The sequence below is a fragment of the Cupriavidus sp. TMH.W2 genome (genome assembly GCF_050847365.1).
Lineage (GTDB): Bacteria > Pseudomonadota > Gammaproteobacteria > Burkholderiales > Burkholderiaceae > Cupriavidus.
Genome location: NZ_CP193794.1, coordinates 108562 through 216173 on the forward strand (window position 1 = coordinate 108562; position 107612 = coordinate 216173).

Genomic DNA, 107612 nt, shown 5'->3' on the forward strand with positions numbered 1-107612 from the left:
CCAGCGCTGACACGTCGCAGGCCCCGGAAAGGTCGGGCGTTACGAGACGCCGGCGAAGTGACCCGGCGCGGCAGCAGTCCCGCGCTTCGGCAGCTCGCGCGCGGTGAGTGAACAGTTCTATGACGAGAGGAGGCATGGTGTTGACAATCAAGGCGGCGCTCAATGTGGGCACCATTGTGTTTGGGGCGGCGTCCTCGTATTGCTGGGTCCGCTCGGCCAGCGCACGCGTGCCGCATGCACATGCCAGCGGCGACGGCATGTTCCACGACGGCACCATTGCCGTGGATGGCGCCGACCTTGTTGGCAGCCTCAAGCTCCAAGCCAAGTGGAACACCCGGGCGGCCATCTGTGCGGCGGTGGCGACTGGCTTTCAGGTGCTGGGCGCGTGCATCCCGGAGGGCACTGATCCCGGCTAGACGCTCCTGTGGCGCTTGCCGTGCCTTGCCCAGCGCCGGAAGCGACTGAGTTTTATTTGGCCCAAACCGATTTCCAATCCAGTGGTCGCCAAATGGCGCGAGCTCGCGCTGCAGTACGGCTGGGCGCCGCCGCCGGCGGTCGGGCAGCCGCAAGCGTAGGGGGCTCCCGGAAAGGCCCGCCGCTCCGAGGTGGCGGCGAGCGAGAACCGTCGAGGAGGACTGCATGACAGGCACTGAACCGGCAACCCGCGCGCGCAGCGTCCGCGTCGCGCTCATCGCCCCATTACCATGACAGACAAACGTGAGTCCAGCCTCTTGGCGGTCGGCGACCTCGTCGAGCTCGTGGCGGCGCCGGACGAGACGATCCGGGGCGCGCAGCCGCCGGCGCCCGGCGATCGGGGCATTATCGTGTCGCACTACGGGAATGACTGCCGCGTGGTCTGTGGCACCTACCCGGCGCTGCGCTGGGAGGCGCTTTGCGCGGTGCCGGCGCTGCGGCTGGTGGCCCGGCTCGGGCGGGAGGAAGCCTTACGGCGGCTGGAGCCCGACGCCGCCGCAAGGCGGTCCAGTCGGGAAGCGGCCGCGCGCGCGGCGAACGACGCCTTCCTCGCGGCGGCGCGGCGCAGCGGCGTCACCGTCGAGCGCGCAGGCGGCGGCTGGCTGGTGAAGAGCGAGGACACCGTGGTGGTGGACGAGCATGGCGCCATGGCGTTTTTTGCGGAGCTGGAGCCGACGCTGGAGATGCTCGCGCGGCAGGGCCTCACCGCGTGTCGGGTCGAATTCGCCGCGCTGTGCCCCGAGGGCGTGGCCGTGCCCCCGACGGTTGCCTATGTGGGGCAGGCCTGAAGGGCGGGCTGCCGATTGGAGACCAAGACGTGCAAGTAGGTCGAAGATCCCGCGCCGGGCGCTGACCTGATGGATTTCTGACGCCATGGCGTCCCGACGCCCGGGCGGAACCCGGGGTCTTGTCTCAGGAGTACTCCTACGATGCATCCCTATCTCACCGCACTGGACGCTGGCTACGACGAGCGGGCCAACCGTGGCCAGCCGACCGGCGTCAAGGTCAGCCCCGAGCTGTGGCGCGAGCTGCAAGCGGCCGGGCGCATTGTCATGGCCCCCGCGCAGATTCGCTTCACCGCTGCCGATGCGCCGGGCGCTGGCCTGCCGGTGCTGCCGATCGAGGAAAAGCTGCCAACCTTCCGGGGCGCCGTGGTACACGTCGCGCCCGAGCTCGCCGACGCCGGCGAGTTCGAGTTTTCGCCGGGCTGACGTGAGCAGGGCCGGCGTGCCCGGTCCCTGTGGCGAGCGGCAGCGCGGCTTGCTGCTGCTTGCTTGATCGTCGCCCGCCAAGCCGCTGGGGTATCGGTCTTCGTTTGACTAGCACTCAATGAGTGTATAAACTGGGTTCGCGTTCTTCCGCGTCCCATTTTTCGGAATCTACTCATTCATGGCCATCCGCGATGCCCGCCAGTCCCCCGTCACCGAGGCCGACATTGGCAAGTACCTGTGTGTCGAACCGATGATTGTCGACCAGATCTGCTCCCGTCCGTGGCAGATCACCGAGCTCGTCAAGACCCGTATCCACGTGCAGCGAATCCGTTCGCCCGAACGTGACCGTGACGTCGAGACGAAGTACTTCTACCAGAAGTCGGTGCTCTTCGTGTGCGACTCCCAAGCCGAGGGCGAGGCGCTGGTCGCGCTGGGCTGGGCCCAACGCAAGGCGCTGGAGCAGGCGCGTGAGAACGTGCTGGCCAGCTATCAACGCGTGGTGTCGGCTGCGCTGGCCGGTCAGGCCGTGGCGGATGCCGCGCAGGCAGCCGGCATCCACCTGAACGAGTCCGACTAAGGCCCGCCACGCCGATTCCCCAGATGTCCGTCGTCAAGCAACTCCTCCGGTGGCGCTGGCGGCCGCCCGTGCCGGCCGCCGCGCCGTCCATCGACCCTGCGCCTGTCGTCTATACGTACCAGACGCCGTCCCCATCCCCCGATACGCCCGGCGTGCGCAAGGCGGCGGACCCCGGCGGACCCTCGGCGCAGTCGCGGGCGCTCGACCGGCTGCCCCCCCTTGTCGTCAAGGCGGCGGCAGACCACTTCCGGGTCGTCACGGCGCCCAGTCCGGAATTCCGGGCGACGCTGCACAATGGCGCCAGCGAAGAGGTGGGGACGGCCAAGTACGGCCTGTCGCCGCTCGGGGACAGGGTCTACGTGTATGACATCCGGGTGCCACCCGCGCATCAACGGTGCGGCTATGCCACCGCGTTGCTCTGGTATCTGGCGCGGGAATATGGGCGGCCCATCACCCCGGTTCAGGAACTGCACGCCGCCAGTGGCTTCTGGAACGCGGCCCGCGCGCTGGCGGGCGCGGGCGTGGTGGTGACCGAGCCGGTCTGGGACCTTGAGGCCGAAGCCGCCCGCTGGGCGCACCTGCGTCCCGACGCCGAGCGTCTTGCCGAACAGATTCTTGAGCGCTTGCACGTGCGCCGCGAGCCTTGGCAGGTCGCGGTCGGCCGGGGGCTCGATGCCGAGGCACCGGCGGCTCGGAGGGTCGGCGCGCCCTGTGCTGCGGACCGCGACGGCCCGTCGCCGGGCTGACGGCAGGGTGGATTGGCGCGCGTTACCCATCCATCCGCCCTGACGCAGGGCGCCGCAACCCATCCCGCCGAATGTTGACAGCACTCAATGAGTGCTTTACGATGGGGCCATCGTCACCGATGCGCGACCAGCGCTTCCCCGCACCATGGCCCTGCCCAGCTACACGCCGCCGCGCCGGCGCACGACCCCGCCGCTCTACGCGACGCTCAAGAAGCGCTACACCACGCAGGCCCTGCGTTTCATGGGCTTTGTCCGGGACGGCAGCGCCATGGTCAAGCGCGGTGCGCACCGCACCGTGTATGCGGAAGCCACCAGTGCGGATGGCGAATTCTGGTCCGTGCGCCCGCTGGTGCGCGACTGGCGTTAAAGGACACACCTAAGGGGCGCACCCTCATGACGACCTCCATGACACACCGGCCGCCCGTAGTGGGGCGGCCCTTCGCGGGTTTCCGGCTGCGCCGCGCCGGTAAGCCGGTCGCGCCGGTGCTGGCCGCACCCACGCCGGCCCGCGATCCTGACGCCTTGGCCCGGCTGCTGGCGCGTTTTCCGGATCTCGGGCCGCGTTTCTGGTCGATGAGCGAGGACGCGTTCGGCGATTGGCTCGACGCGCTGCCGCTCGACGAATTCTTGGAGTGGGTGGGGCTCGGGGCCGAAGGGATCGGGAAGGCCCTGAAACCGTACGTGCCGGCGAGCCCCACCGAAGGCGCGGTCGAAGCGGCCGCCGAAGACGCCAAAGCAGGCGCGCCGGACGCGGGCGACGGTCAAGAATGCCTGCCATTTGCCGATACCACAAAGCGAGCCCCGGACAGGCGTCGTCCGCCGCGTGGCCGCCAAGGCGCGGTGGCCCATGCAGCGGCCGCTGACGAGACCGCATTCTGACGACCCCGGGGAGAACGACATGGAACGATGGATTGGTTATGGCGTGATCGTGCTGGTGGGCATATTGATCCTCGCGCTCACCGAACGACGCCGCCAGCGCGCGGCCGAGGCCCGGTACCGGGCCCACTATCCGGCTGGCGCCCTGATCGATGACGCCGCCCGCGCGGGCAAGCTTGGCGAGGCCGGCGGCATGGAAGCGCTGGTGCAGCGCGTGGCGCTGGCCGACGACCCCACGGCGGAGGTAGCCAAGCTGCGCGAGGAGCTGGGTGTCCCGGCCGTCCCCGCTGGCAAGCCCCGCGCGCGGGACGTAGCGTAGCCGTGCTCCCGCGTCGGACGGAGATGTGGATTCTGTCTGCCCATGCGGGTACCCACCACGGGCCGTGGCCCGGATTGACGCAAAGGACATCGAATATGAAGAAGATTGCTATCGGACTGGCGCTGGTGCTATCCAGTGTTACCGGCGCGGCGACAGCGGCCGCCCCCACGGGGACGGCGGAGCCCCAAGCCCGCATCGAGTTGTTGCGCGATGGCCGCACCGTCTGGTGGGGGCTGTGGATGTTCCGGGATCTGGCCAATGGCAGCATCAGCCCTTACAACGGTTGGATGGGCGATGCGGTCCCACTGGGCACCTGCGCGTCGCGCGTCGGCGGCGGCTTCGACTTCCACATCCGTTATGAGGACGTCGGCACGCGGCTGCACATCAAGCCGCTAAAGGCCACCCCGGAAGGCTATGAGGTGAACGTGCAGCTCGACGACACCCATATCAAGGCGATTACCGCAAAGGTCAGCGCAGACGGCTGTCAGGCGCAAACGTTGGAAACCGACGGGCTGCATTTCCAGCGCAAGGCAGTGCCTGTGGCGCGCGGCCAGACGACGGAAGTGACCTTCAATGCCGAGGCGGCGCGCTATGTCGTGCGCGTGACGCTGGAGCGCTGAGGGCCGTTGCGTCCGGAGTCGGGCTGACCCCGGAAAATCCCGCCGTTCCGAGGTCATCCGACCCCCTTCCCATAAACCATGACGCCATGGCCGGGCCCGCAGTCGGGTCGCCGTGGCTCCCCCGATACGATCGACATGACCTTGCAGAAGCTTCTCGACTACTGGCTGTATCTGGCGCTCGGCCTCCTGCTGTTGGGCGGCGTGCTGGACGCCGTGCGGCGGCGCAACGTGCTCTACGGCGTGGCGGTGACGCTGCTGGTCGGCCTCGCCTTCATGGCCTCGGGCGTCTACAACCGCTGAGCCCGAGCCGCGCGCCGATTGGACCCTCTCTCGTTACAGGAACCGATGAAAAAATCCATGTGTCTCGCCTTCGCTGTCGCGCTCTGCGCGGCGAGTGTCGCTCCCCTCGCCGGCGCGGCGGAGTGGTCCAGCGTGTCCCCGGCCGCCAAACCGGGGCACCGCGAAGTCGCCGCCCACCCCAAGCAGCCGGGCAACGGCGCCGGCAAGTTGTCGCCGGAATGCCAGCGCTTTTTTGCGGCCCATCCGGATGGTAAGGTCCACAGCCTCACCGGCTACGAGGACGATCGCTACGGCGGCAATGAAGGCGCCGACAGCGCCAATTTCAATTTGATGATCGCGTGTAACGCGCAACGCAACGCAAGGCGCGGCTGACGCGCCAGTACCCCGACCCGGCCGGCCGCCGGGAGCTCTCCTCACCCATAAGAACATGAAGAAAACAGTCATTCTCCTGATGGTTAGCGGCTCGCTTGGCGTGGCCGCCTGCGGCAGCAAGACCGATCCCTCCGAAAAGAACTTCGGCGCGGCCCTTTCGCAGTACTTCGAGAAGAAAGGGGACCTGTGTCTGGGTCTCACTGAATGGCCGATCGACCTGTCGGAGGCCGACCTGCGCGTGCAGAAGTCGTGGCCCACCGGCACCGCCGCGCGCATGGCGGCGCTGGAACAGGCGGGGCTCGTGCAGGGGGCCATGACCGAGGTGGAACGGCAGAGCTTCTTTGGCAACCGCACGAATAAGTTCACGGTCAAGCGCTACACGCTGACCGACGCGGCCAAGCCTTACTATCACGAGAAGGACGTGTCGGTCATGACACTGGGCGGCGGCGCCAAGACGGTCAAGCAGGGCGATCTCTGCTACGGCAAGACCACGCTGGACAAGGTCGTCAAATGGGAAGGCCCGATGAAGCTCGGCGACTATCAGGAGGCCCGGGTCACTTACCAGTACCAGATCAACGGACTGGCGAACTGGGTGAAGCGCCCCGAGATCCGCACGACCTTCCCTCAGCTGGCCAAGATGGTCGACGGTGCCGGTAAGGACGCGCTGACGCACGCGGTCAAGCTCACCAGCCTCGGCTGGGAAGCGAAGGGCTTGGACTGATCCCCCCCGCACGGAACCCACACCATGGCGCTGTCCCTCCTGTTGATGACCCCCGAGCTGCTGGATGGGCTCGTGACCTATCTGGCCAAGCGCATGGGCGACGCCGTGGTTGATGCGGCCAACGAGCGGGGTCTGGCCGCCTTGCAGTCGCTCGGCGCGGGGACCCTATCGGGCACGCTCTCCGGGGTACTCTCCGGCGCGCTCGCGGACGTGCTGCCCGCCGCCGCGCCCTCGGGCGAGGCCTTGCAGGCGCCGCTGCGTGCGCAGCTGGGCGAGGCACTGGACGCGCTCTCGCTCACGCTCGTGCGGCAGGACGAGCTGGCCGCGTTGCGCGCGCTGGCCGCCACGGTCGCGGCCCACGGCGACACCGAAGCCGCGTTGCAGGCGTGGCAACAGACGCAATCCCAACCTGAATCGCGCGCAAGCGCCGACCCATCATGAATTCACTGATGCGCCCGGGGCCGTGCAGGTGCCGGCCACCGGCACCATCGAGGTCGCCTTCTCGCCCAACGAGGGCAGCGAGGCGCTGGTCGTGAAGGTCATCGATTCGGCCAAGACCGAGATCCGGCTGCTGGCCTACAGCTTCACCAGCGCGCCGGTGACGGCGGCACTCTTGCGGGCCAAGCAGCGCGGCGTGGATATCGCCATGGTGGTTGATGCCAAGAACAACTTGAGCGAGGACCGCAGCGGCAAGGCGCGGGCCGCGCTCAATGCCTTGGTGAATGCGGGGATCCGGGTGCGCACCATCAGCGTTTACGCGATCCACCACGACAAGAGTCTTTGTGTCGACAAGACGACCACCGAGACCGGTAGTTTTAATTTTTCGAGCGCCGCTGCTTCGAAGAATAGCGAGAATGTCTTGGTCCACTGGGGTAATCCGCAGCTGACAGCAGTCTACCTCAAACACTGGGCACGCAACTGGGAACAGGGCACGCCGTATCAACCGCCCTACTAAGAAACGCTGTCACGTAGTGCCTCTTGGTCCCCGCCGTTTCATGCTTTCGGGGTCGAGCGCGCCCGATGGACAACTACTGAGTGCGGACCCGGGGCAGGCGCCCTACCGAATGGGGGTAGGAGCTGGACGTGCCAGTCCGTACGATCGCCGGCTTCGCCGCGCGGGCGCTTGGCGCACCGGCCGACTGCGCGGTCCCTCTTACCCGTTGGAGATTCCGATGAATGAACAAATCCTTGCGGCCCTGCTGGATGGGCAGACGCCGTCGATGGAGGACTTCAAGGGCTTTGTCACGGTGGTCGAGGCCTTGCCCGACAATTTGCTGTGGCAACTCCTCACCACCAGTCCGAAGCTGAATCCGATTCTGCAGAACGTGGTCACGCAGACCCTGCAGAATAAGGTCGCCCGACAGAATGTCGATGACGCCCTGAACGCCATCGTGGCCCGCATCCAAAGCCGTCAGTAATTCGCCCAAGGAGGCAAATATGGCCAAAGGTCGGGCACGACTGCCCGAGTCGTACGCCAATGAGGAACTGGCGCTCGCGCTGGTGCCGGTGCTGCTGACCGCGCACGGCTTCACCGGCGTGACGCTGCGCAAGCGCGGGCAGGTCAAGCTCGTCGATGCCCGCAATGCGGCCGGCGAGGCCCTGTGCTTTTGGCTCAAACAGGGCTGGACCGGTGACCAGAAATTCTGTGCCGTGCAGTTCGGGCTTTTTGGCGGCGAGGCCGACCGCGACATTCCCGATGCGCGCTTTCTCACCTTCGTCGACGATCGTGTCGCGGGCGTGAAGGCGCTGGGGGCGACCCACGCGCTCTTCATCCACATGGCCGGCGGCCTGATTCGCAACTGGGTCGCGCTGCGCGCCGACGACGTGTCGACGGCCTACCACCGGCAGATGGCCGGGTGGCCGGTGCGCGCGCGCAACACGAAGTCGCCCACGCTGTGGTTCGAGGAGGACCGCGAGGTGGACGGCGCGGAATGCATCCGCGCCGTGCTGGACGTCGAGATCAGCCTCGCGACGCTCGCCAGTGGTTTGGCAAGCGAGGCGGGGCAGGGGCTGCCGGAGGCGGGGGCGGGTCCCGCCGTCCGGAAAGTCACCGTCGAAGTGGAACGGCGCATGAAGCAGGCGGCCTTTCGCCTGCAACTCGGTCATCACTACGGCTGGCGTTGTGCCGTCTCCGGCAACACCTTGCGTGAAACGCTGGAGGCCGCGCATCTGCCGGGCCGCAACTGGCGCGTCGATAACCGCGTCACCGATGGCATCCTGTTGCGCGCGGACCTGCACCGGCTCCTCGATGCCGGCCTCGCGCGTATCGTCGACCATCGCTTTGTGATTGAGGCGCGCGCGCGCACGGGCGACTATGCGCAGTGGCATGACGTGCCGCTGCCGCTGATTCCGGAGAACATGGCATGACTGGGATCGTCAACCGCCGGCGCTTCGGCGTGGCTGCCCTGCTTGTCCTGTTGGCCGTGGGGGTGGCGCTGCTGCTCGTCCACGCGCGTCAGCAGGGGAGCAAGGATGGCGCCTTGGCCAAGGCGCGGCTCGCCTTGGTCGTGCCCGACTTCGACCACCTGTCGCAGGACGAACGGGCGATGCTCGTGGGTCTTGCCCGGACCTGCCGCCTGCATGAACGCCCGGCGCAGACGGAGGCCGTCGTGAGCTGCCTGCGCGAGGCCGCGCGCGATCCCCACGCCTTGCTGCCGACGGGCGTGGAGCGCACGACCGTGCCGGCGCGGCTGGAGCAGCTCTTGGGGCACCGGTTGGGCGCCTGAACGGCGCCGAGCGGGGCGGCATCATGAGGGGAGGGCAGACCATGTGGGAGCGTCTGAAGCGGCTGTGGCAGCCTCCTGTGGCGCCGGTGCCGCACGCATGACCTTGGGCGGCGCGTCGACCGGCTGTCACAGCCGGCTGGATCGCGCGGTCCCGTGCGATACTGACCCATCTCGATCGGGAGGCTAGCGGCACATGACGACGTTCAAGGAAGCGTTCCAGCAGTATGACTCGGCGTATCTGCGGGAGCGTCGGGCGCTCGGCGACGAACTCTCCGACGACGCGCACGCGGCCATTGAAGCGATTTTGCACGAGCGCGGCGAGCCGGTGCCACCACGCCCCCAGCAGCCCATCCGCGTGGACGGAGCCAAACGAGGCCGTGCCTCGGCCTCGACGGGGCGCACGGTGGGCCTGTTGCTGTTGGCCGTTGCCGCGCTGGGGGTCGCGAAGATGTTAGCCCATACGTGGATCGGGGGCGTCATCGGCCTCGGCGCCCTCCTGTACATGGCCGTCGACTGGATCCGGCGGCGGAACCTGACGCCAGCCCAGCGCGATGCGGCGCAACAGGCCAAGTTGGTCGAGGACGATGGGTTGACCGAGTTGATGCAGTGCGCCGCCGACGGCGAGCTCGCCCGGGTCAAGGACCTGCTGAACTACGACGCGCCGGTGAACGCGAAAAGCCTGCGCGGCACCACGGCCCTGATGTATGCGGCCCGGAACAATCATCTGGAGATTGCCAAGGCGCTGGTCATCGCCGGAGCGGACGTGAACCTCCGGTCGGATGCCAATTCCACCGCCTTGTCGATCGCGACCAAGTTCGGCCATCAGGCACTGGCGGACTTCCTCCGCCAGCACGGCGCCCACGAGCGCAGCGCAACATGAACGCCGGGAACCGTTGGCAGCGATTCGGCGTCGCCGCTTGCCTGCTGCTCGGGCTGGCTGGCTGTGACCAGCATGGTCGCTATCAGATCGCGACGGCGCAGGGTGCCTCCGCGCAGGAGGATCGCGTTTGGGTCCTTGACACGTCGTCGGGGCGGGTGAGTCTGTGCTATGAGACAGCGGCACGGATCCGTTGCCTGCCGCAAAGTGGGACGCCGGCACATCAAGGCGCACCCGACAAGGCGCCGGGCGACTGATCGGGGCAGCGCAACGCCACACGAGGGAGCGTTCATGAGCAATCCGGAAAACGAAACCGCCGTGTTTCTGAGCCTGCTGAGTGAGGCCGCTCGCACTGGCGCCCACTTGGGCCCGCTGCTCCACGCACAGAAGGCGCGCCTACAGGCGGCGGGCCTGAGCGATGGGGAGATCAACCACCTGATTCACGACCGGCACGTCCGGGCCGCCTATGTTCCGCGCATCGCGCGGCGCGACACACCGCTGCATGTGCCTCTCGCGGACGTCGAGCAGGCGCGCGCGATGGGCGCGCGGCGCAGCGCCAGCGGCACGCGCTGGGAGGCGCCGGCCGGCTCGGACCTGAACAGGTTCCTGCGGTGGCTCGCGCCGGGCTGAGGCCCCGGCACGGTCCCCCCCGACGCCGAGTCTGACAAATCCCGCCCGGTTGCCTACAGTAACAGGCAGCACGGCAGCGGGCCGTGCCCCACCCCGGGAGTGCCCCACCATGCCGAGCCATCTCCGTCTGCGGCGCGACGCCGAGCTGCCGCCGCTGCCCGACCCACGCGCCCTCATGCCGGCCCTCACGTTGCGCGACATCCCAGCCGAGTCCGGCGAAACCAATTACCTTGTGAGTTTCAGGTCGCCGGAGGGTGGGGCGCCGATCCGGGAATTCGTGATCGAGACGCTGACATGGGGCTGGGCGGCGCTCATGATCGCGCAAGGCATTCTGCAAGGGGTGGGGGCCACCATCTGGAACAAGGTCTTTGGCGACAGCACGCGGGATTTCACGGCCTTTCAGGTGCAGCTGCTGGAGCGCATCGCAGCCCTCATCCAAGCGGCCATCACGCAGGAGGCTAAGCGCAGGGTCGAGGCGGACTTGCAGTCGCTGGAGAACCTGTTTGGCATCTACGAGAACAATCGGGACCGGCTCCTGCTGCAGCCGTTGCTGATCAAGGCGAGCGATATCGTGTTCGAGACGGCAAGCATCGGGCTGCCGACCGTGGGCAGTTACGCCATCGTTGGCGGCTTGGAGCTGGCCGTCCTGCAGGAGATCCACACGCACACGCACGCCGACGGGGACAAGAAGAATGTCGCGCAGGTGGCCATCAAGTTGTGGAGCAAGGTCCCGGATTTCATGGTGATGCTCAGCAACTACAACAGCAGCCGCTTTTCGGAGCTGGTCTTGCTGCCGCCCGGCAGCAATTGGGCCTATACGGTGGACGGGCAAACCATCGTGCGGGCCGGTCCCGACCTCGATGCCGCACGGCAGGCCCGTGGGGACCACATCCAGCGCGAGTATGCCCGCTTGGAGCAGGACATCTTGGCGCCGCTGTACCCGGTGGCCGCCAAATGGCGCGAGATCGCGCTGCAGTATGGCTGGGCGCCGCCGCCGGCGGTCGGGCAGCCGCAAGCGTAGGGGGCTCCCGGAAAGGCCCGCCGTGCCGAGACGGCAGGGGGCAAAGTCAGGCTTGGACGTTCCGTGGTCAGCCGACAGGCGAACCGTCTCGCCCAGTCCGTTCGCGATGGCTCAGCGTCGCACCCAAGCCGCATAGCTGGCGCGTTCCTCATCCGTCAGCGCACTGATTTTTTTCTTTACGCCGGCGAATTCACACCATTTCTGATAACGTCGATGCAGGCGCCAGTCATCCCATGACTCATACAAGACGAACAGCAAAGCGATCAGCCATAACGCCACTGACCACAGATCGTCCGGCCGCCCCCACCGTATTGCGCTAGGCAAGGTCACGGCAACCAGCTGATAGATCGAATAGATCGCCACCACCACAAGCGCAACGGCATAGCAGGCAATGAAAAGCCAAAGCGATTGCCACGGGAAGCGAGCGAGGATAACCCGCCTTACCACCTCAAATACAATCAACAACATCCATATGGTCAATGACATGGGCATTCCCCATCGCGCTTCATAGGGGTACGGTAGCAGGTTACCGCCCCACCTTGTACTTTGTTGGCGAACCTGTCACCGGTGTCGGTCGCCTTGCAGTTCTGTGTGAACGGATTGACCACCGAACAGATCACGGACTTTGCCATCCTGCATGCGAAGAAGCTGCTCAACAGGTGCGTCAGCGATCCGTACCCAAAGTGGGCGACCCGTGCCTCGCGGCTTGACCGGAAGGACCGGCCATGCCGAGGCGGCCGGCGCGGGGTTACGCGTGCTGCCCCCGGCCGCGCACTTGCCCGTACGGGGCCTAGGCCTCCGCATTAAACCCCAGCGATCGCACAGCGCCGCCAGACAACAGGCCACGGCGCTCGGCATCGGCCGGCGCCCGCGAGGCCCGGCGTCGGGCAACCATAAGGTCTCGGCGGCGGCCATCGATCGGGAATACCATGGAATGTCCTCCTCGTGCCCGGCACGTACGCCCGTCAGACGTCGCCCATAACGGATCAGATCGTAGCCGCCGATCAGCAGGCCAATGTCGCCGTCCAGCACGTCCGATCCGTCCCGACAGTGGCCAAAGGTGCCTTGGCCGGTCGCGGCGCTCTTCATCATGGCAATGACGGTGCGCTCGCGTCGACGCCAGTAGCGGTTCGCGGCGTCCTGCTGGCGCTCCAGCCAGCGCTGGAGTTGGCCGGCCGCCGTCCCGCCGTCCCAAGAGCGATTACGGGGTGTAGTCGTCGTCGCGGCTGGCGCGTCGGGCCGCCGCCGCCTCGGCCTCGGCTTGGCGCGCCAGCGCTACCGCATCGCGCAGATTGACGCGCAACAGCGCCTGCCCGCCGATGTAGCCCGCCAGTGCGCTGGTCGCGCGCCGCTCGATGTCGTCTGCACGGGTGAGGCCCAGCCGCACCAAGGCGGCGATGTCCTCCCGGTCGTTGTCGGCCAAGCGGGCGATCTTGCTCACAGCCAGATCGACGGGCGCCAGTACGTGCACCTGCAGCTGGTCGACGCCCAAGTCGACCGGAATGGCGTCGTCCTGATAGTCCTCGTGCATCAGCGCAAAGGTCGAGTTGTAGTTGGTGTCGAAATAGACCACCTGCGGCGAGCCGTCTTCCAGCGTGACCTCGACCATCAGATCATTGGGCAGAAAGACACGGCCGCCGAACTCCGCATCCACGTCGGTCGTGACGCGGCTGGCGGTGTAGAGATGGACGGCCATGCCGCCGGCCAGATAGACCTTCAACGGCTGGCGCAGAGATAGGCGCTGTTCGAGCTGCTGCAGCAACTCGCGCAGGGCACCGGCCAGCGCGGTGCGGGTGTGAAAGACGATCGGCTGCGCCATGGCGTCAATGCAACTGGAGGGTGTGGCTGAGCTGGTCGCGCAGGCGCGGCAGGCTGACCACCCAGCCCTTGGTGACCACGTCTTGGGCCGGCAGTCGTTCGTTGGGATGCGCAGCGAAGTAGCGTTCGCTCGCCTGCATCAGGCGCGTCGCTTCGCGCGGGAAGCGCGATTGGACGACCATGGCAGCCAGCCGGAACACGTTTGCCTCGCGCTGGTCCAGCGCAGACGCCGCGCGCTCGCGGGCGACCGCCTCGCAGCGGTTCAGCATCGCAGCTTCGACATCCCGGGAATGCATGACGGAAGGCTCCGGTTGGGTGGTCTTAGATGACTGCCAATGTACTCCGAATTGTGGCCGGATGCACCCAGCGCGCGTTGGCTAGCGCGCTTCGGTAGCCACGGAATTCACAAGACGGCCGACACGCTCATTGTGACGCCGCACTCACGGCAGCTCGACGCCGGCGCCGGCGGCATCAAGGGCAGCGGCGGGACCCGATGTCCGCTGCGCCGGGGGCCTTCCGACCGCCCGGAAAGGACCCCGTGCCGAGGCACCCCCCGGTCCGACGGCGGGTGGTCGCGCCCGGTGTCTTGCGGCATCATGGCCGAGTGCCGTCGCCTGCTTCCTGATCTACGCGCTACCATGCCAGCCATCACCGAACCCTACTACCACGAACTGAACGACAGCCTCTCGGCGATCGATGCGACGCTGTCGGTCCACCTGCGACTGGCCGAGCGCCGTGAGCGCGAGGACCTGCTGAAGCTCATCACCGGCGTGTCGGTGATGCTGCAAATGTCCGGCACCCAGCCCGACATCGACCAGATCAATGCCGTACTGCGACAGCGGCTCGGCAGCGGCCATTCGTGGTTCAGCTGCCTGCAGTTCCTCTCGGGCGCCCGCGCGCGCGAGACGTTCGCCCAGCGCGAGGCGCTGCTGCGCGACCTGCTGGAGCCCGCCTTTGTCGAGATGACCCGGCTGCTGCTGCCCGACATGCCCAAGCTGGTGGCCGACATGCTGGCCACCACACCCGCCGGACAGGCCGCGCAGGCCGTGCGCGACGCCAAGGCGCGCGTGCAGACGGCCGGCGAAGGGGGGTAGTCGATCGGATTTCGGCGGGGTATTGACGGCACTCAATGAGTGCTTTAGCATGATGTCATGCGCCACGGTTGGAAGGCATCGACATGCCGGTGACCGTGTGTTTTTTGACCCTTTTCAAGGCCACCGCTCATGATGCCGAGCCCGTCGTTTCACGACCTGTCCCACGTTGCCGTGGTGCCCCGGCGCCCGCTGCTCGATGCGTTCCCCGATGGCTATCGGGAGAGCGACCGCGACTACGTCGAGAACAATCTGGCGGCGGCAGTGGCGCTGCTCGACGCCGCGCAGGCGCGGGCACCGCGTCTGACGGTGCGGCCCGCCGCGCTCGCGCCGGGCTTCTACTGGTACCTGCGCAAGGCGGGCCCCGCGATCGTGGTGGAAAAGCGCGAGGGCGAGGCCTTCGTGCGCCTGACCAATGCCGGGCGCCAGTCGTGGCTCGCCGAGGGCGAAGCCTTCGTCGGCCCGCTGGTGGCCCCGTCGGCCTGACCCTGTCGACTTCGGAGACGTACCGTGTTGCAACTGCCCAAAGCCCTTATCCTGCAGACCACCGCTGAGGTGCTCAAGGATGTCCGCACCCGTGCCAATCTGCGCCATGCGGAAGACGAGACGTACGGGGTGCCCAGCACCGCGCTCGACGTGGCCGCCCTCGCGGAGGTGCGCGATCTCGCCCGGACGCTGGGCCACGGGCGCCTGCAGCGTGCCGCCGACGCGGTGCTCGCTGCCCGTCAGGGGCAGGTGAGTCTGCCGGTGCCTACGCTGGAAGCCTTTAAGGAAATGCTGCTCGCGTTTCTGCAGCACGACCTGCGCGATGGCTGGGTCTACGTGGAGGGACAGGATGGCCGCCTGTATCCGGAACTGGTCAAGGATGTGGTGTTCGATCCCGGCCACCAGTCGCGCGGCGCCGACAAGCCCAAGGTGGTGCTGCGGACCTGCTTTCGTGGCGTGGGCCACAACAGCCAAGGCCGCGTCGCGACGGGCGTGCACGACAAGCACTACGACTTCTATCCCTCGGACGTGACGCGCAAGCGCGTGGCACAGGTGCTGGAGAACAGCGGCCTGTACAAGGAAACGGAGGCGTTGCGCACGGCGCACGATGCGATGATCGCGCGGCACGACAAGTTCACGCGCCACGCGTTTGCCCGGCAGTTCCGCCTCTCGGGGCGCGCGCAGTACATCGAAGACGACAACTGGCGACGCCGGGGGACCGAGTTTCATCAGCGCCGCGTCATCCATGATCTGGACGTGCTGGATTTCCGGGACCTGTGCGCGCACGTGCCGAGCTGCCTGTTTGCCGGCGCCGCAGACGGCGAGATTCCCGAGCAACCGGTCGTGCGGGTCTTCGATCTGGAAACCCATGAATTCCTGTGGGCCCACAGCGAAGCGCTGACCCCACACGAGTACGACAAGGGCCTGCGCGACAAGCTGGTCCTGCCAGCGTCGCATCGCGATCTGCTCGATATCCTGACGAGCGACGTCGAGGCGTTCACGACCGACCTGATTGAGGGCAAGAGCGCGGGCAATGCGATCCTGTGCAAGGGGGTGCCCGGGGTGGGCAAGACGCTGACCGCCGAGGTGTACGCGGAACAGATCGAGCGGCCGCTCTACAAGATCCATGCGGGCAATCTGGGCGTGACGGCCGATGTCATCGAAACGAGCCTGCGTGAGGCGTTCCAGCGGGCCAAGCGCTGGAACGCGACATTGCTGCTCGACGAAGCCGACGTGTTCGTGAGCCCGCGTGGCGACGACGTGCAGCAGAACGCCATCGTGGCCGTCTTCTTGCGCACGCTGGAGTACTTCGACGGTCTGTTTTTCATGACGACCAACCGCGACGAGATCGACGATGCGATCGAATCGCGCATGGCGGCCATCATCCGCTACGAGTTGCCCGAGCCGGCGCTGCTGGCGCGGATCTGGCAGGTGATGAGCCTCCAATTCGACGCGCCGCTGGCCGAGACGCTGATCGATCGACTGGTCCACGCGTTCCCGCGCCTGTCCCCGCGCGACATCAAGAACCTGTTCCGCCTCGCGCTGCGGGTGGCCAAGTCCAAGGATGCTGCGCTGGACTTCGATCACTTCCGGCGCATCGCCATGTTCCGGGGCGCGGCCGCAAGGACCGACGCATCCGGACCTTTGCCTGCTGCGGCATAAGAAAAAAATATTATTTTTCTAAAGATTTGCCACATTGTGGCGATATTCCCCGGTGAGTTGGCCCGAGCGTCGGCCACGGACCACTTCGCGGCGCCTCTTGGCGCCGTCCACCAAGGAACCATCATGCTGAAGACAACCATCTGGGCCGCGCTGGCGCTGGCTCTCACCGCCGGCACGGCGAACGCCACCGCCGCGACCGCCACTACCTCCGCCAACGCTGGCGCCAGCGCGCCGGCACCGCTGCGGCCGGGGCCCGCCATCAAAGTGGAGTTGCTGCGCGATGGCGCGCAGGTGGTTTTTGGCCAGTGGCTGTATCGCAACCTTGCGACCAACGAGCCGGGCCGCTTCGATTTCCTCTCGACCCAACGGGTGCCGCTGGCGACGGCCTGCGAGAAAGATCCGGTCACGGGCCTCCCCAGCCTCACTGGCAAGTCGCAGGAGATCGGGCTGCGACTGGCGATCGAGCCCAAGCAGGAGACCGCCAAGGGCTACACCGTGACGGTCAAGCTCGATGAGGCGGTCCTCAAGCAGATCCGGACGGTCGAAAGCGACGGCTGCCGCGTCGAGCTGGCCGATACGGAAGCGACGCAGGTCGAGCAAAGTGTCGCGCTCGGTTATGGCAAGACCACCGAGATTCCGACCGGCAAGTACGTACTGCGTCTGACGGTGGCGCCACGGGAGGGCGCGGTGCACTGAGGCAGTGCGCGTTACCGCGATGCATTCCATCCACTGACGACACCCCGTTGACGATGATAAGGACCGAGATGGCAACGAGCCGTGCTGAAGAGCTGAAGTTTGTCCCGATGAAGCGCTTCCTGTCGATGGCCACCCTACCGGTGCACGCGGGCGAATACGAGGTGCAATTGCCGGCTGGCGCCGAGAAGCGGACGTACCGCGAGGGCTGGCAGGGCGACATGGCGGGCGCGGCAGGTTGGCGTGGCATCCGCCTGAGCGGCAGCCCGAGACAATCGCAACGCGCAATGAAGAAGTTCTCGGGCACCGACGCGAGCACCCATCCGGACGCACTGCAAGCGGCGGTGTACCTCGCGCGGCACCGGGTGGGGCGGGGGGACAACGCCCGGGCCGCGATGGCCTACATGGTGGCGCATCGGATCGACCCGAAACGCCTGCACGCGGTGGATCTGGCATGGCAGGCGCAATTCATGACCAGCTTGGGCGCGGGCGCACGCAAGGCGATTGAAGACGAGGTCGAGACCTTCTTCATGGTGCGCGGCCAGCCGAAGCAAAGGGAACGCCGCGCATGAAAGCCGACGGTTAACTTAACAGGAGAGGTAATGCGTAATCCGAATCAAAAGAGAGCGACGGCCATGATGGCGTGCCGCCTGACGGCCCTCGCGCTGCTCGTATCGCCGGGCGTTGGCCACGCCGCCGGCGAGCGCCCGTCGCAGCAGCCCGTGGCAGGGGCAGGGCTTTGCGCAGTGGGCGAAGGGCTCCGCGTTTCGGGCAGCGGCAAGCTGGACTGCCATCCGGCAACCATCCGGGACACGCCCGCCGCACCGCCCGCGCCGTGCGAGTTGCACAACGTTCGCCTCGAAGGGCCGCTTCGCGTGGACTGCAATCATGCCGAGCGCGCCGGCACCGACGTTGCCGAGGTCGCGGCGGCGCCGCTGGGCACCCCGTGCCTCGCGCGTGGCATGGTGGCCGTTAGCGCCACCGGCGCGCTGCTGGCCTGCACCGGCGACGTGCCGCGCTGGCAGCTGTCCAACGCCGACGCCTCGGCGCGGTAGTCGCATCATCGTTGTCGTGATCCCTCAACCAAGGAAAAAGAAGAACATGCACACCATTCGTACCCTGATGCTGGCCGTCGTACTGGCCACCCTGTCGATGGCCGCTCAGGCGGCCGAGTTCAAACCGGCGCCCGGGCCGGAATTGGTGTCGATCGAGCGCGTGCAGGTCGGCGGGCAGGAGGTGAGTCTGGCCGCGACCCGCGCGGTGCAGAACGGACAGGTGCAGATCTGCCACCAGTATGTCGAGAGCTTCAAACGGCAGATCGCGCCCACCGGCACGGCACTGAGCACGGACAACGTGACGATCGTGCTGGGCACGCGCTGCGCGAGCCACTGAGCGGGCACGGATGCCCTACGCAAGGCCGGCGACGGCCACCACGCCGGGCGTGACGCCGGCAGCGCGCTTTCAGGTCGGGCATCTCACCGAGATCGACCCGGCCGATCCGCATTACCCCAACGCTGCGCAGGCCAGTGCCCGCGCGGTGCAGCTGTCACTGGGGCGCCCGGCCACGGGCTTTGGCATCTGGTCGGCGGTCGACGCCGACACGACCCTCGTGGCGATCGCCTATGGCGGGGCCCTGTACTGGCAACACTCCCAACTGGAACCTTTTCATGACTGACTTCCTTCGTATCTGGCAAGACGTGCAGGGCACCGAGGCCGCGAAATCCGCCGACACGGCACGGGCCGCTGCGCAGGCTGCGGCCGAACAGGCCACGCGCGTGGCGCAGGCCCGCGACCAGTTTGCGGCCATGGGCCTGCACGACTACCTGCAAGCGCAGGCCAGCGCGATGCAGGCGAGCGGCTTCTGGGTCCGCCACACTGTCAACGGCGTCGAGGGTCGCGCGCAGGCCGTGCTGGAGTTTGTGCCGGCCCCGGGCGAAGCCTTTTGCGATGCGCACATCGGCGGCCGCAACACGGTGTCGATGATCGTCGAGTCGTACGGCGAGGGGGTGAGCTGCCGCCTGTATGCGCGCAACGCTGTGGACAACGCGATCCCCGAGGTGCCGCTCGCGGCGTTGGCGCTGGCGGATGTACAGGCGTGGTTCGAGCGCTTCGTGCGGTTCGGGTTGGCCACGCGCCAGCCATGCCGTGCCTGAGGAGACGCGATGCCGACATCCGGCTACGGCCATCACCGCACCCGATTCGGTGAGCATCGTGCTGGGCTATCGCTGCGAAACGCAGTCCTGACGCACGGGCGGCCACCCGGCATCGTGCAACCGACTGGGAGATAGCGATGATTCACAGAGATCCGGATCTCATCGAGGCCGTGGAAGCGCATTTCATCCGCTTGCTCGCCGAGGGCAAGATCCAGCGGGCCTTTCCCGCCGATCCCACGGAATACGTGCGCAGGCTCGGGATCGAGGAGCCGTACAAGGTCGCGCAATACTTCCGGCGCGCGCGGGACGGCTATCACCTGCCACCCGATCTGGCGATACGGGTGGCGCTGGTGTGCGTCGACCTGCAGGACACCATGCAGCTGCGGCGCGCAGCGGCGCTGGCCGCGCAGCGGAACGCACAACAGGACGCGCAACGGGCGCTGGCGCTGGAGGCGAATCTGGGGGCAGCGTGGGCGTGCCTGCCGTGGCTGCGCCCGCGCGGGGCGGACGATCCCCCCGGAAAGACCGGCCATTCCGAGACCCCACCCGACCAATCCTGACATGAGAGGTATCCCCATGAGCCTGCGCCAGATCAAGCGCCGACAGTCCCGGGCACGGGACCGCTTCGAGGTGTTCCGCACCTACAGCCTCGCCACCGGCGCCTGCACCGGCACGTGGCGCGTGTGGCGCGGCGGGGCGGCGCGATGACCGGGCCGACGCTCCTCACCGTGACCGAGGCGCTGGACGCGCGCGACTATCCGCGCGTCGCCGACAAGGTCGCCACCTTGGGCGTGCGCGACCACTGGTGCCGCGCCGCCGCTGACGGCCGCGAATGCGCCTGCATCGGCTGCGCCAACCGGCACCTCACGTGGGCCGAGTACGAATGCTGGAAGAAGTACGCCCCCCAGTTCAACCAGATCGGCCACGCCGAAGCGCGCGACCCGGTGGGCGCGTGTCCCACCCCGCCCACGGCAGCCCGCTGATGACCGACGCCACTTCCCCCCACCCCGCCGGCCTCCCGCCCGCTGCGCGCCGCACCGGGCGCCTCGGCCGGCGGCGCACGCTAGCGCGGTGGCCACGTTCACCGGCTTCCAGCGGGACGCGCCGGGCGCGGCCGCGCTATCCTTGTCGGCCTGACGCTGCGCACAGGCCGGTCTTAGCGCCGGTGCCAGCCAACTGGCGCACCGGATTTTCGCGGGAGCGGACCGGCCGCGTGCGGCCGACCGACTGACGAGGGGACAAGGATGAAGATCGACGACTACCTTGCGATGGGGCTGTTTGGTGCCGGGCATGTGGACGGCGAAGGTCGATACCGGTTTGCCCGCCTGCCCGTGCTGCTGGGGGCCTCCCGACGGGAGCAGGCGCTGGCCGGCCGCGCCGAGTGGTCCGAGGCGCCGCGCGGCTGGTTCGCCGGGCCCGCGAGCGATCTGGAGGCGCTGGCCGACTGGCTGCCGTCCGTGATCGCCCCGTCCTACTTTGTCGCGCAAGCCACCGCGCCATGCTGGCAGTGCGGCGCCACGACCCCGGTGTTCGCGCTGGCCGTGCCGGCCGGGCACCTTGCGCGCTATGACGACTTCCCGGATGACAGCGCGGCGGGCGTGATGGCGCTGCCGTGGGAGGTGGCCGAGGCGGGCAGCTTCGTGAGCGACCTGAGCGGGATGGCCGGCAGTGTCCGGCAGGTGCTCGCCCAGCACTGTCCGGCCTACCACGTCGACTATAGCGGCACGGCGGGCAGTCACTACCTGATGAACCACTGTGCGCACTGCGCGGCGAAACAGGGCGACTTCTACCTGCATTACGAGCCCGGCGCGGCGTTTTTCCCCACCACCGCCGAGGAGGCGGCCCGCATCACGCTGTGCGGCGTGCAGGCGCCGCTGTTGGTGCAGGGCTCCGCGTCGATCACGTCCGATGACCTGCTGCAGGACTGCACGATCGGCCCGTCGATCGTGCCGGGCGCCGGTGCCTGACCCCGGCGTCAGCCGCTGCCAGCGACTGGCGGCCGGTCCCGCGCGGTGTGCCTTGCGCAAAGGCGGTGATCGGACTACCATTCACACTCAATGAGTGCTATCAATCCCACCCGGCCGGTGGCGGGTGGGGCGCGGCGGCGGAGGATAATGGCGAATCGCAACAACGGTCTTGGCCCGGTGCCGCTGAGATCGATAACCCATGGCAATCTATGAACAAGTCGTCGCCGACGGTGGAGTGCGAGGCCTGCGGCTGGCAGGGCGCTCGCCACCAGACTGACAGTGGCCACTGTCCGGAGTGTCAAGGGCAGTGTCTGGAGCTCGCGGCCATCTATGGGCGCGACGCCGTCGACAAGGCGCCGGAGGGCGAGGCATGACCATTCGCCGCGTGACGCCCGAAGCGCCGGTCACCGCAGCCGATATCGGACGCTTTGCGTTCTGCGCGCCGAGCGACCCGCTCGCGCTGTGCGACGGGCCGTGGCAAATCGCCGGTGTGCGCGCACACGCCAAGGTGCCGCTGGTCGATCTGCAGCCCGTCGCGGACCTGACCGTCGATGCGGACGGTGCGACCTGTTGCTCGCCTGACACCATCCTGTTCGTGACCGAGACGCGGCAGGAAGCCAAGCAGCTGCTGGCACTGAATCGTTCGCAGGTGCAACAGTCGGAAGCGGCGCTTGCGCCGATCCGCGCGCGCATCGCCACGGCGGTCGCGGCGGCCCTCCGCGCCGCCGGGGCGCCAGCGGCTGGCCAGCCGGCGCGCGCCGGTGGCAAACAGCGCCCCAAGAAGTCGCTGCACGAGCGCAAGCTCGACGCCGAGACGCGCGCGAGTCGCTGGCTGGCCGACGGCAATGAGGCGCGCGAGCGCGGCGATCTCGCGCGTGCCGACGAGTACTACGCGAAGTCGCAGTACTGGCGCGACCGGGCCATCCTGCTGGCGGGCGAGGGCGACCGGCCAGCGCCCAAGGAATAGACCATCGGATTGCTCACCGATCAACAACTGCGCCGGCCACGTTGGCCGGGCGAGGACGACGATGCCAACCAAGCCGTTGCCGATTTTTGCGGATGAATACCATAGCTACGCGACCGAGCCGGATTTCGCCCTGAAATCCGAACTGCGCGAGATGGAGGGGGTGCCGAATGCCCGGTATCTGGTCGAGGACAACCGGGTCTTCGTGTTCGAGCGCCTTGTCGAACTGGTGAAGGCGGCCGGGCCGACGCTGCCACCCGACGGCAGTGCCCGCGTGGAAGCCGTGCGGGCCATGTTGCCGCAGGCATGGACGACCCCGCAGGACGCGGTCGGGCGCTATGACGTGGTGCCCAAGGCATGGGTGGTGCGGGAGACAGCCGATGGCTTCGAGATCCATCACCACGGGTTTCCGGCGCGCATCGCCCGACGTTTCGTGGGCCGCGCGGAGCTGCACGATGCGCTGGCGCGGCTACTGGCGGGGGTGCCGGTGCCCCTGCCGGGGACCGCAGACTTTTACTATCGCGATCAGGGCTACACGCTGCTTGGCGCGTGCGATGTCGCGAGCCTGCCGGCAGCACCCGCGAGCATGGCCGTCACGCCTGAGCCCGTCGGCAGTCGGTCGGCCAGTGGCAAGGCCGACCTTCCCAGCATGGAAAGCTCGTCGCTCGGCGCGTTTGCGGAGGGTTTTGCCCCCGTCACGCAGGCCCGCTTCGACGCGCTGCACGCCGTGGAGGCGCGCTGGCACCGTCATGGTGCTGCCATCCGCTGCCGCTTGGACGCGGATCACGACTGGGCCGCGCTGCTCGCCGGGCTGCCCGTGCCAGCGCTGAACGCGGACAGCGCGCCGCCGCTGGATCCCGACACCGTGGCCACGCTGCGACGTACGTATCCCGAACTTGCCGCGCTCAACGACGCGACCCTCGAAGGCTTCAGCGAAGACGTGACGGGTCAGTTCCTCGTGTGGGGGTGCACTGCGCAGGGCCGCGACTGCAATCTCATCATGTATGTGCTGGGCCGCCTTGCCGAGGCGGAACGGGACAGCGCGGTGCACGCCGGCATGGTGGTCGCGCACCAGCTGCTGGGTGGCCACGATTTCGCGACGGCCGCGCACGCCGCGCGCCAATCGGTCGCGTACGACCATGCCTTGCGTGCCATGGTCGGGCGCGTGGCGAGAGCGCTGCGGTTCGTGGCAGACGACACGGACGCCCTGCGCGACCGAGGGCCTGAGGTGCGCTTCTTTGTGGATTGGGTGGCTGGCCTGCGCGGCAGGTCGACGGTCATGCAAGTGACCCAGAAGCTTGCCGACCTCCGGGACGCACAGGCGTTCTTCGATACCGGAGCCCGGGCATGATCAGTCTCGTGATCCGCTGGCTGGTGATCTGGGGCCTGTTCCAAGGCATTGGCTATACGACGCGCTACGAGCACGTCAACGCGCTCGTGCCGGGCGGTTGCCTTGCCATGCTCTCCACCCATACCGAGGCGATGGGCACCGGGTGCCTGTATCGGGATGTCACGGTGGAAGGGCGGGTGGTGACGCAGGCCTTTGAACTGACGACGAAGGAGGGCGGCATGATGGTGGTGAACGTGATGCCGACGCTGCTGGGGCCGGCCATCCACGAGCGGCTGACGTGGCGCACGTACGGGCTGTTCCTGATGATGCTGCTGGCCGCAGCGCCCGACCTGCTCGGCTGGGTCATCAAGGTCTTGCCGACGCCCAAGCAAGCAAAGGAAGACGCACCTTGACCGATCACGCATTGGAACTGGACCCGGACAATCCGGGCTGGATCCGGGGTTGGGGCGTGGTGCGGATGTCCCCATGGGCGGTGCAGGGCGTGTATCCGACCGAGGCGGAAGTGGTCGCGGCCTGTGCGCAGCCTCCCGGCTTCGAGGTGAAGCATGGCGCGCGCAAGCTGGACTCCAATGATTTCGTGGCGGAGTAACGCGATGGAAAAGGGTGCAGTGATCTCCGATTGCAAGACGTTCCGGTACCTGCTGTGGCGGGTGTGGGACCCGAGCCGGCCGACCATGGGCGTGCTGATGGTCAATCCCAGTACGGCCGACGCCGAACAGGACGACCTGACGATCGACAAGGTCATCAAGATTGCCCGGCACAACGCTTACGGTGGCATCTGCGTGGGCAACCTTGCCGCGCTGCGGTCCACCGATCCGTCGGCACTGGCGACGGCGGCCGATCCCATCGGCCCGGACAATGACCGGCATCTGCAGGACCTGCTGGGGCGCGCTGCGCTGATCCTGTGCGCATGGGGGGCCAACGCCAACTACCTGCCCGGACGCGTCGACGCGGTCAAGGCGCTGATGCGGGCGGCCGGGGTCCAGCCATGGATGCTCAAGCTCACGCAGGGCGGGCATCCGACCCACCCGCTGGCCCGTGGCAAGGGCTTCATCCCGGTCAACACCAAGCTCGTGCCCTACGTCATCTGAGGGGCGCCGACATCGGGCGATGGGGCGTGCTACCGGACACGTCCACACAAAGTGGCTATGCTGGCCGTGGTTGCTCGGCAGATGGCTTATCGGGATGATCCGGGCTGCCCTACCTAACGCAAAGCGAGGACTAGCCCATGGCATTTCGCTACAAATCGAATCCGCACAACGCGCTGTATTCGCTGGCCAATTACCAGTGTGAGGTCATCGCCGACAAGCTGAAGGCCGGTAGCCTTGAAGGGATCACGCTGGACAGCATGAGTGCCGTGATCGCCATGGCGTTCTTTACCGAAGCGCTGGTCAACTATGTCGGCGCGCAGCGTGTCCATGGCTGGAAGGAGCGTGAGAAGAGTCCCATCAAGCTCCAGCAAATCGCCAAGGCGATCGGCGTCAAGCTGGACATTCACGTCGAGCCGTTTGCCACGATCGTGAAGCTGCGCGAGGTGCGCAACGCGATGGCGCATGGCCAGCCGACCGTGAGGACGATTCAACCCGCCAACAAGGTGGAGTTGACGCGCATGATGCGCACGCCTTGGGGGGAAGCCGTGGAGCCCGAGAAGGTGCTGGCCATGTACGACCAGTTGAAGGCCTTCCGGTCGCTCGTGTTCACGAAGGCCGGTATCCATCCGTTGCTGGCGACGGATAGCGCGATGGGTGGGTTTTGAGGTCAATTCCCCGACGGGGCTACGATCACGCTTCGCGTGCCGGCCGTATCCGGCCGGTGTGGGTTGGGTTGGTTTGGGATTGGTGCTTAAGGTCGACTCGGTATCGGTAAGGACAAGGATGGGTATCCTCTCCTGTTTGGTAGGAAGCGACAATGGCATCGTTGGGGATATCCCTTGACGCGGCCTTGGTGGGACCATGGCGCCGCATGGATGCCGAGGCCGCCTGCGGCGGGGGCGCTGGCGCGCGTGGGTTCGCTGGTTCGGGTGGGTTAAGGCGGCCGCAGGACGCGTGCGGGACCTGTGCAGGGCTGTGCGCCGGGGGTGTGCATCGACGTCCGGGTGAGGGGGGGTGTGCATCGACGTCCGGGTGAGGGGGGGTGTGGCACCGATCCGGTGGTGTGGTATCGATGGCCGGCCAAGCCGGCGCAGGGCGCTGGCGCGCCGTGGGTGTGTTGGTCGGGGTGGGTTTTTTTGGAGCAGCGGCGATGACGGCATTCGAGGATCTGATGGATGATCCGGTGGAGCGCAACCGGGCGTTTGTGGCAATCAGGAAGGCGATCGTGCCGGCCTTCGACGAGATCGACTGGCGCGACTTCGCAGCGGCGCATAGCCTTGTGCCGGCGCCGCGCTTGCTAAAGGGTAGTCAGTGGAAGGGCAACGAGGACTATCCGGGCCACGTCATGGATCTGCTCGCCCGGTTGCGGGGCGCAGACAACACGCCGGCGCTCTTCGCGCTGGCTTCGCATCCGAAACTACGTGATGCAATCAGAACGGACGCGCCGCAGCTTTTCGCGGCGGTCTGCGGCACGCCGCACGTCCCGCTGGTTGTGGCGCCGCCGCAGAGCCCATCGGAGATCGTCAGGGTGGCGCTGGAAGACGCTCTGACGCTGATCCAGTCGCCTAACGGCCCCGCCAGCGCGGTCGATCGCTTGCACACGGCCTTGCACGGCTACTTCCGGGAGGTGTGCCGGCGTGCGGGTATCGAGTGGGAGCGCAAGGAATCGGTGACGCTGCTATTCCGTCGGCTGCGCGACCGGCATTCGGCTTTCAAGAAGGCGGGACCCCATGCTGATGATGTGGAACGCATTCTAAACAACATGGGGAGTACGCTCGATACGCTGGGCAAGCTGCGCAATCACGCTAGCGTCGGGCATGCCAACGAGCAGTTACTGGACCGTATCGATGCCACGCTGGTGGTGAATGCCGTGCACACCATCTTCAACTACATCGCGGCCAAGGTGGGCGACTGAAGCCGAGTCGAACGCACCGACGCCGTCGGGAACAGGAGGCCATCCCGGCGCGGCTGCGCCTGTCCCCCAGTGCGAGCGCGGGGCTGGTGCACGCTATCACCGAACTGGTCGATGAAGGGTGATCCGTCTGGAGACCGTGACGGCCCCGCTGTTGCAGTGATTCCGACGATTGCAGGTGCCGGGCTTCCGCTCGGGCGCCGTTTATCGTATGATTTCCGCGAAATATCGGTGATTGTGCTGCCAAATTTTTCTTATCGCTGTTATCGGATGCGAAAAAAACATTCTTTCACGTTGGCGATGCACCAGCGCCGACCGGAGCGACGTGGGCCCCGGTGTACCATGGCAGGCGATGCGCCCGGGCAAGCCCGGGCAGCCGCAGGCTGACCGAAACTGAAGCGGTACGGGGCCACTGCGGCAACCAAGGATACGACATGAAAATCTCCCGACACACCTCATCCAGCGTGCAACTGCCCAACGGCAACCGTGCAGAGCTGCCGAGCTATTTCGCCGACGCCAACGACAGCTATCTCTTCCGTGTGGAAGACCGCTTCGTGGTGGGTGCGCTGGTGCACGATCCGGACAGCTCGCATTGCAACCCGGCGGAGAACGATGACGGTTTCGGCACGTTTACGGAATTCCGCTCGGCGGGTGAGCGCGACGACTACCTTGCGCAGGTCCAGCATGAGGACAAGCTGGCCTTCATCGTGGACCGCTACGAACATGGCCGCGTGCACTACTCGGTGAACGAGACCGCCAACTATCCGGATCGCCGCTGGGACGTCGCGCCGGCTGGCGTGTTTGTGCCCTGCGACTATGTGCAGGAAGAGTTCGCCAAGCGCCGCGCCGAGCTGGAACCGGAAAAAGGCCGCCATACGGCCGTGGCCTATGGTCTGGCGGCGAAGGAGTTCGTCAAGGACGCCAACGCGACGCTCGACGAGTACTCGAACTGGCGCAATGGCGAGGTCTATGGCGTGCTGGTCTACGAATTTGACGCAGACGGCAAAGAGGTCAGCCCGCCGGAGGAGTGCTGGGGCTTTATCGGGCACGAGTACGCGCGCGACGAGTTGATGGGGAACCTGCAGCGTGCAACGGCGCCGCAGGCCGACATGCAGGTCGGCTTCATTGGCTGCCGTGAGGAAAACGTGGCCATGTTGGCGCCGCTGGGCTTTCGCGTCGGCCGGTACGATGCCGAGCGTGGCGGTGTGATGGCCGCGATCGCGCAGGAGGCCTTTGCGCAGGCCACACCGCAGCTGGAGGATTTGGCGGCCGATTTCGCGCTCACGCTGCATGCTTATGGTCGCCTTGACAGGGATGTGGTCAGCTATCGCGGTCGCGATGACGATGAGGCGCGGGAAGGCCTCGCCGAGCGCTATGCGGCCCAGAAGGCGTGGGCTGTGCTGCATCTGTCGCTGCCGGAGCTGGACGGCGACACGGACTCCACGGCCTTCTGGCGAGATCGCATCACCGACATGGACAAGCGCGTGGCCGAACTGCAGGCCGCACCCAAGGCGGCCGTGCCGGATGCCTCGCCGGCCCCGGGCCTCTGATGCAGGGCGGCCCTCCACACGAGGGCCCTGTTTCGACGCTGGCGCCCCGACCTTGTCTTGACCCGGAGCAGATCTCGACGGCCGCCTAGCGGCCCACCCAGTCTCCCATCATGAAACTGCAGACCTATCGCCCGATGACCACCATCGAACTGCCCAATGAGCATCTGGCCGTGCTGCCAGTGTTCGTGGCCCACATGGAGGATCATCGGCTCTTTTCGTATGAGGATGGCTATGTGGTGGGCGTCCTGCTGCAGGACGCCCATGCCATGGCCACGAATCCGGCGGCCAACAGACGCGACTTTGGCCAGCTCACCGAATTCCGCTCGACCGATGCCCTGAACGCGTATCTGGTGGCCGAGCAGGAGGCCGGGCACCTCGCCTACCGGGTCGATCGCTATGCACAGGGCAACCTGCGCTACTCGGTGAGCGAGTCGATCGCGTACACGGAACACGAGCGCATGTGGTTTGTCGCGCCATCGGCGGTGTATGTCCCGGGCGAAGCCACGCAGATCGCATTCGCCAACCGGCGCGCTGAGATCGCGGCGCAGCTCGATGCCAGTGATCCGGACCGGCGCCTGAACCGGGTGAAGGCGGCCGAGCGGGCGCGCGCGGAGCTGGTGGATACTGCCAATGCCCGACTCAAGGACTACTCGGCGTGGTGCAATCGGGAGGTCTTTGGCTACAGCCTCTTCCGCTGCAATGCGTATGGGAATCCGGAAGGGACGCCCGTCGAACGGTGGGGCATTTTTGGCCGCGATGAGGCCGAGCGCGCGATGGGCGCGGCGTTGCAACGGGCGACGGCGCCTCAGGTCGACATGCAGGTGGGTTTCGTGAACTGCGCTCAGTCGGATGTCGGCATGCTTGATGCCTATGGCTTCCGCTACGGCCGCTACTTGGTGGAGGCTGGTGGCGTGTGGGCCGCCATCACGCAGGAGCACTATGCGCAAGCGGTGGAAGATCTGGGCGTGCTGGCCACTGACTTTCGTCTGCAGCTGACGCCTTACCTGTGCACGGATGCCGATCTGGTCGCCGCCGAGGGGACGAACGACCCCTTGGGACGACGCGATGCGCGTCGCCGTGCGCAACTCGCGTGGGCCAGCTGGCATGCCACCCGCGCCGAGGATCCGGTGTCGCAAGTGTTCTGGCGCGACCGCTACCACGCAGTACGTGACACCGATCACGGCCTGCAATCGTGGCACACGTACTCGCTGCGTGCCGAATGCGAGCGTGACATCGAGATGCTGCACACCGCGCTGCGGGCGACGCCCGCCGTCCCGCAGCACTGGCGCACGGAACCGTGTTCACTGGGGGTGGACGTCAAGCTGGAATTCCAGTCGCGCGCATCGCTTGCCGAACTGCGCCAGATCGCGGGCGGTGTCCCTGATGGCCATGTCATGGTGGAGACGCTGCGGCACTGCCCGATGGCGGCGAATTCATGGGAGCGTGAGGTCCCGCAGGCGCCGAGGCGTGGCGCCCCGGCTGAAGGCCCGGCGCTCGCTTAGCGCGCGATCCGCCGGCCGCTGGCTGCGGCAACTGCAAAGCCCCGCCCTGATCCGGTGGGGCTTTTTCATGTGCGCGCCGCTGGGTAGCCCGACTTTCGCGGGGTTCAGATTTCGCCATCTGCGCCGATAGGGCAGGGGATGCCAACCTCATCTTCAGGCCCTTGCGCGGCACTCAATGAGTGCGTATCATCCAACTCATTGAGTGTCGACGGCCAACCCCAAGAATGCCATGCAAACCACCCTGACGTTTTCCGCGCGCCATCTGATCCTACAGACGTCCTACCGGCGCTATCTGCCCTTTGCCCAGATCGAGGAGCTGTCGCTCTCGCAGCTGATGCCGGACGAGGGCAAGCGCTGGGTGGTGGTCGCGGATCTGGACGGTGGCGAGACCGCCCGCTTGGGCACCTTTGCGCCCGACGCCGAAACTGAGGCGCTGATGCGCCTGCGCAGCTGGGCCGATGCGATTTTCGGGGGCATCGGGCAGGCGGGGCCGGTGCCCGCGCGTGCCACGTCGGAGCCGTCCACGGCGAGCGTGCAGGGCCAGTGCCTGTGTACGGTCTCGGCATGGGGCACGCGCTACCTGCGCCGCACGCGCGTGCGCGAAATCTATCTGGTGCAGTCCAGCGCCCGCGACGGTGGGCGCTGGGAGGTCGCCGCCGACCTGCCAGACGGCCGCACGTGCAGCCTCCAGTCGTTCGCCCCGCACGAGCAGGCGGCGGCCGAGGCGAACGCGGACCGGTGGGCCGCGCAGATGTTCGCGTCGTGCGCCGCCTCGTAACGGGTGCACTTTCCGGGAGTGCGTTGTCCCGCGATGCCGCCCCCCACCAACCTGACCCCACACCAAGCGATCCCACCTCCCATGCCAGCCATCCGCCCATCCAACGACGCCCCCACTGCCTCGGAGGCCGCGCGCGCCAAGGCGACGCTCCTTGGCCTCGTCCTCTGCGTGACCGGACTCATCACCATCGCGGTGAGTGGCCGGCCGATCGCTTGGGGCATCGGGGTCGCGCTGACGATGGTCGGCCTCGGCCTGATCTTCCTGTTGGGGCGACCGCAGCTGGTGCTGGAACGCGAGCTTGGGCAGCCGGGCATGTTGACCTTGCGCACCGATGACGAGACCCGCCCGATCCGGGCCGAGCGCATCACCGACGTGCGCGCCGTGCGCGTCGGGGCGCCGGCCGGCGGCGACGCCGAGCACGCGTGGGTGACCCAGATCGAGATCGACACGCGCGAGCGGCTGACCGTCCAGCAGGCGGGACCCGTCGCGCGCGCGGAGGCCGAGGCCATCGCTGACAAGATCGCCCGGCTCAAGGCCTGATCCCCAATTGAACCCTGAGGCGCCCCGGGGCGCCGCCGATGAAGGAAGCGACTATGCGTGATACCACCATTGACATCGAGGTGAAGGCCGGCACGATCGTGCCGCTTCGGACGTTTGTGATCCACCTCACCTCGACCCTCAACGGGTATGCGGCGCAGGTCTCCGAGCGGCTAAACACCGGGGAGCTCGTGCGCATGGGCTTGAATGTACCGCCGAATCAAGAGTTCCCTGCGCACGCGTTCTATCGGAAGCGCGACGCCTACGGGGCGCTACTGCTGGAGGAGGTCATGACGGCGCTCAATGCTTGGCATGTCCAACCGGTCGGTAGCGAGCCGCCGGTGCCCGCCTTGGTGGGGGCCAATGTGGTCGGCTTCGACATGGCGCAGGCAGTGGCCGACGACTTCACGCGTTGGGATCCGCTCGGCGTGGCCGACAAGGCTTCGGCGGTGCCCGGTACGGCCCGCCTGTTGTCGAGGTCCGCCGGGGGCGCACAGTCATGAAAGTCCTGCCCGTAAATCAGGCCCTGCAGATGGGCTACCCGGCCGACAAGCGCAAGCGGCGCCGCCACCATCGCCTCGCCGCGCGCGCGCTGCTGGCCGGTGGCGGCTTTCTCAACGCCTACAGCGCCCGGGGCTCCACGCTCCACGGCGTGGCCATGTGGCATCTCTGGCAGGCCCGCCATCTGGGCCGGTGAGCGACCGCGCCGTGCATCCGATTCCACCTATGCCTCTTTGTGAGTCCGACGTGAACACTCCGAATCCCGCCATAGCGCTTGCGCTCGATCTCCTGAATCGCTTGGTCTCGCGCGGCCTGTCGCTCGAAGACACGGCCCGTGCCTTGGGCATGGCCGCCAAGATGGTCGCGGTCCACCATCAGACCGTCAACGCCTGCGACGACGCGGTCGACATCGCGCAAGGGCAACTGGCCGAGGGCTATGGTGCGCGAGTGGTCGTCGGCATCTCCGACTGGTCGGGCCTCAAGGCCGCCTACGCTGAAGAGCCCGTCGAGGCAGTTTTCGCCAATGCGCAGGTCGCGCGTTGGCCCCATTGACCACACCCAGCGCTGAGGATCTCTGAGCATGATGACCGACGTTGACAACCTCTTTTACGTCTTCGCCAAAGAACTGGTGGCCAGCCCGTTTCAGGAGACCTACCTGCTCATCTCGACCCAGTTCGTCGCGCCGCCGTTGCAGAGCCACGAGACGGCGCGCGTGCTGGGCGTCGCGCTTCCGGTGGCCGATGCCGCTACCGCCATCGAGGCGTTGGCCCGGCATTACCAGCACTGCCGCGCTGCCGAGCTCACGCATACGCGCTTCCTCGATGGTTGCGGCGGCGTCCTGAAGCTCGGCAGCGAAGTGGTGCAGTTCACGGTGCGCCGCATTGCCGAGCGCCCCGAGGCCTATCGCGTGTTCTTCACGCGCTACGATGCCTACGCGCTGGCCGTGAACATGCAGGCGCAACTCACTGCGCTCAGCGAGCGGGTGGCGCGGCTGGAGGCGGCGCGCGAGGTGAGCCGGCGGGCGGCCTGACCGGGGCCCGTTGCCATGCCCCGGCGTGTGGCTCGGGCAGACCTTGGCGGCATGTAATGCCGCTAGCGGCGAAGTCGCACACGACACAACCAGTGAAGCTCCCATGCCATCCCCCGCGAATCCGAACCAGATCATTGCCCAGAACCTTGCCCCGGTGGCCGACCAGCTGATGCGGGCGGACACCGGTAAGGTGTACATCGCGCTCAAGCCCGTGTTCACGGCCATGGACACTGCCATGGCCGCATCGCCGACGGCGGTGGACTGCAAGGCGGGATGCGATTACTGCTGTCACTACCACGTGCAGGTGAGCGCGGCCGAAGCGTTCGCGCTCGCCGAGCACATCGCAGGCCTGCCAGCCGCCGAGCAGACGGCGATCCGCGACCGGCTGGCGGCGAGCGTCGAGCGGATCGGGCCGCTCTCGCACGCCCAATACCACGCGACGAATATCCCGTGCGCCTTCCTGCAGGATGGCCGCTGCAGCGTCTACGCCGCACGGCCCACGGCCTGTCGGGGCTATCACGCGGTGGCGGTGCAGGCCTGCGCGGCCGCCTTCGCGCGTCCCGAGGCCCCGCCGATGCGGCGCCTCGATCCGGTCCGCGACGCGGTGCAGAAGGGTTACTGGAGCACCATGCTGCTCGGGCACGAGCACGCCGGGCGCGACACCATGGTGTATGAGCTGCAGGCGGCCGTGCTGGCCGCGCTGACCAACCGCGCGGCGTTCCGGCGCTGGAAGGAGGGCAAGGTGGCGTTCCCAGAGGTGCGCGATCGCCGGGGCCTCCGGGCACTCATGGCGGAGGCGACGCCGTGACGGCCGTCGTGGCGATGGCCGACACGCCGGCAGCGGCGCCGTTGCCGGCGGCGACGGATCTGGTCTTGTCGCGACGGCATTTCAAGCGGCTGCGGCATTTCTTCGCGTGCCGCAGCTATGGCTCGGCCAGCCATGGCGACAGCCTCGATCTCGCCTTGGTGGCGCATGGCTATGTCGAACGCATCGCGTCGCGCTTTGGCGGCGCCCAGTTCAAGATCACGCCGGCCGGGGAGCAGGCGCTGGCGGCCGAGCTCTCCCGCGAAATCCAGCGACGCTCGCCCCACCACGATCTGGCCGGCCGGCTCGCTGGCTGGCGCCAGCGCAGTGGCCGTGTCACTTGGGAGAACATCGAACTGGTGGTGGAGCTGCCCGCCGGGGGCCGCGCCGTGGTGCGGCCCGACGTGTTTTCGCTGGTGTCGACCTACGACGCGAAGCGGATCTATCCTTGTGTTGACGAGGTGAAGGTGAGCCGCGCGGACTTTCTGGCCGACGTGGCCAAGCCGGAATAGCGCGCGGGTTACGCGGCCGTGAGCGATGCCCTGTACTACGTGGCGCCTGCCGGGATGATCGCGCCCGGCGAGGTGCCCGAGGGCTGCGGACTGATCGTCGAGCGCGCGCCGGACCAGTTCGAGGTCCTGCGGCGCGCCAAGCGCAAGCGCGTGGCGCTCTCCGTACACACCTTCATGAACCTGATTCTCAAGCCGGGAGACTTCAGGCCGCTATGACCGCCCCCACACGACAGCACGGCATGAACAGATGTTTTTGCATCACGCAGGATGCAAAATAAACGTTAAAATTACGCGCATCATTCAGAGGATCCCCTGTGTCCAAGACCGTCCTGCAGTTTCCCAAGCCCGTGGGCGGCGACCAGCCGCTGACCCTGTCCGACGATGCCCGGGCCGTTGCCGTTGACCGGATCCGCAACCTGCATCTCGCCCTGCATGCGCTGGGCGAGGCGCTGCAGGCGGGCCAGTCGCCCACCGAGGCGCAGGCGATCATGGCCCTGCGCCTGTCCGAGCACGCCGTGGCCGGACTGGCCACCGCGCTGGGCATACCCAGCGAACTCGCCGAAGAGCGCGCGCAGCGCACACTCGACCTGCGTACGGCCAACCTGCGTGTGCGCGAGCTCGAAGCCCAGATTGGCGACGCGCAGGCGCCGGAGGCCGTCCAGCTCGGGCTGCAGGCGCTCGACAAGCGACTGGACAGCTGGTGGCGGCACGAAGGGCTCGGGCACATCACGGGCCGCGCCGCGTTCGGTCCCTATGGCTGCCGGGTGACCCTGTGCTGCCATCTGTTTGGTGCACGCAGCGGCATGCCGGGCGGCCGTACGCAGGGTTCGGAAAAGGAGCGCAAGCGCCAGTGGCACCAGAGCCTGCGCGAGCGCGGTCTGGTGCTGACCGAGGACGACGGCGAGGTGGCCGTCATCGATTGCGACGCGAGTCGCGCGGCGCTGTTCGGCTTCATCCAGTCCCGGCTGCCGTCGGCGCGGATCGAGAAGACCGAGAACACGGCCAAGCACCGGAGCAGTGAGTGCCTGTTGCGCGAGATCGTGGTCTACATCCACGACCTTGGCGACATCCTGACGCTGCCGGTATTGCCCGACGAAGTCGCCTAGCCTCACCACGCGCTCGCACCATTGACGACCACGGAGCCACGACAACGATGCATCACGACGCCACGACACCGCCCGCCGCCGTACCAGCTCTACGCGCCTTGCCGGCGCAGATGGCGCGCACTGAGACGGATGCGCAGGCCCGGGAGATCTTGGCCCAAGATCCCCGTTACGTCATCAGCATGGACATGGATTTTCACTGCTGGATTCGCGAAGGGGTGCCCAACCATGACGGGGTTCCGGTGGCCCGTGGCCGCATCATCGCGCCGCTTTGCCCCGAGGTCTTTCAGCGGCTTGGCGCCGAGATGGAACAGGCCTACTGCTCGGAGTTTTACCAGCGGAGGGCCCTATCCGCCCGTCACGCAGTGCCCGGGCACCCGACGGAGGCAGCGCGATGACGACACGGTGGGAGAAGGCGCTGTCTGCGCCCATCGACCAGACACGGATCGCCGACAGCGAATACGACCCGTCGCGCCCGCTGTACCGGTGTGCCGTCTGCGGCCAAGAGGGGGAGAGGAGTCTGCACAAGTACGTGGATGACTGCCCCTATTTCGAGGAAGCGCCACAGGCGTAGCCGGGCCCGGAAAGGGCGCCTGTTCCGAGTTACGACACCACCCAACCCATCACTCCCACCGATTCCCATGCTGATCCATCTGCTGCCCAAGTTCCTGACTTGCGAGGTCTCCGGCCCGGACGTGGCGCTCGTTGATGTGCGCATCCCGGAGCTGGACCTCACGCTCAGCGCCGGTACCGATCTGGTCGCGCGCCAACCCTATCCCAACAAGCGCTACTGGGTCGCCAGCCGCAAGACCGGCCGCAAGGCCATCGAAGGCCTGCTGATCGAAACACCGGGACACCTCGATACCTACACCGTGGAGACGCGCTGGGCCATGCAGGCCGACGCCATCGCGCTCCACCGCGTCACACATAAAGTGCTCGATGCCGAATTCGATGCGGTTACCGACAGCATGCTGCTGTGGTACGCCGGGATGGGCGATTGGACGCGACGCTGGCCCGACTGCTATGCCGAGCTCGCGCCGGTGGCCGTCCAGCCGCACATGACGCTCAGTCCGCGCAAGGACCGCCAGCATACCGGCGTGCAGTACCGCACGATCCATCCCGCCATCATCGAGCAATCCGAGACCTTCTGCCTGCACACCGTCGAGCGCGGCCGCCTCGGACCGCACCCGTACCGCGATCGCCTGCCCATGCTGGAGAGCGCGTTTCACGTGCCGCTGCGGGCCAACGCGCAGGCGGCGTGACCGGCCCCGGGCGGCGACGTCAGTTCCAGTATTTCTTCAGGAGAACCCATCTTGGGTGGATACGTGAATCTGACCGTGCGGCAGGGTGGCGAAGTGCGCCACCGGCTGAGCTACAACGGCGCGCTCGTGCAATTCTTGGATGCCGCGCTGTATGATGACGATCGCGCGGCCATCGGCCACAAGGACCACGCATGACGATTTATGCGCAATTGTTTGACAAGCTCCGCGCCGAGGCGGTGTCGCTCGGCATAGGTGCCGTGCGGCTCGGCGCCGACGGTCGCGCGGTGATGGAGGCGCTTGAAGCATGGGGAAGGCAGGCCGGGCGCGCCGGCGCCTCCGGTTATGCTGAGGTGTGCGCGGCGCTCGTGAATCTGCGGCCCAAGGACAGCGTCATGGCGAAGGTAATCCGCCAACTCGACAAACGGGCCATGGCCCTGCACAAGAAGCTGTACGGCAAGGCATGAGCGACGCACCTCACTCCACCCTGAGCACGATGGAACAGGCCGGCTACCTCTCGGGTGAAGCGGCTGTGCTCGGGCAACACGTCCGCCAGCAGTACGGGACCCTGCTGCGCGACTGTGCGATGGCCTCGCGCACGGCCATGGCCATCCTGTGTGCGGGCGTGTCCGGGCCCGAGTCGATGAACGCTGCGCTCGCCGCGTGGCTGCGCAGTATCAGCGCCTGTCAGGCGGGCGTGCTGCTGGCCGAGCGTGGCATGGTAAGCGAGGCGAGCGCGATCCTCAGGACGGGCTTTGAACACCTGTTCTATGCCATGGCGCTCCTCAAGGATCCGACGGTACTGGACCGGATGCGCGATCAGGACCTCTACGAACGGCAGCACACCGTGCGCCGGGCGCTGGCCGATGCGGACGTCGGCACCGTCATCAGCGCGGAGCAGCGCGAGGCGCTTCAGGCGGTACTACAGCGGCCCGGCGGGAACCTGCGAATCAGCGCCTTTCAGGCCGCCGAGATCGCCGGGCTGGCGGCGATCTTCCAGACCACCTATCGGCAACTCTCCTTGGTGGGCACGCACGCGAACTACACAAGCGTGGGCGTGAGCTTCGGGGCGTCGCTGGGCGAGCTGCAGTTCGTGCAACCCATGGACGAGCTACCCTTGGTGCTCGGGCACATTCAAGGCTGCCTGCAGCTCGGCAGTGGCGCGTTTCTCGCGGTACAGACGCCCAACGCGCCGGGGTCGGCTGCCGAGGCGCCGCCGCCAGCCCGGTAGGTCCGATGTCCGCGCCACGACCAACACGGCCATCGCGCCCGCGCTGCGTGAAGACACACCCCGGATGGCGGCGCAGTGCGGAGGACGGCGATCGCGCCTTGAAGGCCGCAATCTACAGCCCGCGTGCATTGCGTGACCCGGCGCGGCGCTTGCCGCGCGCCCAACGGGAGCCACGCGATGCCGCATGGCGGGATGGTCCCCCGGAGCTGCCCGGCTCGGGCTGGCACGCCAGCGTGAAGCTGCTCGCGGTGATCGTCGTCCTGTGGGGCCTGTATCGCGCCGCGCCGTGGCTGAGCGCGTGGGTGCAGACGCACTGGTGATGACAGCAGGCGCCATTAGCCGGTGACGCAACGGATTGTGGTAGCCCAGAGCGATGGCGCGCTGCGGCGGAGCCGGTCAGATGGCATACACTAACTGCCGTCGTTCGCCGCTCTGGCGAACTTTCTCACCGGTACAACGAGATGAAGGCCACCCAAGTCTTTACCCCGGGCAAGTTGCCCGATGTTACGTACATCGACGCGCATCTGAAGGATCGCGCCACGCTGCTGCACGACGCCTTGGACACCGGCGCGGCGGTGATCTCGCTTTCCGGGCCGTCGAAATCCGGCAAGACCGTGTTCATTGAGAAGAACATCGGCAAGGACCGCCTGCTGCAGGTCACCGGCGCCGGCATCACCGAGGCCAGCCGCTTGTGGGACCGGGTGTTCGACCTGATCGGGACGCCCACCTCGAAGCGCACCACGACCACCACGGGCGTGGAAAAATCCTTGGCCGGCAAGGTGGCCGGGGAGGGCGGTATTCCGTTGGTGGCCAAGGCCAGCGGCGAGGTGTCCGGCGGCGGTAAATGGACCGATAGCACCGCGCTGCAGGCAGATACCCCAGTGGACTATCTGCAGCTGCTGATTCGCGAGCTCGGTGGCAGTGGCTTGGTCGTCTTCATCGATGACTTTCACTACATTCCCCGCGCCGTGCAGCTGGAAGTGGCCAACCAGATCAAGGAGGCCATCCGCAACGACGTGGTCTTTGTGGTGGCCTCGGTGCCGTACCACGCCGACGACGTGATTCGGGCCAATGCGGACCTGCGCGGACGCACGGTGAAGCTAGATTTTGACTACTGGGAACCGGCGGAGCTGGGCCAGATCGCCAGCAAGGGCTTTGCCGAGCTCAATGCCACGGCGTCGGCTGGCTACGTCGACGCACTGGCACGCGAGGCGGCCGGCTCGCCCCAGCTCATGCAGTCGCTGTGCCTGACGACCTGTTTCGAGAATGACCTGCGCGAGAAGCACCCGGCGGGCCCGCCGAAGCCTATGCGCTCCGATATCCCGGCGATTGAGACCGTGTGCACGCGGGTCGTCATGACGGCGGACTACTCGTCGACCGTCGACAAGATGACGGACGGCCCCAAGACGCGGGGGACCGAGCGCAATGCCTATCTCACCAAAGATGGCGACGTGATCGACGTCTATCCGCTGATTCTGCGCGCCATCGCGGCGGACCCGCCGCAGCTGACGTTCCGCTACGCCGATTTGCAGGCGCGGATCAGGACCCAGTGCGCCAAGGACCAACCCAGCGGCTCCAGTGTCACGGGGGCCTGCGCGCACATCGCGGCGATTGCGAACGAGTCGGAGAACCGCAGCGTGGTTGAATGGGATGGGGGGAGCGACGTGTTCGACATTCACGACCCGTACCTGCTGTTTTACCTGCGTTGGAACGAGTAGGGCACGCCGGCGCCGGAGTCCCCGGAAACTACCGCCGTTCCGAGGCGCAGCGCGGCGCGCCAGCGGCGCCGCCGCCGCTTTTACCCCGGCTCTTTCCCATTGATTTGGCCCGGCCCTTGACAGCACTCAATGAGTGTTTCAGAGTACTCCCCATCGCCACACCTTTTCTCGTCGGATCGAACCCGTCATGACCGCTGCGCTCACCCTGCATCCACTCAAGCGCCAAGGCAACCGCTATTGCGGCCCGACCGCCATCAGCCTGCTGGCGGGCATCGCCACGGGCGACGCGGCCCGGCTCATCCGCGCCGGCGCGCGCGGCGAGATCCGTGCCGTGCGCGGGGCGTCCGCCCACGACGTGTGCCGGGTGCTGGCCACACTCGGACTGGCCAGCACCGAGGAGGCCGTCGCCGGCCGCCCGACGCTGCGCCGCTGGATGGGCGAGCACAGCCACGCGGCCGGCACCTATCTGGTCAACATCACGGACCACTGGGTGGTCGTGCACGGCCGCGATGGCGTCGCCTGCTCGCGCACCGACGGGGCACTGGTCGCCGGCGACGCGCACCCCAACGCGCGCAGCTTCGTGAAGCACGCGTATCGCATCACCCGCCACAAGACGGTCGATGTGGCCGCCGTGCTGGCTGCGGCACGGCGCGCCACCGGCCTGCGCCCCGAAACGAGCAGCGAGCGCCGGCGCGCCCGGGCGCTCGCCCAGCGTCACGGCATCAAGATCGAGCGCGAGGCGGGCATGTCGTCCTACGGCGTGTGGCCCCCGGCCGCGCTGCAGGGCGAGCGCGATCCGTATGCGGAGAGCGGTCACTACTGCGGGGACTGGAGCGAAATCCTCGACCACGTGAACGGCTATGTGCAGGCACTGGCGGCGCTGGCGGGCGTGGCCCCCAAGGAACACTGACATGACGAACATCACCCTGCATCCGCTCGATGCGTCCGGCAACAGCTTCTGTGGCCCGGCCGTCATCGCGCTGCTCTCGGGCCTCGTCACCAAGGACGCGGCGCTGCTGGTGCGCCACGTCAAGGGCGATCCCACCCCCGTGCGTGGCACCACCACGTCGCAGGTCGCCAAGGTGCTGCGGCTGCTCGGCATCTCCATGGTGGCCGACCGCCGCGCGCCGGCCACCGGCACCCTCGCCACATGGGTCGCGCGCCACGGCGCGCCGCACGATACCTTCCTCGTCGCGGCCGGCCATCACTGGATTCTCGTGCACGGCCGCGACCATGTCGCGTGCAGCCTCACCGGCGGCGCACTGGTCGATGTCGCCAACTACCGGATGGCGGGCGCCCGCATGGAGGCCGCCTTCCGGCTCACGCAGGTGGCCAAGGTGAACGCCCAGCAGCTCGCCGACAGCGTGCGGCCGACGCCCGTGCAGCTCAGCGCCATCGAGCGCAAGCTCAAGAAGATGGTGACCGCATTGGCCACCGCGCACGGCATCGCCGTCGACGACGAATGGCGGGAATTCGAGCGGATCTGGGTGGGGCCGCCCGAAACCTTGCCCGAGGACGCGGACCCCTTCGAGGACGATCACTTTGCCTACAGCTGGGAGGAGGCGCTGGAGCACGTCGAGGCCTATGTCGACCTGCTGGCGCTGGCGGGTGGCCGACTCGATCTGGGCGACGCTGCGCCCGAGGCACAGCCGACCGCGCGCGCCGGCAACGACGCGGCCCCGGCGCCATGACGGCCCGCACCCGCACACCGGTGGCGCAACGCGGCCCGCAACAGCAGTTTCTGCACGAGGCGATGACCGAGCTGCAGCTCGGGCGCGTCGCCTTCGCCGAGCGCTTCGGCATGACCAAGCGGGCGCTCGACAACTGGCTCATGCCCTCGGGCTCGACCGGGTATCGCGACATGCCACAGCTGGCGTGGCGCTATGTCGGCGAAGTGCTCGCGTGGCATCGGCAGGGCGTGCCGGTCCATACGCCGCCGGCCCGCTGAGTCCACGCGTGTTGGTGGCTGCATGACGTCCCCTGACCTTGCCTCCCTGAATGCCTCGGCGCTGTGCCGCTGCGTGGACCGAGTCCGGGCGCCGCTGGTGGCGCAGCCGGACTGCTTGGGCTGTCGCGGCACCGGCGTGCGCAATCGCGTACGCGACCGGGTGCTGGCCAACAATGCCCGGCGGCGGGTGCCGACCATGGCGGAATTCTTGGCATTCCGGGGCGATCACTGCCATCGCCTCTACGCGCAGCTGCCGCAGGACTGGTGCTGTCCGGGCTGCGCACGGACCAAGTTCCAGATTCTCCGGTGGACCCGCAAGTTTCCGGGCAAGCCGCACGCACACATGGGCTGGGCTGGTGGCTATCACGAACACCATGACCATGGCGGGGATGCGCGGCAGTTTCGGGGTCGCTTTGGCCGCTTTGCGCCGACGGTGATCTGCGAGCAGTGCAACAACGCCGATACGGCCGCCAAGCGCACACTGGGGCTGCCACGCGACTTCTCGTTCTCCCCGACGGAGATCCGCCAGTTCGTGGTGGGATCGCCCCACGGCGACCACCTGATCGACTACGACATCGCGCGGGACATCTATGCACGATGGCAGGCGTTGGCACCGCCCATGTTCTTCTGAGGCCGCGCTAGGACAGCGGCCTCGCGACGCGATCGCCGCACCGGCCGACACGGCGCGCCGTGCCGGCACGGGTCGGTTGGCGGGTTCGGGTGGGTTCGGCCAAGCCGGGCCACGAGACAGACAGCGCCGCCACGGTGGCGCGGCCAGAGCCACAGGGGGAGTTCACATGAGTCCAGAGGTGTATGCCCGGTTGCGCGCCGAGGTCGCGGCAGCAGGCTACGCAGGCGAGATCGCATGGAGCGGGTCTATCGCACCCGTGAACGATGCGGATACGTTCGGGCGCGAGTTCGTCTTCATCGTCTGCAACAGTGGGATGAAAGCGCAGATTGCCCGAAGCATTTTTGAGCGCGTCATGGTGGCAGTGGAGGCCGGCGCCTCGGCCATGACGGTGTTTGGCCACAAGGGCAAGGCCGGCGCCATCGATCGGGTCTGGCACGACCGTGCGCGGCATCTGGCCGCATACCTGCGGGCGGGCACGCCGGCGGCGCAGCTCGCCTATCTGGAAAGCCTGCCGTGGATTGGCGGCATCACCAAATGGCATCTGGCCAAGAATTTCGGGCTCGATGTGGCCAAGCCCGACCGACACCTCGTGCGCGTGGCGGCCGCGTATGGGCTCACCGTCGACGGGCTGTGTGAGAACCTTGCCAAGGCCACCGGGGATCGCATTGCGACCGTCGACACCGTCATCTGGCGGGCCTGTAATCTCGGGCTCTTTGTCGTGTAGTCGCGCTGGGGGGCAGGTGGTGATGTCAATGCCGCGATTTGAATGTCAAAGAATGCCGTGACGGGGCACGCCGTGCCGACGCAGCAGGGGGCCGACAGGTCCCGGGGGATCGCGATCGGCGCGTGCGCGCCGTGTGGGCGAGGGTGCCAGCGCGCGCAGGGGGCCGCTCAACGCCGTATCGGGGCATCGATCGGACGGGGATGGATTGGGCCCAAGACGGGGGCTGCCATGGGCATCCCCCTTCGGGTGGGTTAAGTGGGTTAGGCGGGTGACCGATAACCGGAGGTGCGCTGGCGCGTGTGTCGGTGCGCAGCCGGGGTGATCCACGGACGTGGAGCTGGGCAAGGAAGCTATGATGGAAGCAATGACGAATCCCGAAAGACGGCGCTGGTGGCCGTCGCTCTCGATGGCCTTACTGGTGGTGGCCACCGTGTTGTTATGCCTGTACTCCTACTCGGAGAGCCAGCGTCAGCAGGCGGAACTGTCGCAGGCCATCAAGGCCAGCTGTGCCAAAGCGTCACCCCCACTCTCGGAGGTATGTCTGCGGGCCAAGGCGCGCAGCGGGCCGGCGGACCGCTAGGCGTGGCTTGCGTACGAAACGCAAACAGCCCGCGATGCGGGCTGTTTGCTTTGCGGGGTGCCAACGGGCTCACGCGGCAGCGGTCAAGGACTCGGGCTGTCGTCGCGCCGCGCGCGCGCGGGCTCGGCAGCGGTGGGGGTGGCAGTGTGGTAGCGCGCCATGACTGCGACGCCGCACTGCGCGGCGAGCTCGATCACCTGCATCGCCTTGTCCGTGGCCGCGATGAGCTGCTGCCGGGTCGCCTCGATCTTGGCGTCGAGCCGCTTGGAGTCTTCCACCGTCTTGCAATGCCGGCGGGCGTGGGGCAGGGCGTTGAGCTCCGACGACAGTGCCGCGACCTTCTGGTAGGCCTCGGACATCGGCTTGTTGACTTCTTGGGACAGGTCGTAGTGCGGCTGCAGCCTGTCCACCGCGAGCTGCCACTTGTACGGAAACCGGGCGTCCACCGCCTGCCACGCCTTCATCACGCGTTGGCTGGCCATATCCGCCGCCTGCTTCGCCTCGGCGCGGGCGCGTACCTCGGCAAGGTAGGTGTCGAGCCTGCCGGCGGCGACCTCGGCGGCCGCGCGCGCATAGAGATCGGCCGTCAGCTTCTGGGCGACATGGCCACTGCCGCGACAGCCAAAGCAGGTGGTGCCGTCGATGGCATTGAACGAGTAGTGGCCGCTGCCGCCGCAGCGTTCGCACACACGGCCTAGGCCCAAGCCAATCAGACGCGCCTGCAGGATCCGGTCGACCTTGTCGGGCCGGTTGTTGGGCACGCGCAGCAACACGAGAAAGTCCTCGCGGCTACCGCTGGCGCGGGCGGGTGTGGCGGGGTCAGTTGGCATGACAGGGGCAAGCGATGCAGTCACAGACAGGTCCTCGGATCTTAACGCAGGTAATCGGGCACGCCGTCCGGATACGGGTTCGCCGCCACGGCGGGTGCCGCAGCCGGCGCAGGCGTCGCGCGGGGCTTGGCCACGGGGCGCGCCACCGGCGGCGGCGCGACGACATCCAGCCGCTCGCCCGCCGGCGCGGTGCTCGGCTGGTAATCCCGCTGGATCTCCGCGTTGCGCGCCTGCCAGCGTCCTTCCAGTTCGGCCAAGCGCTGGGCAATGGCGCCATCGATCCGGGCGAGGGTCCGGACCAAAACCTGTCGTTTGAACGCCCAAGAACGTACGATCACGTAGACCTCCGATGTAAAATTAGTTTTATTTTTCTTCGCTTTATCTTAGACTATACTAATAAAGTCCATTTGTGCGAGGTAAATTTGTGGAAATGACCGACGGAGACGCCATCGCTGGCCAGCATTGGTCGCATCAGGAGGCCCCGGAATTCTTCCTCGACCGGGAGCGCATCAGCCAGCATTTCCTGACCATGGACCGTACGGCGTCGCTGCTGTCCGTGCTCAGCTTCATGGATGGCGTGGAGACGTGGACCGTCGACCGGTTCGACAACGTCAAGGAAGACCCGCAGGTGCGCGCACGGCTGCGCGCCCAGCTCGAACGTCTGGGCGCCATCATCAAGGACTATCAGGAGCGGATCCAGCCCGACAACTTCGCCTTTGTACAGGTGATGGGCTCGATCTACGCCTCGACCTGTTTCTACGTGCTGTACTACCTGAGCGAGTGCCAGCCCGATTTCTTCCAGCAGCTGGTGACCTACTGTCAGGCCAGCCAGCAGGACCATGAGCACGCCAGCATCGTGCTGCGCCGGATTCAGGCGCTGTACCGCACGCAGCTCATCCATCGCGTGTTCTCTAAGGAGAACACCACGCACGTCATGACCACCATCTTCGGCCACAAGGAGCTGCACTGATGGATCTCGCCAAACTCCGTGGGCTTGCGCCGCGCCCGCGCGAGCTCGCCTACTTGGTCGGCGGCATCGCCATGGCTGGCATTGTCACCGTCTCGGCGCAGCAGGCGGCCTCCAGCGGCGACGCGCCGCCGTGCCCGATCAGCGACTCCATCCAGCAGGCCATCAACAGCAAGGTGCAACTGGTGGGCGTCACCGGCACGGACGTCTCCAAGTACTTCGCGGTCGGCTCCGCGCAGAGCTGTATCGATTCGCTGCTCAATACCAGCTTCGACCTCTCCAAGCTGATCCCCGACCCGATCGGCTGGCTCAGTGATGCGGCGCAGTTCGCGATCAAGAAGGCGACCGAGGCGGCCGTTGGCAAGGTGTGTACGGCCGCGCGCAACTCGATGGGCGACATCATTGGCAAGTACAACCAAGCCACCGGCCTCGTACAGGGCTGGAAGTCGAGCATCGATACGAACATCGCGGGCCAGAGCGTCGCCTCCTACGGTACCACGTACAGCCAGTCGACCTCGGTTCGCGACGTGCTGGCCGACGTTCCGGCCAACACGATGACCACGGGCACGACGACGACCACGAAGTCGAACGGCACCTCGGGCACGACCATCACCACGCCCAGTGGCACGTCGGGCACGACCATCACCAGCGGTGTCCCGGCACCGATGACCAACCCGACGCCATTCACGGCGACACCGGCGGCGACGCCCAACGCGCAGAGCTACCAGACCTCGCCCCAGTACCAGCAGTCGCAACCGGCCCAGCCGGTGACGCCCGCCACGGTCGGCACCTCGGTCTTTGGACGCTGATCGCATGCGTGCGCGCCAACGACCCGCCTCCCGCCCCGCCATGGCCGCTGTCGCCGCCGTGGCGGTGCTGACCGCGCCCTGTGCGCATGCCGAGGGCATCCTTGCATGGATCCAGCAGATCTCGACGCTCAACAGTGCTTATCGGACGGTCACCAAGCAGGTGGATGCGGCCGCTGAGAAGAAGAACCGGCTCCGCATGCAAGCCGTGCAGGCACTGGGCTCGGCCATGCTGGATCTTTACAACGCCGAACAGGTACGCAAGGCTGTCAACGATTTCGGCCCGCAGGGACAACTGGTGGACCCGTGCTACCAGCTCGCCATGGCGAGCACCACGCACGAGACGTCGGTCAAGACTGGCACCACCGCCCAGAGCGCGATGCAGCGTATCTACACGACCTCGGATGCGGGTCGCACAAATGCCGGTGGCCTGTCTGGTATGGTCGGCAATACCGTCAAGACCACAGCGTTTCCGTACGCCGCCATGGTCGCCGACCGCAACGCGCGGCATCTCTCGCGCTACTGCACGGTCTCCGAGGCCTCGGCCGGCTATTGCACGCTGAACGCCAACGGCATGCAGGGCGCGGACGTGGACTATTCGGTCCATATGACCGCCGGCAAGACCTATGGCTGGGACCAGACCGAGGCAGCGACCGACTTCGTGAAGGTGGTCGCCCCCGTCAAGCCCATGCCACGCCCGGGCGCGTGCAATGACGTGCAATGCCAGAGCGCACTGGCCGCGCGCCGCAAGGAAGAAGCGTACCTGTCGATGGCGCGCTTCGCCTTCCTGCGTCAGGTCGAATCTCATACCACCCAGCTGGCCGGCGAAGCCCGCAAGCCTGCCACGTCTCAGTGAACCGCATGCCTCGACTGCATCGCTTGAAAAAGACCGTTGTGACCTTTACCGCGCTGGCGAGCAGCGCCAGCGTGGCGTGGGCCTCCTGTGGCGGCACCGAAGCGTTCGTGACGACGGCTGCCGGGACCGCCGCAGCCGGCCTCGTGGCCGAGATCGGCGCCATCGGCGCGCAGCTCGTCGCGACCGACAACGTGCAGACGCAGTACATGCTCTCCGCGCTGAAGGTGATGACGCAGCAAGTCAATTCGTCGGCCGAGAAGAGCACGCGCGTGAACGTGCAATCCGAAGAAGCCATGGCCTCGGTGGTCAAGGATCTCTCGGACAAGCGGCTCGTCGACAAGATCATGCTCGACTACAGTTCGCAGGGTTTCGATCCCTGCGGCCAGCTCACCGGCATGGTGGCCATGGCCCGGGCCGAAAAGGCAGCCCAGATCGCGGCCGCCAACCGTACCCGCACCGAAGTCGAGGCCGGTGGCGGTCGCTATGCGCCACAGGGCGAGATTCTGCGCCAACGTGAAGTGCAGCACCGGGAGCTCTTCTGCACGCAGTCCGACGTCGATGCGGGCGTGTGCAGCAGCGTGGGCAAGATCCCGGGCGGCGACACCAACGCGGCGCTGCTGTTCAATACCGACACCTCACCGGAGATGGTCAAGGCGCGCAACGCCACCATCAACAACATCCTCGGCCTGCCCGACAATCCGCTGCCGCGCGAGGCGGTCAACACCCCCGAAGGCAATGCCTACGTGCTCGAAAAGAAGCGCAAGGACGCGCTCCTTGGCCTGTCGGCCAATTCACTGAAGTCGCTACAGGCCGATACCGAGACCATGGGCGCACCGATGCGCGAGCGCATCGGCCAGTACTTCGGCACCCCGCGCGCGATGGAATGGGCACAGGATCAGGCCTCGCAGGCCGAACGCGGCGTGCTGATCGACCTGCTGAAGATCAGCGGCCTGTCGCTCAAGCTAACCGAACAGAGCCTGCGCAACAACCTGCGCACCGAGGCCAATCTTGCCGCGTTGCTGCAGATCGAAAACCAGTCAGGGCAGGGCCAGATCACCGGCCGTGCCGAACAGATAGCGCTGCAGCAGGAAGCCGCACGCAAGGTGGCACGATGAGCACACGCAAGCCCAACTTGATCCAGAAGGCCATCGTATCCGCGTCACTGCTGACCGCCTCGGGCATGGCGGCGGGCTGGGGCTGCCCGGCGGTGGTCGACTCGATCTGGCAAGCCGGCATCGCCGCCTCGGCCACCACGGTATCCGGGTCGCTGGCCGCGATGCTGGAGTCCTATGCGGCCTCCCGGACGCTGAATGGCATGCGGGTCCAGTCGGCCCTCAAGATTCTGGCCCAGCAGATCAACGTGTCGACCGAAAAGGACACCACGGTCAATCTGGCGGCCAAGCAGGGCCTGTCGAGCGTGATGGCCGACCTGTCGCAGCGCGAAGCGGTCCACAACACCATGCTGGACTTCAACGCAAGCACGGGGCAGGGTTTCGACCCGTGCGGTGAGGTGCGCCGCTCGCAGAGCGTGGCGGTGGCCATCGGCGAGGCCGCCACCGATATGCAGACCAAGGTCATCCGGGAACTGGATACGGCACCGGGCCGGGTGGTCAAGGATCAAGCCCCGATCTACGCGCGCCGCCTGCAGGATGCCAAGGGCATCTATTGCACGGCCGCCGAGGCCGCCGCCGGCCTGTGCGCCAGTGCCGGCCAGTACGCGGGCTTCGACGTCGACGCGAGCAACTTCTTCGCTTCGGCTGATGCCAATTCGCCACAGACGACGGCCAAGAATGCGTTCCTGAACAACATCTTCGGCGCGCCCCGCTCGGCCATCAGCGCCGAGACGGCCAAGACGCCCGCCGGGCAGGCCTACCTCGAAGCCAAGCGCAGCGAGGATGCCATCCGCTCGGTCAGTCAAGCCTCGCTCAAGGGCATTCAGGCGTGGACCGAGCGCCGGGGCGATGGCGAGGCCGGACAGAGCGTCCTCGACGCGCTGCAGGCCAAGGTCGGCACCTATGCCGGTGGCGACAACTACGAGGAATGGGCCAAGAGCAAGGCGGCCATGAGCTCGCGCGGCCTGCTGGTCGAACTGGCCAAGATGGAGGCAACCGGGCTGAACATGCTGTACGAGACGTATCAGGCAGCCGGACGGACCGAAGCCCTGACGGCGGCGTGGCTGGCCGCCAGTACCCGCACCGGCGGTGTCAGCGGCAGGGCGGGCGCCGCCGCTGTCTCGGACAGCGCGAGCCAGCGCGCCAACGAAAGCGCGGCCCGCGCGAAGGTCCAGTGATGCGGGGTGTCGTGACCGTCTCTCGTCTGCTCATGGGGGCCACGGTGGCGGCCGTGACGCCGTCGGCGCTGGCCGATGCCTGTCTGGCCGATCCGGTCCAGATGAATCCGATCACTATCACCAGTACCTTTGGCAAGACCCGGAACCTGAGCCATTATTCGGCCCCGCGTACGCACTGGGGGGTGGACATCCATGCCCGCAATGGCAATACCGGCGCCGATCTGTTGGCTGCTGACAACGGTACCGTGATCGGTGCGGGCTTTTGGGGTGCGGGGTATGGTAACCGGGTCGCCATTAAGCGGGACAACGGCGATATTCTGCTATACAGCCACATGTCAAAGGTCGAGCCATCCCTCAAAAGTGGGGGGGCGATCGGTTTCAAGGATGCCGAGGCCGGCATGGGGCAGAAGCGCGTCGCGACAGGCGATAAAATCGGGGTAGCAGGGGGCACTTCAAATCACATGGATCGCAGCGATGGCCTGCCGATCCACCTGCATTTGGAATACGTGACGGGCTACGGCGGCGCGAAGATCCGGGAAACCAATGACGGCACGGACACTACCCGCAGCCGTTATATGCGCAATGCACTGTCTTACATGTGCAAGACGTACCGCCACACGGCCGATGCCGGGCCGGTGACGCAGGGCACGGGCGGGGCGGCGCCGGCACCGGTGGGCGGCGGCGTCAGCGGCCAGCCCAACGTGCCCAGCTCGGACGAGCAGGTCAAGGAAGCACAGGCGGCCCAGCCAAGCGTGACGGACACCGAGCGCTATGGGATGCCGGACACACCCCCGTACGAGACGTACGAGGGCATGAGCGAGGCGCAGATCATCGAAGCGGAAATGCTGCGCCGATCGCTCGACACTGAATGGGAAACGCGCCTGACCGAATGGAGTACGCGCGGATTGTGGGTGGAAATTGCCCGGATGCGAGGCGCCAAGGTCTGGCTGCAGGCCCGCATCGCGGAAAAGCACGCCGCGATCGAGGCCATGCTGGCCATCCGGCTCGCCTACAACACGAACGCGTACTTCAATCCGCGTATGGAGGGCGCCTACTCGCGGGCCGTCTCCATGGCAGCCCGTCAGAAGGCGCAGCAACGGTAGGGAGGCAGGCCGCCAAACGCGGCGGCCGAAGCATAAGCAGTATTAGATCGAGGAAAGATTATGGCTAAGAAGCTCACTCTCGGCTCTTTGAACGACGTTGGCGGCGACGATGCGCGCACCGACGAACTGCTCGCGCGCGACGATGCCGCCGGCGAGCAGGCCCATCGTGGGCAACCGGTGCGCCGGCGCGAGCAGGCAGCACCGGCTACCGAGGCGCAGGCCGATGCCACGGCCACGCCGCAGGGCGATGCACCGGCCATCGAGAACGCGCAGAGCGCCGGCGATCTGATCGCGGCGCTGGCCGCCACCGAGGCCGCCAAGACGCCCGAGGAGGAAGAGGCGGCCAAGCTCGCTGCCGCATCGTCCGCCGGCCAGCTGAGCGAACTGCTCGGCGACGCCCCGGCCCCGCCTGCAGGGCCGGCCGAGGCAATCACCGAGACGCCCGCCGTGACGGTACCGAATGCGTTCTCGTCGGCCGTGAAGGCCAAGTCCGCCACCGCCGCCGGGGCCAAAGCCGCCGCGACACGCGGGGCCGCACCGGATCCGGCGGCCCAGTACGATTCGATGAGCTCCGTGATGCAGGACGCGAACCTGTTGTCGCGGATGAACCCGGTGACCCCGGGCCGGCGGGCCAGCGGCCGCGACAAGGTCGCCGACACCGGCGCGACCGCGCCGCAGCTCGAAGATGCCGAGAACGCCAAGCCGGCACGCCAGCAGGCCATGGTCAGCGGGCCGGCGGCCACCGGCGCGGGCGCCGTGGGCGCCGAGCTGCTGGGCCGCGCCATCGCGACGCCGTTCCTCGCCTTGTCCAGCGCATACCGCCATCTCAAGGGAACTGGCAAGCAGCTGGGGCTCAACGCCGAGAACGTCCCGGCGCCGGCCAACCGGACCGAGGCGGACTTCACGCTGCCGGCGGCACCCCACATCTCGGGGCAGCGCATCACGTCGTGGAAGCTCGGGCGCATCGAAGCCTCGCAGAACCGCGTGATCGACGCGGCCGACGCCCTGCGAGGCACCGACGAATACATGGTGTGGGAGGAAAAGCTGCAGAGCATCGCGCACGATCGCAAGATGCCGATCGAGCAGATCGTGCAGACCATGACAACGGATCCCGATCTGTTTCCGCTCAAAGAGGGCATGGATGCGATCTGGGAAAAACACCCCACTCTCGTGGGGGCCTACCAAGATGCATGTAATGGATTTTGTAACCACCTCGAAGATGTAACTAAAGTTTTCGCGAGTTCCCCCGATGATGTGAGGGAACGAGTAAGCGCTGCCATGGCGAAGGTGGTCGAGAACACGACCAATCTGCCGGGCTTTGGCGACGACCTCGGGGAGTATCGGCGCACGATTGCGGAACGCGTGCGTGAAAAGCTCGAAGCCATGATGAAGTTCCTCAGCCGCGTCCTTGAACGGGTCGCTGGCGTGAGCAAGTCTGGATCCGAGCTGACACCGTGACCAATATTTATTGCGGTGTGGATGCGGTCGGCAACGGGCAACTGTTCTGGTCCGCGTTCACACAAAAACAACCGCTGCCCTTCGCGTTGGAAGGGCACAGCGGTGCGGTGTTGCACGACCCGGCGACCGACAAGACCTTGGTGCTTGCGGTCGCCGAATCTCCGAGAGACGACGAGCGCTTGCGCGTGCAGCTCCTCGTCAGCGAAACCGTAGAACTAGAAGTATCGCTGACGCAGGATCATCACGAATTCATATGCGGCACGCATCTGGGTCGAGCTGTTGACGAAGTTGGCGCAGTAGATGTGCTCACGCTTCACTTGCCGATTGTCGGCCAATGGCTCCACCTCATAGATGAGGATGCGAGCCTAGTCGGTGAGGAAAGCGAGCATGGCTGATCCAAGCGTGCGCAAGCATTGGTGGCCCGAACTTACACGGTTTGGCGCGCGCCTGTCGGTGGCCCACAACCCGTCGGTCGGCCGAAATTTTCTGAAGCTGGCCATCTTTGACCGCGAGCAGTTTGCGCGCGAGAGTGGCTTTGCGCCGGGGGAGGACCTGCTGCGCGTGATGCGCGCGTGCGGCTTCGCCTATGCCGCGAGCGAGGTCAAATCGGCAGCCGATCACGCGCACGATGAGGCGGTCGGCCAGAACTTGCCCCTGCGCGAGACCGAGCGCCGGGTGAGCGAAGCCAAGCGCCGCCTGATCTTCTACTCGCCGTCCATCACCGAAGTCAGCGAAGCCTTTCTGCGTCGCTTCATTCCCAACTCCAGCACCGCAGATCTCAAGGAATCGCTGCTTACCGATATCAAGCATCACGATTACCAGTACATCGATACCGACGTCAGCAAGCGCTTCATCTCGCGCTTGCAGCACATTGACGGGGCAGCTCCGGGCGTCTACTTCACGATCCCGGGCGACCGGGCGGCACAGGCGAGCATCGACAGTGCGGCGGTATCGCTGAATGTGCTGCTCGATTACTCGGACCTCGCACAAGTCGACGGCGGGCAGCCTGAGCTGAGTGGTCTGCCGGCGCTGTATCGCGACTTTCATCCCGTGCGCGCCATCGAGAGCGCCGTCCGCGCCGCGACGCTGGGTCTAGACGGCTTTCCGCTGAAGGCGCCACGCCTGAAAGCCTGCACGGTCGCCTACCCCACCTATGACGCAGCGATGGCCGCCAATGGCGGCGACATCGAGGGCATCGAGCGGGTCGAGTATGAGTGGGGGGTTCCCGTCGCATTCGCCTACCCGACGCAGCGCCTGCTGGTGCTGCGGGACGCGCGCTTCCTTGAATACAATCCCCTGCGCATTCCGGAGCCGGAGATGCCGCTTGCGGGCGTGCAGGCGAACTGGACGCTGCTGCGCCACATGAACGCCGTGCGCACCCGCTTCGAGGCCATGCGCGACGCGGGCGTGCTCGACCCCGAAGCATGGAAGACCGAGGACGTCGTCAACCGTGTCGATCGGGATTTCGATTTCATCGCGGGAGCCATGCGTCTGGCCATGCAGGCGTTTGATCGCCAGACCGGTCTGGTCGACACCGCGACCCTGATGGGCCTCTCCGGCATCAAGCCAAGCAGCTTCGAGAGCGTCTTCCCCCGCGACTTCCAGCATTTCCTCACCCAGTTCCGGCAGACCCTGCAGGACGCTTTGCGCGCGCGCAAGCAGGAGCTCGCCGCCGCTCAGCCGATTCAGCCCAACGTGCTGGCGGTGATCGAGTCGGTCCGACGCCGCAGCGCGCCGGGGGCTGCCGGCGAGCGTGTCGACGCGGGTGAGAAGATCGGCGGAGCGCGCAAGGACTTGGCCAAGCAGGCCCTGCGACTCGACGAGTTGCCGATGCTCAACGAGCGCGAGCGTGCCGCGCTCGTGAAGAAGGACAACGTGTGGACCGCGCTCGACTACGACGCCATGCGCGAACGCGGCGTGCTGCCGGAAGTGGCCTATCTGATTCGCGAGCTGCGCAAGTCGTTCCCCGCCACGCCATTGTCGGGCGGCATCAACGTCAAGCGGGATCGGCTGGAGCGACGGGCCAAGGCCGGACTCACGGTCCAGCAGTGCGAGAACTATGTGCGCGCGGCCACCCTGATCACAACCGAGCTGATCGACGTGCGCACGCTTGACGACCTCGCGAACGCCTACGTCCGCATTGGCGAAGCGGCGGACGTGCTGCTGCCGCAAAGCCGTTCGCTCCCGCGAGGCGCGTGGTCCTTCGACACCGACCATTGGTTCTGCGATGGCACCGGCTTCAGGACCGTGAAGCGACAGCTCGCACTGGTCAAGGGGTGGCGAGACGCGGACGGGCGGCTCCATCGCGAAGCGAGCAATCTCGAAGACGCGGCCAAGGTCGCACGCGCGGCGACCGGCGGCGGCTGGGACTGGGCCATCAAGCCGGATGGTGTGGGGCCGGCAGCGGTGTCGCCGCCCGCGAAGCCCAAGAAGCCCGAGCCGGTCTTCGAGCATCTGGATCCGATCCGGCGTATCGGTCCCGACTATCGCAACGGCGCGCCATTCAATGAAACCGTGTTTCTGGCACGGTTCGGCTTCCGGGGCATTGAGTACGGGAACTGGTTGCCGCAGGCCGAGCGCCAGATCGTGCTCGATCACGCCACCGATGCGTTCTGCGATCTCGCGCGCGTGCTGGGTCTGCCCGAACAGGCCATGGGCCTCGGTGGCAGTCTGGGCATCGGCTTTGGCTCGCGTGGTAATGGCGGCAAGCGTGCGGCCCAAGCCCACTACGAGCCTCTGGCGAATGCAATCAATTTGACCCGGCTGAACGGGGCGGGTTCGCTCGCGCACGAGTGGTTCCATGCGCTGGATTACTGGATCGCGAAGCATTACGACATGTCGGGCATCAAGCCCGCCTCGGAACTGCCGGTTGGGGCGACCATCAGCGGCCGCGCCCCGGCGGCGTTCGCCATCCAGCGCACGCTGTCGTTCGTGAATATGCGCGATGAGACGTTGCCCGAGCTCACCCGGCGGCGCTGCCACAAGGCACGGGCCGACGAGACGCAGGGCACGCACACCCAACTGCTGCGCGAAGATCTGTCGAGGCGTTTTCGCGCCATGGAGCGCGCCATCCCGGCGGGCGGCATGGTCCCGGGCTTCGGTGCGCGTGCCGAGGCCATCATGACCCAGATGCTGGAGGCTGTCCCGCCGCTTGCCGAGCACGGGATCGAGGTGTTCGCGAACCCGAACGCGTTCCTTGCAGCCATTCGCGCCGCCTACATCGAGCATGGTGGCGTCCCCGAGAGCACCCTGCCGCGCGCCATCCTGATGGCGATCGAGAAGGGGGCGAACGGCCTTGCCACGACCGTCGAGCGGGTGTTGGCCGAGGTCAGCCGATTCGAGCCGGGCCGCTACAAGACGGAATCGAACGTGCTTCGGGACGCGCTGTACTACGACAGCTACCGGTCCAAACCGTACTGGAGCACGCCGTGCGAGATGATGGCGCGCGCCTTCGAGGCCTATGTGCAGGACGAGATCGAGCGGCACGATGGCCAGCTCAGCCAGTATCTGGTCTATGGCTGTCAGGACAAGCCCCACGCGGAGTACTCGGTGTATCCGCGCGGCGCCGAGCGGGCGGCCGTGCGCGAGGCGTTCGACGACCTCTTCACCACGGTCCGCGAGCGCCTGACAGCGGCATTGACCCAAGCCAAGCCGATGCCCGCGCCGGATACCCCCGAGGTGTCCGGCCCCTGAGCTGCGGATCCGTGACGTAGCAACCCATCGACCGCGTCCTCGGCGCGGTCTTTTTTTGCCTCAGCTTTGGGGCAGAAGGCAGCATAAGAAACGTCGCACAGTGCAAATCCACAACAAATCTCGGGATTCACATGTCTGCGAATGGAAATAAAACGTTTATTTCGCTATCATCCATGCAAACGTCTATGTCGCGGGAGGGGTTGTGCTGTCCAAATCTGTCGTACTGGGCTGGCTCTGGGTCGGTATTGTCACCACGGCGATTGTGCTGGCGCTGCTCTTTTCGACCGCCGAGCCGATCGGCTCCTGCCAGCCCGGGGGCGCACACGGGCCGGTTGCGGCCGATAGCGAATGCCCGCGCGTGCCGCCCAAGCGTGCCAAAGCGCCGGACGGCGATGCGACCGCCTTGCCGGAGATCATTCGGTGAAAGGACCTGCCGGCATCGAAGCCCTGTATTCCCGCGAGAGCGAAAACGCGCTGATCGCCGCACTGTTCAGCGATAGCGCCGAGCAGGCCTTTACCACTGCGTCGCTCCAGCTCAGCGCGGAACATTTCTTCTCCGAGGAAGCCCGCCGGACCTTCCTCGCCGTGCAGGAACTGGTCATTGCGGGCGAACCGCTCGACCCTACACTGGTCGCCAATCGCATCAAGGGCGCTGCCGGCTTCAGCGATACCGTGCGCGAGGCACTGGAGCACGCCGCTGCCACTCCGTTCCATCCGGATCACGTCGAGCGGTACGTACAGGTCATCGCAGAGAAGTGGCAAGCCCGGCAGCTGCAGCAGGGCATGCAGGCCATCCAAGAGGCTCTGCCACAGGTCGGTAGCGGTGTTACCTCCGAAGAAGTTGCCGCCAAACTTAGCTCGCTCAGCATGGCCGTCGCGGCCAAATCGTCCAGCTTGGAACTGCTGGACGACGCGCAGGCCAACCTGAACAAGCTGGTCGTCCATCTCGAACGCAAGCAGGACGGCACCCTCGCCGGCGTGTCCAGCGGCATCGAGGATCTGGACACCCGGCTCGGACCGCTGGAACCGGGCCAGCTCGTCATCATCGCCGGCCGACCGGGCATGGGCAAGACCGTCAAGGGCATGCAGTACGTGAATCACCACGGCCTGCGGGGCGATCCCGAAGCGGACGGCGCGCTGCCGCTCTGTGCGGTGTTTTCCTTGGAAATGGAAACGCCCAAGCTGATGGTCCGCACAGCGGCCGCCGAAGGGCGCATCGACCATGAACGCCTGCGGCGCGGGGACCTCACGGATGAAGACTTCGCGCGCCTGACCGCCTTCATGGCGAAGTACCAGCACTGCAATATCCATATCGATCCTTCCGCATTGCTCACGCCCGGCATCCTGCGCTCCAAGCTGCGCGTGCTGGAGCAAAAGACGGGCCGGAAGGTGCGGCTGGTCATGATCGACTACCTGCAGCTGATGGGCGCAGATCATCCCTATTCCAACCGCGTCGAAGCGATCAGCGAAATCACCCGCAGCCTCAAGCAGACCGCCAAGGACTTTCAATGCCCGGTGGTTGCACTGGCCCAGCTCAATCGCGGCGTCGAGCAGCGCGCCGACAAGCGCCCCATGGTGTCGGACCTGCGCGAGTCGGGCTCGATCGAACAGGATGCTGACACCATCATCCTGCTGTACCGCGACGAGTACTACAACCCCGACAGCCAAGACAAGGGCATGGTCGAGATCATCGTCGGCAAGGCCCGCGACACGGTCCAATGCACGGTGCCGGCCCAGTTTCTTGGTCAATACCAATGCTTCGACAACATGCCAAAAGGAGCCTACGGCTATGACAGCAAGTACGCCAACTAAGCAGCTCACGCAGCGCCAGCAGGCGTGTCTGTGGTTTGCGCTCGCCATGCTGGCGAACGGACTGGCCTTCGTAAGTTTGTTTCGCGGCGTGAATACCGCGATCGCCGGCGGCGTCACGTGCCTGATGTGGGTCGCCACCTATGCTTGTCTACAGCGCGCATGGGCCTGCTGGGACGCGCCCAGCGCGCCCAGCACGCCCGCCAAGGAGACTGCCTGATGGCCATGCGCGTGCAGGAGCCCCGGGCGAAGCCGAAGGTCGATCCGCAACGGGTCTTCGACGAGATCCGCGCCAAGATCGCGCAGCGCCTGCAGGAACCGACGCTGCGTCTGCGTAGCCACTCGCAACTGGAAATGGCCATCGGCACGTTTGCGCCGTCGTGGCTGCTGGACGGCGAACGCATCAGCGATTACGCCTTCATCGGCGCACGCTATGTGTCGCTGGTGACCGGCGAGGTGTTCATCGTCGTCCAGAGCGATCCGGACCGCAAGGCCATCATCGCGCGCGAAGTCGGCTTCTGGCGGTCCTTCCTGCACGACGGCAACCGCGTGGTATCGATCTCCGTAGACGGCTGGCTCGACAACGTGATGCACCTGTACTCGACCAATGGCATCAGCTTCGCCATGCACGAGGGTGAGATCGTCCACATGAACGGCGAGGTGGTCACCCGCCGCAGCTACGTGGACCAGAAGCTACGCGCCTACGGCCGCTATCTCCACGACCATTGGGCAGGCCGCCTCAAGGCGATCCGGGCAACGGTCGAGAAGCGACTACCGCGCCGCAAGGTGAACCCTGCGGCCTGATTTGTCACGGCGCCGGTCGCACCGGCCCGGTTACATTAAGGATTCCCCATGAGCAAAGCCCTGATCGTCGCTGAAAAGCCGTCCGTGGCCGCCGACATTGCCAAGGCCCTCGGCATCCGCAAGGTGGATGGCGGGCACTACGAAAGCGACACCATCGTCATCTCCAACGCCATCGGCCATCTGGTCGAAATCGACTTCCCCAAGGAGGTCGACCCCGGCTGGGACTTCGGCAAGCTCCCCGTCATCACCAAGGACTTTGATCTGATCCCGGTTGAGCGGACCAAGTCACAGCTCACGACGCTGGGGAAACTGTTCAAGCGCAGCGATATCACCTCGGTGGTCAATGCCTGTGATGCCGGACGCGAGGGCGAGCTGATCTTCCGCTATATCGCCGCCTATCATCGTTGCAGCAAGCCGATGGAGCGCATGTGGATGCAGACCATGACGCCCGAAGGGATCCGTGACGCCTTCCGCGATCGCCGGCCGGCTTCCGAGTTCACGGGCCTATTCCACGCGTCGCTATGCCGTTCCGAGGCCGATCTGCTGATCGGGGCCAATGCGACACGCGGACTGACGGGCTACCAGCGCCATGTGTTTGGCGAGGGCGAGTTGCAGAACGCCGGCCGCGTCCAGACGCCGACCACGGCCATGATCGTCGACCGCGAGGAGGCAATCCGGACCTTCGTCCCCCGTGCCTACTGGGAAGTCCACGGGGACTTCGAAGTGGCCGCCGGCCAGTTCAAGGCCCGCTGGTACCGCCCCGATTTCCAGTCCAATGGCGATCCCGATGCGACCGCCGAGCGCCTGTTCAGCCGCGAAGAGGCCAACGCGATCGTGGCCCAATGTAAAGGTGTAGCGCCCAGCTCCGTCACGGACAAGACCAAGTCGACCAAGAAGGCACCGCCGACGCTCTTCGACCTGACCACCCTGCAGCGCGAGGCCAACGCGAAGTTCGGCTTCTCGGCCAAGCAGACGCTCGATATCGCACAGGAACTCTATGAAAAGCACAAGGCGCTGACCTACCCCCGTACCGACTCCAAGGCACTGCCCGAGGACTACGTGGCGACCGCTCGCAATGTGCTGGCCGGACTGGGCGGCTCGCTGGCGACGCTGGGCCAAAAGGCGGTCGACCAAGGGTGGGTGGTGCCCAACAAGCGCATCTTCAATAACGACAAGATCAGCGATCACTTCGCCATCATTCCCACGGTGACCACGCCCACGGGCCTATCCGCTGACGAGCAGCGGATCTACGATCTGGTGGCCAAGCGCTTCGTCGCCGCCTTCTATCCCGACGCGGAGTTCGAGGTCACCACCCGCACCGCGATCGTGGCGGGCGAGCATTTCGAGGCCAAGGGCACCGTGATGGTGAAGCCGGGCTGGACGGAAGTGTACGGCCGCGACCCTGAGGACGAGACCAACAAGCTGGTGCCGATGACGCCGGGCGAGCCGGTGCGCACCGTCGATGTCCGCGCCGAAGGCAAAGAGACCAAGGCGCCCGAGCGCTTCACCGAAGCCACGTTACTGTCGGCCATGGAACACGCCGGGCGGCTGGTCGACGACGAGGCGCTGCAGGACGCCATGAGTGGCAAGGGCCTCGGCACCCCCGCCACCCGTGCGGCGATCATTGAGGGACTGCTGCGGGCCCGGGACGGACGCGGCAACCCCAAGGAGCCTTTCGTGCGCAGGGAGAAGAAGTATCTGGTCCCGACCCGCAAGGCAATTGACGGCATCCGCTTCCTGCGCGAGTGTGGCATCGGATTCATTGCGTCGCCCGAGATGACCGGTGACTGGGAATACCGTCTTAAGCTGATGGAGGAAGGACAACAGCGGCGTAGCGAATTCATGCTGGGCATCTGCGAGCTGTCCCGCAAGCTGATCGACACGATCCGCGCCAAGGCCGCCATGACGCCGGCGGCCCCACCGCCCGAGGCGAAGATGCTGGACGCCGCCTGTCCGAAGTGCAGCAGCCCGGTCAAGGTGGGCAAATTCGCCTACCAGTGCGTGGGCGCCGGCTGCTCCGTCAAAATCCCGCTGATCGTGCTGGACCGGGCCATTACCGAAGGGGAGGCCAACCGGATCCTGCAGGGCGACTCGCCCCAGATGGAGGGGTTCAAGAGTACGAAGACCGGCAAGAAGTTCGCGATGAAACTGGTGTTCAACGCCGCGTTCGACAAGCTGGAGTTCGACTTTGGCGACCGCAACGCGGCGCCAGCGGCCGACGCCAAAGCCATGGGGAGCTGCCCGAAATGCGGGAAGGGGGTCTTCAAGCTGGGGGCGCACTACAAGTGCGAGGGCAACGCGGGCGAGACCCGCAGCTGCGATTTCATCATCTATGGCGACATCGCCTCGCGCGCCATCAGCGAGTCCGAGGTGTCCGAGCTGCTGGCCAAGCGAAAAACGGCCGTGCTGTCGGGCTTCAAGGGCAAGGGCACCGGCAAGAGCCCCGGTAAGGCCTTCCGGGCGGCGCTGGTGTTGGGCAACGACGGCAAAGTCACCTTTGAATTTGAAGACAAACGCTAGTTGTCTCACTTTTACACCGAAATGGATGGAATTTTAGTTTTTATTTTCTATCCGTTCGGTGCATAATGCGGCCTGTACTGACATTCCTTGCCCCGGCTCATGCGTTTGATCACTCTGACCGCGTTGCTGTCGCTGCTGCCCCCGCTGGCGTGGGGCAGCCCGCTGACGACCACGCTGTATCGGGAAGTGGTGGTGCCGGCCGGCCCGGAGCTGTCCGCCATCCACGCCGGCATTGCCGCGTGCGATCCTGCCCGGGCCTTTCCCCATGCCGTCTTCGGTTCGCTGGGCCTGCCGTATCGCAACGGCGCAGCCGCCCTCGATGTGGGAACCGACTACCGGCTTAAGCGACCGGTCTCTCTGGGACAACGTCTCCTCCTGACGGGGGTGTCACGAGACACCGCCCGGCTGTCGATGCGGTTCAACAAGTCGCTTGCCGTCCATGCCGGTGAATTGCCGCCGGCGCTGCAGCGGTTGCTGCCCGACGCCACCGCGTCGGCCGTCCCGCCTGCGTTCGCGCTGTCGACAGACGGCCGGGTCCTGAGCTGCCAGCTGGCCGGGGACCGTCGCTGATGGCCGGCACCTTCGATCAGGCATTGCTCGACCGCGTGCGCGACGCCGTGGATCTCGTCGATCTGGTCGGCACCCACGTCAAGATCAAGAAGTCTGGGACGAACTACGTGGGACTGTGCCCGTTCCACAGCGAGAAGTCGCCGTCCTTCACCGTTTCACCGACCAAACAGTTTTTCCATTGCTTCGGTTGCGGCGCCCATGGCGACGCCTTCGGCTGGCTCACCGACTATGAGCACTACAGCTTCCCGGAGGCGGTTGAGAAGCTGGCCCAGTCCGGCGGCATCGCGCTTCCCGCGCGGGAAGCGCCCACACCGGAGGCCCTGCGAGCCAAGGCCCGGAGCGAGGGCCTGCTGCAGCTGCTGGCGCGCGCCAGCGCGGTGTTTCAGCAGCAACTGCGCACCAGTTCGAAGGCGATCGACTACTTCAAGGGCCGGGGCGTGACCGGCGTGACGGCACGCGACTTCGGCTTGGGATATGCCACCAGCAATCTGCTGCAGCATTTCCCCGACACGCCCCTTGCCGATCTCAAGGAAGCCGGGCTACTCGTGGAGCGCGACCATGGCGAGCTGGATGACAAGTTCCGTCACCGTGTCATGTTCCCGATTCACAACGAGCAGGGCGCGATCCTTGGCTTCGGCGCCCGCACGCTGGGCAATGACGAGCCGAAGTACCTGAATTCTGCCGAGAGTACCGTCTTCCATAAAGGTCAAGAGCTCTATGGGCTGTACATGGCCAAGGAAGCCATCCGCCGCACGCGGGTTGCTTTGGTGCTGGAAGGGTATATGGACGTCATCGCCCTGCATCAGCACGGCGAGAAGCGAGCCGTCGGCGCGCTCGGCACCAGTGTGACGCTAGAACAGCTGCAGCGGCTCTACCGCCTGTGTGACCACGTGGTGTTCGCCATGGATGGTGATGCGGCAGGCCGCAAGGCCGCCAACCGCGCCGCCAAGCTGGTCTTAGAGGTGATCCCCGACGGCAAGACAGCACGATTCGTACGGTTGCCCGCCGACCACGATCCCGACAGCTTTGTGCGCGAGCATGGCCTGCCGGGGTGGGAGGCGTACGTTGCCGACCATGCCGAGCCGCTGTCGGCGCGCCTGTCCGAGATCCTGATCGCCGATCGCGATCTGAAGCTGCCGGAGCACCGCGCCGATATCGCCCGCGAGACGGGCGACCTGCTCGCCACGATCCGCTTCGCTCCGGCCCTGCAGGAGGCGTTGCGCACCCATGTCGAAACCCAGATCGGCATGGCCGTCCGCCTGAAAGGGCAGGGGCGCCGGCAGGGCGCTGCCGCGCCGGCCGACGGTGCCAACCAGTCCAAGGGCCCGGTCCCCGATCGCAGCCGCATCACGTTCTACGAGAACTTCGCACGGCTGTGCCAGCTCTCCCCGCACCACACGGCAAAGGTCCCGTCCGTCCTGATCGACGACTTTGCCGCACTGATCTCCGGCTGGTTTGACATGGCGCCGACGGACGCCGAGGCACGCGAGGCCGAGATGGAGCGGATCCCAGTGCCAGCCCTGCAGCGCGTCGTACGGGCCGCCATCGTGGGCGTGCGCCAGCGCGAGGCCGAACTGGGCGCGGCACTGGCCAGCGGTGAGGTCGACGCCCTCCTTCACGCCCTGCAGCGCGACGCGCGGCACGCCGCCAGCGTCCAGAAGACTTCCGCGTTGTTTGCGACCACATCATGAGCTCCGCACAAAAATCCCCCGCCAAGGCCACCGTCGACCCCTTCATGCTGATTCTCGGCATAGGATTCCTCGTGCTGGTCGCTTGGCTATTCTGGACCCGGTACCACACGGCCATCGCGACGGCCTACTCCTACGTCCGTATCGCGGAGTTCGCCGCCTTCGTCATCCTGAGTCACTGGACCTGCGGCGTGCTCGGCGCATTGCTGGCCACCGCCGGCGTTGCAGGCCGCTTCCTCCCGGTTCTGCGCCGGTACTCGGTACCGCTTTTGGCCGTCGGCCTATCGCTCGTCGCCGCATGGCTGGTGGGCAGCATCTTCAGCCAGTGGTTCACCTTCTTTCTGGTGTCCGACAAGTCGCTGATCGAGATCGGCCACATGACCCAGTCCAGCCTGCATGCGAACCTGTTCACGGTGTTCGTCTGCATCATCCCGCTGGCAATCTGGATGGGCCGCCGGTCGCTCTATACGAACGTCACCAACCACAAGAACTTCGCCCGCCCCAAGCCCTACACGCTGCATACGTACACGGGCGCCATGGGTGACATGTTCCCGCACGGCAAGCTGTTCCAGAAGTTGGACCTGACCAAGCGGTCGGTGAACGAGGGCAAGTACCGGATGCCCGATATTGAGAAGCAGTTTGTGCTCATGCACAAGCTGATGGACCGTGCCAAGACCGACGGCGAGTACACGGTGAACCGGGAGCGCGCAGGCAAGGTCTTCAGCGACCAGCTGGGCAAGCTGTGGCGACGCAGCTGGAAGGACCTGAGCGCGACAGAACTGGTGACGCTGGCCATTCTGGTGCCCCGCATCGCCGCGACCGATCAGGCGATGTCCGACATCGATTACGACGAAGCGCTCAAGGCCGTCAACGACCTCATCGCCGACTGCTGGAAGCAGTCCGAGAAGTACGACCCGGCAACTGACCGGTTCCCGCTCGATACGCAGAAGGCCGCCGCCACCCTGCGCAAGTACGCTGGCCGCGCCAACGTCCGCCAGTTCATGGAACGCCATGCATACGTCAGCACGATCATTTACGCCATGCTGGATCACGCGCGGACGCTGGGGGTGCTCCAAGCGGCCGAGCTGCGTTGGCTCCGCGTACTGGACCGACGCCTCTTTATTCTGCTGGACAACGTCGGGCGTCAGGTCGCCTTCGCGGAAGTGGCCGGCATCTACAGCCACTACCTGTATGAATCCAAACGCAAGCGTGCCGCAGAGCGCCCTCATGTCGACGGCGCTGTGCGCGGCCTGATCGAGGCAGTGGACGGCTTCCGCTTTACCGAGGCCGAGCAGCAGAAGATCGAAGAAACGCTCAACGCGGACAAGCCCGTCATCATCGATCCCAAGGCGATCGAGCGGCCGGTCTCGAACGTGTTCCTGCACCTTTTGCCGGTTGGCCACGGCACGGACCGGGACATTTTTGAGGCCGCCTTGCTGACCGAGGACGGCAAGCCGATTTTTGAAAGCCGCTGTCGCCCTCGCACGCCTGTCGACCAGATCGTCGACGCGTACAACCTTGAAGACCACGAAGTCACCGCGTTGCTGACCGCGCCGACGTCGGACGACATCCGCGCCAAGCTGATGGAGCTCTGCAACAAGCAGGGCGTGGTCTGCTACGGCGCCGACGTCACCGCGCTGATTCCGGGCATCGAGCGTAGCGCGCAAACGATCCGGAACCTCCAGACTAACCCCGATCACGACGTGGTCATGGCGGCGATCGAAGAGGGTGCAGCGGACCCCGAGAAACATCCACAGGTGAGCACCGCGCACGCTGGCGCCCACCTGCTGCGTCTGCTCTGGGTCGCACGCGAGAAACGTGCCTTGCGCGAGCAAGCGAACGCGCAGCGAGGGAAGGCCGCATGACCCCGATCTACTGCCCCGTGTCAGCACCTGCCGCCTCCGCCATCGCCCGCGAACTGGGCGACATGCTGACCAGTGTCGCCATGGGCTGCGCCGCCGCGACACCCTGTGGCACGCCCATGTCGGCGAGTGCGCTGTTCTGGACAGGGCTCCAGAAGCAGCTGACGCAGGCCGGCGGCAACGTCGCGCTCGCCGTCGACGACGCCATGGGTGGCCTCACCGCGTGGGCCCGCTTTCCGCACCCGCTGATCGAGCTTGATGGGGTGGAGTACCCACTCGACCGCCTCGACGCGGCGGGCCGCCTGCAGGCCCTTTTCAGGCTGTGGGCGCTGGATCGCACCAGTTTTCCCCTGCTGGTCGCAGTGCTGGCCGACAAGGGGCACGACTGGCGTGAATTTAAGGAACCCGCCTGCGCATCGCGCCGGGCGGCCATGCCCTACGAACCCTCCGCTGGAGCCTGCTGATATGCCCCCGCTCTCATTCGGCGAAGCCGTGGTCGGTCTGTTGACCTTCATCGTTCTCGCCTTCGCGCTCCGGACACTGCTCGGTTGGCTGCTGCAGATCCCCTCGCAGCTGAAACTGGCGCGCGAGAACAACGCCATGCTCCGCTCGTTGCATGCCCACCATGGCATCGCCTTGCCGGAGGGTCTTGCCAAGCCGAAGGCGCCGCTGCTGAATCGTGCCCGCGCTGCGGCCCGGGCCCACTACGCGAGCGCGAAGGGTCAGGGCTGATGGCACTCGTGTTGCGAACCCTTGGCCAGACCGCTGCGAGCGGTCCGCTGGTCGAGTCCGTCGTCTTCGACGGCTTCGACTATGCCATCCGGTTTGCACGCCACACGCAGAACGGCCCCATCCTGACAGCGGAGCCGTTCAAGGGCCGCTATATCGGCCAGAACCAGCAGCCGGCCGCGCTGCGCCAGCATTGGCGCTTCGGACGCCATGTCATCGACAACGGCGGCAGCGAACTGATCGCGCAGCTGTGCCGTGCCGGCGCGCGCGACATCGGCGCCGAGACGGATCTCTTCCGGAGCAAGCTGCGTACAGCCGCCGAGGCCGTCCAGCCCACCGCCTTTACCGCAGGATTAAAGTACACGATCTACGCGCTCGACAACGGCGCCGCCGCACTGACAGGCAGCTATCACCCTGCCACCATTGCGTTGGCCAAGGGCATGCGTGCGGTCTACCTCGCTCCGATGAAAGCATGGAAGTTCGCCGCCACGTCGCCCGAGATGCTGCGCGAGAACCTGCTACGCGAGCTGGGGCTGACCGACGGACAGGTGACGGTTGTCGAAGGCGTCTACAGCATTGTCGATGACGCGTTCTCGCAGCAAGGGGGCGCAAGCGAGGCGACGGTCCAGACGTTCAACAATGCCGTCCCGGAGTTTGGCGCCGGCAGCGAGGAAAGCGTCAACGAGCTGTATCTGGCGCAGACGTCCGCGCACGCGGCGGCCGACATCACCGAGGACGAACTGGCGTACTGGCTGGCGCAGTACCCTGACCTGTATCCGTTCCAGCACGCTGGGGTTCGCCATCTTCTCGTCCAGAACTCCAGTTTGCTCGCCGACGATATGGGACTCGGCAAAACCAGACAAGCGATTGTGGCCATGGCCATTCGTCTGCGCCGCCTGCAGCAGCAAGGTACGCGTGGCCGGGTGCTGATCGTCTGCCCGGTGACGCTCATTTACAACTGGGCGACCGAGATCCGCAACGTGATACCGGACGCGCAGATCGCCACGGAATCATACGACGATGCGGCCCAGTGGGTGATCGTCAGCTACGGCGTCCTTGGCGAACTGGAACGTCATGCGGCAAAGTTCCAGATCATGGCGGTGGACGAGGCCCACCAGATCAAGACGCCGACGACCATCCGCACGCGTCACGCGTTCGATGTTGCCGTCCACATCGAGACGCGCATCCTGCTGACCGCCACCCCGATCCTGAACCGGGAGTCGGAGCTGCATACGCTGTTGCGCCTGTCCGGTCATCCGCTGGGCAATCTGGCCCTGAAGGAGTTCGCCCAGCGATTCAGCGGCGACCCGGCGTTCCGCGCGGAGCTCCGACAGGCGATCTCCAAATGGATGCTGCGCCGAAAGAAGACGCAGGTGCTCAAGACGCTCAAGGGCAAACAGGTGCAGCCGCTGCAGTTGCAGCTGTCCGAAGACCTGCGCAAGCGTTATGACGCCGTGGCCAACGACGGCACGCTCTTGGCCCTGCCCAAGATCAGCCGGCTGCGCATGCTGCTCGAAGAGATCAAGGTCGACAGCATTGTGCAGATGGTCACCGAGCTGGCGCCCGAGGACAAATTCCTGATCTTCTGCGAATTCAAGGAAACCGTTCAGCTCTACCGCGCACGGCTCGCCGAACGGGGCATCAAGTGCGTGACGATGGTGGGCACCGACAGCGCGCGCAAGCGTCAGCGATCGGTGGAGCAGTTCCAGAACGACGAGGAAACCGATGGCTTCATCGGCACCACGGCAGCAGCCGGCGTGGGGACCACGCTGACCAAGGCCAACCACGTGTTCTTCGGTGGCCTGCCTTGGACCTCCGCCCTGAAGGTGCAGGCCGAAGACCGCGCCTACCGCATCGGTCAGCAGCGCATGGTGGTGGTGAAGCTGCCGCTCGCCCACGGCACGATTGATTTTGATGTGATGCAGTTGCTCATGAACAAGGACGCGATTGCATCCGAGGTGCTGGACGATCCCGAAGACGAGGAGCGGCTGGCAAGAGAGAAATTTGCGGCCCAGTTCGCAAAGATGGCGGCGTGACCAACTCACGCATTGCATGTGGGACCGGAGATCACCGGTCAGTGGAGATAAATCATGGCAGGTGAAGTTCTCGAACATCGTCAGATCGGCAATCTGGCCGCCGACCCCGAGATTCGCGAAGGCGGCGGCAAGGATCCCGTTGCTAGTTTCCGTCTTCTGACGACCCGTCGCTGGAAGGACCGCCAGAGTGGCGAAATGCGCGAACGTACGGACGGGTTCCGCTTCGAGATCTGGGGCGTGGCCGCGCAGAACCTTGCGCAGTATTGCAAGAAGGGCGACGAGTTGTATATCGAAGCCATTCCGATGGTGGACGCCATCGACGATGGCCAAGGTGGCACGCGTTACATCGAGAAGAAGCGTGTCACGAAGTGGAAGCTGCTGCGTCAGGCGGGCGGTTCCAAGGGTCAACAGAACGGCGGCGCGCCGCAGGACGGTTTCGAAGGCCACGGCGGCGGCGACGACCCTCGGGATGACATACCGTTCTAACAACATCATACTGTGATGTATTTACGCTGACAGGGCGACAGACGGGATACACCCGTCGCCCCTGTCGGTGTGCAGTAACCCGGCGTCACTGGCACCGCTGAATGCCACGGGATGCGAGGAGGGCAGCTAGTGTGCGGGGTCACACTGCCGCTCGGAATTGAGTCATCGGCATAGGCAAGGGGACAGGCGGGCCCACCCGCTGGCGAACTTGCCGACAGTACCGTCACGACACCGGGATTGAGGGATGGGGGCGACGCAACACGCGGGGGAAGCGTCGCCTCCCATCGTTTTCCATGATGCGCAGGCACGGACCTGCACAACTCTGGATACGACGTATGAACCAACCTGTACATGCCCCGCCTCTGCTCAAAGCGTTAGAGGCCGCACTGTTCGGCATGCCCACCGCGACAAAGGACAATCACGACATCCTGCGCACTGCTGCCACAGCCTTTCTCAATGACAAGGCCTTGTGGCAACGTATCGGGGAAAGCGATCGCTCCTCGGCGCTGGTACGCGTCCTGCGAACACTGGTCAACGACCCGCGCGGGCCCGGCTTTGAGATGCTTAATGAGTACGAGGAGCTATGCAAAACGATGCCGGAGGTCGACGGCGAAGACTGGCATGATTTCTGGGACGAAGATGGCCCGAGCGAGTATCACTTTCCGGCTCCGGTATCCAGACTCTCTGAGCTCACCCGCGACGAGGCGTTCATCCTCCGAAGTACCAAACTCGAAGGACCGGACTGGATAGTGGATCTGATGCAGCGCGTCAGTACCAATAACGAAGCGTATGCACCCATTCGCGATCTGGTGATGCGACGTCTCGATTGGGTGCGATCGTTGAATGACGCTGACTTCGCGCTTCCTGTTGCCGTACGCTATGGACGCATTCGCACGCCACGCGAAAACGCCGATCTACTTTGGTCATTCGGCGTTGAGGTTGGTCACTACGACGACGTTGCGGATGCCTTCCATGTGCGAGTGAATGCGAGGGCATATCGCGCGCTTCAGCCCTACAGCAACAATTTCCCGCTCGACGACCTGCAATTGTGGGATGACCACCATACCTTGTCGGACAGTGACAAGCACGATCCGGAGCTGCTGCAAGGCGCAAAGGCGTATCTCACCTTTCTCCTGCATTCGCATCACGGTGACGGAAGCGCTGCAACGCTCAGGTCTGGTAAGCGTGAGCACTGGCAGGAACTGCTGGAAGAGGTTATCGAGTTGCAGGTCGAGCACGCGGCAACTAGTTCGCTTCGCCGCCATACCGAAGGCCGTCCTGATGCCGCGCCGGCGCCGTGAAACCACTAGGAGATCCCAATGAGCCAACTATCCCGGCTTGACGTCCTGACGCTTGACCAATTGACGGCCCTCCGTGCGTGGCGACAAGGCCATGGCCGCAGCTGGCGTCGCGAGCTCATGGACCACTATGCCACCGGGCGGGATGCCAATTCGCCGGCGTTGCGCCAGATTCGCAACCAGCATATGGAGCTGCTGGCGGAGCTGACGTCTTCAGACTTCACGCTGCCGTTGACGGTGTACTACGGCACGGTTGCGTGCGATCGCGCCAATGGTGAGACTCTGCGTGCGATGGGTGTGGAAGTGGGCGAGTTTGACGATGAGGCCGCCAGCTTCCACGTCCGCGTCAACCGCCTTGCCCTGTCGGAGCTATCACAGCATGCGGCGGATTTCCCTGTCGTGCGCCTAACAGCGATCGACGACCATGCCGCCTTTCCGTGGGACCAAGAGGGTGGCGTGGAAACGGCGTCGGCCGACGCGCTGCGATCCTTCGCGGCAAAGGTCGACTACCTCATCCACACGCGCGAGCTGTCCCACAGCACGCGGGCGCCGGAGCTGAACTGGTTCTCGGACCGACTCGACGAAGTCAACGCCCGGCTGGCCAAGCTGCTGCCGGACGCTGTACAAGGCGTCGACACCGCACCGCGAACACCCGAAGCCACCAACAACCGGCTGGCCGTGGAGCCGATGTAAGGTCTGTCGTCAAGCGTCGACCAGTGAGCCCCGCAGATGCGGGGCTTTTTCTTTGCCGACAGCTTTCCATTGCGACAACGAATCGATTAATATCAACGGCAATGCCAGATTTCTATTTGGTTTTTGTATTTATGCGATTTACGCGCATAAATTAAATATTAAATAACGCGATGACTGCACCAAACTGCTATTACGGCACGGTCCGTGCCCCGGAGAGCGAGCGGGTCATGCTCGAAAGTCTTGGACTGGAAGTCGGCCGGCACCTACCGCAGGCCGGCGTCTTCCACGTGCGCGCAACGGCCGAGGCCAAGGCGGCACTGGACGACCTGCAGGCAGATTTTCCGGCGACGCTCTACCTGCGCGAGAACGATCACGAGGCGCTCAAGAGCGTCCTCAAGCTGGCTCCGGATGCTCACGGTGCTGAAATCGCTTACGCCCAGTACATGGCCAACGCGATCCCGCCGCGCACCGGTGGTCGCGAATACTGGGAGCACGTCGAAAGCGTGTACCGCGCGTCCGCAGCCCATGGCACTGTTGTTCCCCCGGAACGCAACGAACCACCGCCCGAGATGGTGCTCTACAGCCCCTCCAACAAGTGGATCGTTGCTGTCTTCGACGACGACGGCACGAGTCACGATTCCCACATTCGGGCTTGCATGGTTCGCCACCGTTACCCCGACGCGATTTTCATGACCTTCGACGCAGCCGAAAAGGCCATGGACGAGGCCTACCGCACGTCGCCCGAGACGATCTCCGCCGAAGACTTCGAGACCGCTTACCGCTGCGTGCCGCCGGTCCGATCGACCATGGCTGACGGCATGCATGTGTTCCGGCTCAGCGAGCTCTACACAAGCAACGTGGGAACGTGGTACGGCCGCCAAGGCGACCAGTGCTACCGATTCCGGGGCCACAAGGACATGGCTATCGGTGAGGTCGTGCAGAAGATCCGCGATGCGCGCAGTCTCGCGATCGCAGTCACTCCAGACAGCATCGCCTGAGCAGAGAGCGCTTATGCACCCCGACACCCCAGACACCGCCGCATGGACTCGCCTGCTGATCGTGGGCCAATTGCGCGTGCAACGCACCAAGGACGTCCTTCAGGTCGACGTCTTCGGCGACCGCCAGCAGAACACCTACGACGGCAACCGCCTGCAGCTTTTCAGCGGCGTCACCACGCTAACCCGGGCCGAGGAGTACTTCGGCGCAACGCTGGCGCAGCGCATCCACGAACTCCCTGCCTATCAGCGCGAGCTCTACGTTGGCGGCGAGCAACTGGCTGACGTCTCCGGCGCACTGGGGAAAGTGCTGCGGGGCGAGTTCTGGAACGAGCAGGGCTTCGCCCAACATGGCGTGTATGGCCCGATCCGCGCGGACAAGAGCGGGCGGGACTACCTGACCGGTATCGGCGTCGACCTGTGCCTCCCTGTTGATGACAGCGCCTTCCCGTCCGGTGCCACCTACGTGGCACGGGCCACGCTCGCGCAGTTGAGCGCATTGACCGAGCACGACATCGAATTCGAGCACCGGTTGACCGCGCTGCGCGGCTGCCCGCTACACATCGTGGACCCACAGGCCATTACGGCGGACAAGCTCGATGTCGCCACCGATGTGGCCCGGTTTTATCGTGCGCGCGCCGCCGATGCCGACGATCCTGCGGCCGCGCGTGCATGGGCCGACGCTGAGCGCCAATTACTGGACCATCGCAAGGTGCTGGGCAAGGCGTACGCCTTGATGAAAGCCTGCACAGAGCAGGGCGTCACCCTTTCCAAGACGGTCAAGGACGGCCGCACCCATTACACGGCCTTCAAGGGCTCCAGTCCGATCACGGCCGCGCTGGAAGACGAGCGTGACGTCTGGCAGGCAAGTGCCATGGCCTTGGGTATCCTGCAGCCGAAGGCCTCCCCGGATGACGTCAGCGAGCCCGTGACTGTGGTGATCGGCAATGCCATCCAGTCGCTGGCAGCATGTGCTGCCCACGCCCAACACATTGTTAACGAACGGGATGATGTTCCGGCCTTGATGCATCATGTTTACGCGTTGGAAGACGCGCGCCGGGAGGTCAAGTTAAACGGGGCACTGCTGGCCGAACGGGCCCAGAGGGACAGCGCGCTGTACGCTGTGATGTCGCACGCCGAGCGTGCCCTGTTCGAGGGTTACGCAGGCATCCGGACTCCTGTCAGTCGGCTTGCTACGCAAGGCGTCAACGACCTTCGCGTTGCGATGTCGCGGCTGGTGTATGGCAGCGGTGCTGACAGCTATGTCCTCACACCAAGGAAGATCATCGCGGACGATGAGTTGCGAAGCCTGAAGCAACAGTATCCCCGGACCGCGCCTGAATTGAATATCCTTGCACCGCTCTATGATTTCCATGGCAACCGCCACGAAGTCAGCACATCCAGCACGACACAGGTCGTCACCACGATGCAGGAGCACTATCACGTATGGGATCGCAAGACCGGCCGTAGCCTGATGGCGGGCTATGAGGGCACGCGCCTGTCCAATGCCTATCCTGTCCGCAACTCCGCACCGCCCGTGCAGCGGTCCGAAGACTCCCTCGCACCCTAATCATGACCAGTTCCCCGAATACAACGGCCACAGTCAGCATGGACGAATTGCTGATCGCACTGGAACGCGCTGGCGAGCCGACGACGGCCGCGTGCGCTGAGAGCTACCTCGCCATGCTGGCGGACCTTTCCATCGATGCCAACAAAGTGCGCGAGGACGCGGTCTATGAGGCGGTGCTGACCGCTAAACGGGAAGGGGCCGGCCTGCTTCCGGAGGGCACCTACCCGACCCTTGCGGCCTTCGAGCAGGACTACGAGCCGATGGGCGAGGTAGGGCTCGCGGCCATGGCGTACGCGGGCATGGGCAAGAGGTACTCGACCCATCACAAGTCGCTGCGCCAGATGCTCGCCGCGATCACTGACGAGGCGCGCGACGCGGCGCGCCTCAATCCTTACCGCGCGAGTGAGGTAAGCCAGTACACCGATCTGTCCTTGGCGAAACACTTTCTCGTGGACGCGGCGCGGGCCAATGCCAAATGGCTCGACAGCGTCCGGGGACCGTGGGCCGCGAAGCTGATCGACCAGTGCGCGCCGGGGGGCGAGGTCTCCCGTTACCCGCACATGCTGGCGGAGAGGGTCCAGCAGTTTGTCGAGCTGTCCAAGGGCTATCGCGCCCCGCGTGAGCCGGCACCACGCCGGCGTGCAGTCCCCGATAGCTCTCACGAACCCGCGTGAATAGCAGCGCGTGCCCCCTCCTGTTGGGGGGCAATCGTCAATTTGAGCCGTTTTCGGCATTCTTTTCGGCATCAAGATCACGGGCGCACGGTCGATAGTTTCTGCATGGCCCACTCCAACTTGCGAGTCGGCTCCGCCAACGTGAGCGCGTACGCGGACTGTCGCACGACGTCTCGGCGCAGATCCTAACCCTTGTGAGACCACGATCCCAATGCCATCATTAGTCGAGTGCTGGGCACATGCCATCCTGCGTCGCCGGTACAAGCGGCGCTTTCTTCCAAAGCAGGTACTACGGCGCGGCGCGCGACTGCTGGAGCTGGAATACGGCCCGGTCGCCTCGCTCCGCACACACGGGGATAGGCTCCCCTGACCACGAAACATGACCTACAACGTTGATTTGGTAAATGGATGCCGCGTGGTACGCGGACGCGTTGCCGCGCGCGAGCTGGCGGCCATGTTGGACGAATGGGCTGATGGCCAGCATTCGAGCGCGCCGCTCGATGAGATGGTGGCCGACGCGGGACTGGCCCGCCATTTTGGCGCCGTGGTGGTCTGCGGCACCTTGGGCGCGGTCAACGCGCTACGCACGCGACTGGAGCTCTGAGATGGTCTTCAAGATCAAGCTGGGGGCCAAGCCCACGGACACGGGAGCGGCACGCCAAGTCATCCATGCGCTGGAACGCATCGGCTTTCGCAATCCGCTCAATGAGCGCGAGCTGGTCTATGGCGGCGTGAAAGTCGAACTGTGGGCCGCCAGCGAGAACCGCCTGCGCATCAGCTCATTCGACGCGATGCGCCAACGGGTCGGGAACGGGACCCAAGGCCTGTTGCTCCTGACGGCTTTCGCCGACCTCTATGCATGCGAACTGGAGCTCGACGCCATTCCGTACGGCGGTCGCGACGAGATGAGCGAGAAGCGCCTGCGCGCGTGGTATGCGGATCGCGGCGACTTCTTGCCCGAGGTCGACAGCGAATCCGCGATGGTGCGAATGCCAGTGCCCGCTGGCAAGCATCCCGGCGTCTTCTATGGCGTGGCCTCGCCTGTCGGGCCAGCACTGACCGATGAGGTCCTGTATGCGTTAGGCGTGGAGGTGGCCCGCGCAGCGGACGGCGGCTTCGCCTTCCGGGCCGATAAAGACGCCTTGCGGGCGCTGCTGCCGCACACGGCGGACTTCACACTGCAAAGCCTGTCCTTCCGCTCGGACGACGCCGAAAAGCAATCGATCAGCGACATGACGTACGCCCGCAGAATGGCTGAACTGTCGTGCGTACTGTGGCGCATCGAGAAGGGCGAGGGCGACGCGCACGCTCTGCAACGCAGGCAGACCGAGATCCTGCACTGCGCCAAGGCCAGTACGACGGCCATCCTCAAGCGCGCCAGCGCCTCCCACACGCCGGACGCAGCGCCCTCGCCATGACGCCCGCCTGCCGGAATTCCGCTGGCGGTAGAAGACGAGTCCCAGTCCAATATTAATTTTTGCTTGACAGGTGCGTTTAACACCCCTCATGATGCACTCATTGAGTGTAACCACGAGATCAGCACATGGATGCCGAATCCCTTGCCACGCTTCATGCCAAGGTTCGCAAGCTTCCCCATTCGAAGTGGCAGGCAGACTATGCTTCCAATGGCCTTGAGCGTAGTCTCGCGCGCTTCGCCGCAGACTACGGAGGCGTCGATCTGACGCCGGATTTTCAGCGCGGACACGTCTGGACCCAGTCGCAGCAGGAACGCTACATCGAGTCGGTCTATCGCGGCACTGTGTCCTCGTCGTCCCTGCTGATTCAGTTCAATGCTCCGCATTGGGAAAACTGGGACTATCAGGGCGACTTGCCGCGTCAGATGCAATGTATCGACGGCCTGCAGCGACTGACGGCGGTCCGTGCTTTCATGGCTGACAAGATCCGCGCCTTCGGCTATCTCGCCAGCGAACTGAAGGGCAGTCCCTACGATCCGCATCGCCCGAACGTGATTGTGCTGAAATTTGCCGTGCACACGATGCAGACCCGCGCGGAGCTACTGCAGTTCTACCTCGACGTGAACGCGGGGGGGACCCCGCATGCCACGAGCGAGATCGAGCGGGTTCAGGGCCTGCTGGCACATGCAACGGACACGCGGCCGTCCGCCCAACACTGGATGCTCCTTCGCCATGACCGCATCTGACTCTCAAGGCCCGCGCTCGCGCCGGGCGAAAGTCGTTCGCGTGCGACCTGCGGGCGACGACCATCAGGTGGTGACCACGCACGGCGGCCCGGGTGTGTACCGCCGAGAGCCATGCGACGACTGCCCGTGGCGCAAGGACGCAGTCAACGTCTTTCCTGCGGAGGCCTTCCGGCATAGCGCCAGCACCGCGTATGACGCGGCACAGGAGACGTTCGCTTGCCACCAGTCCGGCAAGGAAAAGCCAGCCCTTTGCGCCGGCTTCCTGCTGCGCGGCGCCGAGCACAACCTGTCGGTGCGCATTCGTCTCATGACCGGCGACATCGCCGATGACGTGCACGATGGCGGCCATGCCCTGCATGACGATTACCGCGCCATGGCGATTGCCAACGGCGTCCCGCCTGACGATCCGGCGATCGCGCCGTGTCGCGAATCGAGCTATAGCGAGAGGGACGCCGATCCCGACGGAGACTGTGAGGAAGAGGAGGGCGAGCGATGACTGCCACGTTGCCCTATCCGAAGGGGGATCTGCGTCGACTGCTCTCGGTGCTGGGCGCAATCGACCGCCCGCAGGGTGCGCGCCTCTTCGAAATCGTGCAGGCCACCGGCCTCGACAAACGGACCGTATCCCTGCTGATCGAGCAGGCCGGCGCACAGGCCGGCGTCCAGATCACCCGCTCCGACCGGAGCTACCGCGTGTCGGACTGGGGGCCCATCCTGCGCCAGACCGGCGTCCAACTTGCACTAACCGGGGAGATCGTTCCCCGCCAGCTCGGAGAACAAACACTGTGAGACTCGTCTATACCGCCACAAGGGAACCGGTTGCCATCGACGACACCGTCACGACCTCGAAGGGGGATAAGGTCGTGGTCAAGGGCTTCATCAAGCCGCGCCACTCCGGCTCGACCGGCCGCGTGCTGGTCGTCTACGAAGGGTTCACCGAGCCTGCCGAGTACTACCCCAGCGTCATCGGCGCCGAATGGATCGACCGGGAAGACCGACCCGCCGACGCCTGACCCTTCAAACTCCCGCCTCACCGGCGTGCCGGCCTAGCCGGCCCCGCATCCCTTAATCCATCTCCGTGCCTTCACAGGCCGATCGGGATGGATTATCATCATTTCGTGTCTATTTGCGCATCAATTAATGGTTTTATATCCATTTCGATGCGATTTTAATATTTATTTTCGACGCGGAATGATGACGATCAGCACTGCCACCCCCACCGACTCGCGGGTATGGGTCCCGCATAACGACGACCAAGCGGTGCTGTTCGACGCTGAGGGTCGAAAACACGCTGTCCGCACTGGCACCGAAGTGTGCACGCTCGACGATCTGCTCGCCCGTATCGAGCACGGGGAGCGGGGCGACGACATGCCCGTGTTAATGGAAATGTTCGGGTGCCACTACGAGGAGGCTGCCGAAGCCGTATTCGAAGGCAACCACGTTCGCGCGAGGAGTTCCCTCCTGCGCGCGGCTACCACGCCGTGCGATTTCGTGTATGGCTGGGTCAGCACGAAGCCCAGCAATGGGGAGTTTCTGAAAACGCTCGGCGCCGAGGTCAGTGCCTATGACGAGCCGCACGGCCGCTACTACGTCCGGATCTCCAGCACCGATGCCATCGAGCTGCGCGAGATCGCCGGCGCCGAGAATGTCGAACTCACGCGGCGCACTTTCGATGTAGCGATTCCCTATGTGCCGGCTGGCTCGTCACGCGAGCACTTGCTAGGGGAAAAGGCGTTCGTCGCCTTCAACGAGTACCGCGACAACTTCAAGGCCACGACGTCCCAATGGGACGCGTGGGAACAGCAGCTCAAGGCCATCAAGGAACAGCTCGCCGTGCTTGACAATGCCCCTGCAGCGAGGACGCCCCGGCTCGTGATCGATGCGTTCGGCCCGGTCCCTGCACAACCACGCTGGGCTCAGGTCGACCTCACGCGAGCCTTTCTCGACCAGATCGGCGCCTTGCGCGAGCTGTGCGACGACAACCGTCTGCAGTCGGTGCGTGTCACGGGTGGGCCGGGTCGTTGGGACCGCACACGCGAATGGCGCCCGGACTTGCCGTCGTTGGTCGTGTCTCCCGGCGAATTCCACTTTACGGTCAAGTCCAAGCTCGACGACCAGACCGTGGAGACGGCACACGTGCCAATTGGTCGCCTGCTGCAACTCCTGCGCGAGGGCGAGGTGTGCAATGCCAACGACTTCCGTTGGCACGACGGCATGCTCTATTACGCCGACGACGACGCGGCGCCGCTGCTCGAAACGTTCACGAAACAGCTGGCCTCGGCAGGGCCGGCTAACCTTTCCCCGTCGCTGTAAGGACCCAGACCATGGCACCGATCTTCTACGGCACCATCACCGCGCATCCGAGCCAACGCGACATGCTTGAAAGCTTCGGCATCACGCTGGCGGGATACGACCCCGCGAACGGCGTCTTTCTGGCACGCGCAGACAAGGCGGCCGTGAATGCCCTGACGGATTTCGAGATTGATTTCCCACATCGGCTGTATGGCCGCATGGTGGACAGCCCGGCGATGCAACTACGTCCCGGCATGACGTTCGGCGATCTCGACGCGGAAGCCGCGTTCATCCGTTACCAGCAAGCGCAGAGCGAGCACGGCGAGCAGCGGCCTTGGCAAATGGCCGCCAACGCCGTGCAGGCCATGCGCGAATCTGTCACCAAAGCACGTGGACCCGAGACCATGCGCCTGTCGGGGAAGATGATTACCGCACTGATGCGATTGAATGGCAAGACCATCGAATCGCTGGCACGCGCCATGGGCATTACCCAGAAACGGGTCCGCGAGGTGCGCGAACGCGGCGTCGCCGGCGAAGGGTATGTGCTGGACTGGGTCGAAGCCCTGAGCGCCAGCGCAGCCGAGCCGAGCCAGCCGGTTGCGACCGCGCAGGCGCTGCTGGACCGCGTGCAGGTGGATCTGGCTCACCAAGCGGCGCTCTCCGATGACCAGCGACTCGATGCGATCAACGCCCGGGCGGACGCATACCACGACGCCGACCGGGCCGCCAAGTCGATCGACATCGAGGCGTGCGGCGACAACGTCAATGCACGGTTGGCTGTCACCCACCGCCCCTATCTAGTCCTCCTCGACGACGACGCCGTACGGACGTGGGCCGCGCTGGAGGCGCGTGAACTGAGTCTGCTCGACGCACCGCAGGTGCGCGAAAGCGCTGCCGTCACGCTGGCCGGTGTGATGCGTGCCAATCCGGACTTTTGTGCCCATTTCAACGAGACACACCCCGAGGCGGCCACGCTGGTGGGCACGCTCTGCAGTGACCACCAGCATCGGGAAATGACGCGCGAGGGCCGCAAGCAGGGCTTGAACCAGCCGCTGCGCCCCGACTGGGTAACGGCGAGCGAATTCACCGTCATCACGCGGCAAACGGCCTATAGCCGGGATGTCGTCAGTTACCCGGACGCGCAGCGCGCGGTACAGGCTCTGATGGCCGCCAAGCCCGAGCAGCGGCCATATCTGCTGGTCAACCACAACATGGCGCTGTATCGGCCCGGCGCCGCCGACGCCGTCCAGCTCACGCACAGCTGCTCCGAGCCGGTGCGGCAGGCTTACGCCCAGTTCGCCCTTGACCCTTCCAAGCTCGCCCATGCCATGGAGGAGGGCGCCCGTCGCAAGGACGTTGCGCTGTATGCGCCGGAGGAAGGGGTTTTCATCGGCGAGGTGTTGGGTGGCGGCTTCTGGTCCAACCTCGAAAATCTGGGCCTCACCACGATCTCCACCTTCCCGTCGGTACAGGCGGCGCGCGAGAGCGTGGCCACATGGATTACCCAACCGAAGGACGTCCGCTACGTATTCGTGGAAGCGGAGCCCGACGGCACGAGCACCATGCAGGCCTGCATGCGCGCAGGGCTCCCGGGCTGGGATATCACGCCGACCGATAGTCACGACGCCTCGCCGACCCTTCACTGAGCCCCGACCATGCACCAAGATTACAGCGGCTACTACGGCCTTATCCGGACCAACGCGAAGCACGCCGACATGTTGCAACGCCACGGCGTGACGCTCGGCCCCTACGATGCGGCGAGCTGCAGCTTTCCTGCGCACGTCAAGGGCGCGTCCTATGATGCGCTGGTCGATGTCGCAGCTCAGCAGCCCGGCACATTCACCCTCTCGATGGTCTACCGCCATCCCGCCAAGTTGCGGCTGGATCGATCGCCCGACGAGCTGGACGCCGAGACCCTACGTGGCGAGCTCGCCCTGAGCCGCTTCCAGCAGAGTGTCGACAGCGAGCCCGACTACTGGGCCACGCGCGCCACCCAGTGCGAGCGCGCATACGACACCGCCCTCGCGACCTGCGGCACGCTGGCACGAGTCGCAGCAGATGGCGAGATCGAGATCACGACCGGGTACTTTGGCATCCCGGAAGCCCCCGAGGACATGGTTACCGTGCGGGTGTACTTCGATCGTGACTACAAGGCGCACCCCAACCGCGCCATGGTGATCGAACGGTTGTGGCCCACCGCCCAACTGGAGGAACTGCTGGGCGCAGAAGCGGCACGGCGCGTGCAGGTCCAACTTGCAGCAGACACCCTGAACAGCAACGCCGTTTGCCTGCAGGGCGACGCGGTACCACTATACGGCGAGCTGGCCGAACGGGTGCTGGCGCGCGAGTGGGACCCAAACCTTGCCCGCAACTTCCCGGCCCTCGACCTGCTGTCGATCGGTGACGCGATGGCACTGGCCGCCCATCGGCTGGAGTTCCCGCAGCCAGCCATGCGCGACGCTGTTGCGCGCACCCGGCATGCGCTATGGGAGGCCAGCAGGAGCCTCGTGCATGAGTCGTACTTCAGTCTGGCTGAGCTTGCACGCTACGCGCCGCTCCTGATCCAAGCCCGCGAGCAATTGCGCTCGCAGGCGAGCATGGAGGCAAAGTGGGTGGGCGCTCGGCTCGATCACCTGCTCAATGCACGCACGCCGCTGCGTTTGATTGCCCAGCCCACCCCGGGCCACAGGTTCGTGCCCCGAGAGCACCGCTACGTGATCGCCCATCACGTGCCCTATGCCGCCGCAGTGCCGGGGACAGATATGGGCGAGCAAGACGCACGCACATCGTACTGGGGCATCGACAGTTGGAAAGTCACCAAGCGCGAGGCGACCACGTTTGGCCTACACGAGGCCGAGCAGGAGCTGCGTAGGCTGCTACCGCGCTGCCCCACGGCCCATCTCGTGCCAGCCGAGCCCCCAGCGCCACGCCCGGTCCGGCGCATGGCCGCGAGCGCGGATCTCGCGCTTTGACACTCACGCTCCTGCAACCTGATACCGCCTCGACACCATGAACTACTCTGGACATTACGGCACCTTCTACAACCTCACCGACGACGACTGCGAAAAGCTGGAGCGCCATGGCTTCGTGTTTGGCGCCCACGACGAACACGGCGAGCGGGATCCGGTGTTCGTGCCGCAGCACGCCAGCGGCACCCTGCAATACGTTCCAGAAATGCTGGAGAATCCGTTCCGATCCGGGCCCGGCGTCTGGTGGGAATTGCATCCCCGCCAGAGCGAGACGCTGCCTGAAGCCATCAACACCGACACGCTGTCGCTGGAAGCCCTGCGGGGCGAGACCGCCATGGCTCGCTTTACCGAACAGACCATGTCCGGCACCTTCGCCCCCGATCGCGACCCGGCATTCTGGTCGCGGCGCGCACAGCGCTGTCACGCGGCGTTCTGCTCCCGCCTGCAATCCATGTCACCACTGGTGCGTGTCGCGGCCGAAGGCGAGATCGAGCTGGCCACCGGCAAGCATGGGGCACCCGGTGAAGCGCCCGGCGCCATCACCATTCGCGTCTATCTCGACCGGCAAGCGGGCGAGCCTCTCGCCCGCGACATGGTCATCGAGACCGTGATCGCGCCCGAGGATCTGCACAAGCAGCTCGGCGCACGTGTGGCCACCGCGCAGGCCAAGCTGCTTGCCGCACCCGACGCACAGGTGTACCTGCTGGGCCGCCACATCCCGCTGGAAGGCGAGCTCGCCGAGCGCATTGGCCGGGCCGACTGGTCGCCGGCGCATGCGCATCGCGCGCCGCCCTTGCGGCTGATGTCGATCGACGACGCCATTGGCTGGGCCAAGAACTCGCTGCCGCACTTCAACTTCGCCGAGCAGGAAGGCTTGCCGAAGCAGGCCGTACTGAGCCTCTACCAAACGCAGGGTCGCACCGAGCGCGCACGGCGCCCCTCGCTGCAGGATGTGCTCGACGCGGCGCGAGCACTCGAAGACGCCAAGCTCATGCTGGAGCGCTCGCTCGACCTCGGGCGGCAGTGGCTTGCGCAGCGCCTCGGCCACGTGCTGGAGGCCGAGGCGCGCTTTGAACTCGCGCCGCCGGCCCGGCTCGCGGAGCAGTTCCGCACGAAGGATCAGCACTACGTCATCAGCATTGATGGACCGGGCAGCGCCAATCCCCGCCACCCGCAACCGACCGTGTACTGGACCGGGCAGGACTGGACCACGGATCTTGCGCTGGCCGGGCGCTACACCACCCGCGAGGCGTCGACCCTGCTGGAGGGCGCACTGCGCGCCTACCCGTTCGCTGGGACGGCCCGCCACGACGCGCTCGCCGAACGCGCGGCGTACACCGACACCCTGACGGGGTCACGCCACGATAAGGCCAATCGGCTATCATAAGCCTTGTGGTTATATAGACTGGCAAAGACATTCCCGTCAGTTATAACGATGGTCTAGGATTTTGCCACCGTCCTCGGCTAGACTGGCTGGCCCTTCAGCGATTGCCGAGATCCTGTATGGCCACCGTCGAGCGTACCGCTTACCCGCGTTTCCCGAAGGTTTTCTCCACCAAGGCGTGGCCACGCGGCGAAGTGACGAACCTTCCGCGTTGCGGGGCAGCAGGGAGTGACCACGAGCTCATCCGAGCGAGCGGCACGAACCGTTTCCGGCCATGCGAAAAGGGGCGGCTAAGCTACAGGCGTGCTACACGCCGGATGCCGAGGAACTGGAGTGGGCCACCCGTTCAACCCGTGGACAAGGTCCACGACTTGGCTTGCTGGTGCTGCTGAAGGTCTTCCAGCAACTGCATTACTTCCCCAACCTGGACAGCATTCCCGTCGTCGTGATCGACCACGTGCGCGCCAGCGCTGGTCTGGCGCCGGATGCCGCGTTTGGCTATGACCGCAAGCTGTCCCCCACGCTGTACCGGCATTACACGGCGGTGCGCGAATTTCTTGGCGTCCAGCCCTATATTGGCACCGATGCCAACGAGGTCACGATTCGCGCCGCACGCGAAGCCGCGGAAACGATGGACCAGCAGGTGGACATCATCAACGCCACCATCGATGCGCTGATCCTCCACCAGGTCGAGCTGCCAGCGTTCTCCACCCTGGACAACATTGCCGAGCAGATTCACACCCGCACGCAGACCGCGCTGTTTCGACGCGTCGCAAGGCGCTTGTCGGATGAGGAGCGGCAGCGGCTGGACCGGCTTCTCACCCGGGAATTCACCAACCGCCTGACCGCCTACAACAACATCAAGCGCCACGCGCGCCGCCCGTCACGCAAGCATCTCAGCCTGCTCATAGAACACCTGACCTTACTCGATGGTCTTGGCGATTTCTCTCGCGCAATCGCAGGCGTGCCAGCCTCGAAGCTGCGCTCGCTGGCCAGCCAGGCCATGAGCCTGGACGCGGCCAATCTACGGGAGATCCTGCCTGAGAAGCGCTACACACTGATCGTCGCCTTGCTCAACCATATGCGCGTGCGCACCCGCGACGATCTCGCGGAGATGTTCATCCGTCGCATGGGCGCCATCCACAAGCGGGCGCGCGACGAGATGGAGCGCATCCAGTCCCGTCAGCGCGCGCAGATGGAGAAGCTGGTCATCTTGCTCGATGGCGTAGTGGATATCGTCGCCGATGGCCAGGACGATGCGCTGATCGGCCGGCAGGTGCGCCGCTTCCTCGCGCCGTCCGGCGACCTGGAGCCGCTGCGCGAGAGCTGCGCCGAGGTGCGGGCCTTCAGCGGCAACAACTACCTGCCGCTGCTATGGCGGCATTTCCGTGCGCACCGCTCGGTGATGCTGCGCCTGGCGCAGGTGCTGGAATGGGAGTCGACCAGCCAGTCGCGCACGCTGCTGGCGGCACTTGCGGTGGTGCTGGACAATGAATCCCTGCATCGCGAATGGATCGCCGCCGACGTCGACGTGAGCTTCGCCTCGGAACGGTGGCGCAAGCTGGTGCGCCGCCCCCACGACCAGGGCGCCCCCACCAACCGGCGCTACCTGGAGCTGTGCGTGCTCTCGCATATGGTCAACGAGCTGCGTTCCGGCGACTTGTGCGTGGTGGGATCCGACGCCTTTGCCGATTACCGGGCGCACCTACTGCCCTGGCGGGAATGCGAACGGCGCCTGCCCGAATACTGCGCCAAGCTGGACATGCCGACCAACGCGCAGGACTTCGTGGCGCATCTACGCCAGTGGCTGGCCGACACGGCGCGTACGCTGGATGCCAGTTTTCCCGACAAGCGCCAGCACGTCACCATCGGCCAGGACGGGGAACCCGTGCTCAAGCGGACGATCGCCAGGGAGATCCCGGCCAGCGCGATCGCCCTGCAACAGGCGCTGATCCGGCGCATGCCGACGCGCAATCTGCTGGACGTGCTGGCCAACATCGAGCACTGGACCCACTTCACGCGGCACTTCGGCCCACTCTCCGGCAGCGACCCCAAGATCCGCAATGCGGCCGAGCGCTACCTGCTGACCATCTTCGCCATGGGCTGCAACCTGGGGCCCACCCAGGCCGCCCGCCATATGGGGGATCGGGTCACGCCGCACATGATGTCGTTTGTCAACCGTCGGCATCTGAGCCTGGAGCGTCTCGAAACCGCGCAGCGGGAATTGATCGAACTGTATCTGCGGCTCGACCTGCCTAAGCACTGGGGGGATGGCAAGACCGTCGCGGCTGACGGCACCCAGTACGACTTCTACGACAATAATCTGCTGGCCGGCTACCACTTCCGCTACCGGAAGATGGGCGCGGTGGCCTACCGGCACGTGGCCGACAACTACATCGCGGTGTTTCGGCATTTCATTCCGCCCGGCGTGTGGGAAGCCATCTACGTGATCGAGGGTCTGCTCAAGGCCGGCTTGAGCGTCGAGGCCGATACCGTGCACGCCGACACCCAGGGCCAGTCGGCCGCGGTGTTCGCCTTCACGCATCTGCTGGGCATCAAGCTGATGCCGCGCATCCGCAACTGGCAGGATCTGAAGCTTTACCGTGCCGATGCCGATACCAAATACAAGCACATCGACCGGCTGTTCTCGGACACCGTGGACTGGGACCTGATCGCCTTCCACTGGCAGGACCTGATGCAGGTCGCGCTGTCGATCCAGGCCGGCACCATCTCTTCGCCGCTTCTGCTGCGCCGGTTCGGCTCGGAAAGCCGCCGCAACCGCCTGTTTCTGGCGGCGCAGGAACTCGGCAAGGTCGTGCGCACGGCGTTCCTGCTCGAATGGATTGGCAGCCGCGAACTCCGCCAGGAGATCACCGCCACTACCAACAAGATCGAGTCCTACAATGGCTTTGCCAAATGGTTCTCGTTCGGCGGTGACGTGCTGGCCGAAAACGACCCCGACGAACAGCAGAAGCGCCTGCGCTACAACGACCTGATCGCCTCGGCCGTGATTCTGCAGAACACGGCGGACATGATGCAGGCCCTGCGCGCGATGGTGAAGGAAGGGATCAAGGTCGACGTGGCCGACATTGGCTTCCTGAGTCCCTACCTCACCAGCAACATCAAGCGCTTCGGCGACTATAAACTCAACCTGGAGCGGGTGCCGGAAGCCTGGATTCGCGACAGCCTCTTTGCCGGTCCCGCCCATTCCGTCCGCAAGCCTCGCCATGCCTGACATCGATACACCTTACGGCAGGGTCGACGCCGAGGCGTTGCAAGCGCTTCGGGACACGTTCGACACGACCACCATCCTGCGCGTGGTGGACCAACTCGATGCGATCCGCGCGCGTTGCTGTGAGCCAGCCGGGCTGCGCGACGATCTGCTGTGCTTGCACGGCATGGCACATACTCTGATCAACGGCGCCGCATTGTCGTATCCAACCACTGGCCCGACCCTCGTGGACCAAGCCGAGGCCATCATAGAAGAACTGGACGACTGGATCTTGCTCCTCAAACGCGCCGTGCAAGCGCTGCGCCCGCTGGAGCCGCTTCGCCCTCGCGACGATAGCTGACTCGGCCAGGTCGCTTGCCCGTCGAGACGGCGCATGTGAGGCCGGCTGCGACGATGCGGCAGAACAGAAGCGGGAACGAGCCGGGGCAGCGTAGCCGCGTCCACTACGCCTTTTGGCGCACTTATCCTGCTTGCAGCGATGCGATCAGCGGGCAGGATACGTTGCCCTGCCGGGCATGGCAGGCGCACACCAGCTCAGACAGAACGGCCTCCATGCGTGTCAGGTCGGCAAGCTTTGCGCGCACGTCGTTGAGCTTGTGCTCGGCCAGGCTACCGGCCTCCTCGCAATGGGTGCCATCCTCCAGCAGGAGCAGTTCGGCGATCTCGTCCAGGCTGAAGCCCAGCCGTTGGGCCGCTTTCACGAACCGCACGCGCGTCACATCCGCATCGCCATAGCGGCGGATGCTGCCATAAGGCTTGTCCGGCTCCGGCAGCAGCCCCTTGCGCTGGTAGAACCGAATGGTTTCGACATTGACCTCGGCCGCCTTGGCGAAGGCGCCGATGGTCAAATTCTCCAAATTGCGCTCCATCCCGCTTGACTCCGTACAAATGTACGGAAGTAAGCTTACGTTATCCCTTCCCGATTCGAAAGGACCAGCGCATGTTGAAACCGCAACACGGGCGCCGCGCCCTCTTGGCCGGCGGGCTGGCCGCCATCCTCGCCTCCACCTGCTGCCTGGGGCCGCTGGTCCTGGTGGCGCTCGGTTTCAGCGGGGCCTGGATCGGTAACCTGACCGCGCTGGAGCCATATCGGCCCCTGTTTATCGGCACGGCGCTAGTGGCACTGTTCCTCGGCTGGCGGCGCATTTTCCGCCCGGCGCAAATCTGCAAGCCGGGCGAGGCCTGCGCGATCCCGCAGGTACGCGCCACCTACAAGCTCATTTTCTGGGTCGTCGCTCTGCTGGTTCTGGTTGCGCTCGGATTTCCCTACGTGATGCCATTGTTCTACTGATCAGGAGTTCGCCATGAAGAAGCTGTTTGCCGCCCTCGCGCTCGCTGCCGTCGCTCCCGCGTGGGCCGCCATGCAAACCGTCACGCTGTCCGTGCCGGGCATGACTTGCGAAACCTGCCCGATCACGGTCAAAAAAGCGCTCTCCAAGATCGACGGCGTGAGCAAGACCGATGTGAGCTTCGAGAAGCGCCAGGCCGTCGTCACCTTTGACGATGCCAAGACCGGCGTGCCGAAACTGACCAAGGCGACCGAGGACGCGGGCTATCCGTCCAGCGTCAAGCGGTAAGCCCCGCAGCGAACACGAGAGAGAGGCCATGGGACGGATCACGCGCGTGGTCAACAAGGCAGGGGCGCTCGGCGGCATCGTCTCGGCGATGGGTTGCGCAAGTTGCTTTCCCGCCATCGCCGGCCTGGGCGCGGCCATTGGCCTGGGCTTCCTGAGCCAGTACGAAGGGCTGTTCATAAGCGTCCTGCTGCCGGTGTTCGCTGGCATCGCGCTGCTCGCCAATGCCACCGCCTGGCTTAACCATCGGCAGTGGCAACGGACTGCGCTCGGCGTGATCGGCCCAATTCTGGTGCTGGCCGCGGTGTATTTGACGGTTGGCTGGCGCAGCGAGGCGCTGCTCTATGTCGGCCTGGCCTTCATGGTCGGGGTATCGATCTGGGACTTTGTCTCGCCGGCGAAGCGCTGCGGGGCACCGAACGCCTGCGAACCCCCGGCCAAGCGCGGCTGACCGCGTTGGCCGCTGCCGAGATGAACAAAGGAACTGTGGCATGACCCACTTGACGATCACTGGAATGACCTGTGACTCGTGCGCCGTGCACGTCAAGGATGTCTTGGAGAAGGTGCCCGGCGTGCGGTCGGCGGTCGTGTCGTACCCGAAAGGCATGGCGCAAATCGACACCGAGCCCGGCATGTTGCCAGATGCGCTGGCTGCCGCCGTGGCCGGACTTGGCTACCAGGTCATGCTCGCCGAGGCCCCGCCGGCGGAAAAGCGCGGCAGCCTGCTCGACACGGCCATAGGCTGGCCAGGCGGCGGCGACAAGGGCGCGGACCATGCTAGCGCCCTGCGCATTGCCGTCATTGGCAGCGGCGCCGCCGCGATGGCGGCGGCACTCAAGGTCGTCGAACAAGGCGCGCAGGTGACCCTGATCGAGCGCGGCACCATCGGCGGCACCTGCGTCAATGTCGGCTGCGTGCCGTCCAAGATCATGATCCGCGCGGCCCACATCGCTCATCTGCGCCGCGCAAGCCCGTTCGACGGGGGCATCCAGGCCACGCCACCGGCGATCCTGCGCGAGCGCCTGCTCGCCCAGCAGCAGGGGCGTGTCGAGGAGCTGCGCCACGCCAAGTATGAGGGCATCCTGGCAAGCACCCCGTCCATCACGGTGCTGCGCGGCGAGGCCCGCTTCCAGAACGGCCACACCCTGAGCGTGCGCCTGGCCGAAGGCGGCGACCGCGAGGTGGCCTTTGACCGCTGCCTGATCGCCACTGGCGCCAGCGCGGCCGTGCCGCCGATCCCCGGTCTGCAGGACACCCCGTACTGGACCTCGAACGAGGCGCTGGCCAGCGACACCCTGCCCAAGCGGCTGGCCGTGATCGGCTCGTCGGTGGTGGCCGTGGAGCTGGCACAGGCGTTCGCTCGACTCGGCAGCCAGGTCACGATTCTGGCACGCAGTACGCTGTTCTTCCGGGAAGACCCGGCCATCGGCGAAGCCGTCACGGCCGCCTTCCGGGCCGAGGGCATCACGGTGCTGGATCACACGCAGGCCAGCCAGGTGGCGCACGCGGATGGCGAATTCGTGCTCACCACCGGGGGCGGCGAAATCCGCGCAGACCAGTTGCTGATCGCCACCGGCCGCGCGCCCAACACGCGTGAACTGGCACTGGAGGCGGCGGGGGTGACGGTCAACGCGCAGGGCGCCATCGTCATCGACCGTGGCATGCGCACCACCGCACCCCACATCTACGCCGCCGGCGACTGCACCGACCAGCCGCAATTCGTCTACGTAGCGGCGGCGGCCGGCACCCGCGCGGCGATCAACATGACCGGCGGGAACGCAGCGCTCGATCTGAGCGCCGTGCCGGCGGTCGTCTTCACCGACCCGCAGGTCGCCACCGTGGGCTACAGCGAGGCGGAAGCGCACCATGACGGCATCGAGACCGGTAGCCGGCTGCTCACGCTCGACAATGTGCCGCGCGCGCTCGCCAACTTCGACACCTGCGGATTCATCAAGCTGGTCACCGAGGCCGGCACTGGCCGTCTGATCGGCGTGCAGGCGGTCGCACCGGAAGCTGGCGAGCTGATTCAGACGGCGGCGCTCGCAATCCGGGCGTGCATGACTGTGTTGGAACTGGCCGATCAGTTGTTCCCATACTTGACGATGGTCGAGGGGTTAAAGCTCGCCGCGCAGGCCTTCTCCAAGGATGTGGCCCAGTTGTCCTGCTGTGCCGGATGAGGTAATGACCGTTTCGAGGACCCGCTTTGCGGCAGGCCTAAAGCACTGGCGACTCGTTACATTGTCCGCGACCGTCCCACGCAGTGCGTCCTGCTGTCTGCTGATGCCAAGCCACTAACGAAAGACGATGCACGACTCAGTGCCCCCGGCTATCGTTGTTCAACAGCGCGTCCAGGCGGGCCACCTCATTTCCTTTCATGATTCTCCTGCGGCGCGATCCTCACGGCGGGCGCTTCGGGTCGCCATCGACGTGTTCCAGTGCAGCCAGGATCGGGCAGTCGTCAACCGATCGCGTCCCATCGGGGCATTCGGCGATCAGCCGGTCGAGTGCGGCGGACATGGCCTGCATGGCGCGAATCTTGACGGCAAGCTGGAGCTTCTTCTCGATGGCGCGCCGCCGCACATCGGCGCAACAGGCGCTGTCGGCCTGGCGCAAGTGCAACAGCTCGCGGATTTCCGCCAAGACGAAGCCGCACGCTTGGGCGTGCTGGATGAAGCGAATACGCCGCACAGCGTCCTCGCCATAGAGGCGATACCCGCGCTCGGTCCTGCTAGCGGGGGCAAGCAGCCCTTCGCGCTCATAATAGCGAAGCGCGTCAGGACTGATATCGCCCGCTTGCGCCAGCTTGCCTATGGTCAGCACGGCGTCGCATCAAGGCTGGCCAAGACCGGCGGCGCGCAGGCTCTGTTCATCCACGCCGCGGCCGGCGCAGCAGCCGGCGAGCTGACCGTCGATCGCCACGGCCGGCACCGAGCGTACCCCGAGTGCCTGGGCGCGCTTCACCACCTCGATGTCGTGCATGTCGAGTACCGCGACCTCGCAGGACGGGCAGGCCAACTCTTGCACCAAGGCAACCACCTCCGCGCAGACCGGGCAGCCGGCGGTGAACACCTCAACCTTTCGTTTGGCAGTCATTTGCGGGCTCCTTTCCACATCGGTGACGCTGAGGGCAATGCGCATGCAACCGCCCCGTCACGATCAGGATAGACCTTGAAGCTAACTCCAGAGTCAAGCCCGATTTCCCGCTTCGCCGGGCACTACGGTCAGCCGCGAATCCAGCCCAACGCGACAGGCCTTAGCCAGGATGGATGCGCCGATATAGGCGCTCAGCTTGGTAGGAAATGAGCGCGCCCGCCGCGCGCCACGGTGGAGTCACAAGCCACCCAACCGCGGCGTCCCGCGCAGCGATGACATTTTTATGTGTGCAGCCGGCGGTAAGCTGAGGCGCTTCGCAGTCAGCCCGCGCCTCCATTGGCATGGCTCCACTTGTCTGACGCTTTTACGGCGCCACGGACGCGCCAATCAATCGCGACAGGGCCTCGCGCAAATTGCCCGCAGCGGGGCACTCAGGCACACCGTGGCGCTGGGCAAGAAACGCCGGATCGTTGTAACTAACCCATGTCCGTCCGTCGGCGTCCGCCCATACGAGTGCCTTCAACGGCAGGTCTATGCCGATCGATTGCGCGCATTCCATCAGAGGCGTGCCACCCTGCGCATTGCCGAAAATCAGCAATTCAGTCGGCCGCAGCGATTTGCCGATCTTCGCCGCGCCTGCCGCATGGTCGATGCGCGCAAACACGGTCAGCCCTCGCTCCTTTACCGCTGCTTCAAGCTTGTCCATGGCCGCCCTCGGCGCCAACGGACTTCGAACGGTGACCAAGCCATCGGCAGCATGCAGGGGCATGGCAAGTGACAGCAGCAGGGCCGGCAGCAACCAACGCAGAGCTTTCATGCGGTTCTCCTGTAGAGGAGTCATTACTGTAACGGCAAAATGGCCCTTGGTGCCTTCCGGCACACGCGAAATTGGCGGGGTCCGTTTAAACGACATCGCCACATACGCCGCAATTTGGCGCCGTCACAGCGGTACCTAGTCCTCAATCCCGAAGCGGGTGACCGCATCGCACTAACCGCTGCTTGGTGCATGGCGCTTCACTCGCAGGCCTTCGAATTTAGCGTCCGGACTTCGTCGATGCGGCAGGCATACGTCACCTATTCAACGCAGGCGTCTGTTTGGGGGACTCTGTTTCGCCTCCTGTGGTCTCGCTTGTGGGCTCAGCTGAGGGAGGAGATCCGCAGGTGCGGCTATCTCATTGGCTGAACTGGTTGCGGCCTCATAGGGAACGCGGTTTGGCCCAGAGCCGGAAACCTTTTCCGCGTTGCGAGCGAACTTTCAGATAGAGAGGCTTCGGACGGCTTTAGATGTGCCAATGAGGGAGCGAAAGATGGGCGCCAAACATATCCTCTGCACTGCGAGTGTGCTGCAGATGGAAACCCTTGGACCCGATCTTGCAGCAGCGAAGACGGGCTCCTCCAACGCGTATGCGGTTGCGCTGGGCCTGTCCCCGCCCGATGCAATCGCTGGCGACGCTCAGGCACGCGCGCCCGTGCAAGGACGGCGCGCGTGCCTGTTCGGTAGGACAGGCTGTCAAGCCTTCAGGCTACGCAAGCGCAGTTGGCGACGGCAATCAATCTGGCTGCCGGGGCGAGTCCGGTTATTTCGCCGCGTCGAACCCGGCTGCGGCACGCACGTTCCATTGGCGCCTGGGCTGGCGGTCGAAAAGAAGGGAAAGCGTAGATGGAAAGCAACGCGGCGATGATCCCCGCTGGGCGTTCCACCTTGCGTGAAACGCCGACGCTGCCCGGGCAGGTGGTTCTGGTGCTACAGGGCGGTGGGGCGCTGGGCAGCTACCAGGCGGGAGTCTACCAGGCGCTTCACGAAACCGGCATTGAACCGGACTGGGTCGTTGGCACGTCGATCGGTGCCATTAACGGGGCCATGATCGCCGGAAACCGACCAGCGGAACGACTGGACTGCTTGCGTCGGTTCTGGTGCGGCGTGACCCGCTGCGGCTTGTCCCCACTGATCGGCCCTTATTCCGCTGCCGGCGACACCTTCCACAAGCTGACCGTGCTTATCAACGGTCTTCCGACTTTTTTTGAGCCACAGCCCAGCGCATGGCTCAGCCCACACGTTTGGCTCGGCGCCGAGGTGGCGGCGTACTACTCGCCGGCGCCGCTGCGCGCATCTCTCGCCAAGCTCGTCGACTTCGCCTACTTGAACGAGAATCACATGCGGCTTACCGTGGGCACGGTGAATGTGCGTAGCGGCAGCCTGCGCTACTTCACTAACCGCGACACCACGCTCGGCCTGGAGCACGTGTTGGCCTCCGCCGCCCTTCCACCAGCATTTCCGGCCGTGCGTATCGATGGCGAGAGCTACTGGGATGGCGGCATCTATTCCAATACACCGATTGAGGTGGTGCTGGATGACAGTCCCCGCCGCGACTCGGTCATTTTCGCGGTGCAGCTATGGCCTGCGGAAGGTCCAGAGCCACAAACGATCTGGCAGGTTATCAGCCGGCAAAAGGATATTCAGTATGCCAGCCGAGTGGAGAGCCAAATGGCGCGGCAGCGCCAGATTCATCGATTGCGGCGAGTCATTCGCGAACTTGCCCAATACATTCCACCGGGCGAGCGTGAATTGCCGGCGGTCAAGGAGCTATTGCAGTGGGGTTGCGGGACCACGATGCAAGTCATTCAACTGAAGGCGCCTAGGATGGACGGCGACGATTACGCCAAGGACTTCGATTTCAGTGCCGCACGGATGCAGGCGCGTTGGGAAGCCGGCTACCGCGCCACCGCGCGGATGCTCGAGCTTGCCCCTTGGGAGGGCAAACTGGACCCTGTCGAGGGTATTGGCGTGTACGAACTCGTGCCGGCTCCCTGACCCGCATCTTGATGAAAAATGTTGCGAATCCCGGCCGACTCTCTCTACGTCCAATTTGGAAGGTTGGCGTTCACTGTTTCCGCGTCCTGTCGGTGCCAAACCAATGCCAGGAGGTTATCGCAAATGCCCCCGATCGCCGAGGTCATTGCCCCGTTTTCCCGCTTCCCCGGCTGGCTGCTGAGGTTGGCATGCATTATCGCTATTGTTTGCAGCAGCCCCGCTTGGTGCAGCAATCGCTACGCCAATGGTTTTGACTTGCAAGGCGCTTTGGTCCCTCAAGACGACATCGTCAATGGCGGGCCGCCGCGCGATGGGATCCCGGCGCTGATCGCGCCACGCTTCGTGGCCGCGTCTGAGGCGACGTACCTGAGGCCCGACGACCGCGTCCTCGGCGTGTTGTTGAACGGTGTGGCGAAGGCCTATCCTGAGCGCATTCTGCTTTGGCACGAAATCGTCAACGACGAGTTCGATGGTGAACCGCTGGTTGTAAGCTTCTGCCCACTGTGCGGCACAGGTGCTGCGCACTCGGCCAGCGTTGATGGCAAGCGATTGACTTTTGGCGTGTCCGGCCTGCTCTATAACAGCAACCTGCTGCTGTACGACAAACAGACACAATCACTGTGGTCGCAGATGCTCGGCAAGGCGATAGCGGGTCCGTTCAAGGGCACCGCGTTGAAGGATTTCCCGATCACTCATACCACATGGCAAGCATGGCGGAAGGAACACCCACGCACTGTGGTGCTTTCCGAGCGTACCGGCTACCGGCGCGACTACGGCTTCAACCCTTACTCGGACTACCTGACTAACGCCCTGGTGATGTTCCGCGTCAGCCAGGAAAGCCACCGTTTCCACCCCAAGGAATGGGTGCTCGGCGTGGAGGCGGACGGCACCTACAAGGCCTACCCGTTCACAGAACTTGCCAAGGCTGGCAATGTGGTGCGTGACCGGGTGGGCGGCAGGCTCATCGAAGTTCGGCTCGATGCGGCAACCTGGTCGGCAAGCGCCTCTTCCGACGGAAAACCGTACCCATCGCAGACTGCCTACTGGTTCGCCTGGTTCGCTTTTCACCCACGCACCGACGCTTACCAAGCCCCGCCGGCCACACGAAGGTAACGAGCTTCAAATTGAAGACCGATCATCGCGGCATGGGAGATACTGGCAACGGTCGCCCCGCGAGCCAAGGCAGTGCACGCACTTGGCGTCCGTGCCGGCAGGTAGTGCCGCAGCGATTGCGCGGACTGCCGGACGTCCGATCTCTGCCGCCGTTTGCCGTCTCGATGCGGACGACTGACATGGATCGCCATCCTTCAGTGCTGGCTGCGAAGAGGCGATCGAAGCTGTCAAACGGCCGGCCTGCCCGAAGTGCCAAGTTACTGTTCTCGACATAAACGACATTGTGGTCGTCTAGGGTGCCCAGTCTCTCGCCGTTCGCTCGGTGCCCGCCGTGGCGGTCGATGGCCAGCTTGCCACGTGCTGCGCCTACCTCGGCTTCGAGGAAGCATGAACGGCTTCAAGTTCGGCGACACGGCAGAATTCGACGCGCCATGGCAGTACCGCCTCCTGCACCGCCCGCAGCGTGCCGGGATTCCTCTTCGGTGTGCTCGAAGCCAACCTTATCCACAGCGGAAGGAACCGCATGCGGGGCGCAGCCGGTCCCAATCCTAGGACGTGGCGACGCCGCGACAAAGTAATCGTCGAAATTGATGCAGACAGCCCCCGGGTCAGCTTGTGACGCGGGGGCTCTGGAACGCTTCGTCCTTCAAGCGACCACGCTGGCCGTCAGCTCTTCGGGCTAAGCCGCTTCACCGTCTCGCTCGTTGTCCACACCGCATTGGCCATGAAGCGGAAATTGGTGATCGCTGCAAGGTAGCCGTCGCCTTCGGGAAGGATTGCCGCCGCCGTCGCATCGCGTACCACGGCGACCTCGAAACCTTGCTCCAGCAACTCCCGAAGATGCGACTCCACGCAGAGGTTAGCAGACATCCCGGCCAGAATCACTTGGTCAACACGGTGCTTGCGCAACTGCAGCACGAGATCGTTCTGCTGCGGGCCATAGACCTTGTGGGGAGAAGCAATGATGGTCTTGTTATCGAGGATGTACGGCTTGTACTCCGGCATGAAATCAGCCCCGGAGTTGTCAAAGGCGTCCATGGTATATGGGCCGCGCCGTTTGAACATGCCGACCTTGTGCATCAGCTTCTCGATTGCGCCCTCGAATCTCCAGCCGCCGTCCGAGGGGTAGTAGTAGTGCGGCGAGACAGCTACGGTAATATTGGCCTTTTTTGCGGCCGCGAACAGCCGGCCTATGTTTTCCACGGTGTTCATTTGTCTAACGCTTTGGCCGACCGCGCCCCAAACAACGCCCTTCGGGCTGAGAAAATCAATCTGCGGATCAGTAACCACGAGCGCCGTGCGTGACAGATCAAGAGTCATGTCTGATGGTGGCAGCATCGGCTTGTCTGGATCAGCATATTTATCCGCCCCCTCGCGCTCCTGAGTGGCCGCAGCCAAAGGAACAGCCATTGTGGCAGCCGTGATGGCCGCCCCTGCCTTGAAGAAGCTACGGCGACCGGTGTCGACAGGCGCCTCGTCGGCGGGATCGGGATGGTGTGAGCATGAGCACGACATTCGATTTCTCCTCAAGTTGAACGCTGTGGCCTACAGGCTGGGCGCTGCAGGGAAATCCACGGGCGCCTGGTGCACTCGCTGGAAGACATTGGCAAACACAGTCTGGGCTGCCTTTAGCAAGGCCTCGGTAATTTGCGCATCGCTAAAGCCGGCCACTTTGACCGCTGCGACGTCCTCGTCACTGATGCGGCGATCCGGGCGAATCGCCCGGATGACGAATTGCACGAGGGCTTCGAGTCCAGGTCGTTTGCTCGTGCCGCGACGAATTTCGATCGTTTCAACCTCCGACAAGCCCGCGTTCTTGGCTAGCAAGGTATGGGCTGCCAGGCAGTATTTGCAGTCGTAGACCTGGCTGACGGCTAGGGCAATCGCCTCCTGGTTCAACGTGCCGAGTTGGCTATCGTTAAGCGACGAGTCGAGCTGAAGGAAGCTTTGCAGCGCGGTCGGGCTGTTTGCGATGCCCCGATGGATATTAGGGACTGCCCCAACCGCCTGGCGGATGGCGTCGTACAGTTCCTTTACCGCCCCGGACGCCTGCTCTGGCGCCACTGCATTGAGTCTGGTCATCTTCAATCTCCATGGTTAGAAATGAGAGACCTCCAGCGGAGTCTTATCCCGCTGTGGCCTGCTTGTAAGATATTGCGTACCATGGAGACAATCGATGTCAAAACGTCTGGAATTCCTGTCCACTCGTCTAGATTCCACCCCATGGATGTACTTACAGACATCACTCACACAATGCGTCTGAAGGGCGGCGTCGACTTTCGGTGTGAATTTTCCGCCCCTTGGGGCCTGGAGATGCAATCCGGGCCGGTCGCCCGTTTTCACATCATCGTCCGCGGTAATTGCTGGTTGAAAATGGCGGACCAACCCGAATGGGTTCCGCTCCACGCTGGAGACCTAGTGGTCCTTCTTCATGGCACAGGCCACAGCCTGGTCGATGCGCCGGGCAGTTGTGTTATTCCCGCGGACTCAGTGCCTCGTCCGGACACCCCGGGCGATTTCATCTCGATCGAAGCGGGCGGCGGCGGCCTACCGGCCACCGTGCTTTGCGGTCACTTCGAATTCGATAGGGAACAAGACAACTATCTGCTGCGCAGTCTGCCAACACTTATTCATTTGCGTGGCACAGAGACCTATGAGTTCGAATGGCTTCAGACGGTGCATCGCTTCATTGCTGACGAAACGCAACGGGCCAGATCCGGTGCCGCCGCGGTAATTCAGCGGCTCGTGGAAGTGCTGTTCATCCAGATGCTGCGGACATACGTTGCGAAGTCGGGGCCGGCCGCTGGCATTCTCGGTGCGATCGCAGACAAACAGGTGGGTGCGGCGCTCAACCATATCCACAGGGCGCCTGAACAATCATGGACCGTCGCGACACTTGCCACCGAGGCATGCATGTCGCGCGCGGCCTTCGCGATTCGCTTCAGAGAAATGGTCGGTCAAACTCCGATGCAGTACGTGACGCGGCGGCGCATGTGCAAAGCCGCGGAATTTCTCACGCATACACACCTAGGCATCGCGGCAATTGCCGAGCGTGTCGGCTATGAATCTGAGACTGCTTTCAGCAAGGCATTCAAGAAGATCTTCGGGTGCGGTCCGGGGGCATTTCGTCGGGGTCGATCCGAAGACCGCACGCTAACGTGAGTACCGTCCCCGAGCCCGCCGCAGCACTCATCCGTATTCCCAGCAAGACATCGATGTCGAGCACGATGGAGAGCCGGATGTGGCGAAAGCCGGCTAGTGCATCTTTCGCGACGCCAAGCGTGCCGCGTAAGTCGAATTCCCCTTCGGTCTTGAGATATCGACCGCCCGCCTCGATGTCGGGCGCCGTGGCTTCGGCGGAGGTGTTGAGTATTTGAACCGCGGCCCCGATTACGTCAGCCGACTGGACTCCTGGGCAAGCATTCATCGGCTGCTCACCCTGCTGGCGAGCCCGGCTGCCGCTGGGGCTGTCATAGCGAACCTCCAATGCGACGGCCCTTGATGCCAGCCCTTAGGTAAGCAGTCACTGTGCGAGCAGCATGACCCTCCGCGACGACACGTACTCGGCGGGACCTGTAACCTTTTTGCGCTTGTCGACGAATCTCTTAGTACGGGAATCCCAAATGGTAGAGGGGAGAGTATCCGTTCGTCCCTCTCGGGCGAGAAGGATGGTCGGGTGCTGGAGGCTAAAGACGGCACGAAGAGCGCCGTGATGGGCAATGAAGCATTCCGCTTCGAGTAGGCATTGAACTCCGATCAGCGGGGGGCACTAATTCGGGAGTCGCGTTCCGCAGAGGGCCGGCACGGGCATAACGACATGGGCGTGCGTAAGTGCCGAGTCCCGCGGGCAAATAGTGAGGGGCTCATGGACACGCAGGTGGCGATGTTCGCGAACACGCGTCGTAACCTTCCGGCAAGACGGCGTCTGCCCGGACAAGTCGTGCTGGTGTTTCAGGGTGGCGGGGCATTGGGAAGCTACCAGGCGGGGGTCTATCAAGCGCTGCATGAAGCCTGCATCGAGCCGGACTGGGTCATTGGCACTTCGATCGGCGTCATTAACGGGGCGATCATCGCCGGCAACGCGCCAGCGGAACGACTAGCCTGCCTACGGCGGTTCTGGCACGGAGTGTCGTGCCGTGGCTTGTCCACGTTGGTCGGCGCTTACCCGGGCGCCAGCGAATTCTGGTGCAAGCTTGCTGTGCTCATCGAAGGGGTCCCGAGCCTGTTCATCCCCCAGCCCGAAGCGTGTCTCAACCCCCATGCGCGGTTGGGCTCCGAGGCGGCGGCGTACTACTCCACGGCACCACTGCGCGCGTCGCTTGCCACGCTCGTGGATTTCGATTATTTGAATGACAAGAACGTGAGGCTTACCGTGGGCACGGTGAATGTACGGACGGGCAACCCGCGCTATTTCACCAACCGCGATACGCCGCTGGCGCCCGAACACATCCTGGCCTCCGCCGCCCTGCCGCCGGCCTTTCCGGCGGTGCGCATTGAAGGGGAAAGCTATTGGGATGGCGGGATTCATTCAAATACGCCGATCGAGGCGGTGCTGGACGACCGCCCCCGCCGCGACTCGGTCATCTTTGCAGCCCAATTGTGGCCGGCGGAGGGGCCCGAGCCGGAAACAATCTGGCAGGTGATCAGCCGCCAGAAGGATATTCAGTACGCGAGCCGGGTTGAGAGCCAGCTCGCGCGGCAGCGCCAGCTTCATCGGTTGCGGCATGTCATCCGCGAGCTGGCACGATATATTCCGGAGAGCGAGCGCGACTCGCCGGCCGTCAAGGAACTGCTGCAATGGGGTTGCGTAACCACCATGCATGTGATCCAGCTAAAGGCGCCGCGCATGAGCGGCGACGATCACACCAGCGACATTGATTTCAGCGCTGGACGCCTGCAGGCGCGTTGGGAGGCGGGCTATGATGCCACGGTGCGAATGATTGAGCGCGCTCCGTGGGAGGAGGATCTGGATCCGGTGGAGGGCATCGCCGTGCATGAGGTGGCGAAGGCGTGATCAAAAGGCATAGTTCCTGCGACGGCACGCCCCGCCAGTACGCGATGTGGCCGACAAACGCTGCCTTGAGCAGGGAGTAATACCGGACCGCATTATGGTCGAGATCGCCATTGACCTTGACATCGTAATAGCAGGCCATCTCCCTTCGCAGGCAAACAGTGTGCGGATCGCTAGCCCGCAGGGATTCGGCGCACAGCACAGCTCGCAGAGGGCACGGTTATCCGTTGACGGCGACAGTCTGGCGCAAATGAGCCAACAACTCGCCCAGGGTTGCCCCGATCCTGTCGGGCACCGCATCGAGGCGTTCAATGGCGCCCTGTTGGCGATTGACCCAGAATGTCTTGAAGCCGAACCACGCCGCCCCGCTCACGTCCCAGCCGTTCGACGACACAAAGGTGATCCGACCTGCCGGAAGGCCGAACGCTTCGCACGCCAACGCGTAAACCGCTGGGTCCGGCTTATATTTTCTGATCCGGTCGACGCTCAGGACGTGAGTGAATAGCCCCTCCATCCCGGCACTGCGCACTGCGCCTTCCAGCATCGCCGGGCTGCCGTTTGACAGAATCGCCAAGTCGCCGCCCAGTTGCCTGATGGATTGCAGCGCAGCGAGATTCTCCGGAAACGGGGCGAGGTGCAGGTAGGCGTCCATCAGCCCCTTCCGTTGCGGTTCCGAGCGAGGGAGTCCCAATTGCTCGGCGGCGTGCTCCAAGGCGGCTTCGGTGATTGTCCAGAAGTCGGCGTACCGATCCGCAATGGTCCGCAGGAAGGAATACTCAAGCTGCTTCGCCCGCCAGGCCTGCGACAGCGCGCGGCCGTGGCCAGGATAGAGGGCCTCGGCTGCCGCTGCGACCGAGTGTACGTCGAAGAGTGTGCCGTAAGCGTCAAAAGCCACGGCAAATCGGGCGGAGGATTCCATGCGGTCGTCCCTTGGCTGCGGTTATCGGAATCGTCGGTGAGAGGCGGGGCCTTTCACGGAAAAGGTGACAGCCCCGCTGACCTCATTTGCGCGGAAGCTCCCACGCATGCCCCTCGAACCGCGGGTCCACCTTGGTGTGGAACACGTGATTGGCGTAATTGCTGAGCGTCTTGACCCCAATCGCAAGAATGATCTCGAGCACGTGCCGTTCGCCGTATCCGGCCGCAAGGAAGGCTTGTACGTTCTGTTCGGTGGGCCGGCCGCGCGACTCGACCATCAACCGTGTGAAGGTCGCCAACGCGCGCATTTTCGGATCGTCGATCGGCTGGTCCTCGCGCAGGGCGGCAATGGCCTGCGCCGGCGTTTTGGAAACGGCCTCGGCAATCATGCTGTGGGCTGCCATGCAATAGTCGCACTCGTTGACCCGGCTGATCGCGAGAAACACCACCTCCTGCTCGGCTGGCGTAAGGCCCGACTCCTTGCGGAACAGGTTGTAGCCGAACAGGTAGGTCTCGAGCAAGCCGGGCGCATTGGCCATCCCGGCGTACATATTGGGAATCATGCCGACTTGCTTGAGGGCCGTGTCGAGGGCTTCCTTGGTCCGACCTTGGGCGGTCTCAATGGACTGGGCGGGCAGGGAAAGATGTGCAACGTTCTCCATGATGTTCTCCTTATGACGGAAGGAATTTGGATCAATTGGTACAGAAAAGAGAAAAAAAGAGTCTAGGCTTCGAGTTTCGACAGCAGCGCTTCAACGGTTGGTTTCAATGCCCTGGCGCCAAAGCCGGCCTTGGCGAGTACGCGCAGACCCGCAATACCGCTGACAAGGGCGATGGCTTCCGCTTTGGGCTCAATGCCGGCGCGAATTTCGCCCCGCGCCTGCCCGGCGCGAAGCGCCGATTCGAAGACATGTGCCATATGGATGAAGCCCTCCTGCACAATGGTGGCGATTTCCGGGTCGTGTGGTGCCACCTCGACGGCTGAATTGACCAGCAGGCATCCCTTGCCTGCATCGTTATCGCTGGCGATCGAAGTCAGTAGCGTCCGTAAGCTCTTGAGCGCGGGTTGGCGCTGCAGGCCTGTCGCCAATTGCGCGGCGCGCTCCGTGCTGTATTGCCGCAAGGCCGCCATGAAGACTTCCCGCTTGCTGCCGAAAGTGTTGTACAGGGAAGACTTGGCAAGCCCCATCTCGGCCGTCAGGTCGCTGGTCGACACGGCGTGGTAGCCATGTCGCCAGATCGCTTCGATCGCCGCCGACAGTGCCTCGGATTTGTCAAATTCAATTGTGCGTGCCATGTGCGTTTCCCTTTCTGGACCGATCGTACCACAATAGCCTCTTTCACGGAGCCGCATCCCGCACGGGCGTCCATATTCCGAGAAGCCGGCCTGCCGCGCCGTTGCCGCGCTGCAGCTCTCTGCGGATGCGGGGGCATGTAACCTTTTCGCGCTTGCCGACGAATCTTCTGGTACTGGCTTCCCACGTAGTGGTTCGACTCGGGAACCGGATCCCTCATGGAAGGAGGTGCGAACATGGCCAAGAATCTATTGCTCCTCGTCGTGGCGGCCGCCGCCGCCCTGGGCACAGCGGCGACGTACGCGGCCACCACGCGCGATGTATACACGGATGGCAGCAGCATCATGGGGCCGCGTGATCCGTACACCGATGGCGGGAAGGCCGGGAAATTCGATGTCTATTCGGCTGGCGCCAGGGTGGGCGACAAGCGTGATCCGTTCACGGACGGTGCCAAGAGCGGCAGGTTTGACCCCTATACGGATGGCACCCGTGCGTTGACGCCAGATCGCGTCGCCAGCGCGCTCGACAACGCGCGTACCGGCGACGGTACGCTCTATGGCTATCGCGTCTGAGTTGCCAGGCGCAGCCGGGCTGCGCGCCCACTTGTCGGGGCCGAGTGTCTCAGGGCACTCGGCGCAGGCAAGCTTTGTCTGACGAAGGAGCATGCCATGTACAACAAGCACAACAAGCTCGCACTTGCCGCGCTCACCGCCGTCGTTTCGCTGTCTTCGACCGCGGCCGACATGAGTGACATCGTGAAATCCTATGCGCTCAAGGACGGCTCGACCGTCTACATCTTCAAGGATGGGAAGATGGGGGTGGAGAATCCGTTCGGCCGCGTGGTGAGCGTGAAGGAAGGTCAGGTGCTGGAGGCGAAAGACGGCACGAAGATCACCATGAAGGGCAATGAAGTATTTCGCCTCGACAAGGCATTGAACGCCGATCGGCGGGGGCACTAATTGGTGCATCGCGTTGAAAGTGGGCAGGGCGTTGGCGCGCGAACTGCGGGAAGCGCTTCCGCCGGACCTGGCTGCGCCCCGGAAGGCCACTCGGTCCACGCCAAGTTCTTGTAATCGAGGTGTTGCGGCGCTCCAGGATTGATAACCTGAAAATATGGTGACACGTCGAAATCGCGCGGTACGAACAGACTGTGGTGGCGGACATGGAAGATCTCCTTGACGCAGGCGCGGCACATGGGGTCATCGACCATCTGTCGCGTGATGACCGGCAAGATCGGATATCGCACGGATTGGAAGGCCTGTGCGATCAGCGTCGAGCAAATCGCCTGGGTAGGATCCCCACTTCCCAAGGCCAGCATTCTTCGCCTCCAATGCGACGGGACCGGCGGAGTGGGGATCAGGTAACGCGCCAGATCGACGACGTTCTTCAGGTCATAGCCCTCCCCGAGGCGGGCGATCGCGTAGTCGATCACGCGCATCATCGCGTCCGCCGGCGTGATTGCGAAGGGTCGGCAAATCCGTGCGTGCAATCCGCCGAACTCGGAAATTGGCACGCCGCGCACCCCCGCGACGGCGTCGGCGTCGATAAATACCAGGGGCTCGTCGTTGCGATTGCGGCCCAGGTCCCGGCCGACAAAGAGCGCCGCATGTGACCACGTCGACTGCGTCAGGTACTTGATCGCGGTACTGATGCGTCGGTTTCCCTCCACAAGCAGGACATCACACGGCTGGAGCAAACGGGCCAACAGATTGAGGTCGGTGGGCGGGTGTAGGGGGCTCGCGAGGTGCCCGTCAGATAGCGCGCGAGCCATGTTCCAACCACCTGGAGAGGCGTTCTCATTTCGATCTCCGAGAGTGTTGCAACGATGCGAAGCTGACCCTTCACCGGTGCAAGCGGATCAGTATTGCGGCTCTGGCAGTCGCGTTGCCCGGCTCTGCTGCCTGCGGCAATCGTGAGTTCCTCAAAGTCGCGCAGCAGAACCACAGCTCGGGACGTGCTTCGCGACCCGAGCCTGGAAGTCCTGTCCGAAGCTGCCATCGCGCTGGATCAGAAGTTGATGGGCGACTGACCGAGACGCGCGGGTAAGTCTCTGGCGATCGGTTTGCTGCGGCGCGCCCGTGCCTCTCACTGGCGCAAGTGCGGCGCCACCCAGTTGAACAGTCGATCTCCATACCGGCCGCTGACGCCCACAAACAGCAGCGCCACGCCGAAGTTCCACATCAGAATCATGGCCGTGGCGTCGAGCGGGTGAAGGATGGACAGCGCGGTCGCCGTCATGGCGGCAACCGCGAGGCTGCCGCACATTGCCACCGGCGCCGGGGAGAGCCGTGCCACATACCGTAGCATGATCAGCAAGGCAAACGACAGCGGCACGCTGACTATCATCAGCGTGGCGAAGCAACTGGCCGTCTCGCCGAGCGAGATGCCGGCCGGCCCGATTTGGACCCAATTTGTCAGGCAACCGTAGCTGACCGTGGCGAACCAGGCCAAGAACGCTGGCACCGGCAGCAGCAGCCATCGCCGGGAGCGCCCGGGGACGCTGGCCATGAACGCTGCCACGGCGGCCAGAACGGCGGTCAACATCGCTGCGGCCACGCCGGTGACAAAGACCGGCTGCGCCAGCTTCGTTGCCAGATCGGGGCGCAGACCATGATGGGACGCGGCCAACGCCAGAATCAAGGCGGCCAGCAGCAGCCAGCCTGCTGCCCGCACCATCGGCGGGCGCAAGCGCCGCAACGGCGCCGCGTCGGCCACCAGCGAGTCGATCAGATTAGGGGTGGTTCTCACGAATGATTACCTTGCGATTCGAACAATTTGCGCAGCGCTTTCAAGGCACGATGCGTGGCAACCTTCAGCGCGGCAACCGACATGCCGCTGGCGGCGGCGGCCTCTTTCAGCGACATTTCCTCCAGCTTGAGCATCCGCAACGCTTCGCGCTGTCCGGCCGGCAGCCGGTCGACGGCGTCCCGCACCGCGCGCGCATCCACAGCCTCTTCTTGTAAGTTCGCTGCAGAGGGCCAAAAGGTTTCCTGCTCTGTGTCAAGTTCGGTTTCATGCGAGCCGATGCGTCCGCGCCGGCGCAGTTCGTCGACGATGCGCCGGTTGGCAATGGCAACCAGCCACGGCCCAAACGGACGTGCCGGATCATAAGTGTGGCGGACTGCGTGTACCGTCATCAGCACGTCCTGCACCGTGTCCTCGATGTCGCTGCGGTTGCGGACCTGGCGTGCCGCCAGCGCCCGCACGTAGGGGGTGATGGCTTCGAGTAAATGCCGGTAGGCCTCGCGGTCGCCGCGTTGCGCGCGGGCCATTGCAACGGACCAGTCCGCCGTGCCGTCAGCCCGGCGGGCCATTGGCGCGCCAGGGGGGGCAGCGTACGCCGAGTCCGGCGTATCCCTCACGGAACTCGGTTTGCCGTCATGTCGGTGCGTTGGGGAAGACATGGCTGAATTCTGCGTCATGGGGGACCGTTTGTCGCGCAAAAAAATTTCGGGAGAGACGTAACCTTTGGTCGCGTACGGCCGAATATCCTGACACGGCCCCGGATTCGGGCCGCAACACTCAGGAGAATGCATGATGAGCAAGCATATGTTGGCCGCTTCGACCTTGTCGTCCGCCCTCGGGCTCGCCCTTGCTATGGCGGCCACGCCGGGCCTTGCGCAGCAGCCCATGAAGGACATGAGTGGGATGCCGCAGATCGTCAAGGACAACATGGCGAGGATGGATAAGGGCAAGCTGGAAAAGTGCTATGGGATCAATGCCGTAGCCAAGAATGACTGCGCCGAAGGCGCGCATTCCTGTGCGGGACAAGCGACCAAGGCGCGCGATACGAAATCATTCGTGCTGCTGCCGGCCGGCGACTGCGGCAAGATCCAGGGCGGCAACGTCAAAGCCGTCTGATCGAGCAGAACGATGGATGCCCCGTCTGTTGCACTGCAACGCGGGCCCAGCCCGATCCCAGCGCGAGCCGGGGTCGGACTGCGCTTCCGGCACCACCAGGTGGTGGCGGAGGAGCGCCCCGCGGTCGCTTGGTTTGAGGTGCATACCGAGAACTATATGGGCGGCGGCAGCGCTCCCGGTTACCTGGACGCCATTCGACGCGATTATCCGATCTCGCTGCACGGCGTTGGCCTGTCGCTGGGCAGTGCCCAGGGGCTGGACATGACCCACCTTGCGCGCGTGCGCGAGGTGGTTGCGCGGATCGAACCGGGCTTGGTCTCCGAGCATCTGTCCTGGAGCGTGGCCGGCGGAACCTATCTCGCGGATCTCTTGCCGCTGCCAATGACCGAGGAAGCGCTGGCCATCGTGTGCCGGCACGTCGACCAGACCCAGACCTATCTGAAGCGCCACATCCTGGTCGAGAACCCATCGACGTACTTGCGCTTTGCTCACTCGACCATTCCCGAGTGGGAATTCCTGGCCGAGGTCGCACGCCGCACCGGGTGCGGCATACTGTGCGACGTCAACAATATCTATGTCAGCGCCAGCAACCACGGCTGGGACGCCACGACGTATCTGGCTGCGCTACCGCCAGCGGCGATCAGTGAGATTCATCTGGCCGGCCATAGCGTGCGGCAACTCGAGCAGGGGCGAACCCTTCGCATCGACGATCACGGCTCGCGCGTCGCGCCCGCGGTATGGGCTTTGTACGAGGAAGCGCTCCAACGCTTCGGACCGGTGCCGACGCTGATCGAATGGGACACCGACGTACCTGCGCTCGACATCCTGATGGAAGAGGCGGCTATCGCCGAAACGGCTCTGGAGAGGCAACAGCATGCATCCGCATCCCCCTACGCTGCTTGAGTTGCAGCGCGCCGTCGGCCAGGGTCTGCTGCATGAGGGCGGCGGCGACCTGCTCGCGTTCGTGGTAGAAGACGGGCTGGCGCCGCAGGCGCGGCTTGGCATCTACCGGAACACCGCTATTGCCACACTGGTGACGGCGCTACGCCTGTCCTATCCAGCCATCCACGCCTTGGTTGGCCCCGAGTTCTTCGAAGGTGCGGCCCGACTGTTCATGGAGGACTCCCCTCCAAGCAGCGCTTGGCTGGACCAGTATGGCGAGGTCTTTCCGGAGTTCCTGGCGGCGATGCCGCAGGCCGCCTCGCTGACCTATCTAGCAGACACGGCCCGGCTCGAATGGGCGGTCAATACCGTGCTACACGCGCCCGACGTGAAGCCGCTCGACTTGGCTCGCCTCGCGCAACTAGAGGAAGCCAAACGGGAGGATGTGTGCTTCGCGCCGCATCTAGCCGTGCGACTGTTGCAATCTGACTTCCCGATCGACGCGATCTGGCGGGCTGTGCTAAGCCGTGATGATGGTGCGATGGAGGCCATCGACCTGACCGCCGGCCCGGTCTGGCTGCTCGTCCATCGGACCCCGTCCGGCGTCGAAGTCGACCGCCTGAGCGCCTGGCAGTGGCGCTTCGCGGCAGCCCTGTTCGCGGGGCGTCCGTTACATGCTGCGCTGCAGGAAACCCCTTCGTCCGAGACGCACGCCTGGCTTGCCACGCTGCTGGCATCTGGATGCTTCACCGCCATCAGCCTGTCCGGGCGGCCATTCGACTAACCATGGAGCCTTTGTCATGCGCAATCTCACACATTCCACTGGTTCATCCATGACGCTGGTCGAGCGCGCGCGGCGCGTGCTGGCATGGCTCGATCGCTTTCCCTACACCGTCCTCGCCATTCCCCTGCGACTCGCGGTCGCCACGGTATTCTGGAACTCGGCCATGGCCAAGCTCGCCAACTGGGAGTCGGCCCTGGAACTCTTCCGGGAAGACTACAACGTCCCGCTGATCCCGCCCGAGCCAGCCGCCTACTTGGCCGTCTCGATCGAGCTGACCGCGCCAGTCTTACTCATGGTGGGCTTGGCGACTCGCCCCGTGGCACTGGTGCTACTGGGCATGACGACGGTGATCCAGGTGTTCGTCTATCCGCAGGCGTGGCCCACGCATATCCAGTGGGCGGCCATGCTGCTGGTCCTGCTGACACGCGGCCCGGGGAAGCTGTCGATCGACTGGCTGATTCACCGGCGCACCCTCGGCGCTGACTGACACGGCGTCCATCGCTTCAGCGTCCTATCGGGCTGGCAGCGATGCGAAAGAGACTCTCGATGACGATCACACTCATTGCGGCCGTTGTGCTCCTGCTCGCCTGGGCAAACGGCGCGAACGATGTCTCGAAGGGCATTGCCAGCCTGGTGGGCGGAGGCGTTACGCAGGCCCGCCGTGCGCTTTGGTGGGGCACGTTGTGGACGGTGATGGGCGGGCTGACGGCTGTCGTGCTTGGCGCTGCCATGGTCCACACCTTCAGCAGCGGGCTGTTACGGCCCGAGACGCATCTGAGCCTTGGCTTCCTGCTCGCCGCATTGTGTGGCGCGGTGGTCTGGGTGCTCGGTGCCACGCGCTTCGGCTTGCCCGTATCGACGACGCACGCATTGCTGGGCGGGCTGGTCGGCGCGACGCTCGCCGCCACCGGCCCGCAGGGCCTCCTGGCGCGCTCGCTACTGGGCAAGATCGCGCTGCCATTGCTGGTAAGCCCACTGGTCGCCATTTTGCTATGCAGCGGGGTGCTATGGCTTGCCCATCGCCTGGTTCGGCAGGTACCCATCCGGCGAGCGGACTGCTGTAGCGAAGCCGAATGGCGCGCCGATCCCTTCCTTTGCGCCACACCCGCAAGCCGTCCCACGCCACCGCGCGTACGCCGGCGGTGGGCAGCCTTGCACTGGATGAGCGCGGCGGCGATTAGCTTTGCCCGGGCGCTCAATGATGTACCCAAGATCGCGGCCGTGCTGATCATGGGCCTTGCCCTGTCGCCGGGAGCGCCGCCCGGCTTGCCGATGGCGGGTGCAGCCGGGGCGATCATTGCCGTTACCGTGGCAATGGGCCTGGGTGGATTATGGGGTGGACGCAAGGTGCTCCATGTGCTCGCGCATCGGGTGGCGCCGCTCGATGCCTACACGGGGCTGGTCGCCAATCTGTGCACCTCGTCGCT

General features: G+C 65.3%; 137 protein-coding genes (2 of these 137 only partly in view). 119 read left to right on the plus strand and 18 right to left on the minus strand.

Translation table 11 applies throughout. The features are described from left to right. From ACREYQ_RS30170 to ACREYQ_RS30270, 21 genes are all read left to right on the plus strand, one after another. On the plus strand, positions 1–10 hold the 3' end of the coding sequence (locus ACREYQ_RS30170) for a hypothetical protein (protein WP_432262966.1). Its footprint begins 296 nt before the window's first position; the window shows 10 of its 306 coding nt (coding positions 297–306); its start codon lies off the left edge, out of view; the stop codon is at positions 8–10. A 124-nt stretch (positions 11–134) separates the two neighbouring features. Beyond that, complete coding sequence (locus tag ACREYQ_RS30175) at positions 135–416, plus strand: hypothetical protein (protein ID WP_432262967.1); 282 nt, start codon at positions 135–137, stop codon at positions 414–416. A gap of 288 nt (positions 417–704) precedes the next feature. Then, positions 705–1262, plus strand: coding sequence for a hypothetical protein (locus ACREYQ_RS30180; protein WP_432262968.1), 558 nt, complete (start codon positions 705–707; stop codon positions 1260–1262). Positions 1263–1403: 141 nt separating this feature from the next. Continuing rightward, positions 1404–1685: a hypothetical protein gene (locus ACREYQ_RS30185; RefSeq protein ID WP_432262969.1), complete on the plus strand. Its 282-nt coding sequence runs from the start codon at positions 1404–1406 to the stop codon at positions 1683–1685. 178 nt (positions 1686–1863) lie between these two features. After that, on the plus strand, positions 1864–2262 hold the full coding sequence (locus ACREYQ_RS30190) for a hypothetical protein (RefSeq protein WP_432262970.1): 399 nt from the start codon (positions 1864–1866) through the stop codon (positions 2260–2262). Positions 2263–2285: 23 nt separating this feature from the next. After that, complete coding sequence (locus ACREYQ_RS30195) at positions 2286–3008, plus strand: GNAT family N-acetyltransferase (protein WP_432262971.1); 723 nt, start codon at positions 2286–2288, stop codon at positions 3006–3008. 91 nt (positions 3009–3099) lie between these two features. Beyond that, positions 3100–3375 (plus strand): hypothetical protein, encoded by a 276-nt coding sequence (locus tag ACREYQ_RS30200; RefSeq protein WP_432262972.1) that lies wholly within the window; start codon positions 3100–3102, stop codon positions 3373–3375. 26 nt (positions 3376–3401) lie between these two features. Further along, positions 3402–3887 carry a hypothetical protein gene (locus ACREYQ_RS30205; RefSeq protein ID WP_432262973.1) on the plus strand — a complete coding sequence of 162 codons (486 nt, stop codon included), beginning with the start codon at positions 3402–3404 and terminating at the stop codon, positions 3885–3887. Between the two features lie 19 nt (positions 3888–3906). Continuing rightward, positions 3907–4203: a hypothetical protein gene (locus ACREYQ_RS30210; protein ID WP_432262974.1), complete on the plus strand. Its 297-nt coding sequence runs from the start codon at positions 3907–3909 to the stop codon at positions 4201–4203. A 95-nt stretch (positions 4204–4298) separates the two neighbouring features. Beyond that, on the plus strand, positions 4299–4823 hold the full coding sequence (locus ACREYQ_RS30215; RefSeq protein ID WP_432262975.1) for a hypothetical protein: 525 nt from the start codon (positions 4299–4301) through the stop codon (positions 4821–4823). A gap of 135 nt (positions 4824–4958) precedes the next feature. Next, positions 4959–5123 (plus strand): hypothetical protein, encoded by a 165-nt coding sequence (locus ACREYQ_RS30220; RefSeq protein ID WP_432262976.1) that lies wholly within the window; start codon positions 4959–4961, stop codon positions 5121–5123. A gap of 45 nt (positions 5124–5168) precedes the next feature. After that, entirely contained in the window at positions 5169–5495 is a 327-nt protein-coding gene (locus ACREYQ_RS30225) for a hypothetical protein (RefSeq protein ID WP_432262977.1), read from the plus strand. Between the two features lie 55 nt (positions 5496–5550). Further along, on the plus strand, positions 5551–6216 hold the full coding sequence (locus ACREYQ_RS30230; protein WP_432262978.1) for a hypothetical protein: 666 nt from the start codon (positions 5551–5553) through the stop codon (positions 6214–6216). Positions 6217–6240: 24 nt separating this feature from the next. Further along, positions 6241–6657: a hypothetical protein gene (locus tag ACREYQ_RS30235; protein ID WP_432262979.1), complete on the plus strand. Its 417-nt coding sequence runs from the start codon at positions 6241–6243 to the stop codon at positions 6655–6657. Positions 6658–6679: 22 nt separating this feature from the next. Continuing rightward, complete coding sequence (locus tag ACREYQ_RS30240) at positions 6680–7171, plus strand: phospholipase D family protein (RefSeq protein WP_432262980.1); 492 nt, start codon at positions 6680–6682, stop codon at positions 7169–7171. 217 nt (positions 7172–7388) lie between these two features. Then, positions 7389–7634 carry a hypothetical protein gene (locus tag ACREYQ_RS30245; RefSeq protein ID WP_432262981.1) on the plus strand — a complete coding sequence of 82 codons (246 nt, stop codon included), beginning with the start codon at positions 7389–7391 and terminating at the stop codon, positions 7632–7634. A 19-nt stretch (positions 7635–7653) separates the two neighbouring features. Beyond that, the gene (locus tag ACREYQ_RS30250; RefSeq protein ID WP_432262982.1) at positions 7654–8583 is read left to right on the plus strand and encodes an HNH endonuclease; all 930 of its coding nucleotides are present in this window, start codon (positions 7654–7656) and stop codon (positions 8581–8583) included. After that, positions 8580–8942: a hypothetical protein gene (locus ACREYQ_RS30255; RefSeq protein WP_432262983.1), complete on the plus strand. Its 363-nt coding sequence runs from the start codon at positions 8580–8582 to the stop codon at positions 8940–8942. The genes ACREYQ_RS30250 and ACREYQ_RS30255 overlap by 4 nt, the downstream gene beginning before the upstream one ends. A gap of 193 nt (positions 8943–9135) precedes the next feature. Continuing rightward, positions 9136–9822, plus strand: coding sequence for an ankyrin repeat domain-containing protein (locus ACREYQ_RS30260; protein ID WP_432262984.1), 687 nt, complete (start codon positions 9136–9138; stop codon positions 9820–9822). Between the two features lie 288 nt (positions 9823–10110). After that, entirely contained in the window at positions 10111–10449 is a 339-nt protein-coding gene (locus tag ACREYQ_RS30265) for a hypothetical protein (RefSeq protein ID WP_432262985.1), read from the plus strand. Between the two features lie 109 nt (positions 10450–10558). Beyond that, a complete protein-coding gene (locus ACREYQ_RS30270) occupies positions 10559–11470 on the plus strand; it encodes a hypothetical protein (RefSeq protein ID WP_432262986.1) in 912 nt (303 codons plus the stop codon). A gap of 111 nt (positions 11471–11581) precedes the next feature. Here ACREYQ_RS30270 and ACREYQ_RS30275 read toward each other — a convergent pair whose 3' ends face one another. The 4 genes from ACREYQ_RS30275 to ACREYQ_RS30290 form a co-directional block, all read right to left on the minus strand. Further along, positions 11582–11956 carry a hypothetical protein gene (locus ACREYQ_RS30275; RefSeq protein WP_432262987.1) on the minus strand — a complete coding sequence of 125 codons (375 nt, stop codon included), beginning with the start codon at positions 11954–11956 and terminating at the stop codon, positions 11582–11584. 75 nt (positions 11957–12031) lie between these two features. Continuing rightward, positions 12032–12562 (minus strand): hypothetical protein, encoded by a 531-nt coding sequence (locus ACREYQ_RS30280; RefSeq protein WP_432262988.1) that lies wholly within the window; start codon positions 12560–12562, stop codon positions 12032–12034. A 109-nt stretch (positions 12563–12671) separates the two neighbouring features. Then, positions 12672–13289 (minus strand): DUF6036 family nucleotidyltransferase, encoded by a 618-nt coding sequence (locus ACREYQ_RS30285; protein WP_432262989.1) that lies wholly within the window; start codon positions 13287–13289, stop codon positions 12672–12674. A 4-nt stretch (positions 13290–13293) separates the two neighbouring features. Further along, positions 13294–13584, minus strand: coding sequence for a hypothetical protein (locus tag ACREYQ_RS30290; protein WP_432262990.1), 291 nt, complete (start codon positions 13582–13584; stop codon positions 13294–13296). A gap of 342 nt (positions 13585–13926) precedes the next feature. Between ACREYQ_RS30290 and ACREYQ_RS30295 the strand changes: the two genes are divergently transcribed. From ACREYQ_RS30295 to ACREYQ_RS30515, 45 genes are all read left to right on the plus strand, one after another. Further along, positions 13927–14382, plus strand: a complete 456-nt coding sequence (locus ACREYQ_RS30295) for a hypothetical protein (protein ID WP_432262991.1) — start codon at positions 13927–13929, stop codon at positions 14380–14382. A 129-nt stretch (positions 14383–14511) separates the two neighbouring features. Then, entirely contained in the window at positions 14512–14865 is a 354-nt protein-coding gene (locus ACREYQ_RS30300) for a hypothetical protein (protein ID WP_432262992.1), read from the plus strand. A gap of 24 nt (positions 14866–14889) precedes the next feature. Beyond that, positions 14890–16527 (plus strand): AAA family ATPase, encoded by a 1638-nt coding sequence (locus ACREYQ_RS30305; RefSeq protein WP_432262993.1) that lies wholly within the window; start codon positions 14890–14892, stop codon positions 16525–16527. Positions 16528–16650: 123 nt separating this feature from the next. Then, positions 16651–17223, plus strand: coding sequence for a hypothetical protein (locus ACREYQ_RS30310; RefSeq protein ID WP_432262994.1), 573 nt, complete (start codon positions 16651–16653; stop codon positions 17221–17223). Between the two features lie 68 nt (positions 17224–17291). After that, on the plus strand, positions 17292–17792 hold the full coding sequence (locus tag ACREYQ_RS30315) for a hypothetical protein (protein ID WP_432262995.1): 501 nt from the start codon (positions 17292–17294) through the stop codon (positions 17790–17792). Positions 17793–17822: 30 nt separating this feature from the next. Next, complete coding sequence (locus tag ACREYQ_RS30320; protein WP_432262996.1) at positions 17823–18275, plus strand: hypothetical protein; 453 nt, start codon at positions 17823–17825, stop codon at positions 18273–18275. A 46-nt stretch (positions 18276–18321) separates the two neighbouring features. Continuing rightward, the gene (locus tag ACREYQ_RS30325) at positions 18322–18612 is read left to right on the plus strand and encodes a hypothetical protein (protein ID WP_432262997.1); all 291 of its coding nucleotides are present in this window, start codon (positions 18322–18324) and stop codon (positions 18610–18612) included. Between the two features lie 10 nt (positions 18613–18622). Further along, on the plus strand, positions 18623–18895 hold the full coding sequence (locus ACREYQ_RS30330; RefSeq protein WP_432262998.1) for a hypothetical protein: 273 nt from the start codon (positions 18623–18625) through the stop codon (positions 18893–18895). After that, positions 18888–19373, plus strand: coding sequence for a hypothetical protein (locus ACREYQ_RS30335; RefSeq protein WP_432262999.1), 486 nt, complete (start codon positions 18888–18890; stop codon positions 19371–19373). Before ACREYQ_RS30330 ends, ACREYQ_RS30335 begins: the two co-directional genes overlap by 8 nt. A 137-nt stretch (positions 19374–19510) precedes the next feature. Continuing rightward, positions 19511–19933, plus strand: a complete 423-nt coding sequence (locus ACREYQ_RS30340) for a hypothetical protein (RefSeq protein ID WP_432263000.1) — start codon at positions 19511–19513, stop codon at positions 19931–19933. 1 nt (position 19934) lies between these two features. Next, the gene (locus tag ACREYQ_RS30345; RefSeq protein ID WP_432263001.1) at positions 19935–20081 is read left to right on the plus strand and encodes a hypothetical protein; all 147 of its coding nucleotides are present in this window, start codon (positions 19935–19937) and stop codon (positions 20079–20081) included. Further along, positions 20078–20356: a hypothetical protein gene (locus ACREYQ_RS30350; RefSeq protein ID WP_432263002.1), complete on the plus strand. Its 279-nt coding sequence runs from the start codon at positions 20078–20080 to the stop codon at positions 20354–20356. Before ACREYQ_RS30345 ends, ACREYQ_RS30350 begins: the two co-directional genes overlap by 4 nt. 261 nt (positions 20357–20617) lie before the next feature. Then, complete coding sequence (locus ACREYQ_RS30355) at positions 20618–21340, plus strand: hypothetical protein (RefSeq protein ID WP_432263003.1); 723 nt, start codon at positions 20618–20620, stop codon at positions 21338–21340. Between the two features lie 370 nt (positions 21341–21710). Then, on the plus strand, positions 21711–22307 hold the full coding sequence (locus ACREYQ_RS30360) for a hypothetical protein (protein ID WP_432263004.1): 597 nt from the start codon (positions 21711–21713) through the stop codon (positions 22305–22307). A gap of 61 nt (positions 22308–22368) precedes the next feature. Further along, positions 22369–23655 (plus strand): hypothetical protein, encoded by a 1287-nt coding sequence (locus tag ACREYQ_RS30365; protein ID WP_432263005.1) that lies wholly within the window; start codon positions 22369–22371, stop codon positions 23653–23655. Next, on the plus strand, positions 23652–24047 hold the full coding sequence (locus ACREYQ_RS30370; RefSeq protein WP_432263006.1) for a hypothetical protein: 396 nt from the start codon (positions 23652–23654) through the stop codon (positions 24045–24047). The genes ACREYQ_RS30365 and ACREYQ_RS30370 overlap by 4 nt, the downstream gene beginning before the upstream one ends. Continuing rightward, entirely contained in the window at positions 24044–24244 is a 201-nt protein-coding gene (locus ACREYQ_RS30375) for a hypothetical protein (protein WP_432263007.1), read from the plus strand. The genes ACREYQ_RS30370 and ACREYQ_RS30375 overlap by 4 nt, the downstream gene beginning before the upstream one ends. Positions 24245–24248: 4 nt before the next feature. Beyond that, positions 24249–24746 (plus strand): DUF1643 domain-containing protein, encoded by a 498-nt coding sequence (locus tag ACREYQ_RS30380; protein ID WP_432263008.1) that lies wholly within the window; start codon positions 24249–24251, stop codon positions 24744–24746. A 137-nt stretch (positions 24747–24883) separates the two neighbouring features. Then, positions 24884–25411 carry a hypothetical protein gene (locus ACREYQ_RS30385; RefSeq protein ID WP_432263009.1) on the plus strand — a complete coding sequence of 176 codons (528 nt, stop codon included), beginning with the start codon at positions 24884–24886 and terminating at the stop codon, positions 25409–25411. A gap of 407 nt (positions 25412–25818) precedes the next feature. After that, positions 25819–26661 (plus strand): abortive infection family protein, encoded by an 843-nt coding sequence (locus ACREYQ_RS30390; RefSeq protein ID WP_432263010.1) that lies wholly within the window; start codon positions 25819–25821, stop codon positions 26659–26661. Between the two features lie 461 nt (positions 26662–27122). After that, on the plus strand, positions 27123–28208 hold the full coding sequence (locus tag ACREYQ_RS30395) for a hypothetical protein (RefSeq protein ID WP_432263011.1): 1086 nt from the start codon (positions 27123–27125) through the stop codon (positions 28206–28208). A 110-nt stretch (positions 28209–28318) separates the two neighbouring features. Further along, entirely contained in the window at positions 28319–29710 is a 1392-nt protein-coding gene (locus tag ACREYQ_RS30400) for a hypothetical protein (protein WP_432263012.1), read from the plus strand. A 229-nt stretch (positions 29711–29939) separates the two neighbouring features. Further along, positions 29940–30488, plus strand: coding sequence for a hypothetical protein (locus tag ACREYQ_RS30405; protein WP_432263013.1), 549 nt, complete (start codon positions 29940–29942; stop codon positions 30486–30488). Between the two features lie 81 nt (positions 30489–30569). Further along, positions 30570–31028, plus strand: a complete 459-nt coding sequence (locus ACREYQ_RS30410; RefSeq protein ID WP_432263014.1) for a hypothetical protein — start codon at positions 30570–30572, stop codon at positions 31026–31028. 53 nt (positions 31029–31081) lie between these two features. Next, complete coding sequence (locus tag ACREYQ_RS30415) at positions 31082–31528, plus strand: hypothetical protein (protein WP_432263015.1); 447 nt, start codon at positions 31082–31084, stop codon at positions 31526–31528. Further along, the gene (locus tag ACREYQ_RS30420; protein WP_432263016.1) at positions 31525–31722 is read left to right on the plus strand and encodes a hypothetical protein; all 198 of its coding nucleotides are present in this window, start codon (positions 31525–31527) and stop codon (positions 31720–31722) included. The genes ACREYQ_RS30415 and ACREYQ_RS30420 overlap by 4 nt, the downstream gene beginning before the upstream one ends. Before the next feature lie 50 nt (positions 31723–31772). Further along, positions 31773–32078, plus strand: a complete 306-nt coding sequence (locus ACREYQ_RS30425; RefSeq protein WP_432263017.1) for a hypothetical protein — start codon at positions 31773–31775, stop codon at positions 32076–32078. A 28-nt stretch (positions 32079–32106) separates the two neighbouring features. Then, positions 32107–32556: a hypothetical protein gene (locus ACREYQ_RS30430; protein WP_432263018.1), complete on the plus strand. Its 450-nt coding sequence runs from the start codon at positions 32107–32109 to the stop codon at positions 32554–32556. A gap of 103 nt (positions 32557–32659) precedes the next feature. Further along, positions 32660–33364, plus strand: coding sequence for a YkgJ family cysteine cluster protein (locus tag ACREYQ_RS30435; RefSeq protein ID WP_432263019.1), 705 nt, complete (start codon positions 32660–32662; stop codon positions 33362–33364). Beyond that, the gene (locus tag ACREYQ_RS30440) at positions 33361–33873 is read left to right on the plus strand and encodes a hypothetical protein (protein ID WP_432263020.1); all 513 of its coding nucleotides are present in this window, start codon (positions 33361–33363) and stop codon (positions 33871–33873) included. The genes ACREYQ_RS30435 and ACREYQ_RS30440 overlap by 4 nt, the downstream gene beginning before the upstream one ends. 18 nt (positions 33874–33891) lie before the next feature. Continuing rightward, positions 33892–34089 (plus strand): hypothetical protein, encoded by a 198-nt coding sequence (locus ACREYQ_RS30445; protein WP_432263021.1) that lies wholly within the window; start codon positions 33892–33894, stop codon positions 34087–34089. A 98-nt stretch (positions 34090–34187) separates the two neighbouring features. After that, on the plus strand, positions 34188–34979 hold the full coding sequence (locus ACREYQ_RS30450; RefSeq protein WP_432263022.1) for a hypothetical protein: 792 nt from the start codon (positions 34188–34190) through the stop codon (positions 34977–34979). Positions 34980–35026: 47 nt separating this feature from the next. Beyond that, positions 35027–35374 carry a hypothetical protein gene (locus ACREYQ_RS30455; RefSeq protein ID WP_432263023.1) on the plus strand — a complete coding sequence of 116 codons (348 nt, stop codon included), beginning with the start codon at positions 35027–35029 and terminating at the stop codon, positions 35372–35374. Next, on the plus strand, positions 35371–35550 hold the full coding sequence (locus ACREYQ_RS30460; protein ID WP_432263024.1) for a hypothetical protein: 180 nt from the start codon (positions 35371–35373) through the stop codon (positions 35548–35550). Before ACREYQ_RS30455 ends, ACREYQ_RS30460 begins: the two co-directional genes overlap by 4 nt. A 67-nt stretch (positions 35551–35617) precedes the next feature. After that, on the plus strand, positions 35618–36238 hold the full coding sequence (locus ACREYQ_RS30465; protein ID WP_432263025.1) for a DUF6012 family protein: 621 nt from the start codon (positions 35618–35620) through the stop codon (positions 36236–36238). 63 nt (positions 36239–36301) lie between these two features. Then, positions 36302–36433 carry a hypothetical protein gene (locus ACREYQ_RS30470; RefSeq protein ID WP_432263026.1) on the plus strand — a complete coding sequence of 44 codons (132 nt, stop codon included), beginning with the start codon at positions 36302–36304 and terminating at the stop codon, positions 36431–36433. Next, complete coding sequence (locus ACREYQ_RS30475; protein ID WP_432263027.1) at positions 36430–36702, plus strand: hypothetical protein; 273 nt, start codon at positions 36430–36432, stop codon at positions 36700–36702. The genes ACREYQ_RS30470 and ACREYQ_RS30475 overlap by 4 nt, the downstream gene beginning before the upstream one ends. Continuing rightward, positions 36699–37466, plus strand: a complete 768-nt coding sequence (locus tag ACREYQ_RS30480) for a DUF5677 domain-containing protein (protein ID WP_432263028.1) — start codon at positions 36699–36701, stop codon at positions 37464–37466. The genes ACREYQ_RS30475 and ACREYQ_RS30480 overlap by 4 nt, the downstream gene beginning before the upstream one ends. A gap of 98 nt (positions 37467–37564) precedes the next feature. After that, positions 37565–37786, plus strand: a complete 222-nt coding sequence (locus ACREYQ_RS30485) for a hypothetical protein (protein ID WP_432263029.1) — start codon at positions 37565–37567, stop codon at positions 37784–37786. 141 nt (positions 37787–37927) lie between these two features. Continuing rightward, a complete protein-coding gene (locus ACREYQ_RS30490) occupies positions 37928–39184 on the plus strand; it encodes a hypothetical protein (protein ID WP_432263030.1) in 1257 nt (418 codons plus the stop codon). Positions 39185–39317: 133 nt separating this feature from the next. Next, positions 39318–40094, plus strand: a complete 777-nt coding sequence (locus ACREYQ_RS30495; protein ID WP_432263031.1) for a hypothetical protein — start codon at positions 39318–39320, stop codon at positions 40092–40094. Position 40095: 1 nt separating this feature from the next. Continuing rightward, positions 40096–40875, plus strand: coding sequence for a hypothetical protein (locus ACREYQ_RS30500; protein WP_432263032.1), 780 nt, complete (start codon positions 40096–40098; stop codon positions 40873–40875). After that, positions 40872–41132 carry a transcriptional regulator gene (locus ACREYQ_RS30505; protein ID WP_432263033.1) on the plus strand — a complete coding sequence of 87 codons (261 nt, stop codon included), beginning with the start codon at positions 40872–40874 and terminating at the stop codon, positions 41130–41132. The genes ACREYQ_RS30500 and ACREYQ_RS30505 overlap by 4 nt, the downstream gene beginning before the upstream one ends. Positions 41133–41154: 22 nt before the next feature. Then, positions 41155–41763 carry a hypothetical protein gene (locus ACREYQ_RS30510; protein ID WP_432263034.1) on the plus strand — a complete coding sequence of 203 codons (609 nt, stop codon included), beginning with the start codon at positions 41155–41157 and terminating at the stop codon, positions 41761–41763. A gap of 166 nt (positions 41764–41929) precedes the next feature. After that, positions 41930–42487 carry a hypothetical protein gene (locus tag ACREYQ_RS30515; protein WP_432263035.1) on the plus strand — a complete coding sequence of 186 codons (558 nt, stop codon included), beginning with the start codon at positions 41930–41932 and terminating at the stop codon, positions 42485–42487. Between the two features lie 663 nt (positions 42488–43150). Here ACREYQ_RS30515 and ACREYQ_RS30520 read toward each other — a convergent pair. Both ACREYQ_RS30520 and ACREYQ_RS30525 read right to left on the minus strand, forming a co-directional pair. After that, positions 43151–43921 (minus strand): hypothetical protein, encoded by a 771-nt coding sequence (locus ACREYQ_RS30520; protein ID WP_432263036.1) that lies wholly within the window; start codon positions 43919–43921, stop codon positions 43151–43153. A 17-nt stretch (positions 43922–43938) separates the two neighbouring features. Next, positions 43939–44235, minus strand: a complete 297-nt coding sequence (locus ACREYQ_RS30525; protein ID WP_432263037.1) for a hypothetical protein — start codon at positions 44233–44235, stop codon at positions 43939–43941. A 92-nt stretch (positions 44236–44327) separates the two neighbouring features. Between ACREYQ_RS30525 and ACREYQ_RS30530 the strand changes: the two genes are divergently transcribed. The 38 genes from ACREYQ_RS30530 (at position 44328) to tnpC (ending at position 85182) form a co-directional block, all read left to right on the plus strand. Then, a complete protein-coding gene (locus ACREYQ_RS30530; RefSeq protein WP_432263038.1) occupies positions 44328–44867 on the plus strand; it encodes a hypothetical protein in 540 nt (179 codons plus the stop codon). Continuing rightward, a complete protein-coding gene (locus ACREYQ_RS30535; RefSeq protein WP_432263039.1) occupies positions 44867–45673 on the plus strand; it encodes a hypothetical protein in 807 nt (268 codons plus the stop codon). Before ACREYQ_RS30530 ends, ACREYQ_RS30535 begins: the two co-directional genes overlap by 1 nt. Before the next feature lie 40 nt (positions 45674–45713). Further along, entirely contained in the window at positions 45714–46526 is an 813-nt protein-coding gene (locus ACREYQ_RS30540; protein ID WP_432263040.1) for a hypothetical protein, read from the plus strand. Positions 46527–46549: 23 nt separating this feature from the next. Further along, on the plus strand, positions 46550–47641 hold the full coding sequence (locus ACREYQ_RS30545; protein WP_432263041.1) for a hypothetical protein: 1092 nt from the start codon (positions 46550–46552) through the stop codon (positions 47639–47641). Beyond that, a complete protein-coding gene (locus ACREYQ_RS30550; protein ID WP_432263042.1) occupies positions 47638–48816 on the plus strand; it encodes a hypothetical protein in 1179 nt (392 codons plus the stop codon). Before ACREYQ_RS30545 ends, ACREYQ_RS30550 begins: the two co-directional genes overlap by 4 nt. Positions 48817–48827: 11 nt before the next feature. Continuing rightward, positions 48828–49919, plus strand: a complete 1092-nt coding sequence (locus tag ACREYQ_RS30555) for a M23 family metallopeptidase (protein ID WP_432263043.1) — start codon at positions 48828–48830, stop codon at positions 49917–49919. A gap of 60 nt (positions 49920–49979) precedes the next feature. Next, complete coding sequence (locus tag ACREYQ_RS30560; RefSeq protein WP_432263044.1) at positions 49980–51377, plus strand: hypothetical protein; 1398 nt, start codon at positions 49980–49982, stop codon at positions 51375–51377. Next, on the plus strand, positions 51374–51772 hold the full coding sequence (locus tag ACREYQ_RS30565; RefSeq protein WP_432263045.1) for a hypothetical protein: 399 nt from the start codon (positions 51374–51376) through the stop codon (positions 51770–51772). Before ACREYQ_RS30560 ends, ACREYQ_RS30565 begins: the two co-directional genes overlap by 4 nt. Next, positions 51765–55070, plus strand: a complete 3306-nt coding sequence (locus ACREYQ_RS30570; RefSeq protein WP_432263046.1) for an LPD1 domain-containing protein — start codon at positions 51765–51767, stop codon at positions 55068–55070. The genes ACREYQ_RS30565 and ACREYQ_RS30570 overlap by 8 nt, the downstream gene beginning before the upstream one ends. Before the next feature lie 202 nt (positions 55071–55272). Next, the gene (locus ACREYQ_RS30575; protein ID WP_432263047.1) at positions 55273–55494 is read left to right on the plus strand and encodes a hypothetical protein; all 222 of its coding nucleotides are present in this window, start codon (positions 55273–55275) and stop codon (positions 55492–55494) included. Then, positions 55419–56882 (plus strand): replicative DNA helicase, encoded by a 1464-nt coding sequence (locus ACREYQ_RS30580; RefSeq protein WP_432263048.1) that lies wholly within the window; start codon positions 55419–55421, stop codon positions 56880–56882. Before ACREYQ_RS30575 ends, ACREYQ_RS30580 begins: the two co-directional genes overlap by 76 nt. Continuing rightward, the gene (locus ACREYQ_RS30585) at positions 56860–57099 is read left to right on the plus strand and encodes a hypothetical protein (protein ID WP_432263049.1); all 240 of its coding nucleotides are present in this window, start codon (positions 56860–56862) and stop codon (positions 57097–57099) included. The genes ACREYQ_RS30580 and ACREYQ_RS30585 overlap by 23 nt, the downstream gene beginning before the upstream one ends. Beyond that, the gene (locus ACREYQ_RS30590) at positions 57099–57683 is read left to right on the plus strand and encodes a hypothetical protein (protein ID WP_432263050.1); all 585 of its coding nucleotides are present in this window, start codon (positions 57099–57101) and stop codon (positions 57681–57683) included. Before ACREYQ_RS30585 ends, ACREYQ_RS30590 begins: the two co-directional genes overlap by 1 nt. Before the next feature lie 48 nt (positions 57684–57731). Further along, positions 57732–60203: a DNA topoisomerase gene (locus tag ACREYQ_RS30595; protein ID WP_432263051.1), complete on the plus strand. Its 2472-nt coding sequence runs from the start codon at positions 57732–57734 to the stop codon at positions 60201–60203. Between the two features lie 105 nt (positions 60204–60308). Continuing rightward, positions 60309–60773, plus strand: a complete 465-nt coding sequence (locus ACREYQ_RS30600; protein WP_432263052.1) for a hypothetical protein — start codon at positions 60309–60311, stop codon at positions 60771–60773. Further along, a complete protein-coding gene (dnaG, locus tag ACREYQ_RS30605) occupies positions 60773–62464 on the plus strand; it encodes a DNA primase (protein ID WP_432263053.1) in 1692 nt (563 codons plus the stop codon). The genes ACREYQ_RS30600 and dnaG overlap by 1 nt, the downstream gene beginning before the upstream one ends. Then, positions 62461–64326, plus strand: coding sequence for a hypothetical protein (locus ACREYQ_RS30610; protein WP_432263054.1), 1866 nt, complete (start codon positions 62461–62463; stop codon positions 64324–64326). The genes dnaG and ACREYQ_RS30610 overlap by 4 nt, the downstream gene beginning before the upstream one ends. Next, positions 64323–64787: a hypothetical protein gene (locus ACREYQ_RS30615; RefSeq protein ID WP_432263055.1), complete on the plus strand. Its 465-nt coding sequence runs from the start codon at positions 64323–64325 to the stop codon at positions 64785–64787. Before ACREYQ_RS30610 ends, ACREYQ_RS30615 begins: the two co-directional genes overlap by 4 nt. A 1-nt stretch (position 64788) precedes the next feature. After that, positions 64789–65055, plus strand: coding sequence for a hypothetical protein (locus tag ACREYQ_RS30620; RefSeq protein WP_432263056.1), 267 nt, complete (start codon positions 64789–64791; stop codon positions 65053–65055). Further along, positions 65055–67088 carry a DEAD/DEAH box helicase gene (locus ACREYQ_RS30625; protein ID WP_432263057.1) on the plus strand — a complete coding sequence of 678 codons (2034 nt, stop codon included), beginning with the start codon at positions 65055–65057 and terminating at the stop codon, positions 67086–67088. The genes ACREYQ_RS30620 and ACREYQ_RS30625 overlap by 1 nt, the downstream gene beginning before the upstream one ends. A 54-nt stretch (positions 67089–67142) precedes the next feature. After that, positions 67143–67574, plus strand: coding sequence for a single-stranded DNA-binding protein (gene ssb / locus ACREYQ_RS30630; RefSeq protein ID WP_432263058.1), 432 nt, complete (start codon positions 67143–67145; stop codon positions 67572–67574). A 335-nt stretch (positions 67575–67909) separates the two neighbouring features. Further along, positions 67910–68875, plus strand: a complete 966-nt coding sequence (locus ACREYQ_RS30635) for a hypothetical protein (protein ID WP_432263059.1) — start codon at positions 67910–67912, stop codon at positions 68873–68875. An 18-nt stretch (positions 68876–68893) separates the two neighbouring features. Further along, positions 68894–69565, plus strand: a complete 672-nt coding sequence (locus ACREYQ_RS30640) for a hypothetical protein (RefSeq protein WP_432263060.1) — start codon at positions 68894–68896, stop codon at positions 69563–69565. Positions 69566–69792: 227 nt separating this feature from the next. Then, complete coding sequence (locus ACREYQ_RS30645; protein ID WP_432263061.1) at positions 69793–70563, plus strand: hypothetical protein; 771 nt, start codon at positions 69793–69795, stop codon at positions 70561–70563. Positions 70564–70576: 13 nt separating this feature from the next. Then, complete coding sequence (locus ACREYQ_RS30650) at positions 70577–72130, plus strand: hypothetical protein (RefSeq protein WP_432263062.1); 1554 nt, start codon at positions 70577–70579, stop codon at positions 72128–72130. Between the two features lie 38 nt (positions 72131–72168). Continuing rightward, the gene (locus ACREYQ_RS30655; RefSeq protein WP_432263063.1) at positions 72169–72804 is read left to right on the plus strand and encodes a hypothetical protein; all 636 of its coding nucleotides are present in this window, start codon (positions 72169–72171) and stop codon (positions 72802–72804) included. 379 nt (positions 72805–73183) lie between these two features. Further along, the gene (locus ACREYQ_RS30660) at positions 73184–73408 is read left to right on the plus strand and encodes a hypothetical protein (RefSeq protein WP_432263064.1); all 225 of its coding nucleotides are present in this window, start codon (positions 73184–73186) and stop codon (positions 73406–73408) included. 1 nt (position 73409) lies between these two features. Then, positions 73410–74222 (plus strand): hypothetical protein, encoded by an 813-nt coding sequence (locus tag ACREYQ_RS30665; protein WP_432263065.1) that lies wholly within the window; start codon positions 73410–73412, stop codon positions 74220–74222. A 125-nt stretch (positions 74223–74347) separates the two neighbouring features. Beyond that, a complete protein-coding gene (locus tag ACREYQ_RS30670; RefSeq protein ID WP_432263066.1) occupies positions 74348–74965 on the plus strand; it encodes a DUF262 domain-containing protein in 618 nt (205 codons plus the stop codon). Next, positions 74952–75461, plus strand: coding sequence for a DUF6283 family protein (locus ACREYQ_RS30675; RefSeq protein ID WP_432263067.1), 510 nt, complete (start codon positions 74952–74954; stop codon positions 75459–75461). The genes ACREYQ_RS30670 and ACREYQ_RS30675 overlap by 14 nt, the downstream gene beginning before the upstream one ends. Continuing rightward, on the plus strand, positions 75458–75754 hold the full coding sequence (locus ACREYQ_RS30680; RefSeq protein WP_432263068.1) for a hypothetical protein: 297 nt from the start codon (positions 75458–75460) through the stop codon (positions 75752–75754). Before ACREYQ_RS30675 ends, ACREYQ_RS30680 begins: the two co-directional genes overlap by 4 nt. Continuing rightward, positions 75751–75978 (plus strand): hypothetical protein, encoded by a 228-nt coding sequence (locus ACREYQ_RS30685; protein WP_432263069.1) that lies wholly within the window; start codon positions 75751–75753, stop codon positions 75976–75978. The genes ACREYQ_RS30680 and ACREYQ_RS30685 overlap by 4 nt, the downstream gene beginning before the upstream one ends. Before the next feature lie 178 nt (positions 75979–76156). Next, positions 76157–77278, plus strand: a complete 1122-nt coding sequence (locus ACREYQ_RS30690) for a hypothetical protein (RefSeq protein WP_432263070.1) — start codon at positions 76157–76159, stop codon at positions 77276–77278. Positions 77279–77289: 11 nt separating this feature from the next. Continuing rightward, positions 77290–78903, plus strand: a complete 1614-nt coding sequence (locus ACREYQ_RS30695; protein ID WP_432263071.1) for a hypothetical protein — start codon at positions 77290–77292, stop codon at positions 78901–78903. A 9-nt stretch (positions 78904–78912) separates the two neighbouring features. Then, complete coding sequence (locus ACREYQ_RS30700; RefSeq protein ID WP_432263072.1) at positions 78913–80229, plus strand: hypothetical protein; 1317 nt, start codon at positions 78913–78915, stop codon at positions 80227–80229. Between the two features lie 37 nt (positions 80230–80266). Further along, positions 80267–81613, plus strand: a complete 1347-nt coding sequence (locus ACREYQ_RS30705) for a hypothetical protein (protein ID WP_432263073.1) — start codon at positions 80267–80269, stop codon at positions 81611–81613. 271 nt (positions 81614–81884) lie between these two features. After that, positions 81885–84845, plus strand: coding sequence for a Tn3 family transposase (locus ACREYQ_RS30710; protein WP_432263074.1), 2961 nt, complete (start codon positions 81885–81887; stop codon positions 84843–84845). Next, positions 84838–85182 carry a Tn3 family transposase post-transcriptional regulator TnpC gene (tnpC, locus tag ACREYQ_RS30715; protein ID WP_195429104.1) on the plus strand — a complete coding sequence of 115 codons (345 nt, stop codon included), beginning with the start codon at positions 84838–84840 and terminating at the stop codon, positions 85180–85182. The genes ACREYQ_RS30710 and tnpC overlap by 8 nt, the downstream gene beginning before the upstream one ends. 121 nt (positions 85183–85303) lie before the next feature. On the opposite strand, the gene merR is transcribed toward tnpC, so the two are convergent. Then, positions 85304–85711, minus strand: a complete 408-nt coding sequence (gene merR / locus ACREYQ_RS30720) for an Hg(II)-responsive transcriptional regulator (protein ID WP_195429107.1) — start codon at positions 85709–85711, stop codon at positions 85304–85306. 71 nt (positions 85712–85782) lie between these two features. Here merR and merT point away from each other — a divergent pair, with 71 nt between their 5' ends. Genes merT through merA form a run of 4 tightly spaced genes read left to right on the plus strand, consistent with a single transcriptional unit; the run spans position 85783 to position 88593 of the window. Next, on the plus strand, positions 85783–86133 hold the full coding sequence (gene merT, locus ACREYQ_RS30725; RefSeq protein WP_432262698.1) for a mercuric ion transporter MerT: 351 nt from the start codon (positions 85783–85785) through the stop codon (positions 86131–86133). A 13-nt stretch (positions 86134–86146) separates the two neighbouring features. Beyond that, on the plus strand, positions 86147–86419 hold the full coding sequence (merP, locus tag ACREYQ_RS30730) for a mercury resistance system periplasmic binding protein MerP (RefSeq protein WP_432262699.1): 273 nt from the start codon (positions 86147–86149) through the stop codon (positions 86417–86419). Positions 86420–86447: 28 nt separating this feature from the next. Further along, on the plus strand, positions 86448–86867 hold the full coding sequence (gene merC / locus ACREYQ_RS30735; protein WP_432262700.1) for an organomercurial transporter MerC: 420 nt from the start codon (positions 86448–86450) through the stop codon (positions 86865–86867). 40 nt (positions 86868–86907) lie between these two features. Then, a complete protein-coding gene (merA, locus tag ACREYQ_RS30740; RefSeq protein WP_432262701.1) occupies positions 86908–88593 on the plus strand; it encodes a mercury(II) reductase in 1686 nt (561 codons plus the stop codon). 220 nt (positions 88594–88813) lie between these two features. Here the strand turns inward: merA and ACREYQ_RS30745 are convergent, their stop codons facing one another. The 3 genes from ACREYQ_RS30745 to ACREYQ_RS30755 all read right to left on the minus strand — a co-directional run bounded on the left by ACREYQ_RS30745 (position 88814) and on the right by ACREYQ_RS30755 (position 90326). Further along, positions 88814–89236 carry a heavy metal-responsive transcriptional regulator gene (locus ACREYQ_RS30745; RefSeq protein WP_432262702.1) on the minus strand — a complete coding sequence of 141 codons (423 nt, stop codon included), beginning with the start codon at positions 89234–89236 and terminating at the stop codon, positions 88814–88816. Positions 89237–89245: 9 nt separating this feature from the next. After that, complete coding sequence (locus ACREYQ_RS30750) at positions 89246–89509, minus strand: thioredoxin family protein (RefSeq protein WP_195429118.1); 264 nt, start codon at positions 89507–89509, stop codon at positions 89246–89248. A gap of 364 nt (positions 89510–89873) precedes the next feature. Beyond that, a complete protein-coding gene (locus ACREYQ_RS30755; protein WP_195429120.1) occupies positions 89874–90326 on the minus strand; it encodes a DUF302 domain-containing protein in 453 nt (150 codons plus the stop codon). An 843-nt stretch (positions 90327–91169) separates the two neighbouring features. On the opposite strand from ACREYQ_RS30755, the gene ACREYQ_RS30760 reads away from it, so the two are divergent. Then, the gene (locus tag ACREYQ_RS30760; RefSeq protein WP_255519812.1) at positions 91170–92321 is read left to right on the plus strand and encodes a patatin-like phospholipase family protein; all 1152 of its coding nucleotides are present in this window, start codon (positions 91170–91172) and stop codon (positions 92319–92321) included. A gap of 123 nt (positions 92322–92444) precedes the next feature. Then, positions 92445–93434, plus strand: coding sequence for a DUF3179 domain-containing protein (locus ACREYQ_RS30765; RefSeq protein WP_432262703.1), 990 nt, complete (start codon positions 92445–92447; stop codon positions 93432–93434). Positions 93435–94100: 666 nt separating this feature from the next. Here ACREYQ_RS30765 and ACREYQ_RS30770 read toward each other — a convergent pair. Then, positions 94101–94844: a cysteine hydrolase gene (locus ACREYQ_RS30770; RefSeq protein WP_432263077.1), complete on the minus strand. Its 744-nt coding sequence runs from the start codon at positions 94842–94844 to the stop codon at positions 94101–94103. A 135-nt stretch (positions 94845–94979) separates the two neighbouring features. Further along, the gene (locus ACREYQ_RS30775) at positions 94980–95516 is read right to left on the minus strand and encodes a carboxymuconolactone decarboxylase family protein (RefSeq protein ID WP_432262704.1); all 537 of its coding nucleotides are present in this window, start codon (positions 95514–95516) and stop codon (positions 94980–94982) included. 81 nt (positions 95517–95597) lie between these two features. On the opposite strand from ACREYQ_RS30775, the gene ACREYQ_RS30780 reads away from it, so the two are divergent. Together ACREYQ_RS30780 and ACREYQ_RS30785 are read left to right on the plus strand one after the other, a co-directional pair. Next, complete coding sequence (locus ACREYQ_RS30780; protein ID WP_432262705.1) at positions 95598–96596, plus strand: AraC family transcriptional regulator; 999 nt, start codon at positions 95598–95600, stop codon at positions 96594–96596. 703 nt (positions 96597–97299) lie between these two features. After that, positions 97300–98448, plus strand: a complete 1149-nt coding sequence (locus ACREYQ_RS30785) for a patatin-like phospholipase family protein (protein WP_432262706.1) — start codon at positions 97300–97302, stop codon at positions 98446–98448. 217 nt (positions 98449–98665) lie between these two features. On the opposite strand, the gene ACREYQ_RS30790 is transcribed toward ACREYQ_RS30785, so the two are convergent. The 3 genes from ACREYQ_RS30790 to ACREYQ_RS30800 all read right to left on the minus strand — a co-directional run bounded on the left by ACREYQ_RS30790 (position 98666) and on the right by ACREYQ_RS30800 (position 100660). After that, positions 98666–99364, minus strand: a complete 699-nt coding sequence (locus tag ACREYQ_RS30790; RefSeq protein ID WP_195429136.1) for a haloacid dehalogenase type II — start codon at positions 99362–99364, stop codon at positions 98666–98668. 82 nt (positions 99365–99446) lie between these two features. Next, positions 99447–100025, minus strand: coding sequence for a carboxymuconolactone decarboxylase family protein (locus ACREYQ_RS30795; RefSeq protein ID WP_195429139.1), 579 nt, complete (start codon positions 100023–100025; stop codon positions 99447–99449). Positions 100026–100087: 62 nt separating this feature from the next. Beyond that, positions 100088–100660, minus strand: coding sequence for a TetR/AcrR family transcriptional regulator (locus ACREYQ_RS30800; RefSeq protein ID WP_195429142.1), 573 nt, complete (start codon positions 100658–100660; stop codon positions 100088–100090). Between the two features lie 234 nt (positions 100661–100894). Between ACREYQ_RS30800 and ACREYQ_RS30805 the strand changes: the two genes are divergently transcribed. Next, entirely contained in the window at positions 100895–101230 is a 336-nt protein-coding gene (locus ACREYQ_RS30805) for a hypothetical protein (protein ID WP_195429144.1), read from the plus strand. A 96-nt stretch (positions 101231–101326) separates the two neighbouring features. Next, the gene (gene copK / locus ACREYQ_RS30810) at positions 101327–101617 is read left to right on the plus strand and encodes a periplasmic Cu(I)/Cu(II)-binding protein CopK (protein ID WP_195429147.1); all 291 of its coding nucleotides are present in this window, start codon (positions 101327–101329) and stop codon (positions 101615–101617) included. Here the strand turns inward: copK and ACREYQ_RS30815 are convergent. From ACREYQ_RS30815 to ACREYQ_RS30825, 3 genes are all read right to left on the minus strand, one after another. Further along, positions 101614–102429 (minus strand): YiiX/YebB-like N1pC/P60 family cysteine hydrolase, encoded by an 816-nt coding sequence (locus ACREYQ_RS30815; RefSeq protein WP_432262707.1) that lies wholly within the window; start codon positions 102427–102429, stop codon positions 101614–101616. The genes copK and ACREYQ_RS30815 overlap by 4 nt on opposite strands. 314 nt (positions 102430–102743) lie before the next feature. After that, positions 102744–103406 carry an NrsF family protein gene (locus ACREYQ_RS30820; RefSeq protein WP_432262708.1) on the minus strand — a complete coding sequence of 221 codons (663 nt, stop codon included), beginning with the start codon at positions 103404–103406 and terminating at the stop codon, positions 102744–102746. Then, positions 103403–104062, minus strand: a complete 660-nt coding sequence (locus ACREYQ_RS30825) for a sigma-70 family RNA polymerase sigma factor (protein ID WP_432262709.1) — start codon at positions 104060–104062, stop codon at positions 103403–103405. The genes ACREYQ_RS30820 and ACREYQ_RS30825 overlap by 4 nt, the downstream gene beginning before the upstream one ends. Positions 104063–104195: 133 nt before the next feature. Here ACREYQ_RS30825 and bufA1 point away from each other — a divergent pair, with 133 nt between their 5' ends. The 5 genes in view from bufA1 to ACREYQ_RS30850 are tightly spaced (at most 59 nt apart) and all read left to right on the plus strand, a layout consistent with a single transcriptional unit that may run on beyond the window. Beyond that, entirely contained in the window at positions 104196–104519 is a 324-nt protein-coding gene (gene bufA1, locus ACREYQ_RS30830) for a BufA1 family periplasmic bufferin-type metallophore (RefSeq protein ID WP_195429227.1), read from the plus strand. Positions 104520–104531: 12 nt separating this feature from the next. Further along, positions 104532–105422, plus strand: coding sequence for an MNIO family bufferin maturase (gene bufB, locus ACREYQ_RS30835; RefSeq protein ID WP_195429153.1), 891 nt, complete (start codon positions 104532–104534; stop codon positions 105420–105422). Next, positions 105394–106185 carry an HvfC/BufC family peptide modification chaperone gene (locus tag ACREYQ_RS30840; protein ID WP_432262710.1) on the plus strand — a complete coding sequence of 264 codons (792 nt, stop codon included), beginning with the start codon at positions 105394–105396 and terminating at the stop codon, positions 106183–106185. Before bufB ends, ACREYQ_RS30840 begins: the two co-directional genes overlap by 29 nt. A 16-nt stretch (positions 106186–106201) precedes the next feature. After that, a complete protein-coding gene (locus tag ACREYQ_RS30845) occupies positions 106202–106672 on the plus strand; it encodes a DoxX family protein (RefSeq protein WP_195429157.1) in 471 nt (156 codons plus the stop codon). A gap of 59 nt (positions 106673–106731) precedes the next feature. Further along, on the plus strand, positions 106732–107612 hold the 5' portion of the coding sequence (locus ACREYQ_RS30850) for an inorganic phosphate transporter (protein WP_432262711.1). It continues 202 nt past the right edge of the window; the window shows 881 of its 1083 coding nt (coding positions 1–881); the start codon lies at positions 106732–106734; its stop codon lies off the right edge, out of view.

What these genes read in the sequence shown, in the direction of transcription:
- ACREYQ_RS30670 (WP_432263066.1), top strand. Translation starts at nt 74,348, where the DNA reads ATGGATGCCGAATCCCTTGCCACGCTTCATGCCAAGGTTCGCAAGCTT.
- tnpC (WP_195429104.1), top strand. Translation starts at nt 84,838, where the DNA reads ATGCCTGACATCGATACACCTTACGGCAGGGTCGACGCCGAGGCGTTG.
- ACREYQ_RS30455 (WP_432263023.1), top strand. Translation starts at nt 35,027, where the DNA reads ATGCATCACGACGCCACGACACCGCCCGCCGCCGTACCAGCTCTACGC.
- ACREYQ_RS30475 (WP_432263027.1), top strand. Translation starts at nt 36,430, where the DNA reads ATGACGATTTATGCGCAATTGTTTGACAAGCTCCGCGCCGAGGCGGTG.
- ACREYQ_RS30380 (WP_432263008.1), top strand. Translation starts at nt 24,249, where the DNA reads ATGGAAAAGGGTGCAGTGATCTCCGATTGCAAGACGTTCCGGTACCTG.
- ACREYQ_RS30610 (WP_432263054.1), top strand. Translation starts at nt 62,461, where the DNA reads ATGAGCTCCGCACAAAAATCCCCCGCCAAGGCCACCGTCGACCCCTTC.
- ACREYQ_RS30500 (WP_432263032.1), top strand. Translation starts at nt 40,096, where the DNA reads ATGACGAACATCACCCTGCATCCGCTCGATGCGTCCGGCAACAGCTTC.
- ACREYQ_RS30530 (WP_432263038.1), top strand. Translation starts at nt 44,328, where the DNA reads ATGACCGACGGAGACGCCATCGCTGGCCAGCATTGGTCGCATCAGGAG.
- ACREYQ_RS30210 (WP_432262974.1), top strand. Translation starts at nt 3,907, where the DNA reads ATGGAACGATGGATTGGTTATGGCGTGATCGTGCTGGTGGGCATATTG.
- ACREYQ_RS30235 (WP_432262979.1), top strand. Translation starts at nt 6,241, where the DNA reads ATGGCGCTGTCCCTCCTGTTGATGACCCCCGAGCTGCTGGATGGGCTC.
- ssb (WP_432263058.1), top strand. Translation starts at nt 67,143, where the DNA reads ATGGCAGGTGAAGTTCTCGAACATCGTCAGATCGGCAATCTGGCCGCC.
- ACREYQ_RS30625 (WP_432263057.1), top strand. Translation starts at nt 65,055, where the DNA reads ATGGCACTCGTGTTGCGAACCCTTGGCCAGACCGCTGCGAGCGGTCCG.
- ACREYQ_RS30750 (WP_195429118.1), bottom strand. Translation starts at nt 89,509, where the DNA reads ATGACTGCCAAACGAAAGGTTGAGGTGTTCACCGCCGGCTGCCCGGTC.
- ACREYQ_RS30350 (WP_432263002.1), top strand. Translation starts at nt 20,078, where the DNA reads ATGACCGGGCCGACGCTCCTCACCGTGACCGAGGCGCTGGACGCGCGC.
- ACREYQ_RS30255 (WP_432262983.1), top strand. Translation starts at nt 8,580, where the DNA reads ATGACTGGGATCGTCAACCGCCGGCGCTTCGGCGTGGCTGCCCTGCTT.
- ACREYQ_RS30430 (WP_432263018.1), top strand. Translation starts at nt 32,107, where the DNA reads ATGATGACCGACGTTGACAACCTCTTTTACGTCTTCGCCAAAGAACTG.
- ACREYQ_RS30285 (WP_432262989.1), bottom strand. Translation starts at nt 13,289, where the DNA reads ATGGCGCAGCCGATCGTCTTTCACACCCGCACCGCGCTGGCCGGTGCC.
- ACREYQ_RS30405 (WP_432263013.1), top strand. Translation starts at nt 29,940, where the DNA reads ATGCAAACCACCCTGACGTTTTCCGCGCGCCATCTGATCCTACAGACG.
- ACREYQ_RS30590 (WP_432263050.1), top strand. Translation starts at nt 57,099, where the DNA reads ATGGCCATGCGCGTGCAGGAGCCCCGGGCGAAGCCGAAGGTCGATCCG.
- ACREYQ_RS30310 (WP_432262994.1), top strand. Translation starts at nt 16,651, where the DNA reads ATGCTGAAGACAACCATCTGGGCCGCGCTGGCGCTGGCTCTCACCGCC.
- ACREYQ_RS30595 (WP_432263051.1), top strand. Translation starts at nt 57,732, where the DNA reads ATGAGCAAAGCCCTGATCGTCGCTGAAAAGCCGTCCGTGGCCGCCGAC.
- ACREYQ_RS30785 (WP_432262706.1), top strand. Translation starts at nt 97,300, where the DNA reads ATGGACACGCAGGTGGCGATGTTCGCGAACACGCGTCGTAACCTTCCG.
- ACREYQ_RS30275 (WP_432262987.1), bottom strand. Translation starts at nt 11,956, where the DNA reads ATGTCATTGACCATATGGATGTTGTTGATTGTATTTGAGGTGGTAAGG.
- ACREYQ_RS30635 (WP_432263059.1), top strand. Translation starts at nt 67,910, where the DNA reads ATGAACCAACCTGTACATGCCCCGCCTCTGCTCAAAGCGTTAGAGGCC.
- ACREYQ_RS30540 (WP_432263040.1), top strand. Translation starts at nt 45,714, where the DNA reads ATGGCCGCTGTCGCCGCCGTGGCGGTGCTGACCGCGCCCTGTGCGCAT.
- ACREYQ_RS30435 (WP_432263019.1), top strand. Translation starts at nt 32,660, where the DNA reads ATGCCATCCCCCGCGAATCCGAACCAGATCATTGCCCAGAACCTTGCC.
- ACREYQ_RS30220 (WP_432262976.1), top strand. Translation starts at nt 4,959, where the DNA reads ATGACCTTGCAGAAGCTTCTCGACTACTGGCTGTATCTGGCGCTCGGC.
- ACREYQ_RS30480 (WP_432263028.1), top strand. Translation starts at nt 36,699, where the DNA reads ATGAGCGACGCACCTCACTCCACCCTGAGCACGATGGAACAGGCCGGC.
- ACREYQ_RS30320 (WP_432262996.1), top strand. Translation starts at nt 17,823, where the DNA reads ATGCGTAATCCGAATCAAAAGAGAGCGACGGCCATGATGGCGTGCCGC.
- ACREYQ_RS30815 (WP_432262707.1), bottom strand. Translation starts at nt 102,429, where the DNA reads ATGGCTCGCGCGCTATCTGACGGGCACCTCGCGAGCCCCCTACACCCG.
- ACREYQ_RS30795 (WP_195429139.1), bottom strand. Translation starts at nt 100,025, where the DNA reads ATGGAGAACGTTGCACATCTTTCCCTGCCCGCCCAGTCCATTGAGACC.
- ACREYQ_RS30655 (WP_432263063.1), top strand. Translation starts at nt 72,169, where the DNA reads ATGGACGAATTGCTGATCGCACTGGAACGCGCTGGCGAGCCGACGACG.
- ACREYQ_RS30460 (WP_432263024.1), top strand. Translation starts at nt 35,371, where the DNA reads ATGACGACACGGTGGGAGAAGGCGCTGTCTGCGCCCATCGACCAGACA.
- ACREYQ_RS30675 (WP_432263067.1), top strand. Translation starts at nt 74,952, where the DNA reads ATGACCGCATCTGACTCTCAAGGCCCGCGCTCGCGCCGGGCGAAAGTC.
- bufA1 (WP_195429227.1), top strand. Translation starts at nt 104,196, where the DNA reads ATGAGCAAGCATATGTTGGCCGCTTCGACCTTGTCGTCCGCCCTCGGG.
- ACREYQ_RS30315 (WP_432262995.1), top strand. Translation starts at nt 17,292, where the DNA reads ATGGCAACGAGCCGTGCTGAAGAGCTGAAGTTTGTCCCGATGAAGCGC.
- ACREYQ_RS30640 (WP_432263060.1), top strand. Translation starts at nt 68,894, where the DNA reads ATGAGCCAACTATCCCGGCTTGACGTCCTGACGCTTGACCAATTGACG.
- ACREYQ_RS30840 (WP_432262710.1), top strand. Translation starts at nt 105,394, where the DNA reads ATGCATCCGCATCCCCCTACGCTGCTTGAGTTGCAGCGCGCCGTCGGC.
- ACREYQ_RS30660 (WP_432263064.1), top strand. Translation starts at nt 73,184, where the DNA reads ATGACCTACAACGTTGATTTGGTAAATGGATGCCGCGTGGTACGCGGA.
- ACREYQ_RS30230 (WP_432262978.1), top strand. Translation starts at nt 5,551, where the DNA reads ATGAAGAAAACAGTCATTCTCCTGATGGTTAGCGGCTCGCTTGGCGTG.
- ACREYQ_RS30665 (WP_432263065.1), top strand. Translation starts at nt 73,410, where the DNA reads ATGGTCTTCAAGATCAAGCTGGGGGCCAAGCCCACGGACACGGGAGCG.
- ACREYQ_RS30515 (WP_432263035.1), top strand. Translation starts at nt 41,930, where the DNA reads ATGAGTCCAGAGGTGTATGCCCGGTTGCGCGCCGAGGTCGCGGCAGCA.
- ACREYQ_RS30825 (WP_432262709.1), bottom strand. Translation starts at nt 104,062, where the DNA reads ATGTCTTCCCCAACGCACCGACATGACGGCAAACCGAGTTCCGTGAGG.
- ACREYQ_RS30535 (WP_432263039.1), top strand. Translation starts at nt 44,867, where the DNA reads ATGGATCTCGCCAAACTCCGTGGGCTTGCGCCGCGCCCGCGCGAGCTC.
- ACREYQ_RS30700 (WP_432263072.1), top strand. Translation starts at nt 78,913, where the DNA reads ATGCACCAAGATTACAGCGGCTACTACGGCCTTATCCGGACCAACGCG.
- merR (WP_195429107.1), bottom strand. Translation starts at nt 85,711, where the DNA reads ATGGAGCGCAATTTGGAGAATTTGACCATCGGCGCCTTCGCCAAGGCG.
- merP (WP_432262699.1), top strand. Translation starts at nt 86,147, where the DNA reads ATGAAGAAGCTGTTTGCCGCCCTCGCGCTCGCTGCCGTCGCTCCCGCG.
- ACREYQ_RS30280 (WP_432262988.1), bottom strand. Translation starts at nt 12,562, where the DNA reads ATGATGAAGAGCGCCGCGACCGGCCAAGGCACCTTTGGCCACTGTCGG.
- ACREYQ_RS30560 (WP_432263044.1), top strand. Translation starts at nt 49,980, where the DNA reads ATGGCTAAGAAGCTCACTCTCGGCTCTTTGAACGACGTTGGCGGCGAC.
- ACREYQ_RS30505 (WP_432263033.1), top strand. Translation starts at nt 40,872, where the DNA reads ATGACGGCCCGCACCCGCACACCGGTGGCGCAACGCGGCCCGCAACAG.
- ACREYQ_RS30225 (WP_432262977.1), top strand. Translation starts at nt 5,169, where the DNA reads ATGAAAAAATCCATGTGTCTCGCCTTCGCTGTCGCGCTCTGCGCGGCG.
- ACREYQ_RS30190 (WP_432262970.1), top strand. Translation starts at nt 1,864, where the DNA reads ATGGCCATCCGCGATGCCCGCCAGTCCCCCGTCACCGAGGCCGACATT.
- ACREYQ_RS30490 (WP_432263030.1), top strand. Translation starts at nt 37,928, where the DNA reads ATGAAGGCCACCCAAGTCTTTACCCCGGGCAAGTTGCCCGATGTTACG.
- ACREYQ_RS30390 (WP_432263010.1), top strand. Translation starts at nt 25,819, where the DNA reads ATGGCCGGCCAAGCCGGCGCAGGGCGCTGGCGCGCCGTGGGTGTGTTG.
- ACREYQ_RS30180 (WP_432262968.1), top strand. Translation starts at nt 705, where the DNA reads ATGACAGACAAACGTGAGTCCAGCCTCTTGGCGGTCGGCGACCTCGTC.
- ACREYQ_RS30420 (WP_432263016.1), top strand. Translation starts at nt 31,525, where the DNA reads ATGAAAGTCCTGCCCGTAAATCAGGCCCTGCAGATGGGCTACCCGGCC.
- ACREYQ_RS30185 (WP_432262969.1), top strand. Translation starts at nt 1,404, where the DNA reads ATGCATCCCTATCTCACCGCACTGGACGCTGGCTACGACGAGCGGGCC.
- merA (WP_432262701.1), top strand. Translation starts at nt 86,908, where the DNA reads ATGACCCACTTGACGATCACTGGAATGACCTGTGACTCGTGCGCCGTG.
- ACREYQ_RS30345 (WP_432263001.1), top strand. Translation starts at nt 19,935, where the DNA reads ATGAGAGGTATCCCCATGAGCCTGCGCCAGATCAAGCGCCGACAGTCC.
- ACREYQ_RS30760 (WP_255519812.1), top strand. Translation starts at nt 91,170, where the DNA reads ATGGAAAGCAACGCGGCGATGATCCCCGCTGGGCGTTCCACCTTGCGT.
- ACREYQ_RS30260 (WP_432262984.1), top strand. Translation starts at nt 9,136, where the DNA reads ATGACGACGTTCAAGGAAGCGTTCCAGCAGTATGACTCGGCGTATCTG.
- ACREYQ_RS30175 (WP_432262967.1), top strand. Translation starts at nt 135, where the DNA reads ATGGTGTTGACAATCAAGGCGGCGCTCAATGTGGGCACCATTGTGTTT.
- ACREYQ_RS30215 (WP_432262975.1), top strand. Translation starts at nt 4,299, where the DNA reads ATGAAGAAGATTGCTATCGGACTGGCGCTGGTGCTATCCAGTGTTACC.
- ACREYQ_RS30845 (WP_195429157.1), top strand. Translation starts at nt 106,202, where the DNA reads ATGCGCAATCTCACACATTCCACTGGTTCATCCATGACGCTGGTCGAG.
- ACREYQ_RS30385 (WP_432263009.1), top strand. Translation starts at nt 24,884, where the DNA reads ATGGCATTTCGCTACAAATCGAATCCGCACAACGCGCTGTATTCGCTG.
- ACREYQ_RS30710 (WP_432263074.1), top strand. Translation starts at nt 81,885, where the DNA reads ATGCGAAAAGGGGCGGCTAAGCTACAGGCGTGCTACACGCCGGATGCC.
- ACREYQ_RS30645 (WP_432263061.1), top strand. Translation starts at nt 69,793, where the DNA reads ATGCTCGAAAGTCTTGGACTGGAAGTCGGCCGGCACCTACCGCAGGCC.
- ACREYQ_RS30755 (WP_195429120.1), bottom strand. Translation starts at nt 90,326, where the DNA reads ATGAAAGCTCTGCGTTGGTTGCTGCCGGCCCTGCTGCTGTCACTTGCC.
- ACREYQ_RS30780 (WP_432262705.1), top strand. Translation starts at nt 95,598, where the DNA reads ATGGAGACAATCGATGTCAAAACGTCTGGAATTCCTGTCCACTCGTCT.
- dnaG (WP_432263053.1), top strand. Translation starts at nt 60,773, where the DNA reads ATGGCCGGCACCTTCGATCAGGCATTGCTCGACCGCGTGCGCGACGCC.
- ACREYQ_RS30250 (WP_432262982.1), top strand. Translation starts at nt 7,654, where the DNA reads ATGGCCAAAGGTCGGGCACGACTGCCCGAGTCGTACGCCAATGAGGAA.
- ACREYQ_RS30680 (WP_432263068.1), top strand. Translation starts at nt 75,458, where the DNA reads ATGACTGCCACGTTGCCCTATCCGAAGGGGGATCTGCGTCGACTGCTC.
- ACREYQ_RS30790 (WP_195429136.1), bottom strand. Translation starts at nt 99,364, where the DNA reads ATGGAATCCTCCGCCCGATTTGCCGTGGCTTTTGACGCTTACGGCACA.
- ACREYQ_RS30465 (WP_432263025.1), top strand. Translation starts at nt 35,618, where the DNA reads ATGCTGATCCATCTGCTGCCCAAGTTCCTGACTTGCGAGGTCTCCGGC.
- merC (WP_432262700.1), top strand. Translation starts at nt 86,448, where the DNA reads ATGGGACGGATCACGCGCGTGGTCAACAAGGCAGGGGCGCTCGGCGGC.
- ACREYQ_RS30205 (WP_432262973.1), top strand. Translation starts at nt 3,402, where the DNA reads ATGACGACCTCCATGACACACCGGCCGCCCGTAGTGGGGCGGCCCTTC.
- bufB (WP_195429153.1), top strand. Translation starts at nt 104,532, where the DNA reads ATGGATGCCCCGTCTGTTGCACTGCAACGCGGGCCCAGCCCGATCCCA.
- ACREYQ_RS30365 (WP_432263005.1), top strand. Translation starts at nt 22,369, where the DNA reads ATGCCAACCAAGCCGTTGCCGATTTTTGCGGATGAATACCATAGCTAC.
- ACREYQ_RS30355 (WP_432263003.1), top strand. Translation starts at nt 20,618, where the DNA reads ATGAAGATCGACGACTACCTTGCGATGGGGCTGTTTGGTGCCGGGCAT.
- ACREYQ_RS30360 (WP_432263004.1), top strand. Translation starts at nt 21,711, where the DNA reads ATGACCATTCGCCGCGTGACGCCCGAAGCGCCGGTCACCGCAGCCGAT.
- ACREYQ_RS30650 (WP_432263062.1), top strand. Translation starts at nt 70,577, where the DNA reads ATGCACCCCGACACCCCAGACACCGCCGCATGGACTCGCCTGCTGATC.
- ACREYQ_RS30620 (WP_432263056.1), top strand. Translation starts at nt 64,789, where the DNA reads ATGCCCCCGCTCTCATTCGGCGAAGCCGTGGTCGGTCTGTTGACCTTC.
- ACREYQ_RS30330 (WP_432262998.1), top strand. Translation starts at nt 18,623, where the DNA reads ATGCCCTACGCAAGGCCGGCGACGGCCACCACGCCGGGCGTGACGCCG.
- ACREYQ_RS30695 (WP_432263071.1), top strand. Translation starts at nt 77,290, where the DNA reads ATGGCACCGATCTTCTACGGCACCATCACCGCGCATCCGAGCCAACGC.
- ACREYQ_RS30705 (WP_432263073.1), top strand. Translation starts at nt 80,267, where the DNA reads ATGAACTACTCTGGACATTACGGCACCTTCTACAACCTCACCGACGAC.
- ACREYQ_RS30400 (WP_432263012.1), top strand. Translation starts at nt 28,319, where the DNA reads ATGAAACTGCAGACCTATCGCCCGATGACCACCATCGAACTGCCCAAT.
- ACREYQ_RS30370 (WP_432263006.1), top strand. Translation starts at nt 23,652, where the DNA reads ATGATCAGTCTCGTGATCCGCTGGCTGGTGATCTGGGGCCTGTTCCAA.
- ACREYQ_RS30245 (WP_432262981.1), top strand. Translation starts at nt 7,389, where the DNA reads ATGAATGAACAAATCCTTGCGGCCCTGCTGGATGGGCAGACGCCGTCG.
- ACREYQ_RS30800 (WP_195429142.1), bottom strand. Translation starts at nt 100,660, where the DNA reads ATGGCACGCACAATTGAATTTGACAAATCCGAGGCACTGTCGGCGGCG.
- ACREYQ_RS30615 (WP_432263055.1), top strand. Translation starts at nt 64,323, where the DNA reads ATGACCCCGATCTACTGCCCCGTGTCAGCACCTGCCGCCTCCGCCATC.
- ACREYQ_RS30510 (WP_432263034.1), top strand. Translation starts at nt 41,155, where the DNA reads ATGACGTCCCCTGACCTTGCCTCCCTGAATGCCTCGGCGCTGTGCCGC.
- ACREYQ_RS30550 (WP_432263042.1), top strand. Translation starts at nt 47,638, where the DNA reads ATGAGCACACGCAAGCCCAACTTGATCCAGAAGGCCATCGTATCCGCG.
- ACREYQ_RS30570 (WP_432263046.1), top strand. Translation starts at nt 51,765, where the DNA reads ATGGCTGATCCAAGCGTGCGCAAGCATTGGTGGCCCGAACTTACACGG.
- ACREYQ_RS30585 (WP_432263049.1), top strand. Translation starts at nt 56,860, where the DNA reads ATGACAGCAAGTACGCCAACTAAGCAGCTCACGCAGCGCCAGCAGGCG.
- copK (WP_195429147.1), top strand. Translation starts at nt 101,327, where the DNA reads ATGTACAACAAGCACAACAAGCTCGCACTTGCCGCGCTCACCGCCGTC.
- ACREYQ_RS30325 (WP_432262997.1), top strand. Translation starts at nt 18,322, where the DNA reads ATGCACACCATTCGTACCCTGATGCTGGCCGTCGTACTGGCCACCCTG.
- ACREYQ_RS30290 (WP_432262990.1), bottom strand. Translation starts at nt 13,584, where the DNA reads ATGCATTCCCGGGATGTCGAAGCTGCGATGCTGAACCGCTGCGAGGCG.
- ACREYQ_RS30195 (WP_432262971.1), top strand. Translation starts at nt 2,286, where the DNA reads ATGTCCGTCGTCAAGCAACTCCTCCGGTGGCGCTGGCGGCCGCCCGTG.
- ACREYQ_RS30300 (WP_432262992.1), top strand. Translation starts at nt 14,512, where the DNA reads ATGATGCCGAGCCCGTCGTTTCACGACCTGTCCCACGTTGCCGTGGTG.
- ACREYQ_RS30295 (WP_432262991.1), top strand. Translation starts at nt 13,927, where the DNA reads ATGCCAGCCATCACCGAACCCTACTACCACGAACTGAACGACAGCCTC.
- ACREYQ_RS30775 (WP_432262704.1), bottom strand. Translation starts at nt 95,516, where the DNA reads ATGACCAGACTCAATGCAGTGGCGCCAGAGCAGGCGTCCGGGGCGGTA.
- ACREYQ_RS30805 (WP_195429144.1), top strand. Translation starts at nt 100,895, where the DNA reads ATGGCCAAGAATCTATTGCTCCTCGTCGTGGCGGCCGCCGCCGCCCTG.
- ACREYQ_RS30415 (WP_432263015.1), top strand. Translation starts at nt 31,082, where the DNA reads ATGCGTGATACCACCATTGACATCGAGGTGAAGGCCGGCACGATCGTG.
- ACREYQ_RS30770 (WP_432263077.1), bottom strand. Translation starts at nt 94,844, where the DNA reads ATGGCTGTTCCTTTGGCTGCGGCCACTCAGGAGCGCGAGGGGGCGGAT.
- ACREYQ_RS30580 (WP_432263048.1), top strand. Translation starts at nt 55,419, where the DNA reads ATGCCCGCGCGTGCCGCCCAAGCGTGCCAAAGCGCCGGACGGCGATGC.
- ACREYQ_RS30270 (WP_432262986.1), top strand. Translation starts at nt 10,559, where the DNA reads ATGCCGAGCCATCTCCGTCTGCGGCGCGACGCCGAGCTGCCGCCGCTG.
- ACREYQ_RS30335 (WP_432262999.1), top strand. Translation starts at nt 18,888, where the DNA reads ATGACTGACTTCCTTCGTATCTGGCAAGACGTGCAGGGCACCGAGGCC.
- ACREYQ_RS30765 (WP_432262703.1), top strand. Translation starts at nt 92,445, where the DNA reads ATGCCCCCGATCGCCGAGGTCATTGCCCCGTTTTCCCGCTTCCCCGGC.
- ACREYQ_RS30265 (WP_432262985.1), top strand. Translation starts at nt 10,111, where the DNA reads ATGAGCAATCCGGAAAACGAAACCGCCGTGTTTCTGAGCCTGCTGAGT.
- ACREYQ_RS30410 (WP_432263014.1), top strand. Translation starts at nt 30,570, where the DNA reads ATGCCAGCCATCCGCCCATCCAACGACGCCCCCACTGCCTCGGAGGCC.
- merT (WP_432262698.1), top strand. Translation starts at nt 85,783, where the DNA reads ATGTTGAAACCGCAACACGGGCGCCGCGCCCTCTTGGCCGGCGGGCTG.
- ACREYQ_RS30340 (WP_432263000.1), top strand. Translation starts at nt 19,511, where the DNA reads ATGATTCACAGAGATCCGGATCTCATCGAGGCCGTGGAAGCGCATTTC.
- ACREYQ_RS30690 (WP_432263070.1), top strand. Translation starts at nt 76,157, where the DNA reads ATGATGACGATCAGCACTGCCACCCCCACCGACTCGCGGGTATGGGTC.